At 63.1% G+C, this 109181-nt stretch carries 118 protein-coding genes, 1 tRNA gene and 1 pseudogene (2 of these 120 running past the window's edge); 45 read left to right on the top strand and 75 right to left on the bottom strand.

Annotated elements, in window-relative coordinates:
* Nucleotides 1–71, top strand: partial view of a hypothetical protein gene (locus ACFQO4_RS14155; protein WP_500261525.1) — the end only. Its footprint begins 313 nt before the window's first position; 71 of the gene's 384 nt are visible here — the last part of the coding sequence; the start codon falls outside the window, past its left edge; it ends in the stop codon at nucleotides 69–71.
* On the opposite strand, the gene ACFQO4_RS14150 is transcribed toward ACFQO4_RS14155, so the two are convergent.
* The 18 genes from ACFQO4_RS14150 to ACFQO4_RS14065 form a co-directional block, all read right to left on the bottom strand.
* Complete coding sequence (locus ACFQO4_RS14150) at nucleotides 59–622, bottom strand: NUDIX domain-containing protein (protein ID WP_500261524.1); 564 nt, start codon at nucleotides 620–622, stop codon at nucleotides 59–61. The genes ACFQO4_RS14155 and ACFQO4_RS14150 overlap by 13 nt on opposite strands.
* A 105-nt stretch (nucleotides 623–727) precedes the next feature.
* Entirely contained in the window at nucleotides 728–1534 is an 807-nt protein-coding gene (locus ACFQO4_RS14145; protein ID WP_500261523.1) for a CBS pair associated ParBc domain-containing protein, read from the bottom strand.
* A 110-nt stretch (nucleotides 1535–1644) separates the two neighbouring features.
* Complete coding sequence (locus ACFQO4_RS14140) at nucleotides 1645–3240, bottom strand: DHH family phosphoesterase (RefSeq protein WP_500261522.1); 1596 nt, start codon at nucleotides 3238–3240, stop codon at nucleotides 1645–1647.
* A gap of 41 nt (nucleotides 3241–3281) precedes the next feature.
* Nucleotides 3282–4889: an NADH-quinone oxidoreductase subunit N gene (locus ACFQO4_RS14135; protein ID WP_500261521.1), complete on the bottom strand. Its 1608-nt coding sequence runs from the start codon at nucleotides 4887–4889 to the stop codon at nucleotides 3282–3284.
* A complete protein-coding gene (locus ACFQO4_RS14130; RefSeq protein ID WP_500261520.1) occupies nucleotides 4889–6415 on the bottom strand; it encodes a complex I subunit 4 family protein in 1527 nt (508 codons plus the stop codon). Before ACFQO4_RS14130 ends, ACFQO4_RS14135 begins: the two co-directional genes overlap by 1 nt.
* Nucleotides 6412–8448: an NADH-quinone oxidoreductase subunit L gene (gene nuoL, locus ACFQO4_RS14125; RefSeq protein WP_500261519.1), complete on the bottom strand. Its 2037-nt coding sequence runs from the start codon at nucleotides 8446–8448 to the stop codon at nucleotides 6412–6414. The genes ACFQO4_RS14130 and nuoL overlap by 4 nt, the downstream gene beginning before the upstream one ends.
* A gap of 4 nt (nucleotides 8449–8452) precedes the next feature.
* On the bottom strand, nucleotides 8453–8758 hold the full coding sequence (nuoK, locus tag ACFQO4_RS14120) for an NADH-quinone oxidoreductase subunit NuoK (RefSeq protein ID WP_500261518.1): 306 nt from the start codon (nucleotides 8756–8758) through the stop codon (nucleotides 8453–8455).
* The gene (locus tag ACFQO4_RS14115; RefSeq protein ID WP_500261517.1) at nucleotides 8755–9156 is read right to left on the bottom strand and encodes a hypothetical protein; all 402 of its coding nucleotides are present in this window, start codon (nucleotides 9154–9156) and stop codon (nucleotides 8755–8757) included. Before ACFQO4_RS14115 ends, nuoK begins: the two co-directional genes overlap by 4 nt.
* Entirely contained in the window at nucleotides 9153–9431 is a 279-nt protein-coding gene (locus tag ACFQO4_RS14110; protein ID WP_500261516.1) for an NADH-quinone oxidoreductase subunit J, read from the bottom strand. Before ACFQO4_RS14110 ends, ACFQO4_RS14115 begins: the two co-directional genes overlap by 4 nt.
* 53 nt (nucleotides 9432–9484) lie before the next feature.
* On the bottom strand, nucleotides 9485–9946 hold the full coding sequence (locus ACFQO4_RS14105) for a NuoI/complex I 23 kDa subunit family protein (protein ID WP_253437332.1): 462 nt from the start codon (nucleotides 9944–9946) through the stop codon (nucleotides 9485–9487).
* Complete coding sequence (locus ACFQO4_RS14100; protein WP_500261515.1) at nucleotides 9943–11067, bottom strand: complex I subunit 1/NuoH family protein; 1125 nt, start codon at nucleotides 11065–11067, stop codon at nucleotides 9943–9945. Before ACFQO4_RS14100 ends, ACFQO4_RS14105 begins: the two co-directional genes overlap by 4 nt.
* Nucleotides 11064–12719 carry an NADH-quinone oxidoreductase subunit D gene (locus ACFQO4_RS14095; RefSeq protein WP_500261514.1) on the bottom strand — a complete coding sequence of 552 codons (1656 nt, stop codon included), beginning with the start codon at nucleotides 12717–12719 and terminating at the stop codon, nucleotides 11064–11066. The genes ACFQO4_RS14100 and ACFQO4_RS14095 overlap by 4 nt, the downstream gene beginning before the upstream one ends.
* The gene (locus ACFQO4_RS14090; RefSeq protein WP_312909213.1) at nucleotides 12716–13420 is read right to left on the bottom strand and encodes an NADH-quinone oxidoreductase subunit B; all 705 of its coding nucleotides are present in this window, start codon (nucleotides 13418–13420) and stop codon (nucleotides 12716–12718) included. Before ACFQO4_RS14090 ends, ACFQO4_RS14095 begins: the two co-directional genes overlap by 4 nt.
* Nucleotides 13417–13830 (bottom strand): NADH-quinone oxidoreductase subunit A, encoded by a 414-nt coding sequence (locus ACFQO4_RS14085; RefSeq protein WP_312909212.1) that lies wholly within the window; start codon nucleotides 13828–13830, stop codon nucleotides 13417–13419. Before ACFQO4_RS14085 ends, ACFQO4_RS14090 begins: the two co-directional genes overlap by 4 nt.
* A 244-nt stretch (nucleotides 13831–14074) precedes the next feature.
* The gene (locus ACFQO4_RS14080) at nucleotides 14075–14707 is read right to left on the bottom strand and encodes an AIR carboxylase family protein (RefSeq protein WP_500261513.1); all 633 of its coding nucleotides are present in this window, start codon (nucleotides 14705–14707) and stop codon (nucleotides 14075–14077) included.
* A gap of 36 nt (nucleotides 14708–14743) precedes the next feature.
* Entirely contained in the window at nucleotides 14744–15922 is a 1179-nt protein-coding gene (locus tag ACFQO4_RS14075) for a 5-(carboxyamino)imidazole ribonucleotide synthase (protein WP_500261512.1), read from the bottom strand.
* A 68-nt stretch (nucleotides 15923–15990) separates the two neighbouring features.
* Nucleotides 15991–16935 (bottom strand): glycosyltransferase family 2 protein, encoded by a 945-nt coding sequence (locus ACFQO4_RS14070; RefSeq protein ID WP_500261511.1) that lies wholly within the window; start codon nucleotides 16933–16935, stop codon nucleotides 15991–15993.
* 88 nt (nucleotides 16936–17023) lie between these two features.
* Nucleotides 17024–17728 carry a class I SAM-dependent methyltransferase gene (locus ACFQO4_RS14065; RefSeq protein WP_500261510.1) on the bottom strand — a complete coding sequence of 235 codons (705 nt, stop codon included), beginning with the start codon at nucleotides 17726–17728 and terminating at the stop codon, nucleotides 17024–17026.
* Between the two features lie 91 nt (nucleotides 17729–17819).
* Here ACFQO4_RS14065 and ACFQO4_RS14060 point away from each other — a divergent pair, with 91 nt between their 5' ends.
* The gene (locus ACFQO4_RS14060; protein WP_500261509.1) at nucleotides 17820–17957 is read left to right on the top strand and encodes a hypothetical protein; all 138 of its coding nucleotides are present in this window, start codon (nucleotides 17820–17822) and stop codon (nucleotides 17955–17957) included.
* 32 nt (nucleotides 17958–17989) lie between these two features.
* Here the strand turns inward: ACFQO4_RS14060 and ACFQO4_RS14055 are convergent, their stop codons facing one another.
* Nucleotides 17990–18394 (bottom strand): PPOX class F420-dependent oxidoreductase, encoded by a 405-nt coding sequence (locus ACFQO4_RS14055; protein WP_500261508.1) that lies wholly within the window; start codon nucleotides 18392–18394, stop codon nucleotides 17990–17992.
* Nucleotides 18395–18529: 135 nt separating this feature from the next.
* Between ACFQO4_RS14055 and ACFQO4_RS14050 the strand changes: the two genes are divergently transcribed.
* From ACFQO4_RS14050 to ACFQO4_RS14040, 3 genes are all read left to right on the top strand, one after another.
* Nucleotides 18530–18811, top strand: a complete 282-nt coding sequence (locus ACFQO4_RS14050) for a MarR family transcriptional regulator (protein ID WP_312909205.1) — start codon at nucleotides 18530–18532, stop codon at nucleotides 18809–18811.
* Nucleotides 18812–18918: 107 nt separating this feature from the next.
* A complete protein-coding gene (locus tag ACFQO4_RS14045) occupies nucleotides 18919–19749 on the top strand; it encodes an MBL fold metallo-hydrolase (protein ID WP_500261507.1) in 831 nt (276 codons plus the stop codon).
* A 36-nt stretch (nucleotides 19750–19785) separates the two neighbouring features.
* Nucleotides 19786–20511, top strand: a complete 726-nt coding sequence (locus tag ACFQO4_RS14040; RefSeq protein ID WP_500261506.1) for a YkgJ family cysteine cluster protein — start codon at nucleotides 19786–19788, stop codon at nucleotides 20509–20511.
* Nucleotides 20512–20684: 173 nt separating this feature from the next.
* Here ACFQO4_RS14040 and ACFQO4_RS14035 read toward each other — a convergent pair whose 3' ends face one another.
* Nucleotides 20685–21158, bottom strand: coding sequence for a TRAM domain-containing protein (locus ACFQO4_RS14035; RefSeq protein ID WP_500261505.1), 474 nt, complete (start codon nucleotides 21156–21158; stop codon nucleotides 20685–20687).
* A gap of 109 nt (nucleotides 21159–21267) precedes the next feature.
* Nucleotides 21268–22998, bottom strand: coding sequence for a radical SAM protein (locus tag ACFQO4_RS14030; protein WP_500261504.1), 1731 nt, complete (start codon nucleotides 22996–22998; stop codon nucleotides 21268–21270).
* Nucleotides 22999–23206: 208 nt separating this feature from the next.
* On the opposite strand from ACFQO4_RS14030, the gene ACFQO4_RS14025 reads away from it, so the two are divergent.
* Together ACFQO4_RS14025 and ACFQO4_RS14020 are read left to right on the top strand one after the other, a co-directional pair.
* Nucleotides 23207–23365: a DUF7559 family protein gene (locus tag ACFQO4_RS14025; RefSeq protein ID WP_253437289.1), complete on the top strand. Its 159-nt coding sequence runs from the start codon at nucleotides 23207–23209 to the stop codon at nucleotides 23363–23365.
* A 159-nt stretch (nucleotides 23366–23524) separates the two neighbouring features.
* A complete protein-coding gene (locus ACFQO4_RS14020; RefSeq protein WP_500261503.1) occupies nucleotides 23525–24028 on the top strand; it encodes an Hsp20/alpha crystallin family protein in 504 nt (167 codons plus the stop codon).
* Between the two features lie 139 nt (nucleotides 24029–24167).
* Here the strand turns inward: ACFQO4_RS14020 and ACFQO4_RS14015 are convergent, their stop codons facing one another.
* The 3 genes from ACFQO4_RS14015 to ACFQO4_RS14005 all read right to left on the bottom strand — a co-directional run bounded on the left by ACFQO4_RS14015 (nucleotide 24168) and on the right by ACFQO4_RS14005 (nucleotide 27043).
* On the bottom strand, nucleotides 24168–25403 hold the full coding sequence (locus ACFQO4_RS14015; protein ID WP_500261502.1) for an NAD(P)/FAD-dependent oxidoreductase: 1236 nt from the start codon (nucleotides 25401–25403) through the stop codon (nucleotides 24168–24170).
* Nucleotides 25400–26164 carry a creatininase family protein gene (locus ACFQO4_RS14010; protein WP_500261501.1) on the bottom strand — a complete coding sequence of 255 codons (765 nt, stop codon included), beginning with the start codon at nucleotides 26162–26164 and terminating at the stop codon, nucleotides 25400–25402. The genes ACFQO4_RS14015 and ACFQO4_RS14010 overlap by 4 nt, the downstream gene beginning before the upstream one ends.
* A gap of 96 nt (nucleotides 26165–26260) precedes the next feature.
* Nucleotides 26261–27043, bottom strand: coding sequence for a DUF7388 family protein (locus ACFQO4_RS14005; RefSeq protein WP_500261500.1), 783 nt, complete (start codon nucleotides 27041–27043; stop codon nucleotides 26261–26263).
* 274 nt (nucleotides 27044–27317) lie between these two features.
* On the opposite strand from ACFQO4_RS14005, the gene ACFQO4_RS14000 reads away from it, so the two are divergent.
* The 3 genes from ACFQO4_RS14000 to ACFQO4_RS13990 all read left to right on the top strand — a co-directional run bounded on the left by ACFQO4_RS14000 (nucleotide 27318) and on the right by ACFQO4_RS13990 (nucleotide 29557).
* The gene (locus ACFQO4_RS14000; protein ID WP_500261499.1) at nucleotides 27318–27920 is read left to right on the top strand and encodes a DUF420 domain-containing protein; all 603 of its coding nucleotides are present in this window, start codon (nucleotides 27318–27320) and stop codon (nucleotides 27918–27920) included.
* A gap of 132 nt (nucleotides 27921–28052) precedes the next feature.
* A complete protein-coding gene (locus ACFQO4_RS13995) occupies nucleotides 28053–29063 on the top strand; it encodes a potassium channel family protein (RefSeq protein WP_500261498.1) in 1011 nt (336 codons plus the stop codon).
* A 116-nt stretch (nucleotides 29064–29179) separates the two neighbouring features.
* Complete coding sequence (locus tag ACFQO4_RS13990) at nucleotides 29180–29557, top strand: pyridoxamine 5'-phosphate oxidase family protein (protein WP_500261497.1); 378 nt, start codon at nucleotides 29180–29182, stop codon at nucleotides 29555–29557.
* 93 nt (nucleotides 29558–29650) lie between these two features.
* Here the strand turns inward: ACFQO4_RS13990 and ACFQO4_RS13985 are convergent, their stop codons facing one another.
* From ACFQO4_RS13985 to ACFQO4_RS13945, 9 genes are all read right to left on the bottom strand, one after another.
* Nucleotides 29651–30484, bottom strand: a complete 834-nt coding sequence (locus tag ACFQO4_RS13985; RefSeq protein WP_500261496.1) for an alpha/beta fold hydrolase — start codon at nucleotides 30482–30484, stop codon at nucleotides 29651–29653.
* A gap of 172 nt (nucleotides 30485–30656) precedes the next feature.
* A complete protein-coding gene (locus tag ACFQO4_RS13980; protein WP_500261495.1) occupies nucleotides 30657–31436 on the bottom strand; it encodes an ABC transporter permease in 780 nt (259 codons plus the stop codon).
* Nucleotides 31433–32608, bottom strand: a complete 1176-nt coding sequence (locus ACFQO4_RS13975) for an ABC transporter ATP-binding protein (protein WP_500261494.1) — start codon at nucleotides 32606–32608, stop codon at nucleotides 31433–31435. The genes ACFQO4_RS13980 and ACFQO4_RS13975 overlap by 4 nt, the downstream gene beginning before the upstream one ends.
* 127 nt (nucleotides 32609–32735) lie before the next feature.
* On the bottom strand, nucleotides 32736–34523 hold the full coding sequence (locus ACFQO4_RS13970; protein ID WP_500261493.1) for a bacterio-opsin activator domain-containing protein: 1788 nt from the start codon (nucleotides 34521–34523) through the stop codon (nucleotides 32736–32738).
* A complete protein-coding gene (locus ACFQO4_RS13965; protein WP_312909190.1) occupies nucleotides 34520–34963 on the bottom strand; it encodes a response regulator in 444 nt (147 codons plus the stop codon). Before ACFQO4_RS13965 ends, ACFQO4_RS13970 begins: the two co-directional genes overlap by 4 nt.
* Complete coding sequence (locus tag ACFQO4_RS13960) at nucleotides 34953–35348, bottom strand: hypothetical protein (RefSeq protein ID WP_500261492.1); 396 nt, start codon at nucleotides 35346–35348, stop codon at nucleotides 34953–34955. The genes ACFQO4_RS13965 and ACFQO4_RS13960 overlap by 11 nt, the downstream gene beginning before the upstream one ends.
* Before the next feature lie 63 nt (nucleotides 35349–35411).
* Nucleotides 35412–37745 (bottom strand): DNA polymerase domain-containing protein, encoded by a 2334-nt coding sequence (locus ACFQO4_RS13955; protein WP_500261491.1) that lies wholly within the window; start codon nucleotides 37743–37745, stop codon nucleotides 35412–35414.
* The gene (locus tag ACFQO4_RS13950; protein WP_500261490.1) at nucleotides 37742–38119 is read right to left on the bottom strand and encodes a DUF8156 family protein; all 378 of its coding nucleotides are present in this window, start codon (nucleotides 38117–38119) and stop codon (nucleotides 37742–37744) included. The genes ACFQO4_RS13955 and ACFQO4_RS13950 overlap by 4 nt, the downstream gene beginning before the upstream one ends.
* On the bottom strand, nucleotides 38119–38877 hold the full coding sequence (locus ACFQO4_RS13945) for a hypothetical protein (protein WP_500261489.1): 759 nt from the start codon (nucleotides 38875–38877) through the stop codon (nucleotides 38119–38121). Before ACFQO4_RS13945 ends, ACFQO4_RS13950 begins: the two co-directional genes overlap by 1 nt.
* 284 nt (nucleotides 38878–39161) lie before the next feature.
* Between ACFQO4_RS13945 and ACFQO4_RS13940 the strand changes: the two genes are divergently transcribed.
* Nucleotides 39162–40115, top strand: coding sequence for an endonuclease III domain-containing protein (locus tag ACFQO4_RS13940; protein WP_500261488.1), 954 nt, complete (start codon nucleotides 39162–39164; stop codon nucleotides 40113–40115).
* Nucleotides 40116–40213: 98 nt separating this feature from the next.
* Here the strand turns inward: ACFQO4_RS13940 and ACFQO4_RS13935 are convergent, their stop codons facing one another.
* The 5 genes from ACFQO4_RS13935 to ACFQO4_RS13915 form a co-directional block, all read right to left on the bottom strand.
* Nucleotides 40214–41002 carry a S1 family peptidase gene (locus tag ACFQO4_RS13935; protein WP_500261487.1) on the bottom strand — a complete coding sequence of 263 codons (789 nt, stop codon included), beginning with the start codon at nucleotides 41000–41002 and terminating at the stop codon, nucleotides 40214–40216.
* Between the two features lie 128 nt (nucleotides 41003–41130).
* Nucleotides 41131–41886, bottom strand: coding sequence for a hypothetical protein (locus tag ACFQO4_RS13930; RefSeq protein WP_500261486.1), 756 nt, complete (start codon nucleotides 41884–41886; stop codon nucleotides 41131–41133).
* Nucleotides 41887–41890: 4 nt separating this feature from the next.
* The gene (locus ACFQO4_RS13925; RefSeq protein ID WP_500261485.1) at nucleotides 41891–42538 is read right to left on the bottom strand and encodes a hypothetical protein; all 648 of its coding nucleotides are present in this window, start codon (nucleotides 42536–42538) and stop codon (nucleotides 41891–41893) included.
* A 437-nt stretch (nucleotides 42539–42975) separates the two neighbouring features.
* Nucleotides 42976–43962: a tyrosine-type recombinase/integrase gene (locus tag ACFQO4_RS13920; RefSeq protein ID WP_500261484.1), complete on the bottom strand. Its 987-nt coding sequence runs from the start codon at nucleotides 43960–43962 to the stop codon at nucleotides 42976–42978.
* A gap of 2 nt (nucleotides 43963–43964) precedes the next feature.
* Nucleotides 43965–44549 carry a hypothetical protein gene (locus ACFQO4_RS13915; protein ID WP_500261483.1) on the bottom strand — a complete coding sequence of 195 codons (585 nt, stop codon included), beginning with the start codon at nucleotides 44547–44549 and terminating at the stop codon, nucleotides 43965–43967.
* A gap of 64 nt (nucleotides 44550–44613) precedes the next feature.
* On the opposite strand from ACFQO4_RS13915, the pseudogene ACFQO4_RS13910 reads away from it, so the two are divergent.
* Both ACFQO4_RS13910 and ACFQO4_RS13905 read left to right on the top strand, forming a co-directional pair.
* Nucleotides 44614–44805: pseudogene (locus ACFQO4_RS13910) on the top strand (iron-sulfur binding domain-containing protein); the annotation flags it as partial.
* 268 nt (nucleotides 44806–45073) lie between these two features.
* Nucleotides 45074–45388, top strand: a complete 315-nt coding sequence (locus ACFQO4_RS13905) for a HalOD1 output domain-containing protein (RefSeq protein ID WP_500261482.1) — start codon at nucleotides 45074–45076, stop codon at nucleotides 45386–45388.
* 85 nt (nucleotides 45389–45473) lie between these two features.
* Here the strand turns inward: ACFQO4_RS13905 and ACFQO4_RS13900 are convergent, their stop codons facing one another.
* Nucleotides 45474–45887 carry an EamA family transporter gene (locus tag ACFQO4_RS13900; RefSeq protein WP_500261481.1) on the bottom strand — a complete coding sequence of 138 codons (414 nt, stop codon included), beginning with the start codon at nucleotides 45885–45887 and terminating at the stop codon, nucleotides 45474–45476.
* Nucleotides 45888–46139: 252 nt separating this feature from the next.
* Between ACFQO4_RS13900 and ACFQO4_RS13895 the strand changes: the two genes are divergently transcribed.
* From ACFQO4_RS13895 to ACFQO4_RS13885, 3 genes are all read left to right on the top strand, one after another.
* On the top strand, nucleotides 46140–47132 hold the full coding sequence (locus ACFQO4_RS13895; protein WP_500261480.1) for a transcription initiation factor IIB: 993 nt from the start codon (nucleotides 46140–46142) through the stop codon (nucleotides 47130–47132).
* Nucleotides 47133–47354 (top strand): transcriptional regulator, encoded by a 222-nt coding sequence (locus ACFQO4_RS13890; RefSeq protein WP_500261479.1) that lies wholly within the window; start codon nucleotides 47133–47135, stop codon nucleotides 47352–47354.
* Nucleotides 47355–47466: 112 nt separating this feature from the next.
* Nucleotides 47467–47922, top strand: coding sequence for a response regulator (locus ACFQO4_RS13885; protein ID WP_500261478.1), 456 nt, complete (start codon nucleotides 47467–47469; stop codon nucleotides 47920–47922).
* A 119-nt stretch (nucleotides 47923–48041) separates the two neighbouring features.
* On the opposite strand, the gene ACFQO4_RS13880 is transcribed toward ACFQO4_RS13885, so the two are convergent.
* A complete protein-coding gene (locus ACFQO4_RS13880; protein WP_500261477.1) occupies nucleotides 48042–49430 on the bottom strand; it encodes a bifunctional metallophosphatase/5'-nucleotidase in 1389 nt (462 codons plus the stop codon).
* 87 nt (nucleotides 49431–49517) lie between these two features.
* On the bottom strand, nucleotides 49518–51377 hold the full coding sequence (locus tag ACFQO4_RS13875; protein ID WP_500261476.1) for a MutS-related protein: 1860 nt from the start codon (nucleotides 51375–51377) through the stop codon (nucleotides 49518–49520).
* 164 nt (nucleotides 51378–51541) lie between these two features.
* On the opposite strand from ACFQO4_RS13875, the gene fer reads away from it, so the two are divergent.
* Nucleotides 51542–52186 carry a ferredoxin Fer gene (fer, locus tag ACFQO4_RS13870; RefSeq protein ID WP_500261475.1) on the top strand — a complete coding sequence of 215 codons (645 nt, stop codon included), beginning with the start codon at nucleotides 51542–51544 and terminating at the stop codon, nucleotides 52184–52186.
* A 349-nt stretch (nucleotides 52187–52535) separates the two neighbouring features.
* On the opposite strand, the gene ACFQO4_RS13865 is transcribed toward fer, so the two are convergent.
* The gene (locus ACFQO4_RS13865) at nucleotides 52536–52892 is read right to left on the bottom strand and encodes a helix-turn-helix domain-containing protein (protein ID WP_500261841.1); all 357 of its coding nucleotides are present in this window, start codon (nucleotides 52890–52892) and stop codon (nucleotides 52536–52538) included.
* A gap of 111 nt (nucleotides 52893–53003) precedes the next feature.
* On the opposite strand from ACFQO4_RS13865, the gene ACFQO4_RS13860 reads away from it, so the two are divergent.
* Entirely contained in the window at nucleotides 53004–53714 is a 711-nt protein-coding gene (locus tag ACFQO4_RS13860) for a competence/damage-inducible protein A (RefSeq protein ID WP_500261474.1), read from the top strand.
* Here the strand turns inward: ACFQO4_RS13860 and ACFQO4_RS13855 are convergent, their stop codons facing one another.
* A complete protein-coding gene (locus ACFQO4_RS13855; RefSeq protein WP_500261473.1) occupies nucleotides 53715–53837 on the bottom strand; it encodes a hypothetical protein in 123 nt (40 codons plus the stop codon).
* Between the two features lie 122 nt (nucleotides 53838–53959).
* On the opposite strand from ACFQO4_RS13855, the gene ACFQO4_RS13850 reads away from it, so the two are divergent.
* Nucleotides 53960–55105, top strand: a complete 1146-nt coding sequence (locus ACFQO4_RS13850; RefSeq protein WP_500261472.1) for an ATP-NAD kinase family protein — start codon at nucleotides 53960–53962, stop codon at nucleotides 55103–55105.
* A 147-nt stretch (nucleotides 55106–55252) separates the two neighbouring features.
* Entirely contained in the window at nucleotides 55253–56284 is a 1032-nt protein-coding gene (locus ACFQO4_RS13845; protein ID WP_500261471.1) for a PhoU domain-containing protein, read from the top strand.
* A gap of 79 nt (nucleotides 56285–56363) precedes the next feature.
* Here ACFQO4_RS13845 and ACFQO4_RS13840 read toward each other — a convergent pair whose 3' ends face one another.
* Nucleotides 56364–56660 carry a DUF7528 family protein gene (locus ACFQO4_RS13840; RefSeq protein ID WP_500261470.1) on the bottom strand — a complete coding sequence of 99 codons (297 nt, stop codon included), beginning with the start codon at nucleotides 56658–56660 and terminating at the stop codon, nucleotides 56364–56366.
* On the opposite strand from ACFQO4_RS13840, the gene ACFQO4_RS13835 reads away from it, so the two are divergent.
* Complete coding sequence (locus ACFQO4_RS13835; protein WP_500261469.1) at nucleotides 56646–56834, top strand: hypothetical protein; 189 nt, start codon at nucleotides 56646–56648, stop codon at nucleotides 56832–56834. The two genes, ACFQO4_RS13840 and ACFQO4_RS13835, sit on opposite strands and share 15 nt — an antisense overlap.
* 87 nt (nucleotides 56835–56921) lie before the next feature.
* On the opposite strand, the gene ACFQO4_RS13830 is transcribed toward ACFQO4_RS13835, so the two are convergent.
* The gene (locus ACFQO4_RS13830; RefSeq protein ID WP_500261468.1) at nucleotides 56922–58139 is read right to left on the bottom strand and encodes an LEA/WHy family protein; all 1218 of its coding nucleotides are present in this window, start codon (nucleotides 58137–58139) and stop codon (nucleotides 56922–56924) included.
* Between the two features lie 201 nt (nucleotides 58140–58340).
* Here ACFQO4_RS13830 and ACFQO4_RS13825 point away from each other — a divergent pair, with 201 nt between their 5' ends.
* The 6 genes from ACFQO4_RS13825 (at nucleotide 58341) to ACFQO4_RS13800 (ending at nucleotide 62104) form a co-directional block, all read left to right on the top strand.
* On the top strand, nucleotides 58341–58526 hold the full coding sequence (locus ACFQO4_RS13825) for a DUF7525 family protein (protein ID WP_253437202.1): 186 nt from the start codon (nucleotides 58341–58343) through the stop codon (nucleotides 58524–58526).
* A gap of 122 nt (nucleotides 58527–58648) precedes the next feature.
* The gene (locus ACFQO4_RS13820) at nucleotides 58649–58873 is read left to right on the top strand and encodes a DUF7123 family protein (protein ID WP_253437200.1); all 225 of its coding nucleotides are present in this window, start codon (nucleotides 58649–58651) and stop codon (nucleotides 58871–58873) included.
* 165 nt (nucleotides 58874–59038) lie between these two features.
* On the top strand, nucleotides 59039–59467 hold the full coding sequence (locus ACFQO4_RS13815) for an SRPBCC family protein (protein WP_500261467.1): 429 nt from the start codon (nucleotides 59039–59041) through the stop codon (nucleotides 59465–59467).
* 67 nt (nucleotides 59468–59534) lie between these two features.
* Nucleotides 59535–60461, top strand: coding sequence for a carbon-nitrogen family hydrolase (locus ACFQO4_RS13810; RefSeq protein ID WP_500261466.1), 927 nt, complete (start codon nucleotides 59535–59537; stop codon nucleotides 60459–60461).
* Nucleotides 60462–60767: 306 nt separating this feature from the next.
* Nucleotides 60768–61475, top strand: a complete 708-nt coding sequence (locus ACFQO4_RS13805; RefSeq protein WP_500261465.1) for a GNAT family N-acetyltransferase — start codon at nucleotides 60768–60770, stop codon at nucleotides 61473–61475.
* Nucleotides 61472–62104, top strand: coding sequence for a GNAT family N-acetyltransferase (locus ACFQO4_RS13800; protein WP_500261464.1), 633 nt, complete (start codon nucleotides 61472–61474; stop codon nucleotides 62102–62104). Before ACFQO4_RS13805 ends, ACFQO4_RS13800 begins: the two co-directional genes overlap by 4 nt.
* Nucleotides 62105–62138: 34 nt before the next feature.
* Here ACFQO4_RS13800 and ACFQO4_RS13795 read toward each other — a convergent pair whose 3' ends face one another.
* The gene (locus ACFQO4_RS13795; protein WP_500261840.1) at nucleotides 62139–62438 is read right to left on the bottom strand and encodes a DUF5658 family protein; all 300 of its coding nucleotides are present in this window, start codon (nucleotides 62436–62438) and stop codon (nucleotides 62139–62141) included.
* Nucleotides 62439–62752: 314 nt separating this feature from the next.
* Entirely contained in the window at nucleotides 62753–64540 is a 1788-nt protein-coding gene (locus ACFQO4_RS13790) for an acyl-CoA carboxylase subunit beta (protein ID WP_500261463.1), read from the bottom strand.
* Nucleotides 64541–64938: 398 nt separating this feature from the next.
* Here ACFQO4_RS13790 and ACFQO4_RS13785 point away from each other — a divergent pair, with 398 nt between their 5' ends.
* A complete protein-coding gene (locus ACFQO4_RS13785) occupies nucleotides 64939–66108 on the top strand; it encodes a hypothetical protein (RefSeq protein WP_500261462.1) in 1170 nt (389 codons plus the stop codon).
* A gap of 56 nt (nucleotides 66109–66164) precedes the next feature.
* Nucleotides 66165–66422: a DUF8119 family protein gene (locus ACFQO4_RS13780; protein WP_500261461.1), complete on the top strand. Its 258-nt coding sequence runs from the start codon at nucleotides 66165–66167 to the stop codon at nucleotides 66420–66422.
* A gap of 91 nt (nucleotides 66423–66513) precedes the next feature.
* Here the strand turns inward: ACFQO4_RS13780 and ACFQO4_RS13775 are convergent, their stop codons facing one another.
* The 4 genes from ACFQO4_RS13775 to ACFQO4_RS13760 form a co-directional block, all read right to left on the bottom strand.
* Nucleotides 66514–67332, bottom strand: coding sequence for an HFX_2341 family transcriptional regulator domain-containing protein (locus ACFQO4_RS13775; protein WP_500261460.1), 819 nt, complete (start codon nucleotides 67330–67332; stop codon nucleotides 66514–66516).
* Nucleotides 67333–67570: 238 nt separating this feature from the next.
* The gene (locus tag ACFQO4_RS13770) at nucleotides 67571–68149 is read right to left on the bottom strand and encodes a SprT family zinc-dependent metalloprotease (protein WP_500261459.1); all 579 of its coding nucleotides are present in this window, start codon (nucleotides 68147–68149) and stop codon (nucleotides 67571–67573) included.
* 196 nt (nucleotides 68150–68345) lie between these two features.
* Nucleotides 68346–68666: a hypothetical protein gene (locus tag ACFQO4_RS13765; protein WP_500261458.1), complete on the bottom strand. Its 321-nt coding sequence runs from the start codon at nucleotides 68664–68666 to the stop codon at nucleotides 68346–68348.
* 133 nt (nucleotides 68667–68799) lie between these two features.
* Nucleotides 68800–69213, bottom strand: coding sequence for a DUF7548 family protein (locus tag ACFQO4_RS13760; protein WP_500261457.1), 414 nt, complete (start codon nucleotides 69211–69213; stop codon nucleotides 68800–68802).
* 136 nt (nucleotides 69214–69349) lie between these two features.
* Here ACFQO4_RS13760 and ACFQO4_RS13755 point away from each other — a divergent pair, with 136 nt between their 5' ends.
* Both ACFQO4_RS13755 and ACFQO4_RS13750 read left to right on the top strand, forming a co-directional pair.
* Complete coding sequence (locus ACFQO4_RS13755) at nucleotides 69350–69688, top strand: DUF5798 family protein (RefSeq protein ID WP_500261456.1); 339 nt, start codon at nucleotides 69350–69352, stop codon at nucleotides 69686–69688.
* 150 nt (nucleotides 69689–69838) lie between these two features.
* Complete coding sequence (locus ACFQO4_RS13750; RefSeq protein ID WP_500261455.1) at nucleotides 69839–70819, top strand: PLP-dependent cysteine synthase family protein; 981 nt, start codon at nucleotides 69839–69841, stop codon at nucleotides 70817–70819.
* A 101-nt stretch (nucleotides 70820–70920) separates the two neighbouring features.
* On the opposite strand, the gene ACFQO4_RS13745 is transcribed toward ACFQO4_RS13750, so the two are convergent.
* From ACFQO4_RS13745 to ACFQO4_RS13730, 4 genes are all read right to left on the bottom strand, one after another.
* Nucleotides 70921–71331 (bottom strand): CoA-binding protein, encoded by a 411-nt coding sequence (locus ACFQO4_RS13745; RefSeq protein WP_500261454.1) that lies wholly within the window; start codon nucleotides 71329–71331, stop codon nucleotides 70921–70923.
* Nucleotides 71332–71539: 208 nt separating this feature from the next.
* Nucleotides 71540–72163, bottom strand: a complete 624-nt coding sequence (locus ACFQO4_RS13740) for an RAD55 family ATPase (protein WP_500261453.1) — start codon at nucleotides 72161–72163, stop codon at nucleotides 71540–71542.
* A gap of 220 nt (nucleotides 72164–72383) precedes the next feature.
* A complete protein-coding gene (locus ACFQO4_RS13735) occupies nucleotides 72384–73229 on the bottom strand; it encodes a geranylgeranylglycerol-phosphate geranylgeranyltransferase (protein WP_500261452.1) in 846 nt (281 codons plus the stop codon).
* A 199-nt stretch (nucleotides 73230–73428) separates the two neighbouring features.
* Entirely contained in the window at nucleotides 73429–73611 is a 183-nt protein-coding gene (locus ACFQO4_RS13730; protein ID WP_500261451.1) for a DUF7511 domain-containing protein, read from the bottom strand.
* Nucleotides 73612–73763: 152 nt separating this feature from the next.
* On the opposite strand from ACFQO4_RS13730, the gene ACFQO4_RS13725 reads away from it, so the two are divergent.
* Nucleotides 73764–73838 (top strand) — tRNA-Arg (locus ACFQO4_RS13725).
* A 313-nt stretch (nucleotides 73839–74151) separates the two neighbouring features.
* Here ACFQO4_RS13725 and ACFQO4_RS13720 read toward each other — a convergent pair.
* Both ACFQO4_RS13720 and ACFQO4_RS13715 read right to left on the bottom strand, forming a co-directional pair.
* The gene (locus ACFQO4_RS13720; RefSeq protein ID WP_500261450.1) at nucleotides 74152–74523 is read right to left on the bottom strand and encodes a DUF8076 family protein; all 372 of its coding nucleotides are present in this window, start codon (nucleotides 74521–74523) and stop codon (nucleotides 74152–74154) included.
* A gap of 15 nt (nucleotides 74524–74538) precedes the next feature.
* Nucleotides 74539–74949 (bottom strand): response regulator, encoded by a 411-nt coding sequence (locus ACFQO4_RS13715; protein ID WP_500261449.1) that lies wholly within the window; start codon nucleotides 74947–74949, stop codon nucleotides 74539–74541.
* Nucleotides 74950–75401: 452 nt separating this feature from the next.
* Between ACFQO4_RS13715 and ACFQO4_RS13710 the strand changes: the two genes are divergently transcribed.
* From ACFQO4_RS13710 to ACFQO4_RS13700, 3 genes are all read left to right on the top strand, one after another.
* Nucleotides 75402–75734: a DUF7344 domain-containing protein gene (locus ACFQO4_RS13710; RefSeq protein WP_500261448.1), complete on the top strand. Its 333-nt coding sequence runs from the start codon at nucleotides 75402–75404 to the stop codon at nucleotides 75732–75734.
* Nucleotides 75735–75822: 88 nt separating this feature from the next.
* Nucleotides 75823–76611, top strand: coding sequence for a TrmB family transcriptional regulator (locus tag ACFQO4_RS13705; protein ID WP_500261447.1), 789 nt, complete (start codon nucleotides 75823–75825; stop codon nucleotides 76609–76611).
* Nucleotides 76612–76676: 65 nt separating this feature from the next.
* Complete coding sequence (locus tag ACFQO4_RS13700; protein WP_500261446.1) at nucleotides 76677–77003, top strand: HalOD1 output domain-containing protein; 327 nt, start codon at nucleotides 76677–76679, stop codon at nucleotides 77001–77003.
* A gap of 74 nt (nucleotides 77004–77077) precedes the next feature.
* Here the strand turns inward: ACFQO4_RS13700 and ACFQO4_RS13695 are convergent, their stop codons facing one another.
* From ACFQO4_RS13695 to ACFQO4_RS13685, 3 genes are all read right to left on the bottom strand, one after another.
* On the bottom strand, nucleotides 77078–77899 hold the full coding sequence (locus ACFQO4_RS13695; RefSeq protein ID WP_500261445.1) for a TrmB family transcriptional regulator: 822 nt from the start codon (nucleotides 77897–77899) through the stop codon (nucleotides 77078–77080).
* Nucleotides 77900–78236: 337 nt separating this feature from the next.
* On the bottom strand, nucleotides 78237–78452 hold the full coding sequence (locus ACFQO4_RS13690) for a hypothetical protein (RefSeq protein WP_500261444.1): 216 nt from the start codon (nucleotides 78450–78452) through the stop codon (nucleotides 78237–78239).
* Nucleotides 78445–79014 carry an SWIM zinc finger family protein gene (locus ACFQO4_RS13685; RefSeq protein WP_500261443.1) on the bottom strand — a complete coding sequence of 190 codons (570 nt, stop codon included), beginning with the start codon at nucleotides 79012–79014 and terminating at the stop codon, nucleotides 78445–78447. The genes ACFQO4_RS13690 and ACFQO4_RS13685 overlap by 8 nt, the downstream gene beginning before the upstream one ends.
* Before the next feature lie 225 nt (nucleotides 79015–79239).
* Between ACFQO4_RS13685 and ACFQO4_RS13680 the strand changes: the two genes are divergently transcribed.
* Complete coding sequence (locus ACFQO4_RS13680) at nucleotides 79240–79575, top strand: hypothetical protein (protein WP_500261442.1); 336 nt, start codon at nucleotides 79240–79242, stop codon at nucleotides 79573–79575.
* A gap of 570 nt (nucleotides 79576–80145) precedes the next feature.
* Here the strand turns inward: ACFQO4_RS13680 and ACFQO4_RS13675 are convergent.
* The gene (locus ACFQO4_RS13675) at nucleotides 80146–81303 is read right to left on the bottom strand and encodes a hypothetical protein (RefSeq protein ID WP_500261441.1); all 1158 of its coding nucleotides are present in this window, start codon (nucleotides 81301–81303) and stop codon (nucleotides 80146–80148) included.
* Nucleotides 81304–82115: 812 nt separating this feature from the next.
* On the bottom strand, nucleotides 82116–83042 hold the full coding sequence (locus ACFQO4_RS13670) for a DUF4352 domain-containing protein (RefSeq protein WP_500261440.1): 927 nt from the start codon (nucleotides 83040–83042) through the stop codon (nucleotides 82116–82118).
* 1020 nt (nucleotides 83043–84062) lie between these two features.
* Here ACFQO4_RS13670 and ACFQO4_RS13665 point away from each other — a divergent pair.
* Nucleotides 84063–84731, top strand: a complete 669-nt coding sequence (locus ACFQO4_RS13665) for a helix-turn-helix domain-containing protein (protein WP_500261439.1) — start codon at nucleotides 84063–84065, stop codon at nucleotides 84729–84731.
* A 464-nt stretch (nucleotides 84732–85195) separates the two neighbouring features.
* Here ACFQO4_RS13665 and ACFQO4_RS13660 read toward each other — a convergent pair whose 3' ends face one another.
* The gene (locus tag ACFQO4_RS13660) at nucleotides 85196–86212 is read right to left on the bottom strand and encodes a tyrosine-type recombinase/integrase (protein WP_500261438.1); all 1017 of its coding nucleotides are present in this window, start codon (nucleotides 86210–86212) and stop codon (nucleotides 85196–85198) included.
* 745 nt (nucleotides 86213–86957) lie between these two features.
* On the opposite strand from ACFQO4_RS13660, the gene ACFQO4_RS13655 reads away from it, so the two are divergent.
* A complete protein-coding gene (locus tag ACFQO4_RS13655) occupies nucleotides 86958–87944 on the top strand; it encodes a hypothetical protein (RefSeq protein ID WP_500261437.1) in 987 nt (328 codons plus the stop codon).
* 370 nt (nucleotides 87945–88314) lie between these two features.
* The gene (locus tag ACFQO4_RS13650) at nucleotides 88315–88560 is read left to right on the top strand and encodes a hypothetical protein (protein ID WP_500261436.1); all 246 of its coding nucleotides are present in this window, start codon (nucleotides 88315–88317) and stop codon (nucleotides 88558–88560) included.
* A gap of 518 nt (nucleotides 88561–89078) precedes the next feature.
* Here the strand turns inward: ACFQO4_RS13650 and ACFQO4_RS13645 are convergent.
* Nucleotides 89079–89876, bottom strand: coding sequence for a hypothetical protein (locus tag ACFQO4_RS13645; RefSeq protein WP_500261435.1), 798 nt, complete (start codon nucleotides 89874–89876; stop codon nucleotides 89079–89081).
* Between the two features lie 805 nt (nucleotides 89877–90681).
* On the opposite strand from ACFQO4_RS13645, the gene ACFQO4_RS13640 reads away from it, so the two are divergent.
* Together ACFQO4_RS13640 and ACFQO4_RS13635 are read left to right on the top strand one after the other, a co-directional pair.
* Nucleotides 90682–90957 (top strand): PadR family transcriptional regulator, encoded by a 276-nt coding sequence (locus ACFQO4_RS13640; protein ID WP_500261434.1) that lies wholly within the window; start codon nucleotides 90682–90684, stop codon nucleotides 90955–90957.
* A gap of 862 nt (nucleotides 90958–91819) precedes the next feature.
* Nucleotides 91820–92239, top strand: coding sequence for a hypothetical protein (locus tag ACFQO4_RS13635; protein ID WP_500261433.1), 420 nt, complete (start codon nucleotides 91820–91822; stop codon nucleotides 92237–92239).
* A 1115-nt stretch (nucleotides 92240–93354) separates the two neighbouring features.
* Here the strand turns inward: ACFQO4_RS13635 and ACFQO4_RS13630 are convergent.
* The gene (locus ACFQO4_RS13630; protein WP_500261432.1) at nucleotides 93355–94827 is read right to left on the bottom strand and encodes a PAS domain S-box protein; all 1473 of its coding nucleotides are present in this window, start codon (nucleotides 94825–94827) and stop codon (nucleotides 93355–93357) included.
* Between the two features lie 237 nt (nucleotides 94828–95064).
* Here ACFQO4_RS13630 and ACFQO4_RS13625 point away from each other — a divergent pair, with 237 nt between their 5' ends.
* Complete coding sequence (locus ACFQO4_RS13625) at nucleotides 95065–95535, top strand: PaaI family thioesterase (protein ID WP_500261431.1); 471 nt, start codon at nucleotides 95065–95067, stop codon at nucleotides 95533–95535.
* Between the two features lie 166 nt (nucleotides 95536–95701).
* Here the strand turns inward: ACFQO4_RS13625 and ACFQO4_RS13620 are convergent, their stop codons facing one another.
* The 4 genes from ACFQO4_RS13620 to ACFQO4_RS13605 form a co-directional block, all read right to left on the bottom strand.
* Nucleotides 95702–97054 (bottom strand): M24 family metallopeptidase, encoded by a 1353-nt coding sequence (locus ACFQO4_RS13620; protein WP_500261430.1) that lies wholly within the window; start codon nucleotides 97052–97054, stop codon nucleotides 95702–95704.
* Nucleotides 97051–98991: a UvrD-helicase domain-containing protein gene (locus tag ACFQO4_RS13615; protein ID WP_500261429.1), complete on the bottom strand. Its 1941-nt coding sequence runs from the start codon at nucleotides 98989–98991 to the stop codon at nucleotides 97051–97053. The genes ACFQO4_RS13620 and ACFQO4_RS13615 overlap by 4 nt, the downstream gene beginning before the upstream one ends.
* A 225-nt stretch (nucleotides 98992–99216) precedes the next feature.
* Nucleotides 99217–99375, bottom strand: coding sequence for a DUF7563 family protein (locus tag ACFQO4_RS13610; protein WP_500261428.1), 159 nt, complete (start codon nucleotides 99373–99375; stop codon nucleotides 99217–99219).
* Nucleotides 99376–99605: 230 nt separating this feature from the next.
* On the bottom strand, nucleotides 99606–99791 hold the full coding sequence (locus ACFQO4_RS13605) for an HVO_0416 family zinc finger protein (RefSeq protein WP_254157529.1): 186 nt from the start codon (nucleotides 99789–99791) through the stop codon (nucleotides 99606–99608).
* A gap of 129 nt (nucleotides 99792–99920) precedes the next feature.
* Between ACFQO4_RS13605 and ubaA the strand changes: the two genes are divergently transcribed.
* On the top strand, nucleotides 99921–100766 hold the full coding sequence (ubaA, locus tag ACFQO4_RS13600; protein WP_500261427.1) for an SAMP-activating enzyme E1: 846 nt from the start codon (nucleotides 99921–99923) through the stop codon (nucleotides 100764–100766).
* 250 nt (nucleotides 100767–101016) lie between these two features.
* Here the strand turns inward: ubaA and cofG are convergent, their stop codons facing one another.
* The 4 genes from cofG to ACFQO4_RS13580 form a co-directional block, all read right to left on the bottom strand.
* A complete protein-coding gene (gene cofG, locus ACFQO4_RS13595; protein ID WP_500261426.1) occupies nucleotides 101017–102192 on the bottom strand; it encodes a 7,8-didemethyl-8-hydroxy-5-deazariboflavin synthase subunit CofG in 1176 nt (391 codons plus the stop codon).
* A gap of 92 nt (nucleotides 102193–102284) precedes the next feature.
* Nucleotides 102285–102920, bottom strand: a complete 636-nt coding sequence (cofC, locus tag ACFQO4_RS13590; RefSeq protein ID WP_500261425.1) for a 2-phospho-L-lactate guanylyltransferase — start codon at nucleotides 102918–102920, stop codon at nucleotides 102285–102287.
* Between the two features lie 253 nt (nucleotides 102921–103173).
* Nucleotides 103174–104355 (bottom strand): tubulin/FtsZ family protein, encoded by a 1182-nt coding sequence (locus tag ACFQO4_RS13585; RefSeq protein ID WP_500261424.1) that lies wholly within the window; start codon nucleotides 104353–104355, stop codon nucleotides 103174–103176.
* A 554-nt stretch (nucleotides 104356–104909) separates the two neighbouring features.
* Complete coding sequence (locus ACFQO4_RS13580) at nucleotides 104910–105848, bottom strand: complex I NDUFA9 subunit family protein (RefSeq protein WP_500261423.1); 939 nt, start codon at nucleotides 105846–105848, stop codon at nucleotides 104910–104912.
* A 126-nt stretch (nucleotides 105849–105974) separates the two neighbouring features.
* On the opposite strand from ACFQO4_RS13580, the gene tmk reads away from it, so the two are divergent.
* Nucleotides 105975–106580 carry a dTMP kinase gene (tmk, locus tag ACFQO4_RS13575; RefSeq protein WP_500261422.1) on the top strand — a complete coding sequence of 202 codons (606 nt, stop codon included), beginning with the start codon at nucleotides 105975–105977 and terminating at the stop codon, nucleotides 106578–106580.
* A gap of 33 nt (nucleotides 106581–106613) precedes the next feature.
* Here the strand turns inward: tmk and ACFQO4_RS13570 are convergent, their stop codons facing one another.
* The gene (locus ACFQO4_RS13570) at nucleotides 106614–106934 is read right to left on the bottom strand and encodes a DUF7991 family protein (protein ID WP_500261421.1); all 321 of its coding nucleotides are present in this window, start codon (nucleotides 106932–106934) and stop codon (nucleotides 106614–106616) included.
* A 102-nt stretch (nucleotides 106935–107036) separates the two neighbouring features.
* Between ACFQO4_RS13570 and pdhA the strand changes: the two genes are divergently transcribed.
* Nucleotides 107037–108083 (top strand): pyruvate dehydrogenase (acetyl-transferring) E1 component subunit alpha, encoded by a 1047-nt coding sequence (gene pdhA, locus ACFQO4_RS13565; protein WP_500261420.1) that lies wholly within the window; start codon nucleotides 107037–107039, stop codon nucleotides 108081–108083.
* 78 nt (nucleotides 108084–108161) lie between these two features.
* Here pdhA and ACFQO4_RS13560 read toward each other — a convergent pair whose 3' ends face one another.
* A protein-coding gene (locus tag ACFQO4_RS13560; RefSeq protein ID WP_500261419.1) for a dihydrolipoyl dehydrogenase crosses the window boundary here: on the bottom strand, nucleotides 108162–109181 show its 3' portion. Its footprint extends 492 nt past the window's final position; 1020 of the gene's 1512 nt are visible here — the last part of the coding sequence; its start codon lies beyond the right edge, outside the window — the gene reads right to left on this strand; the stop codon is at nucleotides 108162–108164.

Genomic DNA, 109181 nt, shown 5'->3' with positions numbered 1-109181 from the left:
ACCTCGTCGGCCTGCTCATCTCCCTCGTGATTCTGGCCTACCTGCTGAGCGTGAGCGATCAGTTCGCGTGACGCTCGAGGAGTCGCCGGAGTTCAGATTCCATCGGCACCTCGTCCAGTGCCGTGGGGTCGAGCCAGGCGTACTCGGAAATGGGTTCGTCGTCGTTCGGGTTCGCCTCGATGTCTACCGTCCCACCGACTACTGCACACTCGAAGACCACGGAAACGGTGCCCTGCTCGCCGTCGGCCCAGGTGTAGGCGAACGCCTCGAGCGGGTCGCCGACGTCGACCTCGAGGCGCGTCTCCTCGTACACCTCGCGTACGAGGGCGTCTCGCGGGTCCTCGCCGATTCGCGCTCGGCCGCCGGGGACGCCCCAGATCGGTCCGCTCGGCATGTCGTGTTTGAGGAGGAGGTAGGCGCCCTCGTCTGCGATCAGGCCGCGAACGGATGCGTCCGCGTGGGCGTGGTCGTCGCTGCCAGGAGCGTCGCTGTCAGCGTCGACGTCGACGTCGACATCGATGGGGTCGTCAGCAGTCGTAGAGCCGTCAGCGGTAGCAGGGTCGCCGACGCCGCGGCGGTCGCTTTCGGGGTCACCTGAATCACGGAAACCGTCCTCTCGCATACTCGAGGACGACGCGGCGTGGACAAAATTCTGCTGATCGCTGATTCTCGATTCCGACCGCTCGCTGGTCACTCACTGGTCCCTTGGTGGTCGCTACTGTGTAATTCACTGCTCGCTCGACTGCAATCGCTTGGTCGTCTCCACCAGCGGATGTCTCGCGTAATCGACCACTTCGATGTCGCGGATGGATTCGAGGCCCTCCTTTTTCGCCGTCTCGGCCATTCCCAGCGCGAGGCGCTGATCGACCACGATCACGTAGGCATCCATCTTCTCGAGGTCGATGCGATCGGCGGCCATCACCCGGTGGTGGCCGTCGGCGAGCAACAACTCGCCGGCGTTGTCGATGACGACGAGGGGTTCGGCCAGCCCTCGCTCGAGTTCGTACTTTCGTCCCTCGAGTTCGTCCGCGTAGACTCGGCCCTGGGTCGGCGTCAGGTCGGACAGCGTGATCATCCGGCGCTCCTGGCGCAACTCGACTTCGTGAATGTTCTCGAGGGTCCGCATGAGCTTGCCGACCTTCTCGGGGGTCGCGCGTTCGATCTGGCTCCGGATCACGTCGGCGTTCGCGATGATCCCCACGAGGTTGCCGGCGTCGTCGACGACCGGGAGTTTCTGGATCCCCGATCGGAGGATCACTCTGGCGGCGTCGATCACTTTCATGTCGGGGTGGGCGACGATCAATTCGCGGGACATCACCCGAAAGATTGGTGCGTCGTCGTCGGCGAGCAGGAGGTCGCGCGCGCTCACGAATCCTTCAACCCGACGGCGATCACAGACGGGAAAGCCGCTGTGTTCCTCGCTCTCGGCAATCCGTTCGGCGACCGAGGCAACCGTCTGGTCGGGCGAGACCGTCACCACGTCTCGCGTCATGTAGTCCTTTACACGGGGTTTGCTGTCGGTGACGATGTCCATGCTCGTTCCATCGTCGGCGGCCGTAAAAAACGCTCCTCTCTGGGGTTCGTCGCATCAGTTCGACTCGTCGGCTCGCACGCGGTTCCGTCGATGCAAGCCTCGAGCCCCGCTCACCCGTCGCGTTCGGCGTCGGCTTCGAGCTGTTCGTCCAGGAGAGCGTTCGAGCCGAACAGCATCTCGCTGGTCTGGCTGTAGATACCGACGGGGGTTCCCGGCTGGGTATCCACCGCCTCGAAGAAGCGGTCGGTGATGACTTCCTCGACGATGTTCAGGATGGACTCGCGTTCTGTGCCCTCCTCCATGTCGCCGAGGACACCCATCTCGAGTTGCGCCCCGGCCATATCGGCGTGCCCACCGGCGCTTCCGATCTGGTCGAACGCGTCGCGAAGCGTCTCCCCGAGGTCGAGGTCGTTCCCACGTGAACGCGCCGAGACGAACACCATCTCGTCGCGAAATCCAAATACAAGGGTCGTGTCGACGCCATCCATCGCGAGCAACTGGTCGGCTGCCTGGGGCAGCGCGTCGCGGTCGGTGATGCGTCCGGCGCTGGCGGCGATCACCGATCCCCGCTGGACGCGGTTTTTGATCGCTCGGGCGACGGTATCGAGGGTGTCGCCCTCGACGGTCGGATACTCGATCTTTCGGAGCGTCGCGAAGTCGACGGCGTCCCAGAGCGTCGCGGCGGCCTCGAAGTCGGGTGGTGAAATCTCCCGGGTGAAGTCCCTGGTATCGACGCGAATCCCGTAGAGCAACGCCGTCGCAATCTGGCTATCGACGTCGATCCCGAAGTACTCGAGGTACTCGGTGAGGACCGTACTCGTCGCGCCGACGCGCTGGCGGAGGTCGTAGAACTCGCCCGGGACCGGGCCGCGCGGCGGGTGGTGGTCGATCACGATGTCGATATCGAGATCCGTCGGAAGCTGGTCGTTCACGCCGGGTCGGGAGTGGTCGACGAGCGCGAACGCGTCGTAGGCCTCGAGGGAGTCCGTCGGCTCGAGCGTGCGAAGGTCGAGTTCCAGGAGGTTGACCATCGCCCGGTTCTCCTGGTGGGAAATCTCGCCGTAGTAACAGGCCTCGGCGTCGACGCCGACGCTCTCGGCGAGTTCGACCAGCGCGACGGCGCTCGCGATGGCGTCCGGATCGGGGTTGTCGTGTGCGATAACCGCGAGCGTTCCAGTAATCTGAGAGAGGTGCGTCCGCAGCTCGATCGCCTTCTGGGCCCCCCGCGAGACCGTTCGCTCGGCGACCCACTCGACGACGGTTTCGATCGAATCGACGACGTGTGTCGCCTGGCGCTCGATGGCCCGCCTGTCGGCCCGGCGGTCCGCTTCGGACTCGTTCTCTCCCACGTACGCCACGAATATCGCGTCGGGAAATACCGCTCGTGCCGTCTCGAGCGTCCGCCGGTTCTCGCCGCTGTCGTCACCGGCGACGAACACGAGGTCCGGCGAGCCGGATTCGAACTCCAGTTCGAGACCTTCGAGAAGCGACCGCTCCGACGGCTCGCCCTGGCGAGCTCGCACGTTCTCCTCCCGAAGCGTCTCGACGACGTCTTCGTCTCTCGAGACGACGAACAACGTCTCGCGACCGCGTGCCGTCGTGGTGGAGCCGGCGGTCGATCGAAGGGGTGGCGGTGCCGAGTCCGGCAGCCGCTCGACGATTCGTTGTCCGACGTCCCCACATCCGAGGACGAGCCGGGAGACCATACCGCGGATTTCCACCGAACAGGGTAAAAGCTACCGGGTATTCAGGAGACGACGACCGCACTCGCCGCGTCGATCGCGAGGTCAGCGACCGGCCCGAAGCCGGGCAACAGGACGAGCGTCATCACGGCCGCGAAGACGATGGCCGCGTACAGACCCGTCGGCGAGCCGCCGAAGTCCCGATCGACGCCCGAGACGGGGTCGTCGATCCAGACGGCCTTCACGAGCCGCGAGTAGTAGTACAGCGACAGCGCGCTGTTGACCACCAGCGCGGCCGCGACGATCAACATCGCAGGGTTGGCCGACGCCGCCTCGAGCGAGCCTGTGAACAGGAAGTACTTGCTCCAGAAGCCGCCGAAGGGCGGGATGCCAGCGAGGCTAAACATGAACACGGCCAGGGCGGCACAGGCGACGGGCGCCCGGGCCGCGAGGCCGTTGTAGTCCTCGAACGTCCGGCCGACGCCCCAGTACTCCGCCAGGGCGACGAACAGGAACGCGCCTGTGTTCATGAAGCCGTAGACCAGCAGGTGCATCATGGCGGCGCCGAGGACGAGTTCGCCGCCGTCGACGGTGAGACCCGCCAGTCCGATCAGTGCGTAGCCCGCGTGTCCGACCGAGGAGTACGCGAGCATTCGCTTGACGTTCTCCTGGGTGGCCGCCGCGAAGTTCCCGACCGTCATCGTGGCGATGGCCAGGATGATGAACGCGTGGGTCCACTCGAGGCCGATGATCTCGGCCGTCGCCTCGAGCGGGAACGCCGTCGTGAACACGCGAAAGAGGATCACGAAGCCGGCAGCCTTCGAGGCCGAGGAGAGGAACGCCGAGATCGGTGCCGGCGCCCCCTCGTAGGCTTCCGGCGCCCAGAAGTGGAACGGTACGCTCGAGGTTTTGTACGCGAAGCCGCCGATGAGCATCAGGAGCCCGAGTCCGAGCAGGCCGCCCATCTCGGAGACGTCGTGGCCCGACCCTGGCTCGGCCTCGCCCGTGACGACGTCCGCGATGGCCTCGAGTTGCAGGTGGCCGGTGACGCCGTAGACGAGGCTGATCCCGAAGACGAAGATGGCCGAGGAGAACGCGCCGATCAGGAAGTACTTCAGACCGGCCTCGACGCTCCCGCGGTTGGTCTTCAGGATGGACACGAGCGCGTAGGAAGGGAGACTCGCCAGCTCGAGAGCGAGGAAGATGGTGACGAGGCTGTTCGCTGCGGCCATCGTCGACATCCCGGTCGCCGCGAGCAAGAGCAGCGAGTAATACTCGGCCTGGTAGGCGTGTCCGGCCATGTAGTCGTAGCTTGCGATCGCCACCATCGCGGTGACGACGGCCACGACGATCATGAAGAACAGCGCCATCTGGTCGACGACCATCTGGCCGCCGAAGAGGTCGATGGCGCCGGCCCCGGCCTGGGATTCGCCGACGACGAACCAGAGGTCGTAGCCGGCGTCGGCGTTCTCGGAACCGGTTCCCGCGACGGCGAACCAGACCGCGATGGCGAGCGAGACGATGGCGCCGGTGGCGGCGATGCCAGCGAGCGCCGGACGGTTCGTCGACCGCGGGCTGATGCTGTCGAAGACGAACAATACCATGGCGGTCAGCGCCAGCACGAGCGTCGGTGCGAGTGCGAGCCACTCCGCCGGCACGAGTGCGTTAACCATCAGGCACCACCTCCCTGTTCGAGGATCGGATCGACTGCGTCAAGGATCATGTCGAAGATCAACTCCGGTGCGACGCCGAGGGCGATGATCAGCCCCAGCAACACGAACATCGGCGCGACGTCGTGGAACGGCGCGCGACCGATCTCGTAGTCGGTCTCGAGCCGGAAGGGGCCAAACAGCGTCCGTTGCATCGCGAACAGCAAGTAGCCGGCGACGATGACGATGCCGAACATCGCCAGGCCGGTAAACAGCGGCGCGTACGTCAGCACCTCGGAACCGAAGGCCCCGAAGAAGATGAAGTACTCCGCCGCGAAGCCGCTCATCAGCGGCAGGCCCATGTAGCCGAACGCGCCGGCGATGAGGATGCCGACGGCGATGGGCATCTTGTCGGCCATCCCGGACATGTCGGTGACCATCCGGGTGTGAGTGGCGTTGTAGATCACGCCGACGGCCATGAACATCAGACCCGAGATCAGGCCGTGGGAAACCATCTGGAAGGTCGCGCCGCCGACGCCGAAGTGGGTGAACGCGATCAGGCCGAGGATCACGTAGCCCATCGACGAGACCGAAGAGTAGGCGACGATGCGCTTGAGGTCTGTCTGGGCCAACGCCAACATCGCGCCGTAGATGACGCTGATAACGGCGATGGCCGCGATGGGAACCGCGTACAGCTCGACCTGCTCGGGGAACATCGTGAAGTTGAACCGGAGCAGGGCGTAGGTCCCCATCTTCAGCAGGACGCCCGCCAGAAGCACCGACGCTGGCGTCGGCGCCTCGACGTGAGCGTCGGGCAGCCAGGTGTGGAACGGCACCACGGGGACCTTCACGGCGAAGCCGATGAACATCGCGATGAACACCAGCGAGGCGACAGTGCTACCGGCGACGCCGGCGAAGCCCTCGGGACCGCCCGCGAGCATCGCCTGCGTGATCTCCGTGAGCGCGAACGACGAGACGTCGAGGCTGAAGACGAGCGTCATGAATGCCCCGAACATCAGCAGCGAGGCGACGTTCGTGTAGACGAAGAACTTGATCGCGGCGTACTTCCGGCGCGGTCCGCCCCAGACCCCGATCAGTAAGTACATCGGGATGAGAACGGCCTCCCAGAAGATGAACCAGACGAAGAAGTCCAGCGCAGCGAAGACGCCGATCAGGTTCGCCTCGATGAACAGGATCAGGCCGTAGAACTGCGACTGGCGCGTGTCGATCGGCGTCCACGAACTCAAGATTGCGAGCGTCGAGAGGACCGTCGTCAGGACGACCAGCGGTAGGCTGATCCCATCGAGCCCGACGAACCACGAGATTTCGTAGGCGCCGAGTTCGATCCAGGTCGTCCGGGACTCGAACGCGAGCGCGCCACCGTCGACTAACGCGTTGCCGCTGCCGTCGAAGGCGGTGAACAGCCACAGTGACAGCGCGACCGGTACGAGGCTGATCGCAAAGGCTAGTTTTCCGGCGATACGATTGGGCGCGAGGAACGTCACCAGCGCGCCCGCGAACGTGACAGCGAGTAGCGTCTCGATCATCATACGAACCACCCTCCGAGCACGCCGAGCACCACGAGTAACGCGATGAACCCGACGACGATCAGTGCCGCGTAGGTCGTCACGACACCGGTCTGCAACCGCTTCACGCGGCTTCCGCTAAAGAGACTCACGCTCGAGACGCCGTTGACGACGCCGTCGATGACCGTCTGGTCGAACCGGTCGGCGGCGCGAGCCACCGGCAGCGTGAACTTCTCGGCGAGCCAGACCTGGTACTCGTCCTGGTAGTAGTTGCTGCGCAGGACGGTTCGCGCGCTGCCCAGGTTCTGGGTGTGCGGGACGGGCTCTGGCACGTTGTACAGGATGTACGCGAGTCCGGCGCCCGCGAGCGCGAGGCCGAGCGAGAGGCCGGCACCGAGCAAGAGCGTGATCGTCTCGGAGCCGATGTAGCCCTCCTCGAACGCTACGGCGTCGTGGTAGGCGTGGTAGGTCAGGTCGGCGAACCCGCCGTACTCGCCGTCGAGCCAGAACTCGAGGAACGTGATCTCGGCTCCGGTGAGCTTGTAAATCGGCGCGAGGTTGGCGGCGCCGGCGACCAGTGCCAGCACGCCCAGCGTCGCGAGCGGAATCTTGATCGGCAACCCGACCGAGTGGGGGTTGCGTGCGGTCTCCGTCCGGGGCTCACCGTGGAAGGTCAGGAAGACCATCCGGAAGGTGTAGAAGCCGGTGAAGAACACGGCGATCAGGCCCATCGCGTAGGCCACGAGGAAGACTGGCTGTTCGAGGCCGACGATGAGCGCGTCGTAGAGAATCTCGTCTTTCGACCAGAATCCCGAGAACGGAACGATGCCCGCGAGCGCGAGTGCGCCCGCGAGGAACGTGTAGTAGACGATGGGGGCTCTGTCCTTGAGCCCGCCCATCTTCCACATGTCCTGTTCGTGGTGCATGAGGACGATGACGGCCCCGGCGCCGAGGAACAGGAGCGCTTTGAAGAAGGCGTGGTTCATCAGGTGGAAGACGCCGGCGACGTAGCCGCCGACGCCCAGCCCGAGCATCATGTAGCCGTACTGGCTGATGGTCGAGTACGCGAGCACCTGCTTGATGTCGTCCTTGACGACGCCCATCGTCGCGGCGAAGAGTGCGGTGAAGCCGCCAGTGAAGGCGATGACCGCGAGCGCCGTCGTCGACTGGGCGTAGAAGCCGAACATGCGGGCGACGAGGTAGACCCCGGCGGCGACCATCGTCGCGGCGTGAATCAGGGCCGACACCGTGGTCGGACCCTCCATCGCGTCCGGGAGCCAGGTGTGCAGCGGGAACTGTGCGGACTTCCCGATGACCCCGCCCAGGACGAGCAGGCCGGTGATCGTCACCCAGGTCTCGGCGTCGAAGCCGAACAGGGTTTCCTCGTTACTAATCGCCTCCTCGGCGGCCGCGACGAACGAGCCGTCGCCCTGGAAGGCGAGGGTACCGAAGGTCGCGCCGATGGCGACGACGCCGATGAGGAAGAAGTAGTCCCCGAAACGGGTCACCAGGAACGCCTTCTTCGCGGCCGACGGCGCGGATTCGGTGCGGAACCAGAAGCCGATGAGCAGGTACGAACAGAGACCCACCAGTTCGAAGAACATGAACGCCATCAGCAGATTGTCCGCGACGACGAACGCGAGCATGCTGAACGTAAACAGGCCGAGTTCGGCGTAGTAGCGTCGCAGCCCCGTTTCGCCCTCGGCGTTCATGTAGCCGAGGCTGAACAGGTGGACGAGGAACGCGATGAGCGTCACGATGACGAGCATCAGTGCCGACAGCGGGTCGAGCAGGATGCCGAACGTGAACTCGATCGTCTCCTCGCCGGTCTGACTCAGCGCGTCGCCAGCCACCCACGTGAAGTACGTCTCCTGTCGCTGGCCGCCGGTCGCGACGCCTGCCAGCACGAAAAGCGACAGGACCAGCGACCCGGCGGTCGCGACGATGCCGGCGAGCGCGCCCTTCTTCGGCATGTAGTCGCCGAAGAGCAACGCAACGACGAACGCCGCGAGTGGCAGGAGGACGATTGCCGGCGCCAGATCGAATGCAGTTTCCATAGAATTACCACCTCATTGCCGACGGTACCGTGACGTCGACGTCACGGAAGTTGCGATACAGCACCAGGATGATCCCGAGGCCGACGGCGACCTCCGCGGCCGCCAGCGCCATCGTAAACAGGGCGAACACCTGCCCCGTGAGATTGCCGTGGTAGGACGCGAACGCGATCAGATTGATGTTGGCCGCGTTCAGCATCAACTCGACGGACATCAGGAACATCAGTGCGTTGCGACGCGTCAGGACACCGAACAGCCCGATACAGAACAGGGCTATCGCCAGGAGGACGTAGGACGTAACCGCGACGGTCACCGGTCCTCACCTCCGTCGGTGGCGGCTTCGGCGCTCCCACTCCGGCTCGAGTCGGCCGGCTGACTCTGCGTCGAGAGCGCGGTGACGGGTTCACCAGCCTCCTCGCGCTTTGCGAGCACGAGCGAGGCGTCGAGGGCGGCGTCGAGGACGACGGCGATCAGCAGGAACGAAAAGAGGAAGGGTTCAGTGTTGCCCATTCCCATCTCGCCAGACTGTAACGCCGTGTAATCGAACATCGCGTAGCCGATCTCGGCGGTGATCGACACGCCGTCGGGGAAGCCGACCATGTTACCGAGGCCGGCGTTCCACGTGATCAGCGCCATCATCGCGAAGAGTACCACGGCGAGCACGCCGGGTACCAGGTTCGTTCCGAGTCGGAGCTTCGGGCCCGTCGTCATGCCCGCGGCACCTCCTCGTCCGGTTCCTCTTCCTTCTCCGCCTGCGTGAGCATCACGGCGAACGTGATGAGGATGAGAACCCCGCCCACGTAGACGAGAATCTGCATCATGGCGACGAACTCCGCCGCCAACATCACGTAGTAGACCGCGACGCTCGTCAGCGACACGCCCAGCAGGAGCGCCGAATGCCACGGATCCTGCAAGAGCACGACGCCGACCGCACTGCCCAGCGTGACGAACGCGAACAGCGCGAACGCGATCAGCTCGTATGTCATTGGTGTTGTCTGGTGTTGTGTGCCCTTTGTAGATTTCGAGATGGGCTGATCTCTTACTGGTAGTCGACCTCTCCTTCGCCCTCGCCGATCCAGCCGCCGCGGTCGGGTTCCCTGGACTCGAGCGGATCGATGTCCTTGTACCACGGGACGGCCTTCAATTGCTCTTTGTTGTAGACGAGGTCGTGTTTCGTGTCGCCCGTGAACTCGAAGTTCTGGGTGAGCAAGATGGCGTCGACGGGACAGACCTCCTCACAGAGTCGGCAGTAGACACACTGGCCGATGTGGAGGTTGTACTGTTCGCCGTTTCGCTGGGCGTCCGTGACGATCTGGATCGTGTCGTTCGGGCAGACGTTCTCACACTGGCGACACCAGATGCAGCGCTCCTGGCTGAACTTGTGGACGCCGCGGAACCGCGGCGAGACGTCCGGCGTCGTCTCGGGGTACTCCACGGTGAAGGTGTTGCCGTCCAGTGCGTGTTTCATCGTCGTGGCCATGGATTTGAGGAGTCCGATCATGGGAAGATCACCGTAACCATCGCGAATGTGAGATCGGTCTCAAGAAGACCCACGATGATCGCCGTGAACACCAGGTTGGCGAAGGCGAGCACGAGCATCCCCTTCCAGCCGATCTCGATGAGCTGATCGATTCTGACGCGCGGAAGCGCCGAGCGGAGCCACTGGGTGAACAGGAAGACGCCCCAGATCTTGATGGTGAACCAGACGATGCCCGGCAGCACCGGGCCGGCCGGGCCACCGAGGAAGATCGTCGCGATGATCGCCCCACCGAGGAAGATGTGGATGAACTCCCCGAGGTAGATCAGGACGAAGTAGACGCTCGAGTACTCGGTCTGGTAGCCAGCGACGATCTCGGTCGGCGCTTCGGGCGTGTCGAACGGGTTACGCCCGACCTCCGCCACGTTCGCCGCGACGAAGAGGACGAACGCGAACGGGTTGACGAACGCGTACCACATCGGAATGTCGAGGCCGCCGAGGCTGACCAGCGTCTCGGCCTGTGCGGCCACGATCTCGCTCATTTGCAGGGTGCCGGCGAAGATGACGACGGACATCCCCGTGACGACGAGCGGGATTTCGTAGGCGACGTTCTGTGCGACCGCGCGCAGGCCGCCGAGCATCGAGTACTTGTTCGCGGATGCGTAGCCGGCCATCACGAGGCCGACGCTGGCGATGCCGGCGACGGCGAAGACGTACGCCAGTCCGACCTCGGGGTCCGCGAGGTGGATGCCGGATCCCATCGGGATGACGGCGAAGCCGAGCAGCGCGGACCCGGCGATGAGGATCGGCGCGAGGTCGTACGCCGGGCGGTCGGCGTTCTCGGGGACGATGAGTTCCTTCGAGAGTAGCCGAACGGCGTCGGCGACGATGATCAACAGGCCGAACGGACCGATTCGGTTGACTGCGATCCGGTCGGTGAACGCGGCCGTGATCTTCCGTTTCGCCCACGGACCGGCAAAGGCAGTCATCGTCAACATCAGCGTGCCGACGAGGGCCGCCGCGAGTAACGTCGCGATCAGTTCGCCGCCGAATCCGAGGTTGTTGAGCCCGGTCAGGTCCCCGAGCCGTTCGGGGAGCAAGGCGCCGCTGTCGCTCTGGAGCGGGGACAGACCTGCCGCAGTCATCGATCCACCTCCCCGAGCACGATGTCGAGGCTCCCGAGCGAGGCGATCAGGTCCGGGATGTACTCGCCGCGAGTCATCTCGGGTAGCGCCGAGAGATTGTGGAAACACGGGCTACGGATCTTGAAGCGGCCGGGCTTGTCCGTTCCGTCCGAACGGATGTAGATGCCGAGTTCGCCCTTGGCCGCCTCGACGCCGCGGTAAACTTCCGTGTCCGCCGGCGGCTTGAGCGTCCGGGGGACGTTGCTCTGAATCTCCCGGTCGTCTTCCGGCCAGTCCTCGAGCAAGTCGACACACTGCTCGATGATCTTTGCGCTCTCCTCGACTTCCTGCATGCGCACGAGCACGCGCGAGTAATTGTCCATTCCGTCCTCGGTGATGACATTCCACTCGAGGTTCTCGTAGTAGCCGTAGGGGTCGTCCCGCCGGAGGTCGATGTCGACCCCCGATCCGCGAGCGGTCGGACCAGTCGCGCCGTAGGATTTGGCGACCGCTGGCTCGAGGATGCCGGTGTCGACACAGCGGATCTGGAAGATTTCGTTGGTGACGATCAGGTCCTCGTACTCCGAGACCTTCTGAGGGAGGTCGTCGAGGAAGTCCCGCGTCTTCTCGAAGAACTCCTCGCGGGGTTCGGGCAGGTCCCAGGCGACGCCACCCAGGCGGAAGTAGTTGAACATGAGCCGCTGGCCGGTGAGGTCTTCGAGGATGTCCTGGACGACCTCGCGGTCGCGGAAGGCGTACTGGAAGACGGCGGTGAAGTCGCCGAAGACGTCCAGCGCGAAGGTACCGAGTGCCAGCATGTGTGCGGCGATCCGGCACAGTTCTGCGCCCATCGTCCGGATGACCTGGGCGTACTCGGGGACCTCGATGTCCGCGAGGTCCTCGACGGCCCGGGCGTAGGCCCACTCGTTGAGCAGGCCGGCCGAGACGTAGTCCCAGCGGTCGGGGTAGGGCATGATCTGGTGGCGGTAGGTGCCCTGCTGGCACATCTGCTCCTCACAGCGGTGGAGGTAGCCGATATCGGGGTCGACGTCGACGACCGTCTCGCCGTCCAGGACGGTCTTGACGTGCAACACGCCGTGGGTCGCTGGATGGTGGGGCCCGACGTTCAGGAACATCGTGTCCGTGTCCGAGTCGTGGTGGTCAGGCAGGAGCGGGTTTGCGTGTTCCGACAGCGTCACGACCTGTGGCTTCTCCTGGTTGTAGTCATTCGAGAGCGGGTGTCCTTGCCAGGTCTCGGGCAGGAGAATCCGTCGCGGGTCGGGATGGCCCTCGTAGTCGATGCCGACGAGGTCGAAGTTCTCGCGTTCGGCCCAGTCGGCCGCCCGGAAGACGGGTTCGGCCGTCTGGCTGACGGGGTCGTCAGTCGAGGTAGGGACGACGACGCTGACCTCCTGGGTCGGGTCGTCGTACTTCTTGAGGTGGTAGATAGACTCGTAACGGTCCGCGTATTGCTGGGCTGTCACGCAGGAGAGGTAGTCGAAGCCGGCCTCGTCGCGGAGGTCGAAGAGCACGTCCTGGACGGCGTCCGGCCGAATAACGAATCCTGGCGCGTTTTTGTGATCGTCTCGCGCGAGCGCGCGGTCGCCGATCAATGTCTCGAGTTCGTCCTCGGTGACCTCGAGGCTCCCTCGGGGTTCGAGTCCGGTACTCATGGCGAGTCACCCCAGTTGTACCGCATGACGAGGTCTTCCTCGTCGATTTCGGCTGCCAGTTTCTGAACGAGTTCGTCCCGTGGCAGGTCGCCGAACTCCTCGAGTTCGTAGGGTTTGACGACGACCGGCGAGGACTCGCCGTTGGCGATGCGCTCCTGGAGTTTGGCGACGCCGTAGATGAGCGCCTCCGGGCGCGGTGGGCAGCCCGGGACGTGGATGTCGACCGGGATGATCTCCTCGGCACCCTTCACGACGTTGTACCCTTCCTGGAACGGGCCGCCGGAGATCGTACACGAACCCATGCCGACGACGAACTTGGGTTCGGGCATCTGGTCGTAGACGCGCTTCATGCGCGGCCCGAACTTCGAGACGATGGTCCCGGGAACGATCATGACGTCGGCCTGTCGCGGCGACGCGCGCGGGACGCCGGCCCCGAATCGGTCGAGGTCGTGTTTGATCGCGTACGTGTGAATCATCTCGATGCTGCAGCAGGCGATTCCGAACTGCAGCATGAACATCGACGACCCCCGGACCCAGTTCATGAACTGGTCGAACTTGGTGAGGATGAACGGCGAGGCTCCGAACGCCTCTCGGAGCTTCGAGTTCATCCTGGCGTCGACGCCGGCACCCATGCGGGCGTCGCGGTCCGCCGTCGAGGGAGCGGTACTCTCGTAGATCTGTTGGGTTGGTTGGTTACTCATGGTCGATCGACCTCGGATTCGACCTGCTGGGGCGATTTCGCCCACTGTACGGCACCGTTGCGCCAGGCCCACGCGAGTCCGACGACGAGGATGGCGACGAAGAGCAACATCGGACCCAGTGTGGACGCGAGTCCGTACTCCTCGGCTCCGAGCGCATCGGCGTAGGTGACTGCCCAGGGGAACAACAGAACGGTCTCGATGTCGAAAACGAGGAAAAGCATCGCAACCATGTAGTACTGGATGTTGAACCGAATGCGCGTCCCGCCGGTCGGCACCTCGCCACTCTCGTAGGTGGCACGTTTGCTCGTCTCGGGGACGGTCGGCCGCAAGAGGTACGATGCCGCCATCATGCTGAGCGGAATCAGTAGCCCCACGAGCGCCAGCGCCCCGATAGCTATCCAATCGTTCATCTCCGTAACGTTCGGGGGTTGGAAACGCACCCATATAAGGGTTGATTCTTTGTTTTTCGCCCGATTTCGACCCGCTGGAGCCCCCTGCGAACGGATCGATCGAGTGAGAGTCAGACACCCCGAACGGTCGTCGCCGTTGAGACGGGAAAAAACGGCAGAATGCGGCCGGTGTGCCGTCGCTCGAGAGGCACTTTTCACTGCGGTCGATCGACGATTCGACGAGCGGCCACGCGACGACCGTCGGCTACTCCTCGCGGTAGGCCGTCACACCGCCGTCGTGGAGCCGCTTCGAGACGGCGCCGACCTCGAGCTGGAGGTTCTCGTGGTAGGCCACCAGCCGCTCGCGAATCTCGTCGTGCTGGCGGGCGAGGATCTGGGCGGCCGACAGCGCCGCGTTGAACGACTTGCCCGCGTCGACGGCCGTGAGCGGGGCGCCCGTCGGCATCCCGATGACGCTGTCGACGGACTTCTCCTGGACGGGGACGCCGATGACGGGCAAGGGATAGGCGATGGAGGCCGTCATGTTCGGCAGGTCCGCAGATTTCCCGCCCGCGCCGGCGATGAGAACCTCGAGGCCGCGATCCTCGGCCGTCTCGGCGTAGGCCGCCATCAGGTCGGGCGTGCGGTGAGCGGAGGTGACGTAGGTCTCGAAGGTGAAGCGTTCTTCGGGCGGGTTCTCGTAGTCGGTCTGTTCGCCGAACCCGAGTTCGCCGACGAGGGCGTCGTAGGCTCCCGGGCGCCGGCCGCCGGTCAGCATGACCTCGAGGTCGGAGTCGCTGCCCATGACGATGCCCACGTCGGGGGTCTCCTCGGTCGGTCGATCCTGGTCGGCTTCGCGGTGCAGTCGGTCGATGAGGTCGGATACGGTGTCTGCCATCTGTGTGGTATATCTGTTCCAGTTCCTGTTAGGCGTTCACTGACTTTCGAACGTCACGGCGTCTCGAAGCCCGCGGGCGCGCTCGAGCAGTTCCTTGCGCGTCTCGTCTTCGCGCGTCTCGTCGCCGTCGGCGGTCACCGTGACGTGGCCCATCTTCCGGAGCGGGCGTGCCTCGCGCTTGCCGTACCAGTGGAGGCTCGCGGCGGGCGTTTCGAGGATTCGCTCGACGTTGGCGAGGGCGGCCGGTCGCGGCTCCTCGACGTCGGCGAGCAGGTTCGTCGAGACCGTCGCCGTCCGAAGGGCGGTCGAGCCGAGGGGCCACCCCAGCACCGCCCGCACGTGCTGTTCGAACTGCGAGGTACGGGCGCCCTCGATGGTCCAGTGGCCCGAATTGTGCGGACGCGGGGCGATTTCGTTCAGTAGAATCTCCCCGTCCCGGGTTTCGAACAACTCGATCCCGTATATGCCCCGTCCTGCCATCACCTCGAGCACGTCCTCGGCGACCTCGCGGGCGCGTTCGAGCACGGCGTCGGTCGAGCGGGCGGGGACGACTGTCTCTCGCAGAATCTCGTCTTCGTGGACGTTCTCCCCGACGGGGAACGTGGCCGTCTCGCCGTAGCCCTTCGCGGCGATGACCGAAATCTCGCGCTCGAAGTCGACGAAGGACTCGACCATCGCCGGACCGGCGACGGACTCGAGCGCCGCGTCGGCGTCGGCTTTCGACTCGACGGGGACGTTGCCGCGCCCGTCGTACCCGCCGGTCCGGGCCTTGAGCATCACCGGGGCGCCGTAGTCGTCGATGGCCGCCCGAACGTCGGCGGCGTCCTCGACCGCCCGGAACGGTGGCACCGGCACTCCGGCGGCCTCGAGTTCGCGCTTCTGGACCAGTTTGTCGTGAATCGTCCGCAGCGTCGCCGGATCGGGGTGGACGGGGACGCCGGTCTCCTCGCGGACGCGCTCGAGGGCGTCCTGGTCGGCGAGTTCGATCTCGAAGGTGAGGACATCGGCACGTTCGGCGAGTTCCTGAATGCGGGCCTCGTCGTCGAAGTCCCCCACGAGCTGGTCGCGGCTGACGCCCGCGGCCGGGCAGTCGGGCGTCGGATCGAGGACGATCACGTCGACGCCGAGCGGCGAGGCAGCCTCGGCGAGCATTCGGCCGAGTTGCCCGCCGCCGACGACGCCGACCGTCGGGCCAGGTGACTCGAGAGTCGTCATGTCCGGCGATTCTCAGCGATCGGGTATAAGGATTCTCACTCTGTACGCGAAGTACTCGCCCGTCTCGGTCACTCCGGAGCGGCGTCCGGATTCTCGCCGTCGGTGGATCGACGGTCGTAGACGCGGACGGCTCGATCGTGGCGCGTCGAGACCCCGTTCGGGTTCCGTCTCGGGGTCCGATCGTCGTAGCGGGCTCGAAACCCATCGACGAGGCCGCGAGCCGATCCCTGGAGTACGTCAACTCCGTTCCCGAGCCAGTTCGTCGGCGTCCCCTCGCCCGAAAAGATGGCGCGAGCGCCGCTCGCGGCGTCGGCGATCGCCCGACAGACGAGGCGACCGAGCGCGGTCGGCCTGGGCCCGTAGTTCTTGGTCAGTCGGTAGCCGAGCGACTGGTACCGGTCACCCCAGTCCCGGTCGGGCGTGCCGCCGTCGGTTCCGACCTCGTTTCGGACCGCCATCTCGGGGAGCCAGGTCACGTCGAAGCCCAGTCCGGCGAGTCGATGTGAGCAGTCCTGGGCGCCCGCGGTCGGCACGTACTCGTCGAACCCATCAAGGTCCTCGAGCACCGTCCGATCGAACGCGACGTTGGCGCCCTCGAAGAGGGTGACCGATCGGCCGACGATCGACGTCGAGTCGGTCCCTCGCGGACCGCGGTCCGTTTGACCTCGGATCGGGCCTGTAACGACCTCCGCGTGACCGGTGATGGCCGTCTCGAGGGCGTCGTACCATCCGGGTTCGACGACGTACTCGCCGGTGAGGAAGACGACCACGTCGCCGGTCGCCGCCTCGAGGCCCGCGTTCCGAGAGACATTGAGGGCGCGATCCGAAATTTCGACGAGCACGTCGACGTCGTCGCGCTCGCGGACGGCCCCCGTCGTCCCGTCCGAGGACGGCCCGTTGACGACGATCACTTCGCTCGAGGCCGGGAGCCGGTCGTCGAGGGCGTCTAGGCACGAGAGCAACCGCTCCCGGTCGTTCAGCGTCGAGACGACCACCGAGAGCGTCGCGTCCATACGAACGTGTAAACGACACCGATACTAAAAATAGACCGGGTTCGCGTCGATACAGTCAGTTCTGCCGACACGACGCGAGAGCGCCGTCTCAGAGCCTGACGTTCCAGTACGAGACCGACATCAGGTGGTCGCTCAGCGGGAGTCGACCGACCGCCCGGTCGATCGCTCGGATCGGTGACGCGAACGCGTTCGGAATCGCCCGATAGAGTCCGTAGGGAACGAGGAAGTCGTCCTCGACGTCGACCAGTTCGAGACCGTTTTTCGCCAGCAAGACGCTCACTTCACTCTTCGAGTACAGCCGCGATCCCATCGGTAGCGCCCAGTTGTAGACGCTTCGCGTGCTGAATCGGTTGAACGTGTCGAAGACGATTCGCTCGCGCGAGACGCGTTTCATCTCGCTCAGAAACGCCGCCGGATCGTCCGCGAGGTGGAAAAAGCGCATCGCGACGACGGTATCGAAGTGGTCGTCCGGGAACGGCAGCCGGCCCGCGTCACCGCGGAGAAACTCGAGCGTTCCCGAGACGCCGGCGACTTTCGCTTTTCGGCGTCCCTGCTGTAACATCGCTGCGGAGATGTCGAGCCCGACGACGTTTGCCCCCTCCTGGGCCAGCATCACCGTGAATCGCCCGGTACCACAGGCGATCTCGAGTACGTCTTGATCCTCGAGCGGACCGAGCGCGTCGAGGACTGCGGCTTTCTCCCGGCGGTCGATTAGCTGCCCGCCGCGGGAGAATCGCTTCTCGTCGTACTCCTGGGCGACGTCGTCGGCCTGGTACCATTCCTGTCCTTTCACACTGAGCGAACCTACACGGGCCGGAGGATAAAACGATACTGGAGTCAGTTCGACAGAACGAGTTTTGTGCCGTGGTACCGTACTGCATAGTATGCCTACCTGTCCGTACTGCAATCGAACGGTCGAAACGTCGGCGCTCGTCCGTCACGAAACCGGCGACCTCCTGATCGTCCACTGTCCCAACTGTCACGGCGCGATCGGCACCTACCGGGAACCAGGACGATTCTAAAATTGCAGTGGACGACTCGAGCGCGTCTCGGGTCAGTCACCGTTCGTGACCACGCGATCGGGTCGAATCCGTAGAATAACGCGTTCACCCACTTCGTCGCCGTGGTGCGGGTATTCCTCGCGCTCGAAGTACCGTCGGGTCAACTCGTCGATGTGTTCGACTGCCCCCTCGGCCGTGACTTCCTCGACTTCCCCGCGAATCGAGAGGTACCGGTACGGGTCCTCGGGATCGGGAATCGAGACGCCGACCTTCTCGTTCTGGCGAACGTTTCGCTCTTTCTGACGGTTTCGGGCCGTGTTCACGAGGACGTACCCGTCTTCGTCACGGTCGATCCAGACCGGCGTCACCTGTGGCGTACCGTCGGACATGACGGTCGCGAGGTGAGCGACGGTTTTTCGTTCGAAGAGGTCCGCGAACGCCGCTGGGATAGAGTCCATACACTCGTCTCGAGGCGCCGCGAAAAAGGTCCTCTGACGCCGGATAGGTATGTGCCTTAAACACCTATTATAATCTCAATTGTTCGTATCCCCATATAGGGAAGGTTTACCAGTACGTCTCGGATCGTGTGTAGTATGAGCATGAGTACCGCTGACGACCATGCCGTAGCCGCCGAGGAGGTTCTCTCCGAGGCCGAATACCGCGACCGCCTCCGCGATCTGCCACCGAGTGCGAAACTCGTCGCGAAGGTCCTCGAATCCGATTCCCCGCTCTCGCAGGGACAACTCGCCGAGGAATCGCTCCTGCCCGACCGGACCGTCCGGTACGCGCTCAACCGCCTCGAGGAAGTCGACCTGGTGGACTCGCGGTACAGTTTCCGCGACGCGCGCAAGCAGGTCTACTACCTCCAGCACTGATCGCGAACCCCACTCACGTACCGACTGCGAACTCCACCCTGCCATACTCCCGGTGTCGCTCGCCGACACCGCCATTTTCAGCACCTCCGAGTGCCAACCGTGATTCGATGACGATCACGCGCCACCAGATCCCGGTCTCGACGCGGGCACCCGGCGGCCACACGAACGCCTACGTCGTCGGCGAAGACCCGGCTATCCTCGTCGATCCGGCCGGTCGAACGCCCGACCTCGACCGAATCGTTCGCGAGCGTGGGGTCGGCCACGTCGTGGTCACCCACACTCACCCCGACCACGTCGGCGCCGTCTCGTCGTACGCCGCGGACCTCGGGGCGACGGTCTGGGCGCGCTACGGACGAGACTCTCGATTCGAAGCCGCCACGGGCGTTCGAGCGGACGCGACACTCTCCTCGGGGGACGTTCTCGCGTTCGGTGGCGGCTCCCTCGAGGTTCTCGACGCCCCCGGCCACGCTCCGGACCATCTCGCGTTCGTCGTGCCGAAAACGGGTGCGATAATAGTCGGCGACTGCGCCGTCGCCGAGGGAAGCGTCGCCGTCGGCGCCCCCGAGGGCGACATGCGCGCGTATCTGAGTACGCTTCGACGGCTCTACGCTCGAGCCCCATCGCGACTCTATCCAGGACACGGCCCACCCGTACCGAACCCGCGCGAACGGCTCGCTGACCTCCTCGAGCACCGGAAACAGCGCGAGCGGCGCGTCCTCGCGGCCGTGGACGAGGGCGCCCGGACTATCGACGCGATTCTCGAGGCGGCGTACGACAAACCGCTCGACGGCGTCCGGGACCTCGCTGGTGCGACGGTCGAGGCCCACCTCGAGAAACTCGCTGTCGAGGGGGCGGTGACCTGGGACGGGATGCGGGCCGGTGTGGCGAGCGAGGCTGGTGGAGGAGGGGCACGAAGCGGGCGCGTCCGTGACGAGTGACTTATCCCCCGCTGGCGCCACCGACGACACGTATCCGTGAGCAGCGAATCACCGTCGACGTCACTCGAGGACGAACTCGAGCGCGCCCGTGCGCTGTCGGTCGACGACCTGGCGACGGCCATCGAGTCCATCGGCTTCGAGTGTACTCGCTGTGGCGCGTGTTGTCGAGGACACGGGGAGGACGAGCATACCGCGACGGTGTTTCCCAACGAAGTGCGCGAACTCGGTGAATCGAACGACACCTCTCGAGATGCGTCGAGCGACGGTGACGGCGACGACAGCAGCTACGACTGGCGCGACGTCGCCCGACCGATGCCCTACGGCCTGACCGAGGGGCCGGACGGACTCGAGGGCGAGACCTTCGAGTGGGCGCTCCAGACCGACGACTGCGGAGACTGCACGTTCTACACCGAAGACGACGGCGTCGGCGCCTGTACCGCCCACGATGATCGCCCGCTGATCTGTCGAACCTACCCGTTCAGCGTTGCACTCGCGGGAACCAGCCAGCCGATGGGCGACGCCGTCGACGAGGCCGGGATCGTCCGTGCGTACGAGTGCGAGGGGCTTGGCCGCGATATTTCGAGGGGCGAGGCCGAAGACCTCGCTCGCGCGCTGAAAACTCGGGCCGTTCGCGAACTCGAGGAGGCGATCGCGGTCGTCGAGAACTACTCGCCCGCGGCCGCAAGCGGCGACGAGGCGGTCGTCGTCCACGACTCGGAGGGAGCGAAACGACCGGATGGGAGCCGACTCGAGGACGACTGAGCGGCCCCACGAAAGGACGGGTACCGCTCAATGCCGGGTACGATGCGCTAGCGGCAGTTGCTGTAACTCGTTCGTCGACGTTAGTAGACGCTCGTCGATTCTCGTCGATAGCTGATAGCTGATGGCTGGTAACCACCGAAACCTGGGACGGGACGGGATCTCGACAAAAGCGGTCAGAAGGTCTCCTCGATAATCTCGCCGACGGCGAAATTCGACTTGACTTCGCTGACCTCGATCTTCACGCGGTCACCAACGTCTGCACCGGGGACGATGATGACGTACCCGCGTTCGACGCGAGCGATCCCGTCGCCCTGTTTGCCGATGTCTTCGATCTCGACGTAGCGGGTTTCGCCGACGTCGACCGGCGGCTGCGGTTCCGACGGCGAGGTCGTCCGTGACGACGCCGTCCCCGAGCCGTCGGCGCCGGTCCCGGTCCCAGTTCCGGTCCCGCTGGCGCTCGCAGTTCCAGCGTCAGTATCGACGCTCGAGGCCGCGCGTTCACGCGAGATGAGCGCAACACGGAGCACCTCCCCGGGTTCGACGTCCCCCGTATCGATCTCCTGACGCGGTATTTCGATGACGTAACGGTCGTCCTCTTCCGACACTTCTGTGCTAAACAGACACAGGAGTTTTTCAGATATTTCCACAGGTAGACCCTCGATTTCAGTCTGCATCGCATGTGTAATAGTACTACCGACCGATATCGCCCAATTACGGACTCGATCGGCCCGAAATGCCCCCGATTCGGGCTGGCCGTCAGTCCACCGCGGAGGGCTGAGAGAGCGTCGCGAACACCGAGACGTCGACCGTCGACTCGAGGTCGGGCATCGATTCGTGGGGTCGATCGACGATGATGTCGCCCGCAGTGCGGTCGCCGACGCCGGGGATCGCCGTCAGTTCGTCCATCGACGCCGCGTTGAGGTCGAGCGGGTACGGGACGCCCGTGACGGATCGGTAGCCGTGATCGACGACAGCCACGTCGATCGTCGATCCCAGCGGGCGCTCGCCGGGAATCCCGACCAGCAGGGGATAGGTCCCCAGCTGGCGGCCGAACGTGTGGCCGTCCTGGTGGTACTCGAGGTGGACGTCCGACAGCACGGTGCCGGCCGGTGCGACGCGCTCGAGCATCGGGTTGTCGACGGTCTCGCGGACCTCGCGCTTGTACCGCTTGAACAGCTTCTTGTGCTCCCTGGCGATGGTGGCTCCGGTGTCTGACATCTCGGTACCGTCGAAGGCCATCACCTGCCTGATGTTCACTCGCCGGAGCATCAGCCCCTCGTCGTAGACCTGCCTGAGAAACTCGAGGTTGTGGTCGTAGGTCTCCTCGCGTTCCTCGAGCAGGCCGTGGAGCAGGTTGATGCCGGGGAGGAGTTTCGGAAGGCGGGGCGGCTTCGCGTCGAGGTCGGCCGGCAGCGAGGGGCCGCTCCTCGGCTGTTCGCCGGGTCGCCAGCCGCCTTCCTCGTTGACGACGCGAACCGCCTCGAGACACTCCTCGGCGGAGACGTTGAGGTTGTTCGCTTCCTGGACCACCGGGTCCGCGGATTCGAGGCCGAACGCGGCCGTGTCGCCGGGCGTGTTGTGTTCGGCGATGATCCGGATCCCCTCTCGCGAGGCCTCGGGCCAGTTCGCGATGGTGATCGGATTCATGTTGTCGAGGTGGAGCGTCTCGATGTCGGGGGCCACCTCACGGATGCCGCCGTAGAGTTCCCGGAGGGCGTCGGGGTTCGGGGCCTCTCCGTCGCCGCCGTAGGCGAGGATGTCGGCCTGGCGGCCGAGTCGGAAGTGCTTCACGCCGTGGGCCGAAAGGGCGTCGACCTCGTCGATAACGGACTCGGGTGGCCGGAACGAGGGGTTGCCGTACAGCGGTTCCGTGCAGAACGAACACCGGTAGGCACACCCCCGCGAGGTCTCGAGTTCGCAGATGAGGTAGTCCGGATGGTTCGGGTGCTGTTCGACGATGAACGCACCTTTCCGGGCCCACCGCGTGACCTCGGCGACGTCGCGCATCCGGTTGTTGAAGCCCTCGAGACCGCTCTCGAGGAGGTCGTAGACGGCGGCCTCGACGTCGCCTTTGGCCACGAAGTCGAAGTCCAGGTCCTGGCGCTCGGTCTCGGTCGCCCCCTCGTTGGCGTCGCCGACACCGAACTTGACGGGGCCGCCCATCAGGCTCGTGCCACCGGCCGTCCAGGCCAGTTTCCGGACCTCGTCCGGTTCGGCGGGCGTTCCCCCGACGTACTTACCGGGGACGGTCATCCCACCGAGGTAGATCAGCAGGTCGGCCTCGTCGACGTCCCGCCAGCGGTCGGGAACCTCGCGCAGGCCGTCGATCGTGTGGTAGGTAATTCGCTCGGGCGGAACGCCGGCGTCGACGAGCGCCCCGGCCGTGTAGCGCGGGTACGTCGACACGTACGGCGGGACCCCGAAGTGAGCCGGTTCGTCGACGTAGCCGTCGACGATGGTCACCGCGAGCGTTTCGGGGTCGGTCATGACTCGAGGTAGCGCCCCGAGGCGTAAAACCGTGACTGTCCGTGAGTCGCGTTCGGCTGCGGCGACCGTGATCGCTTCTGCGTTCGTGATCGCCCTCGTATCCGTTATCGTCTCGATGACCGTAATCGTCCCGCCACGTCGCTGTCCCCCGCTCGCCTTCGGTGCCGCGAACCGTGCTTTGATACCGCTGCCCGCGTTACCGTGGCGTATGCCACCGACGAAGGAGATCGCGTGCACGGACGAGGACTGCTTCCTCGACATGTTCGAGAATCATTACACCTACGACGTCCCGGAGGACCACGGCGTGAGCGACCTCTCGTGTCCGGTCTGTGGAGGAACCGACTGTCTCGAGGAGATCGAAGTATAATTCCTCTCGGAGTCGCTGGTCACGTCAACGCGTCGAACAGCGTCTGACGTTTATTTAGAAGATCCAAAAAGAATAACAAGGTGGACATGGTATCGGTATACAGGGGAGCCCTCCCACCAGTACAGGCCGCCCATCCCACTCCCCGCGAGGTGACAACAAGTGAGTCTCAGATCGCTGCGCGAAACCGTCGGCGACACGCTTTACCGACAGGTCGGTCGCGCACGCAGCCACGTCCAGGAGCACCGTTCACTACCCGTCGACGTCCTCGAGAGCGAGGAGTCGTATCTCGTCGTCTTCGACGCCGCCGGCGCCGAACCCGGGGACCTGCAGGTCCGGTACATCGACGGCACCGTCAAGGTACGAGTCGAGCGCTATCGATCCTACCACGACGGCTTCGAGATGCGCTTTCCCGGTCGCGGGATGACCCTCGACGGCGAAACGACCCTGCCCGACGACGCGCTCGTCAATCCCGACGCCGGCACCGCGACGCTCACCGACGTCGGAACCCTGCAGATCACGATTCCGAAGGAGGGCTCTATCGATAGCGACGGGGCCGAGGAAGCCCCGGCGGCCGCCGAAGACGACGCTCTCGAGGGGAATCCCGACGCCATGGCGCCGTCGGATCTCAAGCCGGGCGCCGAGCAGGTCGTCGTCGACGATTAACCGGGCTGTCAGCGGTCGTTTTCTCGCTTTCGGTCTCGAATGTCTCTCTCCGGCACAATCGATCGGTATCGAGTCTCGAGCGACGCCAACCGCCCGCCCTCGAGTTCGAATTGGAACGGAGTGCGTGATCGGACACCCACTACCGTGGCTCGTCTTCGATGGCCATTCCCTCGACGACGTCGAAGGATTCGGTTCCCGAAAACCGGGTGGGATCGAATGTGGGAATTCCCTCGCCGCCGAGGATCTCGTCCGCGACTCTGGCGCCGATGGCCGGCGCGCGCATGAAGCCGTGACCCTGGAACCCCGTCGCCACGTACAGGCCGTCGTGGCGTTCGCCCACGAGCGGGTCCCCGTCGGGCGTCGCGGTGCAGACGCCGGCCCAGGCGCGGGTGATCTCTGCCTCACCCAGTTCGGCCTCGGGGAACCGGTGGGCGACGCGCTCGCACAGCTCGTCGGCGAATCCGGGGTTCGCTCCTCGCTCGTAGTCGTCGGGATCGATCTCGCGTTCCTCGGTGCCGTTGCCTGCGAGGAGTCCGTCCGGATGCGGGCGGGCGTAGAAGCCGTCCGTCGCGTCGTAACACATCGGCTCCGGGAGGTCCCCGGTCGCCGTCATCGCCTGGACGCGGTAGGGTTTCATTGCGATGGGGAGGCCCGCCGCCTCGAGGACGGCCTTCGTGTGTCCGCCGGCGGCGACGAGGACGGCGTCGAACTCGCGTTCCCGCTCCGTCCCCTCGCGAACCACACGCGGCGGATCGACGCGAACCTCGACCGGCGCGTTCGTCTCGACGGTCGCGCCCGCACCGCTGGCCGCGGCGGCGAGGCAGGCCGTGTACCGCGCCGGGTCGGTGTAGCCCGCGGCCCCGGCGATGCCGGCGACGGCGACGTCGTCGGTTCGCAGGTGCGGAAACCGCTCGTCGAGTTCGTCGGCGCCGACCTCGAGGGCCACCACCCCTCGAGACTGCATCGCTTCGATCCCCTCGCGGATGTGTGCCGCTCGCCGCTCGTCGCCCTCGCGCGCGAGCCAGACGTACGGACACTCCACGAAGGGGAAGGTGTCGTCGCTCGAGAGCGACCGGAAGCGCTCGATCGCCGCCGCGCCGATCTCTGCGTCGAGGTCGTCGGCGAACGCGTTGTAACAGACGCCGGCGGCGCGGCCGCTCGAGCCGCTGGCGACCTGCCCCTTCTCGTAGAGCGTGACGTCGGCGCCCTCGCGGGCGAGGTCGTAGGCGGCTGTCGCGCCTACGGCGCCGGCACCGACGACGGCGACCTCGAGGCCGGCGCCGCGGTCGACGAAGGCGTCGGTGCCGACGGCGAGTTCGGGGTCCGTCGGGTGCCCATCGCCGCCGTCGGTCGCGTCGAGTCCGTTCCCCTTCATACGTGATCCGCGGGCCAGCAGTCCTCGAGCGATCGCTCGGCCAGCCAGTCGATCAGCGCGTGGAGTTCGTCGCTGGCAGCCTCGAACAACCGTTCGCCCTTCTCGGGGTCGGCCTGGGTCGGTTTCCCGACCGCACCGCTCTCGGAGAAGTCGATGGTGTCGAAGCCGACGTTCGCGCCGTGGACCGACTCGCTCCAGCCCTCGCTGGCGCCCGATTCGGCGTCCTCGAGTCGATCCGGTCGGATCAGGTCCTCCCGGACGTGCCAGAGGACGCTCGACTCCATGGCGTCGGCGTGGCCGCCGTTCTCGTCGAAGAAGTCGTCGGCGAGGTCGCCCACGCCGTCCCACCAGTTCCACGGCGGCGCGAAGGCCGTCTCCTGGTCTCGGAGCGTACGGGCGACCCGGTTTAGCGCCGCCGAGTTCCCGCCATGGCCGTTGACCACGACGGCCTTCCGGACGCCGTGTTCGGCGAGGCTCGAGAGCGTCTCGCGGACGTATCGCTCGAAGGTTTCCTCGGCGACGTAAAGCGTCCCGTCGAACTGGCGGTGGTGGACGGAGACGCCGACCGGCACCGTCGGGAGCACGACGGCGTCTTCGCGGCCGGCGGCCGTTCGGGCGAACGCCTGCGCGGCCATGTGGTCCATGCCCAGCGGCAGGGCTGGGCCGTGCTGTTCGGTGCTCCCGGTCGGGAGGACGGCGACCTCGGCGGCCTCGAGCGCGTCGACGGCGTCCGTGGTCGTCTGTTCGGCGAGCAGTGTCATGTGCCACCGTGGGCGTCGGGGGCACTTACCTGTAGGTGGTTTCTCGCTGAAACGTCGGCTCGTGTCGGACCGTCGATTGTGGATTTGGGCCGATAGTCACTCGAGCAGCGACTCGAGTCCCTGGGCCGGGTAGCCGACGACCGTGGTCGCGCCCGCCTCCCGGAGCGCGTCCGTCCGCTGGGCGACCTCGCGTTCGGTTCCTACGAGGGCGTAGTCGTCGGCGGCGGCGAGTAGCACCTCCCGCGCCCGGCCGCTGGCCGTCGCATCGACGGGTGCGCCCTCAGGAAGCGCTCGCGAGACGGGCCGACGCCTCGAGACGTAGGCGCCCACGGCGTCCAGGACGGCGTCCTCATCGTCGGTGAGAACCGTCGGCGCGTAAACGGCGATCTCGCCCGGAAAGCCCGCTGCGCAGATGGCCCGGATCTCGCGCTCGGTCGTCCGTGAGAGCAAGTCGTACTGGTTCGCGCCGGTCGCCATTGCGACGCGCTCGACGCTCTCGGTGCCGACCCAGGCGTCCGGCGCGGCCTCGAGGGCGGCTCCGAGACGCGGAGCGACCGACCGGTTTCGCTCGGTTTCACTCAGGTAGGCCGGGTGGCCGGCGACGAAGACGCGGCCGACGGTCTCGGGCAGCGTCGAGAGCAGGGAGTCATCCCCCAGCGGGTCGAACCCGTCGGCGCGGACCGGGGCCGTGATCCGGACGTCGGCTGTTCGGGCGAGCGCCTCGAGGGCCTCGGCGCTCGGCAGGTGGTCTCGTCCCTCGTAGTCGACAGCGACCGTGTCGACGGGGACGTCTCGGGCGTCCAGAACGTCACACTCGGCGGGTTTGACGGCGATGCCGTCGAGGCCCGCTCGCGCCACGGCGGCGGTGCTCGTCAGCATCGGTCGTCACCTCGAGCGTCGGCTAGACGGCTGTAACTAGAAAACACGCGGAACTCGATCCATCGTCTGTGCGACCATGTGCTCGACCCTGGGCGGTACGCGAGCAAAAAGGTGGCGCTCCGCGCAATTGCGACCGCGAACCCGCGCGCCAACGTGAGTGGACGCTGCGGAGATTTTGGTGCCGGGCTCGAGCCGCCTCGAGAGGCAGGTCCAACGACAGACGGCCAGCGGGAAAAGGGCAAGACAGATACGAAACGCGTCCAAATCTCCGGCAATGGCCACCGCAACCGCGACCGCGAAACGGCGGATCAAGAACAACCCGCTCCGGGCGACGATCCTCCTGACGGTCGTCGGCTACGGACTCGTCCTCGGGACGTTCCTGCTCGACCTGCCCATCTACCCCGACCTGACGAACGCGCAGGTGAACGTCTTCTCGAGCGCGATCGCGCTCATCAACGCGACGACGACCGTCTTCCTCGCCGCTGGCTGGTACTGGATTCGTAACGGCGAGGTCGAGAAACACCGCCTGGCGATGGTGACCGCGTTCGCGCTCATCCTCCTCTTCCTCGTCGTCTACCTGATTCGGGTAGGCGGTGGCGGGACCAAGTCCTTCGTCGGGCCCGACCTCGTGCGGACCGCCTACCTGCTCATGCTCGCGATCCACATTCTGCTGTCGATCGTCGCCGTCCCGCTGGTGCTCTACGCGCTGTTGCTCGGGCTGACGCACACCCCCACGGAACTGCGCCGGACGGCCCACGCTCGAGTCGGTCGATTCGCCGCCGGGTCGTGGCTCCTGAGCCTCGTTCTCGGCGTCGTCACGTACCTGTTGCTCGACCACGTCTACAGTTACGAGTTCAGTTGGCTGGTCGTCGGTTGATCGCCGACTGACCGCTGACATCGGTTCGCGCACTCGAGTCGGCGCCTCGAGCAATCGTCGATCGGATAGCGGGTTCGACAGTGGGCATTGTCACGCGATCCTTTGACGGGTATCGGCGTCGTGAAACGAGGTATGCAATGGCTGTACCTCGGACTCGGCGCCGCCCTCCTGGTCGCCGTAATCGTCGACATCATCTGGACGACGCTCTGGGTCGACGGCGGCGCCGGCCCGCTCTCGAGGCGACTGACGACGGGTACCTGGCGGATACTTCGCGCCGTGGGTCGGAGCCGACCGCGAGCGCTCAGCACGGCCGGCCCGCTGATCCTCACCCTCTCGCTCGCCATGTGGATCGGCATCCTCTGGTTCGGCTGGACGTTCGTCTTCGCCGCCGGCGACGTCGCCCTCGTGAGCACGCGTAACGGGAACCCGGCCGACTGGCCCGGACGCTTCTACTACGTCGCGTACACGATGTTCACCGACGGAAACGGCGATTACTCGCCGACCTCGAGCACCTGGGAGATCGCGAGTTCGTTCACGACGGCGACGGGAATGGCGCTCGTCACCCTCGGCGTTTCCTACGTGATCACGGTGCTGGGCGCCGTCTCGTCGAAGCGATCGTTCGCCAGCGACGTCACGGGACTGGGGAACAGCAGCGAGGAATTCGTCAGAACGGCCTGGGACGACGACTCCTTCGAGGGGATCGAGCGCCCCCTCGAGTCGCTCGCGACGCAGTTGAGCCAACTGGCCGAACAGCACAAGTCCTACCCGATCTTGCACTACTACCACAGCGAGCAGGGGGATCGGGCCTCCGCGATGGCGGTGCCGATTCTCGACGAGTCGCTCACGCTCCTCCGCCACGCCGTCGAGGAGGAGACCCGGCCGAACGAGGCGATCCTCACCCACGCCCGCTCGAGCACGGACGACTACCTCGAGACGCTCGACTCGGCGTTCATCGAACCGGCTGCGGAGGCGCCGCCGCCGCCGGATCTCGGCCGCCTGCGCGAGGCCGGCATCGACACGGTCTCGGACGACGACTTCGAGCGGACCCTCGAGGAATCGGAGACTCGGCGCCGGCACCTCCTCGGTGTCGTCAGAGCCGACGCCTGGTACTGGCCGCCGATCGAGGAGGACGGTGAAGACTGACTCGGAGCGGAAGGGGGAGGGGGGTGACTCGAAGCAATCGGAAGCATCGCCCTTTTCCACAGCGAAGACTCGCATCTGGTGGCGGCTTTTTATCCCGACTCGTCGACGGAGACTCCATGAAGATTCGCGGCTCACTCTCGAGGGCGGCAATCGACGACTATCTCGACGAGGCGACGATTCCGCTTCGCCTCGCCTGTCACACGCCTGTAGGCCGTCTCTGGATGCTCTCGCTGTGGTTCCAGCACCGCGACGGCGTCTTGCAGTGTGCGACCGGCACGGACGCCGACGTCCGCGGGTCGGGGACGGCGACGGTCGACCCGGACCCCGAGAAAGCGGTTCTGCGCAGGCTGCTCGAGCGGTACCTCGGCGGGGCGGACTCGAAACTCGCGCGCTCGTTGCTCGACGAGGAACGAAGCGAGGTGACGATCACCGTCGACCCAGACGTCGTCTACGGCTGGGATTTCAGCGAGCGGATGACCGACGCGGTCGAGTAGTCGAGCGAGCGGCCGTGATATCGCTCCGGTCGAACCGGCGGCCCGAACTCGTCCGTATCCACGCCCGCGAGGTCGCGAGCAAGCGCCGACCGGCTAGCTCGCTTCCTCGATAAACGCAACCACCTCGTCGACGAACCGATCCGGCGCGGTGTGCATTGCCATATGTTGTTCCCCAGAGACGGTCACGATCCGACTGTTGGGGAGCGCGTCGTCGACCGCCTTCGTCGCATCCCCGTAGAACGAGGGGCTCTCACCGCCGGTCAGCAACAAGGTCGGCGCAGTCACGTCCGCAAACCGGGGTGGCTGAAACTCGTATTCGCCGATCGTCTGTAATTCGCGAGGGAGCGTGTGGGCCGCGTCGACCATCTTCTGCCAGATGGGCGTCGAACGATGCATCTCGACTTCATCCGGCGAGAGGCCAGCGATTTCGCTTTCGAACAGGACGAGTACCCGCTCGTTCTCGCCGCGGTCCAGCAGCGACTTCAGTTCGATGAGTTCCGCAGCAACGTCGAGTTCGTTGTCGCCGACCTGGATCGGCGGTTCGTACAGGATCAGGGCGTGCAGGTTGTCGGTCAGTCGGGCGGCCTCCAGCGAGTACAGGGCGCCGCCGGAGTGGCCGAGCAGCGTCACTGGTTCGTCGATCGACTCGACGACCGCCGCCACGTCCTCGGCCTCTCGTTTCAGTTCGTACGCGGTGGCGTCGCCGCTCTCGCCGCGACCCCGTCGGTCGATCGCGTAGACCGCATAGCGATCCGCGAGTGCGGATCGGACGCCGCCCTCCTCCCAGAATTCACGAACGTCGCCGTTCCCGTACACGAGCACGAGCGGCGGTCCGCTTCCGGTCCGTTCAAACGCGATCTCGGTTCCGTCAGCGGACGTGACGGTTTCCGTTTCCGGCCTCCGATTCGGTGGTGTCGCTTCGGTCATGAGGTGTTCACCCCCGTTTGCTACGCGGCGAGATATCATGGTATCATCCCGTGAAAGATCGGCAGGAGACGACCGGCACTCGACCCGATCTGGGCCGTCAACGCGCAATGCGTGCCGAGAGACCCCAGTATCGATCGAACGGTTCGGCGAGACGGCGTGAGCGCGCCCGAGTTCAGTCCGTCTGCGGAATCGATCGAGCCCCAAGCGCGAACGCCAGGACGGCGAGCGCAGCGAGGACCGCGAGGTTCCCCAGCGCGGGATCAACCCCGGCGACGCCCGCGGTGCCCGACGCCGCCCCCGGATACGTGACCGCGCGGACGCCGCGGGCGAAGTACGTCAGCGGCGAGAGGGCCACGACCGGTTCGAACCAGCCGGGCAGTTGCTCGAGCGGGACGAACGTCTCGGAGAGAAAGAGCAGGGGAAGCCCGAGGGCGTTGCTCGCGGCGACGGCGCCGTCCTGGGAGTCGGTGTAGCTTCCGATCATCGCCCCGATGCCACAGAAGCAGACGACGCCGACGAACACGTACGGGACGATCAGCGGTGAGTAGACGATCTCGGCGCCCGTGAGGACGACGACGAGCGCGAGGATGAGCAGGCTCGCGAGACCGATGATAGCCGCGTTGACGACGGTCTGGGAGCCCAGCCACTCGGCGCGGGAGAGCGGGGTCGTCGCCAGTTTCTCGAAGCGGTTCCCCTCGCGGTGGCGGGCGACCTCGCTCCCGAGCCGCGAGAACGGCGTGAAGAGGACGACGACGGCGAGGTAGCCGGGGACGTAGTAGGCCGCCGGCTCGGCGAAGAGGCCGCCGCCCGTCGGATCGGTTCGCACGAGGGCGCCGAAGATGACGATCAGGATCACGGGGAAGAAGAACGTGAAGAAGACGGCAGTCCGTCGACGGGCGAACGATCGCCAATCGGCGTCGATCTGGGCCTGGAGGCGGCCGAGGCGGCTCATCGTTGCTCACCTCCTTGATCGAGGACCTCGGTAGTGCGCTCGTCGGTGGCCTCGAGGCACTCGCCACCGTCGGTCGCCACCTCGTCGCGCGCTCGTCCGTCCCGTCCCGGTTCGCCTCCGGCGCTCACCGAGCCACTCTCGAGGTCGCCCGCCAGCGCCAGGTAGACGTCCTCGAGGCTCGGTTCGCTCCACTCGAGGCCGGTGTAGCTCACGCCCGCGGCCTCGAGTGCCTCGACCACGCGGCCGATGTCGGTCGGCGGGAGGTCGCGGACGACGAGTTCATCCGGGTTCAAGTCGACGGCGTAGGGCAGCGACTCGAGGGCGGTGGTCGCTGCGGGGACGTCGCTACCGGCTCCGGTATCGGCGCACTGGCGATCGGTGCTTGTGTCGGTGTCCCGCCGATTGGGCTCGTCGCCGTCGTCGCCACCGTCGCCCGCCAACTCGAGTTCGATCTTCAAACGACTCGAGCCGCCGTGCTCGGCGACGAGTTCGGCGGGCGCTCCCTCCGCGAGGAGCGACCCGTTCGCGAGCAGGCCGACCCGGTCGGCGAGGCGCTCGGCCTCGGCCATGTCGTGGGTCGTCAGGACGATGGTCGTCCCGCCCGCCGCGAGGTCCTCGAGCAAGCGCCACACGGTTCGTCGACCTGCGGGGTCGATGCCGGTCGTCGGCTCGTCGAGAAAAAGCAGGTCGGGGTCGTTGACCAGGGCCGCGCCGACGCAAACCCGCCGTTGCTGGCCGCCGGAGAGGTTCTCGTACCACGTGTCACCTGCGGTCTCGAGTCCGACGTCCTCGAGGACGGTTTCGGGGTCACGCGCGTCGTCGTACAACCCGGCGTAGTACGCGAGCAGTTCGCGCGCGGTGAGTCGATCTGGTGGCGAGAAGTCCTGTGGCAGGACGGACAGCCGGTTTCGATCGACCGCCGACGGCTCAGTGCCGAGGATCGTCACGGATCCCGAGTCAGGGTCGGTCGTGCCGGTCAGCGCCCGGACGAGCGTCGTCTTTCCGGCCCCGTTGGGCCCGATGAAGCCGACGACCTCGCCCGGATCGACAGTCAGCGAGACGCCCGAGAGCGCGACGGTTTCCCCGTAGGATTTCTCGAGGTCGTCGGCGTCGACGTCGAGGATTGGCTCTCTCCCGTCGCTTTGCCTCCCATCCGTCCTGGACCGGCTCATACGAGCGCGTAGCCAGCGGTCGGGGGTAAGCGGTTCGATTGTGGGCTCGAGTGTGGGCGTGATTGCGTTTCGAGCGGATCTCGAGCGCGTCCCGAGTGTGTCTCGGGTCGCCCGTTCAACGCGTCGACTACTCGCCGCCCTCGTCGGACTCGGACGCCGAAAACACCGAATCGAAGAACTTCTGCTCGGCCGCTCGCAGGTGCTGGGTGAACGTCGCCGGCGAGATGTCGAGGCGCTCGGCGACCTCCTCGCCCGTGCTCGTTCGCGGCCACTCGAAAAAGCCCGACAGGTAGGCCGTCTCGAGGGCCTCGTACTGTCGGTCGGTCAGCTTCGTCTCGAGTAAGCCCGGGCTGGGAATCGACGGACTCGAGCGATCGGCCGTCCGCTGGGCGGCATAAGTCGCCCCCGGACAGATCGACTCGACGGTCTCGATGACGCGCGCCGTCTCGCTCTGCTGGGAGAGTTCGATGACCAGGCGAAACGTCCCGTCGTCGATCCGGGCGGACTTGACGCGGCCGCCCCGGGACGCGACCGTCTCGAATAGCTCGATGTCGCCCGTCTTCGTGAGTTCGAAGTCGTACTCGTTTCGCCCGGGTGTGAGGACGCGAAACTCCTCGAGGTCGTCCGTGCGATCGATCGCCGAACCCAGCTCCTCGTGGTCGATTCCCTCGGCGGAGCCGTACGCCAGAATGCGATCGCCCGATCGGATGAACTGCTCGATCGTGACTTCGGCTGACTCCTTGGCCGTCGCCTCGACGAGTGGTTCGATCGCACCCTCGACCCGGAACTCGAGTTCGAGGACGGCGTCCGAGAGGAGCGCGTCCTTTCGCTCGAGCGCCGCGATCGCGTGGCCGATGACGTCGCCGAGTCGGCCGAGGAGCGTCTGCTCGTACTCGGTAAACGCGTGTGGTCGAGACGAGTACACGTTCAGGATGCCGTATCGGACGTTGTCGTGGAGGATCGGGATCGCCGCCGACGATCGGAACGAGCGCTCCCGTGCCGAGTCCCGCCAGGGTTCGTAGGACGAGTCGCGCTCGATGTCTCGAACGACCTGAATCACCTCTGTCTCGATCGCGAGGGCGGTCGGTCCGCTGCCGTGTTCGCCGTCGTCGTCGGTGATCGTGATCTCGTCCAGGTAGCCGTCTTCGACGCCGGCGGCCGCCCTGGGAACGACCTGGGGACCGCCGGGGCTGACGTCGCCGATCCAGACGAACCGGTAGGCGTCGTCGGCGGCGAGCCGATCGCAGACTGCCTGCTCGAGCGCCTCGCGACTGCTGGTCGTGATCGCGTCGCGGGTGATCTCCTGACCGATCCGGTTGAGTCGGTTGAGCGCCTCGAGTTCCTCGCGTCGGCGCTCGCGTTCGATGAGTTGCTCGTGGCGCTTGATGGCGTGAGCGATCGTCCGAACGAGCATCGGGCTGGTTACCTCGTCTTTCACGAGGTACTCCTGGGCACCCCGCGAGATGGCTTCGATTCCCGCGTCGCTGTCTTGTAGTCCGGTCAGGACGATGACCGGGACCGTCGCGTCGCTCTCGAGGACCGCCGTCAGCGTCTCGAGTCCGGCGCTGTCGGGGAGGTTCAGGTCGAGGAGGACGACGTTGATCGGGGTGGCCGACGCGGATACAGATGCAGACTCGGATTCGGACTCGGACGCGGACCCAGGGCCGGTCGGCAGCGTGGCCCCAGAACCGTCCCCGTCGGTCGACGACGTGGCTCCGGCGTCGGGGGAGTCGAGGTACGCGAGGCCGTCCTCGAGTCGCGTCTCGTGGTGAACGACCGGCGACTCGCCGTTCGAGGAGTCCGATCCGAGTCGACGATTCAACTCCTCGACGCCCGAGAGCATCTCCTCGATGAGACGGGCGTCGCCCGGATTGTCCTCGATGAGCAAAATCTCGAGGGAGGCGTCCCCGCTCATTGATCCTCCGCTGGCGGCAGGTTGACGACCGACAGCCAGAAGCTTTCGAACGACCGAACGACCTCGATGAACTCGTCCGGGTTGATCGGTTTCGTGAGGTAGGCGTTCGCGTACTTCTCGTAGGACCTGACCACGTCCTCTTCGGCCTCGGAACTCGTCAGGACGACCGTGGGAATGCGTCTGAGCGTGGGGTCATCCTTGAGTTCCTCGAGCACCTCCTCGCCGTTCTTCCGGGGCAGATTCAGATCGAGCAGGATCAGGTCGGGACGGGGAGCGTCTTCGTAGCCGTCTCGCCGGTAGAGGAACGACAGCGCGTCGACGCCGTTTCGGGCGACGTGAATCGTGTTGTCGATCCGTCCCTCCTTGAACGCTTCCTTGGTGAGTCGGACGTCGCCGGGGTTGTCCTCGACGAGCAGTATGTCGATCGGGTCAGAGTGCATGAGTAGTGTCCTCGTGTCTATCGTCGTTCTCGTGGTCCCGTTTCCGTTCGTCGTGGGCGGCGGTCGGGACCGTGAACTGGAGCGTCGATCCCGTCTCGAGCGTCGTCTCGATCCCGGTATCGCTCACCGCGATCGTCCACACGTGTTCGTTCCGCGTCGCGTCACTATGAACGCTTGGTGGCCTGGTTTCGGCGTCCGTGATCGCGGCGTCGGTCGAGTTCGTCAGGAGCGGTCGCGGTCGGCGTTCGTCACCGACCACGGTCGGCAGCGACGCGACCGTCACCGCCCCATCGCGCTCCCCGGTCATCACTTCCGGTTCGGCGACGGTCTCTCGTCGACCCAGGTGAGCGCACCGGTCGCCGGATGTCTGGTCCCTGCTCGCCATCGCTAGCGTCGAAAAGGTGATCTGCTCGGGTAAATGTGGCGGTCGAGACAGTCTACTCGTCGCTTATCGGGTAAATACCGACAGCGAAACCGTCCGATCGTCCTCGAGGGCGCGCTGGATCCGCGACCGATCCCATCCCAGGGCGGCGGTGACGCTCTCGGCCGCGCGGAGCAGCAGGGCCGCGTAGTAGTCGACGTCGTATCCGTCTCGCTGTTTCCCGTCGGAGTCCGATACCGTACGCTCAGGGCGTGCATCTGCACGCTCGAACGCGAGACGTACGCGCTCCTCGGTTCGCGTCGCACCGTCGTCGACGACGACGTACTCGACTGTCTGCCCCGGCCGCCGGGGGACGTCGTGCCGTTCGTACCGACGCAACGCACCCACGACGTGCGTCTCCTGGCTGTACGCCTCCAGCGGTCTCGAGACGCGTTTCGCGATCACCAGCTCGTCGCGGTCGATCGTGCCGCGACGGAGGTCGCCCAGCCGACGAGCGAGGTAGTCACAGACGGCGGCCGGGTCGCGGGTCTCGTCGAGCACCTCGAGAAACTCCTGCTGGCAGTCGGCCACGAACGCCGGCGTGTGGCGCTGGCGGCACTCGAGGCCGCGGACTTTGAACTCGCCGGTCGTCCGTTTGCCGACGTACTTCGTGAGTGCGCCGGCGGCAACGCCAGCGCCAGTGGCGGCACCAGCGCCGGCAGCAGCATCGATCGCGGTTCCTGAACCACTTCCGCTTCCGTTTCCGCTCCCGCCCTCGCCGCCGCTCGATCCCCGCAACGGCACGAAACACACCCACTCGTAGCGTCCGTCGTGCTCGATGTCGATACCGACGTCGCGGCTGATTTCGGCGATCACACCCTCGAGCGGATCGGGATCGTCGACTCGTGGCGTCACCCAGAGGCTGTCGACGATGCCGTGGACGATCCGCCAGCCGGCGTCCTCGAGGCGCTCCTTGGCTCGGAGGGCGATCTCGCGGGCGTAGGCGTTGATCGCCTCGTGGCACTCGATGCGCCCGAACTTCGCGTTGCGGTAGCCCTGGTAGCCGAAACAGGAGACGAGCACCCACTTGATCGCGCCGGACTCGGCCCGTAGTCGAGTAACCTCGTCCTCGCCCGGATCGTCGCGCAGGCGGCGCTTGCAGGCCGCCCGGCGGTCGAGCAGGGGGCGCAACACCGCCGGGAGGAAGCCGTCGGTCCCACAGACGTCGTACTCGAGTCCGGGCACCTTCTCGTCCTCGCGGCCGGTTCCGAGGGTCGGACGGACGTCCCGGCAGGCGCCGTCGCAGCCGACGGTCTCCGGACTCACGTTGTGTCGGCAGATGATCCGCGGGTACAGCGACGCGAAGTCGAGTTCGTGGACGTCCTCGTGGAGGCCGACCTCGGGGGCGAACGTGAATCCGCCGCGATCGGCCGCGTGGAGCGTCGAGACGTCCTTGAACGTCTCGGGCTCCCACTTGTTGAGCGGGGCGGGAACGCCCCACGCCCGCGCCTCGCGGATCTGGATCGCGGTCAACACCGTTCCGATGCTGGCCCAGGCGGCTTCCTGAAGGGGTTTTCGCGACCGCTGGACCAGGTACTCGAGCCCGGCGAGCCCCGACTGGTGCCACAGGAAGCTGTTCGATCGGTCGACGATCGCCCGGCCGGGAACCCGGTATCGCGCCGGGGAGTGGCCGATCTGTCCATAACTCGCGTACGTGCTCTCGCCCGCTAGCTTCGTCCAGCCGGGGAGCCGACCGAGGTGGACGCCCTCGAGGCCCGCGTCGGCCGCCGCCCGCTCGACGGTCGGCACGAGGTCGCCGTTGCTCACCACGAGCACGTCGGGATCGCGGCGCTCGAGTCGCCGCCCGAGCGACCAGAGGACGTTCGCCGGGTCGCTCATCACCGATTCGCCGTCGATCTCGAGGCTCGAGAGGTCGCCCGACGCGAGCGCCCGGTCGTCGATCCCGATCTCGAGGGTCCGGAGGGGCCGACTCGGCGCGGGGTTGACTCTCTCGTCGAGACAGTACCGAAAGCCGGGCGTGAGATCGACGTCGAACAGGCGGAGGGTCCCGGGAGCGTGGTGTTCGCGACCGTAGACGCCTCGAATTTCGTCGGCCAGCGTCCGAACCTCGTCGACGCGCTCGAGGCCGACGCGGAGCATCTTCGAGGGGTCGTCGGCGTGGTGAGCGTGCAGGCTCGGGTACCGATCCTCGAACGTCGTCTCGCAGACTTTGGGATCCGAGGCGAGGGCGTCTCGGAGGGCCTCGAGGGCCTCGAGCGGCCCGTCGACGAACAGCGCGGGAACGTAGTCGGTGCGTTCCTCGAAGGTCGCGCCCGGAAGGTCGTCGTCCGAATCGCCGTCCTCGCCCTCGAGCATCCACTCCCTGACGAGGTCGTCCTCGAACTCGAGGGTGAAGGTCACGGCCGGTCGCCTCCTCCGATGCTGGCTCTCGATTCGGCGTCCGTGTCGGCGTCGGCTCTCGAACCGGCGTCCGTGTCGGTGTCGATGTCGCTGTCAACCTCTGTCTCGAGCGCATCCAGTGCCGACTCGATCGTCGCCACCCGCGCCTCGAGCCGCCGGGTCGCCGTCTCGTGGGCCACCAGTAGCGACAGCACCAGCGCTCGTTCCGGGTCCGCCGCGTTCGCGTACCCCGCCGCGTCGGCCACGTTCCGCGCCCGCTCGAAGAGCCGATCGAAGTCGGCCTGACGCTCTCGGCGCAACGCGCGTCGCATCGGTTTCCAGTCGGCCTCCAGCCGCCGGAGCGCGTCGCGGTAGGTGGGGTTGGTTCGCCCCATCAGGCGAGCACCCCCTCGAGGGGGTCGATCGACGGGTGGTCCGTCCCCGCCCCCGCCCTGGACTCCCACGGCCGCTCGGGATCGACGGCCCCGAAGAGGTCGACCCAGTAAGGAATCGTCGTCTGCCAGACGGGACCGTGCCAGTAGCCCATCGTCTCGAATCCCTCCCCCTCGAACCGCAGCCCCTCGCGGGTGCGCGTACACTCGATGGTCGAGTCCGCCGCGGTCTCGAGGCGCTCGAGGGTCGCTCCGGGGACGTTAGCACCCGCCGTGATCACGACGGAGCACTCGAGTCCGCGACCGAGTTCGCCCAGGACGGCGAGCGTCGACGCGAGCAGGTCCGTCCGCTCCCACTCGCGGAGGTCTCCATCCTGGTAGAGCGAGGCGACGTTCGGCGCGACCACGAGCGGGGTGTCGGCGTCGGCTCGTCGCACGACCGCCCGGACCAGCGAGTGGTGCTGGTAGGCGGTGAACGCTCGGGCGATCCGCAGTCGCTCGAGCGCTCGGCCGGACCCCGGCGCACACTCGTAGAGGGCGTGTGTCGAGGCGACGTTGCCAGCGTCGATCCAGTAGGCTCGACCGCGGACGGCCTCCGCCGCCGTCGATTTCTCGGCCGGGCGGTCCGCTCGCTCGGGAGACGCACGAATGTCGGCCAGATACTCACAGACGAGTCGGTGAACCGCGGCCGACCGTCGTGACGGCGTTCGAAGCAGCGTGAGTCCGGACTCGAGCGTCGAATCGTGTGCGATTATCGTCATGGCTATCCGATCGGTCGAGAGCGGCCGGGATAACCATCGGGGGGCCGTTTCCGAAATTTCCGATAACTGCCGAAACACTCATATCGGGTCTCTCGGAGCGTCTAACGCGGAAAACGTTCTTTCCGAAATCGTTTCCGAAACTCGAGGGCAGCCGTCGACGAATCAGCGAACTGGCGCACTGTGAACCTGACGCTCCGACGACGAACTCGAGGCGCCCGGCGAACCGCCGCCCATCGACCGCCGATTCCGGCGCCGTTTTGTGACCGCAGCGGCTACCGTCGAGCATGGGAGACGAGGCCGATCCCGAACCCGCGGTGAACATCAGCGGCGGCGCCGACGGCGGCGGCACGGCAGCCACCTTCGACCCCGCGACCGCGGACACGCGGGCCGAACTCGTCGTCGACCGGTTGGGGGAGCGATACTGGCAGAAGACCTACGGCGGACAGGACGCCTTCGAGTGTCTCGTCCGGACGATTCTGAGCCAGAACACGAGCGACGTGGCGAGCCAGCCCGCCCACGACGCCCTGCTCGAGCGATACGGTGGTCTGGAGACGGAAACCGACCTCGCGGCCGCGCTCGCCGACGCCGAACGCTCGAAACTCGCGGAGACCATCCAGCCGGCCGGGCTGTACAATCAAAAGTCCGAGGTCATCCAGGCCGCCGCCGACTGGGTCCTCGAGCGCTGGGGCTCGGCCGCCGCTTTCGACGCGTTCGTTCGCGAGAGCGACCCCGCCGAGGTCAGGCAGACGCTGCTCGGGGTCTCGGGCGTCGGACCGAAGACGGCCGATTGCGTGCTCCTGTTCGCCGGCGGCCGGAACGGCGTCTTCCCCGTCGACACGCACGTTCACCGCATCTACCGCCGCCTCGGAATCGCCCCGGCCGACGCCGACCACGAGGGGGTTCGCGAGGTGCTCGAGCGGGAGGTTCCGGCGGAGAAGTGCGGCTTCCAATCAGAGTCTAATAGACATATGATAGACTCAACAACTGAGGACTTCTCAAACGGCGGAACCTACATTATTGACGGTGAAGAAGTGGATTTCCGAAGCGGTGGGGTTCCTCCTGAAAAGTGTGGATTCGGGCATACAGCATCGATTCAATTCGGACGGGAGTATTGCACAGCACGCAAACCTGCTTGTTTTGAAGGACCAGAAGCATGTCCCCTCTACGACCTTTGTGACCAAGTGGGGGTGTACCCTGAGGAGGGAGAGGTCATTGACCCTAAAGAGACAATAGAATAATCACCCACAACCCGTGCCCCGTCAAAATTAGATTCGGAGCGGGTCCCATCATGTGTAGAGCAGGGGGTGGATGAATTCAAGCAAGAATCCCTTCTAAGCTACACGTTATAGGGAATATCATTTTCGTCAAGGAAATCCGCCAGTTCCGAAGCATCCACAGCATATCCAATCATCACCTGAGTAAGGGAGATGAACCGTTGCATCAGATCTGCAACAAGCTGTGACTCCGAGAATCGTTGCCCATTTCCATGCTCATCTTCCGCTGTGAAGTTCACTCCACTTCGGTTATTAGCAAGTGCTTCCAGCGCAGAGTGCTGGAACTGTGTAAATGGAGCATGTTTAGCAACTACAACCCCAATAATTCCATCATCTTCTGACAGAAAGAGTGGACCACCTGAATTCCCGTCATTGAACGCCCCGTTAACAACAAGTTGTTTGACAGGTCCTGAGGAAGTTCGTTCCTGACTAAACCCAGAAAGATAACCAACAGATAGGAGGGGAGAAGGTCCTGAGTGACCTAATGGGAAGCCCCAAGTTGAAACCTGAGCACCGACATCAAAGTCAGCATCGAGTTCCAACCTTAAGTCGCCACTCGGGTCTTCAATCGGTTCCAGCACCGCCAAATCCCTGTCTGGGTCCACAGTTTTGTTGGAGAAGTTCACTTGTTCCCCTCGGGAAGATCGAGCCAGTATACCACCTGCAACAGCACCCTCAACTACATGAGCATTAGTAACGACGTATCCACTATCCAATAAGAATCCAGTACCCTGCGATTGAGTATGTGGACAAATTATTTGAAATACAGAATCAATGGCTTCTCTTCCTTCATCCCCCACAGCATCACGAGTCCACTGGGTTGAGGTGGGCATTCGATTATTGTCAGGCATAATAACTTGTTAGTCGGGGTTACATATAAACGGTGCGGCGGCGGAGTGAAAGTAAAACAGGCGAAACTTGGATACGGCCTTGCCTCGCGCACACGCACCTCAAGGGGCAGGATTCTAGGTAGAACTAGCTATTTTGATTCTCTTATCTTTGCCAATGTATAGAATAGAATACTTGATGCCTTGCCTGCCTTCACCTGATATTCCGCCATCTCTTCTTCAGAGGGATTCACTTCAATGGAATGAGCGCTTGCATCCCCCTGTGCCTTCAGCTCTTTAAGCAAAGTTACTATATCTTCGTCCAGCCGATCTGAAAAGTACTCAAGATCCTCCAAACTACTCTCGAGGTTTTCAATTAATTTTGAGAATCGCCTAAACTGTCTCTTATTCGTATTATAGAACAAGTCGATCCGATTAGCTGTTAGCCCATATCTCGTTCTTAGAATATCTATTAAAAGATTCTCTAACAGTTTTCTCGTTAGTACAAGAACAGCATCATCAATTCCCTCTCTATAGCTTTCATTGATATTATCGACTAGATCTTTGTAAAATTCATCATCTATATGTGATATGCTGAGAAAAGCAATATCCTCGCCTCTGCTTTTGACAGTTCCAATCTTTTCTTCGTAGTATCCCAGGCCCTGAAGAGTTAAACGGTACCCATTGCCATTTTTGGATATAAGATTTTCTCTTTTTAGGTATCTAATGTGTGCACCAATACTCTGAGGTGAGATTTCTTTAAGCCGTGATTTGTCGATTGTGTCATATATGTCCTGACTTGTTATGCTGCTTGTTTCTTCGATCTGATCGTGGTAATATACTACCAACCCAACAAGATCCCGATTAGTCGACGGGGTTGCTTCCTTGATGATTGTCTCAAAATCCATACGCTCAGGCTGCTAGAGTCTCCATTAATTCCTCTGCTTTGTCTTTTCCTAGTCGCGTAACACGGAGTTTCGTTCCGCGTTTCTCCCCATCTTTATTAAACATCGCTTGCCAATTTTCCTGGTTATAGATATAGTCAGTTCTATTGCTAAGACCTGACTGTTCAAGCGAGTCAGAAAGTTCGCTTGTTTTCATCCATTTCTCACCGTAGCACTCCTGCCAGATTGTAGTGAGAATGAGTGACGCATTGAGTATCTTTTCTCCTTTGGTCTCACCTGGAATATCATCCGATGTAAGTATTCTCGGTGTCACTTCTTCATCTACTTCGAAGACACGGATGAATTCGTCCTCGCTTACATCAATCTCTTTGAGAAGGGGGCGGAGGATCTCTCTACTAATTGTTTCTACTGACGATGATGGTGAGCCACTATCAGTTTCTGTGAACTCCGCTAGGACTGCATCCTTAGATTCAGTAGATTGTTCTGGTTCAGGGTTAGGTTCCTGTGGTGTTTCGACGTCTCTATTTATGGCCAATTCAGGATGGTCCTCTAGAAATGTGGCTAGATCGTCGAGTACCTGCGTATAATTGTCCTCTTCAGAGGCTTCAATCTGTGCTGATAGAGCACCATGCTCTAATGTCAATTTGAGTTCCATGTTGGTTCGGGAGATGAACCGACTTGTAAATAATCTTTCCCTTAGGCGGCTAAATACTGGAACGGCCTTGCCTCGCGCACACGCGTAAGAAAGGACGTAGTATAACTATAGTATAGTACTTCATGTCCCTGGTAATGCTTCATCACCATGGGGCCGGAACGCGCGTGGGGAGGGGCAGATGGGATTGGTGCTCAGCAAGTTGCGTCTCCCGACCTATAGAACCACACCTCCACAGAAGGCGACAAAGGCGTGTGAGCGGATTTTGCAAGTTATGAGTGTTCGGGGCCATATCTTCACTAGAAAGCGAACAGGAAGGCTATGAGACACCTTAGAATCAATCCTAGTATGAGTGTGGGTTATCAATCCAGGCGACTGCGATCTTACTTAGATAGAGAATCTGTCACTTGAGAAAGTATAGTATTGGTATTAAACCCGTTCTAATCATCTAATTCAATACTCGGCCCATGCTGCCGCCATGCATCCCGCACGTCTTCCTCCGTGACCTGAAGGTACCGCTCTGTCGTCTCAATCTTACTATGACCGAGGGCCTTCTGTAACCGTCGAGTATCCATCCCGTCTTTTATTGCTTCTACGGCGAACGAATGACGGAGCGTGTGAGCTGTTACCTCGTGCTTGTCGTTACCGTTCTTATCTGTATACATCACTGCCTGTAACCCCGCGTTCTCGGCAGCAGTCTTGACCACTCGAGTGATAGTACGAGGTGACACCTTCACACTCTCCTTAGTCGGAAACAGATACTCAGATTCATCTGAAGTGAGGACTGCATTTCGATCTGACTCAACCCAGATAGTCATCAAGGTATCAAGGGAGGGCTGGTACCACACCTTACGGTTTTCTTCAGTTTTCTCCGCCCGAATCTGAATTGCCCGTTCTTGTCGATATATGTCTCCAAGTCGGATCTCAGCAAGTTCTCCCCGTCGAACTCCCGTCTGAAATAGGAGCCGAACAATGAGTTCGTTTCGTGTAGTAGGATTAGGAACATTCTCGACTAACTGTCTTACTTCATCGGGTTTCAGGTAGTGAAACTCTTTGCGGATTTCCTGAGACTTTTTAGTACCCTTCTTGAGGTGCGACCAGCCACTCAGATCGAGATCTTCTGCGGGATTTTCGATTCCCACTGGCACCTCCAGACCCTCCTCATGGGCTTCAATCATCTTCTGATAGAATTGACTGATAGCAGCCCGTGTCACGTCGATGGTGTCGGGCGCGTAATTGTCTTTGACCATCCCACGGAGATAGAGCCGTAGGTCCCCCCTGTTTGCCTCCCACAGGGTCTTATCCCGTTCGTCGTTGAGGTAATCATGCCATTGATTGACGCATCCCTTATATCGGAGAGCAGTTCCCTCTGTCCGCTCCATTGCCTTGCGGTCATAGAATTCCTGTATCGCAACATCTGCTTCCATACTCAGGCCTCCTTATACCACAGAGGTTCACGTCGTTCCATGGCGTTTGTTCCCGTCTCTACCTCCATCTCCATGCCGCTTACTTCGACAATTTCTGTTTCATCTCCCTCAATTCCCTCATAGTCGATACGCTTGACCACAGAGGTGTTCTTTGACAGCTGTTCGAGGGTCACCCTTACCTCCGATTTCCCTACTGCAAGGTCGTTTGCCAGGTCCACTGCACGGACAGCGCTCTGTGCCCCCTCAGGAAGCGCATCGAACACTGCGGCAGTGAAGGACCGTTCTCCCTCGAAGTGTGCACCAGAGGTGTGCATGGCGTCTGTAGCGGTCTCGACGGTCTCTTCAAGATCTTCAAGACGTCCTTGCATGTTCTCCATGACCGTGAGAAGCTCCCCCACCCGTTCGTCGGTTTCCGAACCACCAGGGGTAGCACCTCGAGAAGGGGTGTCCGCAGCCATGTCACGGGCGACTGCCGTCCGAATCATATCGCTCAAGTTGTTGTATTCGTCGGATTCCTCCACATACTTGTCCCATTTCTCTTTCTGTGATTCACTCACTCGTAAGTTGACTTGCACCCTGTTGCCCATGTGAACCAATCAAAACGCAAACCACTTAGTTCTGTCTATCATTTTGCTATATGATTTAGACAAGAAGTGCGGCTTCGGCCACACCGCCAGCATCCAGTTCGGCCGAGAGTTCTGCACGGCGCGCAAGCCGGCGTGTCTCGAGGACCCCGAGGCATGCCCGATGGCCGACGTCTGCGACCAGGTCGGCGTCTACCCCGAGACGGGAGAGGTCGTCGACCCGGCGGACGCTCCGGAGGCAGCGGACGGGGAATCCTGACGTCCGACCGTTGCTCGAGTCCGCGGTGTAATTCGTACATTCCCACTAGATTGGTCGAGATAATAAGCAGAGGTCGTTCACTTCAGTATGTGAATCGAGAGAGGGGACGCCGTAAGACAACGTCCCCGGGGCCGTCGCCCGCACGCCCCCCGTTCGGACTTTATTTTGTAGGACAAATTCGTGTAACGCGTCTCACAAGCCTTTATTGTCTATTCCAGCATAGCAACTGGTCCGTCACACGATGTGACTGTCTCCACAGCTGATACACATGACCGCACCATCATCAACCCACCCCGGTACGCCCGTTGCAACCGTTCCACGAACGACGTCGTTCACCCACGACTGGGCGGACGGCGACGACGACCTCGCGACCAGGATCGTCGAGGCCGTCGCCGAGATAACCGACCAGGACGAAACCCACGTCGAGCGCCTCTACGACCGACTCGATCCGGACTCGCTCAACAGCCTCTTTTCCCGGACCGACACGAATCGGTACGCCGCGGACGGCCTGGTGATGTTCACGCTCGAGGGGTGTACCGTCACCGTCTACGGCTCCGGGCTGGTCGTCGTCCAGCGGATCTGAGAGGTGGGCGATTCGTCGCTCTCGTCACGAGAGTGAGCAGCACGCTCGAGGAAATCGCGAACAGCCCGCTCGAGGCGAGAGGACGTCAGTTCGCGAGCAAGACGACGGCGAGGACGGCGAACCCGATCCCGGCCGCGTTCTGGATCGTCAAGGATTCGCCCAGGACGACGACGCCGACGATCGTCGCGACGACGAAGTACAGCGCCGAGATGGTGGCGACGACGCCGACCCGTCCGGCGCTCAGGCCGGCGTAGAACGCGACGGCGCCGACCCCGGCGAAGACGCCGGCCGCGAGGGCGTATGTGACGCCCGTTCGCTCGAGCGCCAGCGGTTCGTTCTGCGTGGCGACGTAGCCGAGAGCGATGAGGACGCTCGCGGCGTAGGAGAGGATCATCGCGAGTTTCGGGTCGATCGTCCGGGTCGCTTCGTTCGCGAGGACCGTCCAGAGGCCCCAGGCGCACATGGCGAAGACGGCGAGGCCGATCGCGTGCTGGCTCATGGTCGTAGGGGGGACGGGGTGGAACCAGTAGTTTGCTGTCCGACGTCGCTCGAGCGATCTGGCGTCGACGCCGCTCGGGCACGTCCGAAACGACGTCCCTCGAGCGATCCGGCATCGCCTCCCAACACGACGTCCGGGCCGGTTCCCAGTCGGTGGGAATCTGCCGTTCGTTCATGGGTCGCTCCGAAATAGCGCTAGACAACCACAGACGGCCCGGCGGTTCACCGACCGCCGATCGTCGACGATCCACCGATGAACGAGACACTCCTCACCCAGACCGACCAGGAAGCGACCGACCAGCGCGACAGGACCGAGCAGACTGACCGGACGACAAGCGACGCTCGAGTGCGGACGTGTCCGGAGTGCGATGGGCGAATCGCACACGACGCGGAGCACGGCGAGCGGGCGTGCGTCGAATGCGGGCTGGTCCTCGACGACGACGAGATCGACCGCGGCCCCGAGTGGCGGTCGTTCTCCGATGCGGAGGCGAACGCACGAAGCCGCGTCGGCGCGCCGACTAGCGATCTCGTGCATGACAAGGGACTCAGTACCGTCATCGACTGGCGTAACAAGGACGCCTACGGCAATCGTCTCTCGTCTCAGAAGCGGGCACAGCTCCAGCGGCTGCGGACATGGGACGAACGCTTCCGGACGAAGAGCGCCCAGGAGCGAAACCTCAAACAGGCGTTCGGGGAACTCGAGCGCATGGCGTCGGCGCTCGGATTGCCGGACCCGTGTCGCGAGACGGCTGGCGTCCTCTATCGGCGAGCCGTCGAGGAGGAACTGCTCCCCGGGCGCTCGATCGAGGCGATGACGACCGCGTGCCTGTACGCCGCCGCTCGCCAGCACGACACCCCGCGCACGCTGGTCGAGTTCGAGACGGTCAGCCGGGTCGAGAAACTGCCGATCCAGCGGGCCTACCGGTACGTCTCCCAGGAACTCGGGCTCGCAATGGAGCCGGCCGATCCGGTTCACTACCTCCGCCAGTACGCCTCGGACCTCGAGGTCAGCAGCGACGCCGAGCGCCTCGCCCGCGAGATGCTCGAGACGGCGAAGGATCGCGGCGTCCACAGCGGGAAGAGCCCGGCGGGGCTCGCGGCCGCGGCCGTCTACTCCGCGTCGCGTCTGGCGAACGAGACGGTCACCCAGTCGACCGTCAGCGACGTCGCGAACGTGAGCGAGGTCACCATCCGGAACCGCTACCAGGAACTGCTCGAGGTCTACGGCGAACACGGTGACGAGTAGATGCACCAGGCACACCTCGAACGACCGATCCTGCGTGCCCTCGAGACGGAGTCGTCGATGCACGTGATCGACCTCGCCGAACGTCTCGAGGCGCACCCGGTAACAGTGGACCTGGCGTGTGATCGCCTCTACGAGGAGGGGTGTCTGGCTCCGTCCAGCCAGGGCACGTACGCGGTTACCGAGCGCGGACGGCGGCGACTCGAGGCGAGCGTCGATGGCTGAAACGGCGCTCGAGGAAGTGTGCGATTATCCTCGCTCAATTCCACCTGCTACATCCGTGAACCGAAAACGGGCCAGGCGAGCCACTTATACTCTTCCGCCGGCAGATGCAACTATGGGTAGCCGCCCCTCGCCCCCCACCGAAGCGCAACTATTACTGGTCGAAGACAACCCCGGAGACGTACGTCTCATCGAGGAAGCCTTCCGCGACGGCCACATCGCCAATAACCTCCACACGGTCACCGACGGCCAGGCAGCGCTAGACTTCATCCACCGCCGCGGCGAGTACGAGGATGCACCCCGCCCGGACCTCATCTTGCTGGACCTCCACCTGCCGCGAGTGGACGGCGAGGACGTGCTTCACGAAATCAAACACCACGAAGAGCTGGAAGACGTCCCGGTCGTTATTCTGTCGGGAATGGACGAAGACCTCGTCAAGTCGCGCGATCTCGACCACGATGCGGACGAGGATGCGGTCCTCGAGAAGCCGGTCGATCCGGGCGAGTTCGTCGACGTGATTCGCGAGTTCGACGACTTTCGCCTGTCCGTCGTTCGTACCGACGAGAGCTGAGACGTCGAGACGGTATCGTCGAACGCTCGAATGGGTGTGCTACTCGCTACGCGCCGTCTCCGGTGTCGTCTCTCGAGCGTCGAGGAAACTGACGGAATCCCTCTTCCCTCGAGCCGTGCTCAGTCCCTGAGCGACCGAATCGCCTCCGGCGCCTCGTCGACGGTCGCCGTCATGCGCTCCTCGACCGTCGAGAGCCCGTGCCGGTCGACGTACTCGACCAGTGCGGGGTGACATCGGCCGTGGACGTCGACGACGCGGTCTGGCTCGAGCGGGGCGAACAGTCGGTGCTCGAACGCGAACGCCGGCGCGGCCACGGTGTAGGACGCCCCCGGATCCACGGAACCCTCGTCGAGCGTCGCCGACTCGAGTTCGAGGTCACGGTCGGTTCGGCGCCAGCGAACGCGTCCGCCGCTGAGGTGGCCGAACACTTCGAGGTCGGGGCCGGGCGTCGCCAGGCTCTCGAGCAGGGTGGTGACCTCCTCACCGTCCAGCCGGGCGGTTCGGATCTCGTTGTCGAAGGGGACGGCCGACCGGAGGTCGCCGACCGTGACGGCGCCGGACAGCGGTGGCCCAGCCCGCAGGGACATCGCGTTGTACACCGCGAGGTCGGCGTCGGCAGCCCAGCGGATGGCGTCGCCGACGGTGTTGCCGACCGCGCTCTCGGGATAACACTGGTCGACGGTCCGGGGAATCGGCGTCTGCGCTTCGGCGATCGGTTGCTCGAGGCCGAGGTCGGCCCGCAGGTCGCGGTAGGCGTCGGCCACGTCGGTCGCGACCGGGGCGGCGGGCACGTCGTGGAGGTCGGCCATCGGACGGTCGGGAGTCAGCCGAACCTCGGCCAGCAGGCTCCCGCGCTGGCCCGGATGGACCACAAGGGTGCCGTCGACGCGCTCGACTCGAACGTCGTGGACGTGCCCGCCGAGCACGAGGTCGACGCCCTCGAGTCGAGCGACGTCGTCGTCGACGTGGCCGGCGTGTGAGAGGACGACGACGGTCTCCGCGCCGCGGTCTGCCAGCGCGTCGACCGCCCGCTCGACTGCCGGAACCGGATCCTCGACGGTCAGCGACTGGGCGCACGGGTGCGTCCGAACAGTCTCGGGATCGGTGACGCCGACGAAGCCGATTCGGATGCCACCGACGGATCGAATAGCGGTCCGTTCGACGCCCCGCTCGCTGGCGAACCGGTCGCCGGTCGCCGACTCGAGGAGGTTCGCTGTGAGCCACGTCTGCGGGGAGTTCGCGACGACGGATTCGAGGGCGTCCCGGCCGTTGTCGAAGTCGTGGTTGCCGAAGGTCGCCAGGTCGGGTTCGACGGTCCGGTAGAACCGTTCGACGTGGCGACCGCGCGTCTCCATTGAGAGTAGCCCCGGCGCGGTGGTGTCGCCGGTGTCACAGAGCAGGGTCTCGTCGTCCCGACGCTCGCGGATCAGGTGCGCGAGTCGGCCGAGGCGAGCGGGGTCGTCGTAGGCGTTCTCGAGGTCGGAGTAGTGAAGCAGTCGGGGATCCATCGCTTCGGGGTTGCTCGAGGTTTTGCGTTCAAAAACGGTAATTCTACCGGCACATTCGCGGTCGACGGGCCACGGCCGTGACCGCTCCTAGCCGCTCCAGCGCGCGTCCGCGAGCGTCCGCTGGACCACGTCGTTGCCGACCGCCTCGCCCAGCGTCTCGAACCCGGCCCGCTCGCTCCGGTCCTCGGCGTTGGCCACCAGCCGCGAGACGATGAACTCGGGCGTCGACCGGCCCACCGTCCCGAAGCGGGGCTGGTAGTCGACCAGCAACTCGAGGTCGGGGTTCAGCCCCTCGGCGAAGATGCCGTCCACCCTGGCCTCGGGGGGCAGGGGCTCGAGGTCGTCCGCGAGGTGGGTGACGAAGACGCCCAGGGCGTCGCGCTCGACGGTCAGCCGGACGAGTCCGTGGAGCAAGTCGGCGGCGCTTCCGGGTTCGGTGATCGCCTCGAACTCGTCGACGAGCATGAGCGTTCGGCCGCCACTCGAGAGCGGCGGGACGATCGATCGCAGCGTCGACTCGAGGACGCCGGCGTTGAAACTGGCGTGCCGGCGATGGAAGACGAGCGCGTCGACGGGCGTCACCTCGGCGCGGTCGGCCGGGACGGGTAGCCCCATCGTCGCCAGCAGGACCACCTGGCAGAGCGTCTCGAGCAGCGTCGTCTTCCCGCCGCTGTTGGCGCCGGTGAGGACCGCGACGCGTTCGTCACCCGGCAGTTCCTCCGCCGTGACGGGGTTGGTCCTGGCCTCGAGTTCGATCCGGGTCGCGGCGTCGGTATCGCCCCCAGCCTCGAGGGCTTCGATTCCCTCCGTATCGAGCGCGTCGCCCGTCACGCCGTGCTCGCCCAGCGCGTACGTCACCGGCTGTACCGCCTCGCCTCGAGCGGCCAGCGCGACGTTCGTCGCCCGGACGACCGAAACCGCGGCCTCGTCGCCCGTCCGGAACGTCGGCCGAGTGCAGTCGTACGCCAGCGCGAACCGGGCCAGCGAGAGGTGGAACGCGATGTCGTCGACCGTCCCGACCGCCCGGTCGATCGCCTCGCGGGCGTCCTCGAGCGTGGCCTCGAGGTCGCTTCGAACGGTCGCCTCGCGCTCGTTGACGGCACTCGTGAGATCCGATCGCAGGCTCCGGAGGGTGCCGCCGACGAAGTCCGTCGCGTCCGTCGCCTCGGTCGGCATAGCTTCGCGGACCTGGTCGATCGTGACCTGCGTCTCGGAGAGCAGTCGGTCCTCGAAGGCGTCCCGGAAGGCGGTCACGTCGCCGACGCCGTCCGAGCGCAGGTCCTCGATCACCTGGAGGGCGTTGGCGTCCATGTCCTCGACGGCGCCGAGCGCCGAGCGAAGCCGATCGAGTTCCTCGTCCGCCCCCTCCCGGACGCGGCCGTCATCCCCTTCGAGCGCGCCCAGCGCCGCCGCCGCCGCCTCGAGCGCGTCCGTCTCGAGGTCGGCGATGGTCTCGAAGGGGCCGGTCTCGACTCCTGATTCGCACAGCGCGAGCGCGGCCTCGACCGCCGCCCGCTCGCTCCCGTCGCGATCGTCGTAGCGGGCGTACGCGTCGAGGACGGTCTCGCGGTCGTCGTCCGCGAGCGATTCCCAGGCGTCCCGGGCCGCGAGCACGTCGTCGAGTCGGTCCTCCATCGTGTCGACGCTCGTCAGCGGGGTGAGCACGCGGATGCGGTCGGCGGCCCGGTCGGTCACGGCGTGGTCGACCGCCAGGTCGAGGAGTTCCTTGTACGCCGCCCGGGCGTCGCTCGTCGCGAGGGTGTCCATACCGTCCCCGCCGGTCGCCCGCCGAAGGATTCGGGTCGCTCGCCCTCTGGAGAGACCGGCGTCGGTCAACGCCCGTACGTCGCCGCTCTCGATCGCCCTGATCGCCCGCTCGGTCCCCAGCGTGTCGGTGAGGGCTTCGCGGGTCTTCGGCCCGACGCCCCAGTACGCCTCGAGTCGCATACCTCTCCGGTTCGAAGGGAGGACCGTAAAGACTGCGCTCGCCGCCGGCTATCGCAATCGATGCTCGCCACCGGCTATCCAACCAACGGTCGCCACCGGCTATCGCAACCGGCGGGATCGACCGTTGGGACAAAGTATACAACCGCCATCCCGCTAGCCCTACTGTGGAGTCCCCGTTCGACGTCCTGCGAATCGAACCCGGCGCGGACGATGCGGCAATCGAACGCGCGTTTCGCCAGCGGGTGAAGGAAGCCCACCCGGACCACGGCGGGTCGACCGTCGAGTTCAGGAAAGTCCACGCCGCACGCGAGCAACTGCTCGTGGGCGATACCGGGCCGCTCGAGCGTAGCGATTTCGACGTACCCGGAACGAACGGCGGGCCCGAATCCGACGACACCTCGAACACCACCGAGGTCACCTACCTCAACTACGACGCCCTCACCGACCACGGCTGGGCCCTCGAGGACGACGCTCTCCTGGAGAAGGCGGCCGAGGCCGACCTCGCCTCGAGCGACTACGGACGCGTGCAGGTCGACCCCGACGAGACGCTGCTCGAGGCCGCCGAGGACGAGGGATTCGACTGGCCGTACGCCTGTCGGGGCGGTGCCTGTGCGAACTGCGCCGTGGCGATGCTCGAGGGCGACCTGTCGACGCCGGTCGATCACATCCTGCCCGAGGAGATGGTCGACCGTGGTATCCGCCTCTCCTGTGTCGGCCGGCCGCTCACCGACGATGCGACCGTCGTCTTCAACGTCAAGCACCTCCCCGAACTCGACGAACTCAGGTTACCGCCGCGTCCCTTCGAGTGAGGGGGGCTCGTGGGCCGGGTCCCGTATTGGTCTCGGAAGCCGATCCGTTCTACTCGCAATGGGGGCTTAGCTCAGGCAAAACCTCGTATCGAAGTACCGCGAGGGCAGTATCGTTCGTCGAACGAGCCTCACCCACCTCGAGCACCCGTTCGCCGGTCGAGGAGCGAGGATTGTCACTCGAGGGATCGTCGCTGGTACGTCGGTCCAACGAGGCCAACCAAAACCATAGAACGTATAGTAATATGCGCGTAGAAGTGCCGAATTCGTCGAGTGCTCGAGAACGAATCCGAACCGCCTGCATCCGACGACGGCGTGTACGAACGGTCGGTTCCCTTCCTCGACGTCGACGTTACCGCAACTGATCCTGGAGCCGATTCTTCGCTTCCGTTCGGCGTTTCTGAGAGAACTGTGGGCGCTCGGACGAGAAGTCGACCTCGATCTCGTCGAGCGTCCGTCGGTAGATGTTCGTCCGGCGCCCCTCGTTCGAGAGCTGTCGTCCCTCGCACTCGAGCAAGCCGGCGTCGACGAGTTCCTCGATCCGGCGATAGCAGGTCGCGATCGGGACCTCAATGTCCTCGCTCAGGGTCTGTGCGGATTTGGGGGTGTCCGCCGCACAGAGGATTTCCGCGCTGTACTTGCTGCCGAGGGCCGACAGAAGCGCATCTGATTCGCTATTCCGTTGTTCCGTCCAACCACCACGTGTCATCATTGTCTTCGCTATGTGAATTATAAGAATTGAATCTTGTGGCTGTTTCTACCCATGCATTTATATACTCGGGTACGAGCAACCTTTCCACCAGCGGTCCCAACCACGGGTATGAACGTCACGGTCGTCACGGTCGGAGACGAACTGCTCGCCGGACGGACGGCGAACACGAACGCTACCTGGCTCTGTGCCCGGTTCGACGAACAGGGGATCGACGTCGAGCGCGTGACGACGCTTCCGGACCGCGTCGGTGACATCGCGCGCGTCGTCAACGAGTACCGGGCCGAGTACGACGCGGTCGTCGTCACTGGTGGCCTCGGGCCCACCCACGACGACCGCACGATGGAGGGCGTCGCCGCCGCCTTCGGCCGGTCGCTCGAGCGCAACGACGAGGCGCTCGCGTGGCTGGAGTCCGAGGGCGGGTACGCACGCGAGGATCTGACCGCGGGGACGGCCGACCTGCCGCGGGGTGCTCGTCCCCTCCACAACGTCGAGGGGGTCGCACCAGGGTGCGTCATCGAGTCGGTGTACGTCCTTCCGGGCGTGCCCGCGGAGATGGAGGCGATGTTCGCGACCGTCCTCGACGAGTTCGACGGAGAGCCTCGCCACCGCGAGGTCGTCGTCGCCGACGAACCGGAGAGTGCGCTCGTCGGCCGACTCGAGGCGGTCCAGGAGGAGTTCGACGTGGTCGTCGGCAGTTACCCGGGCGAGTCCGTTCGGATCACCGTCCAGAGCCCCGACCCGGCGGAAGTCGAGGCGGCGACGACGTGGCTCCGCGAGCGCGTCGAGGAGGTCGAGGACGTCGAGGAAATCGAGGAGTGATCAGCGATACAGGTACAGGGTCCAGAACGCCGTGATCAGGAGGCTGACAACGAGAACGGTCCAGCCGGCGATCTCGATCGGGAAGTCGCTCGAGGCGAGTACGACGTGCGTGAGGTCGACCATGCCCACACCTGTGTCGTCGCCCTTCTTAACTGTTCAGAAACCGCTCGAGTGCTCGAGCGACAGCACAGGCCGTCGACGAGCGAAGCCACACGGCTTTTTTGCCGCGCGGTCGATGACCGACCATGGACACGCTCGGGGTCGTCGTCAATCCGATCGCCGGCATGGGCGGCCGCGTCGGACTCAAGGGAACCGACGGGAAGGTCGCGGAAGCGCGTCGTCGCGGGGCCGAACCCCGCGCGCCAGAGCGGGCGATCGAAGCCCTCGAGGCGCTCGCACGACGCCGACCCGAGTTGACCGTCTACACCGCCGCGGGCCCCATGGGCGAGGACGCGGCTCGAGCGGCGGGGTACGACCCGGAGGTCGTCTACGAGCCGTCGAGCGTTGTCGGTGGGGGCAGTGAGAGCGATGAAGATACGGGCAATGAGGACAGCGAGACGAACGACCACGACGATTCGCCGGAGACGTCGGCCGACGACACGAAAGCCGCCGTCCACGCGTTCCTCGAGCGCGACGTCGACCTCGTCCTATTCGTCGGCGGCGACGGGACGGCCGTCGACGTGGCCGAGGTGCTCTCCGAGGACGACGAGAGGGAGACGCCAATGCTCGGCGTTCCCGCCGGCGTCAAGATTTACTCCTCCGTGTTCGGCGTTACGCCGGCCGACGCGGGGCGGATCGCCGCCGAATTCGACCGCGTCGAGGATCGCGAGGTCAACGACATCGACGAGGATGCCTACCGCGAAGGCGAGGTCCGGGCCGAACTCCGGGCGGTCGTCCCCGTCCCCGTCGCGAGCGGCGTCCAGTCGAGCAAACAGCTCTCGAGCGGGACCGTCGACGCGCTCGCGGAGGGGTTCGCCGACGAAATCGATCCGGAAACGACCTACGTCTTCGGGCCCGGAAGCACCGTCGGCGCGATCGAATCCGCCCTCGGGATCGACCCCTCGCCGCTGGGCGTCGACGTCTGGCGTGACGGCGAGGTGCTGGCCCGCGATGTGAGCGAGTCCGAGATTCTCGCTGTGCTCGAGGATCCCGCGGTGATCGTCGTCTCGCCCATCGGCGGCCAGGGGTTCGTCTTCGGGCGAGGCAACCACCAGATCTCCCCCGCGGTGATCGAACGGGCGACGGTCGAGGTGGTCGCCAGCGACGACAAACTCGACGGCGTCGGCCAGCTACGGGTCGATACGGACGACGAGGCGGTTGACGAGTCCCTCCGTGGGTGGATGCACGTTCGAACTGGTCGGTTCACGACGCGGTTGCTGAAGGTGGTCTGAGCGGGCAGCAGGTCCGAGTCTCTCGGCTCGACGAGGCGTATAAGGTCGTGCTCGAATGGACCGAGAGACACTAGTACACATGGACAATCTGCAACGAATAATGGGCGTATAGTCAGGACTAAGGTGTGACAGCGCCTACCTCGTGCCATGGAGACGCGGAAAGTTCAGCGGCTCGGGCCGTCCACCCTGGCGATGACCCTCCCGGCAGAGTGGGCCAGCGAGCACGGCGTCGAGAAAGGCGACGAAGTCTCGCTGCGGATGGGCGGCAAGGGAACGTTGACGGTGATGCCCGAATCGGCGAACTTCGGGGAGACCGAGGCCACCATCCGAACCGACAACCTCGACGCCGACGCAGTCGAGCGTGCCATCGTCGCCCAGTACGTCCTCGGTCGGCGCGTTATTCGCATCGAGTGTACCGACGGCGCCCTCGAGTCTGCCCACATCAACGCGGTCTACCGGGCGGAGACTCAGCTCATGGGCCTGGGCGTCATCGAGGAAACACCCGAGAGCATCTCGATCCGGTGTTCGGTCGACCCCGAGGACTTCACCCTCGACAACCTCTTAGAGCGCCTCGAACGAACCGGCCGGACGATGCGCGGGGAGGCGATCAAGGCGCTCGCTCACGGCAATCCCGACCTCGCCCAGCGGGCGCTCAATCGGGAGCGCCAGGCAAACAAGATCTTCGTCCTCCTCCTCCGGTTGATCTTCACGGCCTACCAGAATCCCACGCTCGCCCGCGCGGTCGGCCTCGAGTCGGGCTTCCCCCTGATCGGCTACCGGTCGATCGCGAAGAACCTCGAGTTGACGGCGGACAACGCCGAGGACATCGCCGACATCGTGATGGAAGCGGAGGGCCATACCCTCAACGTCGAGAAGTCGGTGATGCGCGAAATTCGGGAACTCACGGAGGCCGTCGACGAGATCACGGCCCTCGCCGTCGAGTCGGCCGTCGAGCGCAACTACGACAAGACGATCGAGGCCCGCAAACTGTTCCACGAGATCTCCGACCGCGAGCGGGAGATCCTCGCGGACCTGCCCGAGATGCAAAACGAGGACCTCCTGCAGGTCAGGGAGGTGCTGGTCAGCCTCCAGCAGACGGCCCAGTACGCGATTCGAAACGTCGAGATTGCGGCGAACCTGGCGCTGAACGAGGAATCCGAGCACACGACGATCACGTAGGCGAGCCGAGATTCGAGGCTCGTGAGTGCTCGAGGTTCGTGGGAACTCGAGCGATCGAAATCGATCGACAACTACCGTTTTACCGTTTCACCACCTCGAGCGGCCGTCGACTCACGAGTCGGCACTCGAACGCCGGATGCTCGACGAAGTGGCGTACCAGCATGTGGCGCCTCGAGCCCGTGATTTTCGTCCCCTGGCGTCCGACCGCGTCGGCGTCGAACTGGTTCGGAAGGTCGGCGTACAGGGACTCGAGCACCTCGAATGACTCGAACACCTGCTGGTTCCCCGTCGAGTCGGCTCCGCGCCGGGAGACCACGTAGGTGCCGTCCTCGCGCCGGGTGCCGGCGGTGTGGACGTACTCGTGGCGGTCGGTCAACGCGTCGCCGATTGCCGACTGGACCGCCAGGGCCTCCTCGCGAGTGAGGTCGTGGGAGGCGTGCTCGAGGTCCAGCGTGATGCCGCCGCCGTCGCCGGAACGAACGCGAACGGGGATCGAATCGTCGATGGATCGAGCGTGTTCGTGATCGTCTCGACCGTCGCTGGTCGATGAACTATGCGAGAAGAACGCGATCAGGAGCGGTTTGACTCCGTTGCATGGCGGGGTGTACAGGTGCCGGTACCAAAACCCTGTCGCCGGTCAGATACCAAGGAGGCCGTCGTCGTCTCCTTCGTCGTCGCTATCGTCGTCACTGTCGGTCCCGTCTTGATCGTCTGTTTCGTCGCCGCTCCCGTCCCCAGTCTCGTCGTCTGCCCCGTCCTCGGTTCCGTCGTCTGACTCGTTGTCCCCACCGCCACCAGACTCCGCCTCGTCGTCCTCGCCCGCACTCGAGTCCGTTTCGTTTTCCGCGTCCGCACTCGAGTCCGGCTCACTGCCGTCGTCGCTTCCGTCACTGGCCTCATCGTTCCCCCAGATGTCAGTCTCCATCGTCTCCTCGTAGGTCATCGACTCGAGGGGAATCGTGATCGTCGTGCCGGAGGCCAGTTCGAAGGTGGCATCGAACTCGATCCGGAGATCCGAGACCTGGTCGTTCTCGATGTGGGTGACCCACCAGTCGTCGAGGTTCTCGTTCTCGATGCGCGTCGTCGTCACGATCGTCGTCTCCTCACCGGGCGGGAGGACGTACTCGCGGTCGCTCTCGCCGAGGCCAACGGTCACGTCGTTCATCGTGATCTCGTAGCCGAGCTGGCTCGTCGGGATCGCGTAGCTCTTGGGGTTGTAGACGTCGAACTCGAGCCGGAGCTCCGTGTGTTGCTGGTCGACGCCGGCCCACTGGCCTCGCGTGGCGTTGACGTAGAGGATTGGATCCTCGACGAACGCCCGGTTGGCCTCGATCGGTCGAGTCTCCTCGGAGTTGAACGCCGAGAGGAGGTCCGTCTCGACGGTCTGCTCGTTCGTTACCTCGGTCGACCGGCCGACGAGGCCGCTCGAGATGGTCGCATCGATCTCGACGTGGGTCTGCTCGCCGTTTTCGATGTGGGTGACCCACCAGTCGGGAATGCGTTCGTTTCGCATCTTGGTCCGGAGCGATTCCGTCGACGTGCCCGGCTGGACGGTGATGTCCTCGCCGCTCCCGTTGGCCATCTCGACGCCGTTCATCCTGACGTCGTACCGTGCGTCGACATCGGCGGAACCCAGGCCGATCGGGTTCGGATTGTGAATCGTCAGGTCGGTCAGGATTTCGGTTCGTTCGTCGTCGACGTCGCCGAACTCGTTGTCCATCGACTTGAGCGCGGGGACGCCGAGCACCCCCGCACCGAACGCGCCGCCAATGGTGACGGCGACGGCGAGAACGAGGGTTCCCACGATTCGGATCGCGCTCCCGAGAAAGAGTGATCGGAGTGTCTGAAGTACCATGCGTTCGTCGTGAGATCCGTTGGAACCTCGAGACTGTAAACGTGCGGGATTGTCTGGAATAGGTATCGGCGGCTTCGTCGTCGCTCGAGGCGCCTGCGAACGGACGCGCTGGCCCGCCTAGAAGACGGTAATCTCGACGCGAACGGATGGAGTCGCTGACGAATGAATGCAATTAAGGAGGCCCCCACACAACGCGTCAGCATGGCAGACCACACGCAGACGACCGACAAGGGGGTGGGAGTGGGGCTGGTGTTCGGCGCCGTTGCGATCCTCAGCGCACTCGTGATGCTCACGACGGCACCGGAGATCCATGCGGCCTGGGGCTTCGCCGCAGCCGTCACGTTCAGCGCGCTCGCGATCGTCGGCATGCACTTCTACTGGCACTGACCGCATGCTGCTCGAGACAGACGATGGAGAGCGGACGACTGACGGCGGTTCTCTTCGACTCCCATCGGCTGAAACCCCTCTCAAGAGTTAAGGCCACAGACGACCTATCTTACATACGGACGATGACGGACTACTCCGACGAAGAGCAGCGGATAATCTCGTACCTCCGTGAGAGCGCCGCCCGCGGCGAGCAGTACTTCCGTGCGAAAAATATCGCCAAAGCGATCGGTCTCTCTTCGAAACAGGTCGGCGTCCGCCTCCCCCACCTCGCCGAGAAGACCGAGGACATCGACATCGAGAAGTGGGGCCGCGCGCGCTCGACGACCTGGAAGGTCACGATGAGCTAACCGCTCGGTCTCGGATCGAACGGCCACACGGCCACACGGCGGCACGGCCGAACCACCGACACACTCGGGGAGTGTGTCGCCCGTCGGCCAACCGATCGACACGTGCGTGAACGATGGTTCGCTCGATTCACCGTCTTTTTACCAGTTACCCACCGACAAAGGAGTATGACTGTCCGGATCGATCGGTCGTTCGAGTTGCAGGCACCACCCGAGCGCGTCTGGGCGTTCATCGCCGATCCGGAGAAGCGCGCTCGGGCGATTAGCGTCGTCAAAGACTTCACGACGGACGACCCCGACGGCCGACGGGCGACCTGGCACGTCGAGGTTCCGCTTCCGCTGGTGACGCGAACGGTCAGCGTCGACACCGAGGACGTCATCAGGCGCCCGCCGGAGTACGTCAAGTTCGTCGGCCGGTCGAAACTGCTCGACGTCACGGGCGAACACGAGATCACCGAGACGGACGACGGGGGAAGCCGCGTCGACAATACCTTCGTCGTCGACGGTCACCTGCCGGGCGTCGAACGCTTCTTCAAGCGCAACCTCGACGGTGAACTCGAGAACCTGCAGCGCGAACTCGAGCGCGAGGTCGAGTGACCGGGACGCCGACGGGCGGGTCACGGGTACGACAAATGAGACACACACAACGGACTCACACACCACCATGACCGAAAATACCGACGCGGCGGCGGAGGCGACGACAGACGAGCACGGAACGGCCGGGCGCAAGGGTGAGAACGGGGACGTAGACGAGAACGAGGACGTGGGTGAAGACGGAGACGAGGGCATCTCTCTCGCACTCGCTCAACTGGCCGTCGAGGCCGGCGACCTCGAGGGCAACCGCGACCGGGCGGTCGAGGCAATCGAACGAGCGGCCGCTCGTGGCGCCGACCTCGTCGCTCTCCCCGAACTCTTCACGGTAGGGTACTTCGAGTTCGACCTGTACGCGCGCAGCGCCGAACCGCTCGAGGGGGAGACCCTGGGCCGACTTCGCGACGCCGCCGTCGAGAACGACGTCGCCGTTCTCACGGGCAGCTTCGTCGAGGACCTCGCGGCAACCGAGTCGGTGGAGACGCCCGCCGACGAGGGATACGCGAACACCACGGCGCTGCTCTCCTCGTCGGGCGACCTCGAACTGATCTACCGGAAACACCACCTGTTCGGGTACGAGTCCGCCGAAACCGAACTCCTCGTCCCTGGCGAGGCCATCGACACGGCGACGGTTTGCGGGCTCACCGTCGGCGTGAGCACGTGCTACGACCTGCGGTTCCCGGAACTGTACCGACGGCTGGTCGACCAGGGCGTCGAGTTGATCCTGGTGCCGAGCGCGTGGCCGTACCCACGTCTCGAGCACTGGCAGACGCTATCTCGAGCGCGAGCGATCGAGAACCAGTGTTACGTGGCGACGATCAACGGGTCGGGGTCGTTCGAGGAGGCCACGCTGCTCGGACGGTCGACCGTCTACGACCCCTGGGGGACGGTACTGGCCTCGAGCGGGGACGACCCGGCCCTGGTGATGGCTGACGTCGACGCGGGGGCCGTTTCGAACGTCCGGTCGCGGTTTCCGGCCCTGCGAGATCGGCGACTGTAGTCTACGCTGCCGAGACCACTGGGTTTTTATTCGCTCGCCACCCACCTTCCGATGCCGGTTACAAGACGCTTTTCACGTCACGACCGGCATTGCGCGTCGTCTCGGCCCGTCGCGCCTCGTTCCCGGGAAACGAGGCCAACCCACCGCCTCGCCCACTCCTTTCGCCACTCGATTTCTCCTATCCCCTCGAGACTGCTGTCGCTACACTCTCGTGAACGATGACGACGAACTCGCGCAACAACACCTATTGTGACTGACTAACACACCCTGGGTAGTGCTTTTTACCCTCCGTCCGTCTCGGTCGGTATGACCGTGCTCTTTCCCGAGGTGATCGAAACCGACCGGCTCCGTCTCGAGGCGCTCCACGTCGATGAGACCCACGCCGACGACCTCTTCGACCTCTACGAGATCTGCTCGTCGGATCCGGGTATCGAGGACGTCACCGAATACGTCACCTGGGATCCGCACCGAACGCCGAAGGAGACCCTCGAGTTCCTCGAGTACGTCAGCGAGAAGTGGGACGACTCGAGCGGCGGCTCCTACGCCGTCTATTTGCGGGACGGCGAGGACGGCGCGGGCGAGTTCGCCGGCGACGCCGGCTTCTCGGTCGACTGGGAGAAACGAACCATGACGCTCGGGGTCTGGTTCCGCAAGCGCTTCTGGGGTCGCGGGTACTCCGGCGAGCGCGCAGCCGCGTTTATGGAACTCGCGTTCAAGCGTCTGGACCTCGAGCTAGTGGCTGTCACGGCGCTGGTCGACAACGAGAAGTCGAACCGCGCAATCGAACGCTACACCGAGGCCCACGGCGGCGGTCGCGACGGGCTCCTCCGCAACTGGCGCGTCGAGAACGGCGAGCCAATCGACCTGTATCGCTACAGCGTCTCCCAGGAGGAGTACCGCGAGTGCGAGGATCGGCCGGACGTGGGCGTCTCGTTTTCGGACGAGGCTCGAGGGCGACTCGACGCGGGGGTACGGGAAGAACGAACGGACGAGGATGCAGACCGGGGCCGATGAGCCACCTCTTTCCCGACGCCATCGAAACCGACCGCCTCCGCCTGGAGCGACTCTCGAGCGAGACGGTCGACCCCCTCGCGTACTACCGGATCTGTGGCTCGGATCCGGCCATCGACGACGTGACGAGGTACACGCCCTGGGACCTACACGAGACGCCGAACGAGACCCTCGAGTTTCTCGAGAACCGCGAGGACGCCTGGAACGAGTCGCGGTCGGCGGACTACGTGATTCGACCGCTGGACAGCCAGGGCGAGGCCGACGAAATCGCCGGCACCTGCGGCCTCGGCGTCGACTGGGCGAAGCGAACCGGCGACCTGGGGATCTGGCTCCGCGAGCGCTTCTGGGGCCGGGGCTACTCGGGCGAGCGGGCCGACGCGCTCGTAACCCTCGCGTTCGACCAACTCGACCTCGAGGTCGTCTCGGTGCTCGTCCGGGCGGACAACGAGCGCTCCCTGCACGCGTGTGATCGGTACGTCGAGCGCCTCGGCGGAAGCCGGGACTGCCGGCTTCGGAACTGGTGGACGATGGCCGTCGACGAACCGACCGACGCGGTGCGGTACACGATCACGCGAGCGAACTACGACCCGACGAAGAGGCGGTCGGCGGTGTCGCTCGAGGCGAGTCGGTGAGAGACAGCCCTCCTCCCCTCGGACCGCCGTGCACTCAGAGGACTGTCGTGATCAGGTAGACGTTGAGCACCACGGCCGTCACCCACGGCAGCGCCAGCGCCGCCGGGATAATCGGTCGGTACCCTCGTTCGAGGACGGTCCGGCAGACGAGCGCGACGAGAACGGCGCCCGCCTTGAGCGCGAGCATCCCGAGGAGTCCCCAGTTATCGATCACCCCTCGGGCGACAGGGTTGGACTCCGCGAGGCCGAGCTGGAGGCCGACGAACGTCGTGACGACATCGCCGACGAGCGAAACGGCGACCACCAGCCAGAGGATGGTCTCGAGGCCGTCCATCCGGGCCGTCTCGAGTCGAAGGCGACGAGACTGCTGGACCCGAGCGCGGAGGCCGTCCGTGGACATACGCTCCCTGCCGGAATCGAACCGGCGCGAACCAGCGAGAGCGTCTCCCGCTACCGCGGAGCCGGCTATTGTTATGGAGTCTCGAGGACAGTGTACGCTCGAGTTACTGGCGAGTAAGCGGACGCTACAGGCCTCGAGGAATCGTAGTCGGCCGGACTCGCAAGCTGGCGTCGCCCCCACTCGCAGACGAGTGCGTCGAAATACGCGTCGAGTGACCGCCTATCGGCTCACAAAATGTGCCTATTGGATCACAGAATCGTCCCGTGTTTCTTGCTCGGCAGATCCTTCTCGAGGCCCTCGTAGAACGCGAAGCGGTTGGCCAGTTCTTCACGGAGCGAACTCGGGGGGACGATCTCGTCGACGACGACCTCGCTGGCCATGCGGTGGATGTCGATGTCCTCGCGGTACTCCTCGCGGAGGCGGGCTTCCTCCTTAGCACGCTCGTCCTTGTCGTCGATCTCGGCGAGCTTTCGAGCGTAGACGGCGTTTATCGCCGCCTCGGGGCCCATGATGGCGATTTCGCCAGACGGAAGGCCGATGATGCTCTCGGGATCGTAGGCCGGGCCACCCATCGCGTAGATACCCGCGCCGTATGCCTTCCGGACGATGACCGTCTGTTTTGGGACCGTTGCCGACGAGGTGGCGTAGATGAACTTCTTCCCCTTCTCGAGGATGGCGTCTTTCTCGACCTGGGAACCGGCCATGAAGCCGGGCGTGTCACACAGGTACAACAGCGGAATGTTGAACGCGTCGGACTTCCAGATGAACTCGGCGGCCTTCTCGGCGGCGTCGGGGAAGATGGCTCCCGCGCGGTGGGCTGGCTGGTTGGCGACGATGCCGACGGGGCGGCCGTCGATCCGGGCGTAGGCCGTGATGATCTCCTTGCCGTAGTCGGGTTTCAGCTCGAAGTAACTGCCCGCGTCGACGACCCGCTCGATGACGTCGACCATGTCGTAGCCCCGATTGGGGTGCTGGGGAACGATGGAGTCGATCCCCTCCGGGGACTTCACGGGCGCTCGAGGCTCGCTGCGGGGCGGGTTCTCGTCGGCGTTGTCGGGCAGGTAGGTGACGAGCTGGGCGACGAGCTCCCGGGCGTGTTCCTCGTCCGTGGCGACCAGGTCGGCCGACCCAGATTCGCTGGCGTGAACCTGTGCGCCGCCGAGCTCTTGCATGCTGATCTCCTCACCGGTGACCATCTGAACCATCCGTGGGGAGGCGATCGCCATCGCGGACATCCCCTCGACCATGATGGTGAAGTCGGCGAAAACGGGCGTGTAGGCTGCCCCGGCGATGCAGGGGCCGTAGAGGACGCAGATCTGTGGGACGCGCCCCGAGAGCATCGAGTGGTTGTAGTAGTACTTACCGATCCCCTCGCGATTGGCGAAGAAGCCGGTCTGCTGGTCAATTCGCCCCCCGGAGGAGTCCATCAGGTAGAGCACCGGCTGGCCGGTCTTCAGTGCGCGCTGTTGCATCCGAAGGAACTTCTCGACGCCTTTGGCGGCCATCGATCCTCGCTTGACGGTGTAGTCGTTGGCCATGAAGTGCAGGTCCCGACCCTCGAAGGTGGCTGCGCCCGTGATCAGCGCGTCCGCGGGGAGGCGGTCGTCCGCGTCGAACTCCGCGAACTTCCCGTCCTCGAAGAGGAACTTGCTGTTCTCGCCGTCGAACCAGAGGTCGATCCGGTCGCGAACGAACAGTTTCCCCTCCTCGGGGAGCTGTTCCTTGTACTTCTCGTGGCCCCCCTCGAGGATCTCCTCGATTTCCTCGAGGAGTTTCTCCTCGCGTTCGGTCGGGCCGAGGTCGTCCTCCGTGTCGGACGCCGTGGCGACAGCCCGATTGGTGGCTGGGGCGCCTGTGGTGCCGTCGCCGTCGGTCGAACTCGAGGTCGAGGCCGAATCTGGCGGCGAGACGACGGCGGCCGGTTCCTCCCCGTCCCCGACGTACACCTCGACTTCGTTCCCGACGTACTCGGCCAGCGCTGTCCCGATCGCCGACGCCTCCTCGTCGGACGCACCCGGTCCGATACGAACGTTCATGGCAAATTCTGCGAGGAGGGGGGAAAAACCGTTTTCCCTTTCGCCCGGTCACGAGGTTCGTGATACCGTATCGCATTCCTCGAGACAGTCTCCCGACGTATCGTACTGCATCCCTCGAGGCGATCACTCTGCGCGTCAGCGAGTAAGGTGAGCGGAACGATCGGGAGCGCCGCGAAGCGACAGCGAGACGAGGGCGAGACAGGGGTCGGTTCCGGAAGATCGACCCTCGTGACCACCGCCACAGTTGCACACTTTCGACGTGTATCCCCGGAATCACGCAAGTACACCAATTTAGTGGGTAAGTGTGGATTGTTCGATCTGTGCACTCGACCTGTCGCTGTACGGGAGAATTAGCTTTCCCCATTGGAGGGCCATCTACGCTCGTCTCTCGAGCCACGATGAGTTCTGATACCGACGGGTCGACCGAACAGCGACTGGCGTCTCTCCGCGAGCGGGTCGCTCGCGGCATGGACCGGCGGGAATTCATCCGGACGCTCGTCGCGGCGGGGTACAGCCTCGGCCTGGCTCGCTTCCTCGGCGTCGACGACTTCCTCGCTGCGGCGGACGGCGAGGTTCCCGTCGTCACGGCCCTCGTTCGGACGGACCCCGACGACCCGTGGTCCGTCGACACCCGGACGCGATCGGTGCCGGCGTCGTGGTACGCGAGCGTCTCCAAAGCGTTCGAACTCAACGAACTTCTCGCGGAGTCGACGATCACCGGCTACCTCGGGAGTGCCGTCGTCCCGGGAACGTACGACGACGGTGGCGCGACGATCACGGTCGAGGTATCCGTCGAAGCCGACGCCGTTCGCGAGGTACTCGATCGAGCCGTCGACGGCGTGTCGATCAACGTCGATACCATTCGAAACCTCGACGGACTCGAGGACGACGTCAAACGCGAGCCCCGTCGAGCCCGCGACCCGGCGTCGACGCTCGTTCCGGCCGGCATCTCCTGTGAGACCGATACGAGCATCGCCACGCTCGGACCGGCGCTGTACGAGCCTGGGACCAACTCCCGCTACTTCTCGACCGCCCACCACGCGTTTGACGGCGTCGAGGACGCGCGCGGGGCGACCGTCTCGCTCCCCTTCGAGAACGGCCAACGAACGAAACTCGGAACGGTCACCGAGAGCTATCCGGTTGCGGACGTCGTAACCATCGAATCGACGGGTCCGTACCGACCGAGCAGCACGATCGAGGGAGACCGCCGGTACGACATTCAGGGGCAGTTCACCCGGTACGGCCTGGCCGACCTGGTCGCCCGCGACGAACCCCTCGAGAAGGTCGGCGCGCTCACCGGTCAGACGAGCGGCGAGATCCAGGGGATCGACGCCGTCTCCTGTCTCACCGGCTCGGTGTGTCGACGCGGCCAGTTGCGATGGGGCGACGAGACGGACATGGCCGACGGCGACAGCGGGTCGGTGAGCTTTCACGCCGATCCGGTCGGCGACGACGGGAGCGTTCTCATCGCGGGCTTCAACAACGCCCGAACCTGGTGGCCCGGACAGAGCTACGTCTGGGGAATCGCGGCCTATCAGCTGACCGAACAGCACGGGTTTCACTTCTGAACGCACGTCAAAGCCAACGCCAACACCATACCAGCCCACGAGAGCAGCCACTACCAATGACCACCACACCACGACGACACGACTCGACCGACGGCGCGCGAACGTATCGGACGCTCGTCCTCGGCTGGATCCGCCTTCTCGCGGATCTCGCCATTCTCACCCTCTGGACGGTCTTCCTGGCACTCCTCTTCCTCGAGACGGCCTGGCCAAGGTGGGCGTTCTACGTGCTCCTCGTCGGCGGGGCGGCAGGGTACGTTGCCATCACCGCTCCCTGGGTCCGCGCGGGTGCGGTGACTCGACGGGCCGAGGAGTAGAATCGGACTCGCCGCGCTGACTCGTCGAGCAGACGGAGAGGACGGGAGTCACCGTCACTCGTCGAGCAGTCGGAGAGGACGGGAACCGCCGTCACTCGCCAGGATAGTTCTCGGCGTACTCGAGTTTGTGCTTGAACGCCCGGTACGCGTTTTCGCCCTGTTCGGTGAGCGTGATCACGCGGCGCCGACCCACCGACTCGATCTCGACGTAGCCGTCGGTCTCGAGGGGATCCAGAACGTGCGTATCGAGGACGCGAAAGGCACCTTTGTCCTCGCCGCCGGAGTGATCCTCCGGCGGGGCGCGATCGGCCATAAACGAGAGGCCGACATCCCGGGCGAACTCGATGCAGTCTTTCTTCTTCGGTGGCGTCGTCCGGTCCTCGTGATAGCCGTCCCAGGACGCGGGATCGGCGAGAAAGCCCATGATCGCGATCTGGTCGCGGGTGGGCGACTCGATCGGATATGTCGGGAGGCCGTAGACGTCCGCGGCCCCGTTCGAGATCGGTGCCTGCGTCGGATCGTGTGCGTAGCCCTCGGGTTCGACGTAGTAGGCGGTCGCGTCGGTCGAGACGTCCATGCAGGCCATGGTCGCGCCGATGGCCGCGATGGTGCCGCCGCCGGAGACGTTCACGGAGACGGAATCGGTCGCGTGCTCGTCGGCCAGGGTCGTCACCTCCCCGAGGACGGCGTAGACGTCCGTCAGATCGCACTCGCGACGACGAACCGTGGCTGCGGCCGACTCGAGGTCCGAAACGAGTTCCTCGCGGTAGTCGGGGACGACCCGGTCCGGATCGTCGGTCGGGTGCTCGAGGAGGTAGACGAGGTCGGCCCGCTGGTCGCAAATCGGCTCGAGGACGCGGTCGAACTCGTAGCCGAGGGGCACGATGTGTACGCGCTTGACGACGTCCATACGACGACCGCCCACGGCAGGGAGATAACTGTACGGGATTCCCTCCTGATCCGACGAGTGCAGGGTATTCGGGATTGGTCGTCGAGTACCGAGAACCGAGCACTAGGCATCGGACAACGAGCATCAGACACCGAACGACGAACCTCGAGCACCGAGAAAAGACACTGAATCCCAGGCGTTCCCAGCAAGCAGACGCCTCGAACCCTCGGATTGTCCCTCGAGATCACGTTTCCTCTCGCTACCAGTCGTCGCCGAGGGCGGCCTTCGCGCCGCCGTACTCGCTCGCGGTCGTCCAGCGCCGACCGCTCTCGGCGTGCTCGACGGCGTAATCGCTCCCGCAGTTCCCACAGCGGTACCGTTCGGGCGTCGTCACCGGGGCCGACGCACGGTGGCGACTCGCTCGCCAGTCGCAGTCGTCGTTCAGACAGCGCAGGACGTACCGCGGCTCCGAAAACGAGGGGCAGTGACGCGGGGCCTCGAGTTCGGCAGCGACGCGGCGGAATCGCTCGCCGTGACCCGACTCGCCGAAGTGCTGGTACTCCCAGGCGTGAACCAGTTCGTGACGAACGACCGCGGCGAAGGTCTCCCAGTCGTAGGCCTCGTAAGCCCGCCGCGAGAGCACGATGGTCGCCACCTCGCGGTCGGCGTGCCAGCGACAGGCTCCCGCCCGGCGCTTCGCTCGCGCCGAGACGTCCCACTCGAGGCGATCCCAGTCGACGTCGCTGTCGACGTCTCGCGCGTGGATCCGGGCGCGAGCGAGGAGTTCGTCGTCGATGGTGGGCGACGGATCGGTGTCGCTCGAGTCGGCGTCGGACACGGGTTACCGACCGCGACGAATTCTCGAGACGTAGTCGTTACGGTCGTGACCGCGTCCGCTCGAGGCTGTTATCGGTGGTCGGCGACTGGGTGTGTTACGCCAGGTCTCGCGGTCGCCGCCGCCCTCGCCGTCGCTGTTGCCGTTACCGTCGGCGTCGCTGTCGCTGGTCGCGCAATAGAGCGAAGGAACGAGACGATTAGTTTGTGACGCCGTAGTCGACGTGAACCGTCGGGACGCTCGTCGACTCGGGGGCGGTGTTTCCGTTCCAGTCGACGACGCGCACGTTCGCCATCTCCCCGGAGAATCGGAATCGCCTGACACCGGTGTCGACCGCACCTTCGGCGACGCCTCCAGAGACGACGGTGGCCGACTCGGTGGGTTCGTCGTCGACCATCTCGAGGTCGCCGTCGACCGTGATTTCGAAATTCGAGGGGACCCCGCGACCGACGATGGTCACGAGGTGTGGGAGGGTGGAGTGGTGCTGTACGTCGTCTGCTGCCGGAGTGTCACGTGCCATACCCGATAACCTGAGTAGCGCGTCATAAGCTTTCCTGTCGAAATATTGGTAGAACAGGTAGACTGTGACGGAGACGATAGTTTTCAGCCTGCTGAATCGTGTTCGGGAGAAGTGAGAACGGACCGAAGCAGAGTCAGACGAGGTCGAGCGTCCAAGCGTACCAGACGGCGGCAGCGGGAATCACGGCCGAAATCGCGGTCGTGAGCCAGCGATGGTACACGAACCAGTCGGCGCCGGGCTCGAAGACGACGTTTTCGGGGACCGAAACGGCCCAGAGGGCCGTCACGGCAAACAGGACCAGTCCCAGGACGAGCGTCACGCCGGCGACCAGGTCCGGTTCGGTCCTGGCCTGTCTCCCCGCCGCAAAGAGGACGACGGCGACGAGCGCGAACAGCGAGAGCAGGTTCGGGCCAGCGATCCCGGCGGCGTAGTACACCTCGAGGACGCCAGTCTCGGCCTCGAGGAGGACGTACGGCGCGAGTGCGGCGAACACGTACGCGAGCGCCGCAACGACCCCGAGCGTGGGCGGTCGCTGGTGTGGGTACATGCTCGAGGGATCGAAGGCGGATCGTTTAATTGCGGCGATTGCTGACCCCTCACGCGAACTGGGAGGCGAGAACGAGCGGGTACGCGCCGCGAGACGGAAGACAACACTCAACCCGCTGGCGCTCGCATCGGCTGGTATGGGACTCGGCAGTACGGCCAAGAAGATCCAGAGCCTCTCGGATCGCGCGGAAGCTATGTATCGCCAGGTGCAGGAACTCCAGCAGCGAATCATCCACCTCGAGGAGGAAGTCGACGATACCCACAACACGGTGACGAAACTTGACCACAACATCACCGAACAGCGGGCGCTCCTCCTCGCGATTGCCGACGAGCACGGGATCGACGGCGAGCAGATCCTCGCCGATGCGGCGATCGACGACCCGGAGGGAACCGACGACGAGGCGGAATCAACCCAGACGGAAGGGGAGGCGGAAGGAGACGCAGACACCGACGCGCCGACCCAACCGAGCGAGTAACGACCGACTTCGACCGGTCGTCGGTATCGGTCACCACTGGAGTCAGACGTTTCGATTCAGCGCTCCTTTTCTGCGGTTCGCGCTCCGAACTGGCGCGGGCGCCAGTGGTGATGAGAAGACCTAACAACAGGGGTAACATTTGCCAGCACGATGACGACCTACGAGCGACCGTTGGATTCGGTGCTCGAGACGATCGGTGAGACGCCGCTCGTGCGGATCCACGAGGGACCGACCGACGTCCCGATCTACGCGAAACTCGAGACGTTCAACCCGGGGGGAAGCGTCAAGGACCGTATCGGCCGCTACATGCTCGAACGGATGCTCGAGCGTGGCGACGTCGAACCCGGTGGAACGATCATCGAACCGACCGCCGGCAACACCGGTATCGGCATCGCCGTCGCCGCCGGCCAGCTGGGGCTCGACGCGATTTTCGTCGTCCCCGAGCGCTTCAGCGTCGAGAAACAGCAGTTAATGGCCGCGCTCGGCGCCGAGATCATCAACACGCCGAGTTCGGACGGGATGGACGGGGCGATCGAACGCGCCCATCAGCTGGCGGAGGAACTCGACGACGCCGTCGTCCCCCAGCAGTTCTCGAACCCGCTCAACACCGAAGCACACTACGAGACGACCGCCCCCGAAATCTACGAGGCCCTCGACGGGTCCGTCGGCGCCGTCGTCGCTGGCTGTGGGACGGCCGGGACTCTCATGGGTCTCGCCCGCTACATCCGTGAACAAAATTCCGAAACCTACGTCGCCGCCGTCGAACCAGAGGGCTCCCTCTACGGCGAATTCCTCGGCGAGGATCGCGAAGAGGGCGAGTACAAGATCGAGGGAATCGGCACGCACAACGTCGAGACGAACGAACTGTTCGATCCCGACCTCGTCGACGATGTCTTCGCGGTCGGCGACCGGGCGGCCCACGACGAACTCGCACGTCTCGCCGCCGAGGAGGGCCACCTCGTCGCCTCGAGCGCCGGCGCGGCCAGCGTCGCCGCGCGACACGTCGCCGAGGGGATCGCCAGCAGCGAGATCGACGCCCCCCACGAGTCGGTCGTCACGGTGTTCCCCGACTCGAGCGAGCGCTACCTCTCGAAGGGGATCTATCGCTCGTTCGAGGAGTGGGAAGGCTGAGACGACGCGGATCAGTCCGTCCGCTCGATCCGTCCGTACGTCTGTCCGCTCGGTTCTCCCGTGTGTCCGTCCACTCCACTCGTTTCCGACACGGCCCGAAACTACGCCATCAGTCGCCGGTGCTCGACCTTCATACACCGGTCCTGGACGACCGTTCGACCCGCGTCTTCGGCTCGCTCGGCGGCGTCCTGATCGACAATTCCTAGCTGGGTCCAGATGACGTCGGCGTCCGCCCGCTCGAGGGCCGAATCGACGATACCCGAAACCTCCTCACTGGGTCGAAACACGCAGACGACGTCGATCTCCTCATCGACGTCGGCGAGTTCGTCGACCGCCTCGCGACCGAGGAGTTCGTCGGCGTACGGATTGACCGGGATCACGTCGTAGCCGTGCTGGTGTAAGTAGGTCGGCACGTCGTGGGCCGCCTTTCCGGGCGTACCCGAGCAGCCGACGACCGCGATCGTCTCCCGCTCGAGAATCTCCCGCAACGTGGCATCGTCGGTTACTGGCATAGCGTCCGGTTTGTGCTGGAGGTGGGTCAACGTGTCTATTTCTGGGTGGACGGGTGCCAGGTAGGGTCGTGCCGGGGATTCGATGGGGACTTGGTGGGGCTCGACGGAGACTCGATGATCACTCGAGTCGAAGGGACCCTCGATCAATCAGCAGCCGAACGATAAGACTAGGTGGAAACGTGGCTCCACTTGAGACGCACCATCGAAATCAGGACAATCCGGCCGTTCGGATCGTCTGCTCGCCGTCGCCTCCCTCGTCGATCTCGACGACGCCGTCGAAGAGCTGTTTGAGCGTGTTCATCGTCTGGTCGTCGTGGGCCGTCGAGTCGATGACGTAGATGCCCAGAGCGTCGGCGCTCTGGATTCGTCCGGTGAACACGTGGAGAAATCGAAACACGGTCTGGAGGTCCGAGTACATGAGCAGCGTCGAAATCGAGTGCAGGAGGATGCGATTTTCGGTCAATCCACGAACCTCGTAGAAGTCCTGGAGGTACTCAGAGAGTTTGATCCCGATTCCGGTCATGTCGACCGGCGAGGACGCGTACTTGATCCGCGGGTCGTCGTCGGCCGTACCGATCCCCCGCTGTTTGGTCACGCAGTCGACGACCCCCACGTCGGGATCCTCGTTCACCGTTCGCGTCGTAAACTCGGTGAGAACTTTCTCGGCGCTGTCTTTCGTCGTGACGATTATCGTCCCCTCTCCCCCGTCGGCGCCGCTCGCGAGCACGTCGAGCGCGAGGTTGCGCTTCCCCGTGAGCGGCGGCCCAGCAATCAGCACGTTCGTCCCCGGGGTGATCGACTCCTCCGGGCGGACGTCTGCGAGATCGTACATACCAGATACCCCGTCGTCGGCAGCCACGGTCACGGTCGACGGTACTTCCCAGCGGCTGCACTGACGTATGGTATGTAGATGCAGCAAGCGGGATATAGTACTTTTGATTATACAGTTGTCTGCGTGTGTTTCGCGTCGGAAACGAGAATACTGGATGGCGAACAGGACTGGCAACGCTCCAGGCTCGACCGTTCCGGTCTCGAGGCAGCGTGACGAAGGACTACGTAAGGAGCAACGCGGCGCGACCAACGATGAACGCCAGCGCCGCGAGGAACATGCCGTACTTGAGGTGTGATTGTCCCGCGGTTGGGTTCCGGTAACTTTCGACGGCCGCGTACAGCATGACGAGATCAGCGGGGACGACGACGAGCAGGTACGCGAGGCCGAAATAGCCGTTCAGGTACGGAACCGGGCTGGCCATCACCGCGACGACGAGCAGGACGGTCGCGACGTGAAGCGCCGGCCGTTCGCCGATCGCGATCGGCAACGTGTTGAGCCCCTCTTCGCGGTCGCCGTCGACATCCTCGACGTCCTTGATGATCTCCCGCGTCAGCGTCGACACGCCGGCGAGCAGGAATAGGACGACCGCCGCCCGGATGTCGCCGACGGCGGCCGCACCGAACAGGAACGTACTTCCGACGAGATAGGCCACGAGCGCGTTGCCGATTCCGGGCAGCCCCTTGAAGTACTCCGTGTACGTGATCAGCGCGAGGAGATTGATCACCGCGATGGCGATCGCAATCGGCGGTAACGTGATGGCGAACGCGACGGCTGCGAGGAACATCGCGAGACTGAACGCGAGGGCCCCTCGGGGGGACACTGCGTCTCGAGGAATCGGGCGCTGTGGCTGGTTGATCCGGTCGATTTCCCGATCGAAGTAGTCGTTGATCGCGTTGCCCGCACCGACGGCGAACGCCGTCGCCCCGACCGCCGCGCCCAGGTGCAGCGGCGCCTCGCCGACTCCGCCGGCTACGAACCCGCCGATGAACGTCAGCACCGAGGCCGCGACGACGTTCATCGGCCGCGTCAGTTCGAGTAGCCCGCGGATCGTCTCTCCCGTCGCCATGTGCTGGTGTGCTCATCGATTCCGTATAAACGGACCGATACGTCCATCCGCAGGCGCTCGAGGTCCCTCGAGCTTGCTCGGGCTCGGCCTCATTCCCTCGAGGACGAATTCCCTCGAGAACGCCTGAAGACTCCATAGTCGCCACGAAAAATACAGAGTAGGCCGTGGAGGGCCTAGGTCTGGTATACACCTCCGGTAATCAGCGCATCTCCTCGAGTTCACACAGCACGGCGCTATCGACGGAAATCCACTGGGTCATCTGCTCGTCACCGGTCGCGCCCATGGGGACCATCGTCCAGGTGCCTTCCTCGTCGGTGAGCAACTCGAGTACGCCGGCTGATCGGTCGGTCGGTGACTCGACCGGGGTTTCGGAGACGGTCATGCTTACTTACGAGTTGGTTACCGTTACTGGTATCTATGCTGGTGATTATCACCACCTGGGAACAGGGGACGGCGGCCTCGAGAGTGAGATCACGTGACTCAGACGACCCGAATCGAGTGACTTATACCGGGTGGACGAAAAGCAGGTGGTGAGGGCGCTTAGCTCAGTCTGGACAGAGTGCTTGGCTTCGGACCAAGTTGTCACGGGTTCAAATCCTGTAGCGCCCATTCTCAATTTAGTCATCTGGAAGTTGACCGAAAGCAGCGAGGCCGTATAAACGATCGGTCGACTTCGGCTCGAGAGTTCATGACAATCTGGCACGGGGGTCGAGGCTGTCGTGCGAATTCCTCGAGAGTTACTACACACGAGAATGGACAAAACTCTTTTTCAACAAGAAGAGTCTGTCGCGAAATCGAGACTTGTCCATTATCGAATAGCGGCTATCGGATAACACTGACCCACTCGAATACTCTACCTCCATCAGTGAATGGGTAGATTTGAACTGTCCTGCATTGTCTGAATAGTCTCTGCGAGAGATTCCTACGACTGGACGTTGAACTCGCCTGCGTACCAGCCCGGCGCTTCTTGCTGGAAGCTCCCGCTGAAGATCCGACGTAGCCGAATATCCGTGTCGTCGAGCGGGAGGACTGCCCCTTCCCAGTGTTCGACGTTCTCGACGACGAACTGGATGACCGGACTCTGGTTGAGGATGTAGTTAACCCGATCGCGTAGGATCGTGTGGACGTACTCGGCGGCCGCCTCGGGATCGTCACACACGTCGAAGTACTGATCGAGCCCGTAGACTGTGACGTCGAGTGGGATCTCCTCGCGGCGCTGGACACGTCGCAGGAATTCAACGATACTGAGTTCGTCCTCGAACACCCCACGCTCAGCCGTCACCTGCTCCGACATCACGTGGTAGCCAATCTATTGCTCTTTCGGCGGCAGGTGAGCGGAGGTGAGCCAGAAGTCCTCGAACGCCCGAACGAGCTGGTCAGACTCGTTTGCCGACGCTGGCTTTTGCAGATAGGCGTTCGCGTGGAGTTCGTACGACTGGTAGATGTCTTCCGCCGCATCCGAGGAAGTCAGTACGAGGATCGGAATCTGGCGAACGTGAGGAAGATTTTTGACTTTGGCGAGCACCTCGGTTCCATTCTCGTCGGGAAGATGGAGATCGAGCAGGACGAGATCAGGCCGTGGCGCCTCGGTATAGTCGCCGCATTGATTGACGAAATCCAACGCGTCAGCGCTGGTGGAGACAACCGTCACAGTGTTCGTATTCACTGCCGCCTCGAGTGACTCAGTGAATCGCGAGACACTCTCGGAATCTGGTTCCACCACTAGAATATCATAGGCACGATCGTCTCGTCGAGTAGTATACGCACTCCCAGTCACTACGTCTACCAATGGACATAACGGGATACCGATTCTTCCCAAATGGTTTGGCCGGCTCCGTTGAATCTCATTTTTCAGATATATTTACATGGACTACATGCTTACAACAACGTCCGGACTGATTGTCGGATTTTTTCGAGGTCAGCTGCTGTTCGTCGAATCGTGCTGTAGACACGGCACATATTCAGCGCGCTCTGATCTTGACCACGGAGTCGCTAACCGACAGGTTTTGTGGAGTGTGTCTCTCAGACACGGTCTATCAGTATTCCCAAACATTGTTATATGGGAGATTCTTCTATCCATTTGTAGTTTTTCGACACCGGAGATGTGAGAATCTGAGTGAAGTATGGGGTTAATCCCTATGGCGACCATGATTCAGCTACAGGAGAACAACGATGAGTCACATCGCCCACACTGTTTCGACCGAAACAGCACTGCACCTCGTCGCCAATCAACACCGCCGATCAGTTCTCGATAAGCTAATCGAAAGCGAGCGGAATGCCGTGGCAATTGACGCACTCGTCGAACACGTGTCGCCCGAAATTCTCCCAGAGTCAGCTGAAGCGATCCCCTCCGAACGACACCGTCTCGATCTATATCACAACCATCTCCCGAAACTGGAAGAGGCAGGCCTTGTTGAGTACGACAATCGAACGGAAACGGTTCACTATCACCCGAACGACCGCGTCGAAAAACTGCACCAGTTCGTCACTACTGAACTTGAGTAGTCTGCTCACAGAATGGCTCGAGGCGGATTCGAGCATGCCGCTATGAGGGGGGGGGGGCTTTTTTGCACTCACCCTCGTCTGACCCACTATGGTATCGTTTGACGAAGAGCAGGCCGAAGCCGAGGCGCTCGACCGATTACAGGATCTCGGGTTGTCCCAGTACGAAGCCCAGACACTCCTCAATCTCCTTCGGCTCGGGACGGGTACCGCACAGGATATCACTCGTATCAACGGCGTTCCCCGAACACGGGTGTACGAGGCGGCGGATCAACTCCACGAACTGGGGTTCGTCGACATTCAGCACACGACGCCGCGAAAATTCATCGTGATCTCGAAGGAGACCATCGTCCGTATGCTCAACACCAAACGCGAAACCACGATTACCGAACTCTCGGAGTATTTGGAGACGATCGGGCCAGCCCAGCCACAACAGGAGCAGTACGGCGTCTGGACGGTCACCGGTCGGGAAGCAGTGTCCTCACGCATCGACGAGTTCGTCGCCGAGGCAGACGAGCAGATCGTCTACATGACCGTCGACGAGTTGCTCACAGACGCCCATCTCGAGGCGCTACGGGACGCCGACGACCGGGGAGTCGAGATCTATCTGGCGGGCATCTCGGGGGCGGTCAAAGATCGCGTTCGGGAGGAGGTGCCGTCGATCACCCTGTTCGAAACCCTCTGGGAGTGGCAGGATACGCCCGCTGGGAGCCTGTTGATCACCGACGAAGAGACGGCGCTCGTCAGTGTGCTCGAGGACGAGGCCACCGCCGACGATATCGAGGAGACGGCGATCTGGGGCGCTGGCGACCGCAACAGCCTCGTCGTCATCCTGCGAGCCATCTTTACGTGGCAACTCGACAGCACTCGACCTGAGTGAGATTCGTTGATCATTCACCCACATTCTCACACCGATTTAATAGTTTGCAGCGTATTAGACGAGTAATGGCCAAAAGTGATCGAGAGGGGGATGCGCAGTTGTCCGAACCGACTGCCACACGCCTCCGGAAAACGTACGACTGGTCGGTCACGGCGCCAAGTCTCGCCGTGATCGACGCCCTCGCGACCATCGAGAGCGTCGATCCAACCGAGCTGCTGACCGTGCTCGAGACGACCCTTTACGATTACGTCGACCCGGAAGCGCTCGATATCTTCGTCCGAGAGCAGAAATCGGACCCGGTCACCGTCACCCTTTGGATCGATCGCTATCGTGTCCGATTCGATAGTGACGAGCTGGTCGTCTCCGAAGCGAGCGATCCCTCTTCGCCGTAGAGCTCCACATCGGTCAGGAAACCGTTCCCCGACCACGCGACCCGGACCCACAACCGACTACTCGAGGAGGCTGTCTACGCCTTTCCCGGATCGTCCGACGTGGTCAACCCCGCGGACACCAGCCGACGCAACAGCACCACGATTCCGTTTTCGAGACCGCGCGCGAACACCGCCTGCTCTTTCGCCTTCCCATCGCCGGCGTCTGGATAGTACGAGCCGATCAGCAACGTCTCGCGATCGATGAGCAGGATTCGACTGATCGCCACCTCGTGGGCGACCGCCGGCCCGGTGAGCCAGTCCAAACCGGTTTCGAACGTGCGTATGTTGGGAAGTCCCGCTCCGAGTTGCTCGGTAATTGATTCCGTTCGTCCCCCGAGAAGAATCGAGAGCTCTCGTTCTCGGGCCGCCTCGAGGCGCTCGAACAGCGCGTCCGACAGCAGCTCCTCGTCGACGACGAGTAGGGCAATTTCCGACTCCGCTTCGTCGATAAGCTCGAGCGTCCGGGACTCGATCGCCTCGTTGCCCATCAGCGACCACACTTCCTGGAGCTGGGTGTCATCCTCCTCGAGTTTTCGGCGTTCGATAGTCTGGAGCGTCGACTCGAGCGTCTCGAGTCGGGTGTCGTACTTTCGGCGAAGCGTCCGCGTTGCTTCGTCGATCCCCACGGCTCGAAACCGCTGCGGGTTGGTGTGTTGCACTTCAACTAACCCCTGTGACTCGAGTACACGAATCGCATCGTACACCCGCGTCCGGGGCACCTCGGAGATCTCGTGGATCTCTTTCGCCGTTCCGGTGGACAGTTGTGTGAGCGCCAAAAAACAGCGCGCTTCGTACTCTTTGAGCCCGAGTTCCTGTAGCAGACTAGTCGCCTCCGAGATGCGTTCTTCCTGTGTCATGGCCCAACCCCAAGTCCGGTTCTTCGAACGGGCGGAATAGGGGATGGGGACGGAAAAGGGTTTATGTAGCCGGTTACTGTCAGAATCGGATTCCATTGCAGATGGATTGAGCGAGGGCAAACGTTTACTCAGATAATCACACAAACTACTTGAGGCCACATCCGCTATGGGCTACTGGCGTGCCCTGATATGGCCCAACCACTACGGGGCACGCCCGTTATGCTTGTCAACGACCGTTCTACTGATTGGTACGTTATCTCGTTCGTTTTTACTGACCACTCAAAATATCAATTTATAGCAGTAAAGGGTTCACCAGAGCCTTTTGACCGTGTTGAGACTACGACGAGCCGAACGCCGTGAGCGTAGTCTGCGTACTCGTCGCGAGTACGACGTCGTCACCCCGCCAGCGTGCCCGACACGCGACCGAGCAGAAGTCGAGCGAGTAGTCATTACCGGGACCAAACCCTGTCGAGACGATCTCGAGCACGCCCGAACTGACCGGTCGCCCACACTCGGCACACGTTGCCTGACTCGAGGCTGGCGCACTACTCATCGGCCTCCCTCGCGTTCTCACCAGCGGGGGTTCGGAAGCCGGCGCGCCAGCACATGAAGCACGGGAGGTCACTCACACAACAGCAGTCAACCGGGCGTTCGTGGCCGCCATCGGCGATCGCACGCCGCGGCCCGTCACGCTCGTCACTGCCGGCCTCCGCGTCGTCCCTGTGATCAGCCGCGTGATCAGCGGCGAACACGGGCTCGCCGTCAACGTGGCGGGCCTCGAGCAACTGACTCTCGAGCGCGCCGCGATTCACCCACTCCGGAATTGGCCGCATTCCTGTCTCGTAGGTGACGCGGCTGGCATGCTTGCAAGTGCGACGCCCCTCTGCGGTCGGCAAGTTGTGTTGAGCGTCCGGGCACGTACAGCGAGGTTCGTCAAGGACGTCGACCGTGTACGCCTTGCCGCTCTGGGTGACGACGAGGAACAGCCCGTCAGCGCCCGCGACCTCGAGGGCGTGTTCCATCACCGTCATGTATTCGGTGAGCGCACGCACGTCGCGGCGATCGAGTCGGTTGTCGGCGGTACTGTTTTTGAGGTCGGTTGCGTAGGTTGACATGGTCCTTCATCCCTATTGAGGACCGACCGCGGGTGTTCCAGCACCCGCGCGTTCTCCTACCGTGACGCGCCGAGGCGGCCGTCTGTCCTCAGCTATACCTACAACGGCATAGACTATAAAACCCTCTTACGACGCCCGAGATTGTCGTTATCGATGATAGGCCGTTGACGGCGCAGCCTTCAACGGAACGAATTAAACCACTCGGCGTCGTAGCTCGACCTACCGATGACACGCCCGTACAGAGTTGAAGCCGACGCGTGCCTCGAGGCATTTGTCGATCGCGAGGATGCCGCAGAGCCGTTAACCTCCCACGAAGTGGCTGAGGCAGTCGGGATCGCCCGGCGGACGGCACACAAGAAGCTCGAGGAGCTCGTCGATCGCGAGGTTCTCGCCTCGAAGCAGGTCGGCGCTCGAGGCCGCGTCTGGTGGGTTCCGGACGATCTCGGCGTCGATCTCGAGACGCTCATCGCGCAGTCAGCTGCCAGTGACGGCGAGGAGGGTACCACAGCCGCCGAGAGCACGTTTGCAACCGAGAATGATGGGATAACCCGCCCAGAGTAAGAACGCGCTGACGGGTGCGAGAGGCCGTATTTGCAACTCGGCGTGTCGTATCCACCCTTCAATCAGTGAAACAGTGGTGTTAGACTTCCAACTTGATTTGGAGGGGCGAAGCAGAGGCGGACGATTAGTGAAATTGAGGTCCGCATCCGAGCGCAGATAGGCAATCTACTACCCATACTCTCTTCTAAATGAGAATATCGGAGATGACATAGTCATCTCCGCCGAGCTGAGAGCCGCTGGTAGTAAACAAGTGCGGGCAGACAGTGAAGAACAACGCCACTGAAGGCCGAGATTTCGTTGCCGCAGACTTTATAAGGACAGCAGGATCTGAGTGGCAGACGTGTTTACCGGTCACCCTACCCCGGATAGTCAATATAGGAGTCCCAGTTTCGCACTGGGGGTAGAATAGATCGACTTTCTCGTTCTTCGACGCATCAAGGTGTCCGGCGCGAGATTATCATCTACACCGGTTGCTCTACAAGATATTGCGTGTGGTGGTCTCTTCGAATAGAGTGCAGTTGCAGCGACGTGACGGACAGTATAGCTCGTAAGTGTCTCGGCTATCGCCGATCACTCGTCCTCTGACCCCGTTTCACCATTGTAGTATTGAACGATCTCGTTATAAAGGTCGGGTTCGTCTTCACGAAGAGCGCCGAGATCGACCTTCAGTAGGCGTTTTTTTGCGCCGTGGCTCGTTGTACGCTTGAACCCGCCACCGCCAATCTCTGCTACCTTTTTCATCGTATCTCGTGTCGTCTTTGTGCTTACCTCGCTATCGAGGATCTCCTTATGGACTTCGTCAACGCTGAGTCTGATTATTCCGCCTTTCTCCACAGCACGACGCCCAGCCTCACAGCAGACCCGGTACGCTCGTGCCTCTGGGTCACCCTTGAGAACGGGTACTGGTACCCAGCACTCCCATGGCTTGTGATCAGGACAGTCAGGGCAATAATCTTGGTGCACCCACAGCTCAGGATAGTGAGGATGCCTCACGATCCCAAGCTCGTTAGCTACTCGCTTACGATACTTCTTGATTGCTGGCTTGGAAGTACATCCGGCCCCGTCCACGATTGCTTCATCGATCCAGCGTGTTGGGATCTTCCCACCGTTCCTGAGAATAGTCTCAACGTCTGGATGGGAACCCTGTAATGCCTCGATTGTCTTCTCCGTTCGACGGTTGAGAGTATCCGATTCTTCAGTTGCTCGATCGGAATCGGCCTCCACTTCACCAGTGGGTACGGATGGCGACTCATCCTCAGTATCATGGTGGTATGCGGACGCAGAAGCCTTTTTACTGCTCGAGTACCGTTCGAATTTTGAACGAAGCCGCGAACTGCGAGGATTTGTTCGGTACTGGCGAAGTGCCCGCGCTAACTCGACGCCGTAGCTATCATCGGAGTTCTCGTCGACCCACTTTTTGAATGCGACCAATACATCGGGATCGACACAGACTTGAACTCTCCTCTTCTCGGCATTGGCCAGCGATGCGATTCCGACCGTGGATTTTTGTTTTTCTTCTTCGAGGCCTCTCTTCGAGAGTGCTTCATCCAGCACTTGTTCGAGTACTGCGAGGTCGGTATCGAAATCGATGTATTCTCGCATCGCAGCATCGACTCGATGGCCGAGAGCACCGTTGTAATCCCCGAATTCGGTTTTGACAAAGGTTCGGAACAGCCTCCACTCAGTCACCGGGATCAACCAGTCGATCGGCACGCGTCCGTCACTCATTGAGACCACCCCCGCCAAACCACCCGGCCATGGCTACCAACAGGCCCTGCCAGCGGCAGGGGCGATTTATTCAATCTCCCAACACCTACACTACTACTTCCTGCTACTAACAGGGAGAGTGAGGAGGGGGGTGGTGGTTGGTGTCGAAATGAAATTTCGACGACGGACCTAATTTGCGGTTGTAGCGCCTCTACTGGCGGTTCGCTGACTTGGCCTCGTGGCGGGGGTGGTCTTGCGTAGCCCGAAGAAGAAAAAGAAAAACTTCTCGGGGAGTTGCCTGCCGTGGCACCCAGAGAGCTACACCCGCGTCTCGTGGTCTTCTGATTGATCGACACGGCGGGCATGGCTATGTGTGTGAGCGCATGCTCAGCACGCATTCGGTGATTCGGGGGAGCTGGCGTTCGGGGAGTCATTCCCTGTCGTTGTGATATGGTGATGGGGCGTCCGGTGTCCATATTTGAGTCTGGGTGGTTTGTTCGTCCGATCAGCGAGAACCCCGAACCGACGCCCCGAAGAGAGTCGTGACTCCGAAACGCTAAGGAGGTCACAGTAGAACTCTTAAACGGAGCTCCCGTGCGGAGTTCCCCCTACAGCCAATGCCCGTATGGGCGTGAACGGCCCGCTGCAACGGGCCGTGCGGTTTCTGAGTGACTACATGACTACTGCTCGGTACGCTATTGCATAGAGCATTCCGGTTTTGATGGAATTTTAAACCTTTAGAGCACGAAACAAAAAGTCTCGTTAGAAAATTGTTAGAAAGAAGGAATAAGTCCAGTTCTATTGAGTTAACGAACCATCAAAATAGAATTCAGTCAGCGGAGTTGCCAGAACGTCTTGTCCCCCTCGGCGAACAGCGAGAACTCGAACACCCAGTACAGTGGCTCGCGCCCCGCCTCGACCTCGTAAGCGAGCTGGCCTCGGCGCTCGTCACCGTCCGCGATCGGTGCCCCCTCCTCGAAGGCGCGCTCGAGGGCCGAGGTCGCGCCCAGATCGTCGTCGTAACTCAGTCCTTCGCCATCCTTGAGTTGCATCTGCAACAGCGTCGAGACGCGCTGTTCCTCGCCTGTCGCGTTTTCGACCGTGAAGTCGACGATGACGTACTCGTGGTCGGCTGCGGCCTCCGTGAAGTCGTCGAGCTGGGTCTCCGTGGTCGCCTCGTTGACGGTGACGGCCGTTCCCTCGTGCTCGACAGTGTCGCCGATTCCGTGGACGTCGATCGCGAGCTCCTGCTCGAGCGTCGCTGGGTCGTCACTCGTCGTTTCAAGATCGATCACCGCTCGTTCGAGATCGCCGAACAGTCCGATCTCGAAATCGAACTCGAGGACGAATCCCGACGCATCCTCAGGCACTTCATAGACGAGATCCCCACGTTCGACCTCCCCCGGTGCGATCTGGCCGTCATTGAGTGCCTCGGCCGTCCCGTAGAAGCTCTGATCGTACGTGTAGGCCTCGTCGTCGCGAACGCGCGTGCTCAGCAGGCCGCTCACCGTGTGGAACTCGTCACTGGTGTTCTTGTAGGCGATACGAACGACGAGGAACTCGGACCCGGTCTCGGCCTCCGTAAACTCGCCGAGCGAGTTCGTCAGCCGCGCTCCTTCGACGAGGAGGTGTAACGGGTCTCCTTCGATCAACTCGCCGACGACCGCGCTCGTGTCCTCTTGTACGGCTGCTAAGGCGCTCGTGCTTGCGGCGGCCGTGACGATCGAGGCGAGGATGCCGAGGAAGACTCTACGGATCATAGCTCCCCTGTGAGGCGCTCGCTCGAGCGCGGATGTTTCTTTTTGGCGCGTCGGTTACTGAAGTACCCCAGCGTGAATACGACGAGAGCGATTCACCCGCTATCTCCCCGCTTGCTGTCTCTCGTGACATGCGATTCCATACTACAACAGCATTACACATAGTCCAAACACAATTAGTGCAATCACGATATTTCGGGGAGAAGATGACTCTCGCCTCGTGAACAGTTGTCGCGTCGTCATCATGGGGCGGTGATAAAGGCGGGTCTACCGCGAAGGCTCTGTTGAGATTCCGTTTTTCACGTATTTCTGCGTGAATCACAGATTCATTCTATGTGCGAACCTAATGCGACCATGTTTGTCAGCTAATATTGGCATTCGCAGAGCTGTGTTGAATACATAACGCGAATGTTGCACGGGCTGAGGAAGGATCAACGCGGAAGGTTGAACGCTCAGTATAGATAATAGACGTAACGCCAGTTCAGAAGAATAGAGAGTCTGACCTGTAACCCAGATAATCACACCAAGGATAAGTCACTGTAGCCTGTAGTGAAACCATGAACTATTCCGTAGAACATGAGTATCCGTTTCTATCCCCTCAATCAACTATCGAATGTACCGACTGTCAAAGTGAGGATGGGAAAGTGACTAAAGTAACATATGAGAGTGGAAATATCTATTGGGCATTCGTTTGCGAGGACTGTATCAGAGAGTACGTTATGAACTCGAATATTGCTGAAATCGACCGTGTACGGCTATCGTGAGATTTGGTCTGAAAGCGTTCGTATGTAGCGATTGGTCTCTTCCTGAAGCGGCGAAATAAATGGGCTGGCCGTACTGCATACACCCTCTGAGTCGCTCATGTCGTTTTTGAAAGGAGCCGGGCAATTCATTTGGTATGTGCAGAACTCAGGGCGCGTAGTTAGCACGGCAAGCGCGATCAAAGCGGATTGACGGGGTCCTTCGTCCCCTCCGCATTGTTCCATGGAAGAGTTTTACAATCAGTACGACATCGTTCGAGTCATGGCGACTGAGGCGACCTTTACCGTGCCATCCGATCAGTTCCCCCTCGGCACCATCTTCGCACAACTCCCGGACGTGACGGTCGAACTGGAGCGACTGATCCCGTCACAGGACGTGGTGATCCCTTACTTCTGGGTACGAGGAACCGAAGTTGACGACATCGAGGGCGCGTTTGCTGCCCACCCCGGCGTGAGGGACATCCAACTCGTCGATTCCGTCGAGGACGAGTATCTCCTGCGTGTCGAGTGGTCGCTCGAGTACGACGACGTGCTGAGTGTGCTGACCGAGACCGGCGTTCCGCTCATCAAAGCAACCGGTACGAGCCGTCGGTGGACGTTCGACATTCGCGGCGACACGCGAAGCGATCTCGCAACCTTTCAATCTCGCTGCCGAGAGTTAGAGATCCCGGTCACACTGACGGAACTGCACGCCTTGACGCCGGTCGAGACCGAAACCGAGGCAGCACTCACTGACAAACAGCAAGACACACTGGTGTTCGCCCACGAGCGTGGGTACTTCGAATCCCCGCGCGAAGTGACGATGGCAGAACTCGGCGACGAACTCGGCATTTCCCAGCAGGCCATCGCGTCTCGACTCCGCCGGGGGATCAAACACACCCTCGAGGGCACCCTTCCCGAAACAGTGGAGTCGAATCAAGAAAGTGCGTAAAAACCCGTTGGATACCCAAAAATAGCGCTGATGGCATTACTCGTTGGAGGCATAATTATGCCCAGCGGAGAGAGCACACGGACAGTCGCCACATGTCTCGATTGCGGAGCTGCCTATGCAGCGGAGCAATGGCCTGACGGCACGGCACAACCGATCGGGGCGAGAAACGGGTGTCAATGCGGATCAACCGAGTTTCAGGCCGTCAAAAAGACGAGTACTACGGATTTCCGTGACGACTGAGTTGACAAACGAGTGGGCTACTGAGCAGACCGAGGAAATACGCCACACTATCGTGGTGAACTTATTCTCCGTATCAGCAGGCGATTTCTGACACGTATCCGAAAGGAGACAGCCACACTGGTAACGTCTTCCCCCTGTACGTACCGCAGGGAGTTCTGAATCTATCACTCTCGGGGGTTCAACAGAGCCACCGCGAAGAAAGAAGGGATACTGCCGAGCGGGAGTTAGATGGTATCCAGATACTGTCGTCGTTGTTCCATCTTCTCCGACTCCGAGCGCTGATCGTAGTGGACCTCGAGCACTTCTCGCGAGACGTTCGCCCGATCGCTCACGGCGTGGTCGGGCCACTCCGATTTCAGCCAGTGGGTGATCGCGCCACGCCGGATCGCGTGCGGCGACACGGAAGATGGACACGCGTAGGGTTTCGTCGAGCCAGCGGCGTCACAGTCGTCGATCGTCCGCCCATGGGGACAGTCGCCGCTGACGACGCAGGGGCGCGTCCACATGTACACCACCTTTCGAAGGTTGGTCTTGTGACTGCGACCGTGTGACGACGCACACAGCGGCTCACGATCGAACGCGTCGGTGACCGCCGGTCGGCGGTCGGCCAGCCAGTCATCGAGGACCGCACAGGTGTCGTCAGCGAGGGCGAGATGGCGTTCGCCCCCGCCTTTGTTCTTCAGGGGGGTCTCGCTCTCGGGCCGGTGATGGACCTCGAGCGAGCGGCTCGTCGGATCGTAGTCACCGACGTCGAGCGTATGGAGGGCGCCGATACGAAGCCCACAGTGCCAGAGGAGCGTGAGGACAACGTGATCGAAGGAGGCGTACTCGTAGCGGTCGAGATACTCGAGGATCGCCTCGGCGTGCTCGGCGTCGAGCATTTGCGTTCGGACGTTATCCTCCGGCTCGAGCGTCGGGCTCTGGACGGCGAGATGCAGGTCGTTCGGCGCGAAGCCGAGCTGTTCACACCAGCGGATGAATACCCGGAGGGTATCCATCTGGGTTTTTTCGGTCACGCGATTGAGGTCACCGTCGTCACGCCGCCATAGCCGATAGGCGTGGAGATCGCGCCCAGTCAGGTCGGCGATCGTCTCGATGCCGGTTTCGTCACACCACCGAAGGAAGTGGCCGAGTCGTGATCGGTGGGCGTAGAGTGTGCTGTTCGCGACGTCAGGCTCGCGGTCGGCGAGGTACATGTCGAACGCTTCGTCTGGGTCGATCGGGTCGAGTGTCGAAGTCATGGTCTCTCTATGAGGAAGACCACGATACCTCGAATCACCCCGCCGAACCACGCCGCGGTGGCCGACTGGCGCTTCCACGTGGGGTCGGGGGCTTGCTTGGCCCACAGCGTCAGGAGCCCGGGCGCGCAGGCACGAAGTGCCGAGCACCCCGGAACTGGGAAGTTGTCACGGGTGAGCGGTGAACGGAGTGAACCGCGAGTCAGGGGAGAGGTTCTGAAACTTTGTTTCAGGTTCTCTCCCAGTGGTTCCAAATCCTGTAGCGCCCATCCTTCTGCGTGACGCCCAGGAGTCACACGACGACGCCGAGGTGCTCATAAAGAACACCCCCGCCGCGCGGGAGAGTTCGTTACGTCGCATCACGCGGGTCGCCCCCGTCCCGGGATTCGCTAGCGCCAACCACTCCGTGCAGCAACATAATGCTGGTGCAACGCCCAGCCGAACTGATCTGAGTTCCTGGTGAAGCATCCCCGGAACGACGCTGCTGACCTCGATCGACGTACCCCCGTTACGGGCGGCACAACCTCTTTACGCTCATTAGGAGGTATGGTCACTCAGAGCAGGCGCTCCCTCGATTGCGCTCGGACTTAATTTACTCTGGTGTGACAACCGGCTAGCTGGGCATCTCCACCAGACATAGACCCGATTGTGACCAATAATCGGCAATCTATTGGCCTCACAACATTAGCTAGTAAACATGCTTCGGATCGGATCCGATAAGGAAATCACCTCTCTTGAACCCGTCTCGATGTCGGAGAGGGGCTTCCGAGAAGATGACCTTCGAGAGTGGATCATCAGCGATCCACGGTCGATTCTCGGCGAAGAGTTCCTCATAATCGGCAGAGAAGTCTCGGTAAAGCGTATCGGGGATGCGATCGATCTGCTCGGGATCGATCGCGATGGCAACGTTGTCGTGATCGAACTGAAGCGGGGATCGTTACAGGGAACCGTGGACTTTCAGGGCCTCAAATACGCGTCGTACTCGTCACACTGGGACTATGATAAACTTCGAGATCAGTTCGAGAAATTTCGATCGACGAACTGGGGAAAGACGCTCTACGACGAGGAAACGAGATTCACGGAGGTTCTCGACGAGTTCTGTAACGAGGACTACACCCTCAACCAGGATCAACGGATCCTGCTGGTCGGCGAAGCGATTCGCGAACGGCTCGACATCGTGCTTCGATGGCTCAGTGACCGAGGCATAGACGTCACCGTCGTCGAATTCGAACTCCTCGCCGATGGGGATCGACTCTATCTCGACGCCGAACAGACGATTCCCGTCCCGGAGCACACCGTGACCGACGTCAGCCCGGATACCTCGGAAGAGCCGTGGAAAGAGGACGGACGCGATTGGCATCTCAACGAACGGTCGAACGAAGAAACGGCCGAGCTACTCGAGGAGGTTGCAGAGGCCCTCGAAGACATTGACCGGCTAGATGGGCCGGAATGGGGACAGAAGCATTATCTCTCGTTCAAGCAGGATCGAAAACGTCGGATCGCGATTCGTACGAAGCGGACGCTCTTTCACGTAGATATCTACGACATCCCACTCGAGAACGTGAACGTAGAGGAGGTCGCCCACAGGCTCGGAACCGCCGAAGAAGACGTCAAGGCGACGAACCTGCGAGGAGATCGTCCCGGAGTTCGAATCACGTGCCGTGCAGGGGAAACCCTCGACATCGACGCACTGGTGGACGAGACACGCAAGTTAGTAGCCGCCGGGTACGCGTAGTAAGTCCATGTTTCGAGGGTGAAGCCGTCATCCATCCGGGAGAGGCACACCTCTCACATTCTTGCGGATGTGCCATTTTCCCGCGGCAGAGTTTCTTGAGGGTACTATCGGGCGCGTTCGGCACCTCCAGCAGGTCACGAAACACATCCGCGTCACAGATGTTACTGACGTGCTGGATAATGTCGTAGATTTCGGCGACGTTGCTTATTACACGCACACAGGGTAGAACCAATTGTTACACACGGAAGCCATATAACCAGGTCGTCATGGTGGAGACACAACACGCTCGGGTGGCGAGGCAAACGTTGACTATCGACTCGAATGGTAGTTTTATTAACCAGTTCTCGAAACCCCTGCAACTGTGGCCACAATGGATGACACATCTGAAACCGACGGTGCTCCCGAGGAGTTGGCGGGTGACGAACTCGAAGGACGAATCCTCCACGATACGAAAGCCAACGACCTGCTGCGGATCGTCGATGCAACGCCAACGGAGGTGACGGTACGTCCGATCGAGGGCGACGCAGCCGACGAATCCACGATTCCCGTGTACGGAGGACGGGGACTCCGATCCGGCCGCTATATCGTGAAGACGATGGACGACGAACCGGTTTAGAGGCACACCCCCGACTCACAACCCCGATCTCACGAAAAACAGCGATGAGGGCGTGATCGAGACGAGCCCCGAGAGGAACAATGGAAGAGACGGTGTGAAACACGTGGGTCGCCACCATCCATTCCCGTTGTCCATCCCGGACGAACGACGCTTCATGAAGGGGAACTCGTACAGGTGAAAAACTCTGACGTTCAGCCCGATTTTGCTCGTGCTGTCGCCTTATACGTGATCAACTGATGGGCATTAGTAGCGTAACTCGTAGTCCGCGTCACTTCTCTCCAGTAGTCGAGGGATAGAATCTGCGGAATATATAGTGCAAATGTGGCACGAGATTGTAACCGATCTACGAAAGTGGTGATCACTCAGTACAGGGCAGTTATCGGAACCACCTTCAATATTTTTAATTGCTGCCAAAATTGGCCTGCTGAATAGGGGGGGGGGGGGTTATCCCTCATCCAGTTACTCAGTTACCGTGGTACCGGTCAGCCTGTGGAAAACGATAAAATGTGGGTTGCTTATTATGCAGATCCGCTTTCAGCAGGTTCGACTAGTGGCGCCAACATCTCAGATGGATTGCCAAGATCAAACTGGACAGCACGGAGTTCATCAAGCAACCGCGGGAAGATCACGCTGCGTTGCTCGATTGCAACCCGCTTTATTTCCCATGATGGCTGCTCCAGAATCCGAATATGCCACCGCTCCAGCCCATGCTTTTCACATAGATGGATACAGTGATCAGTGAAATATGCTTCATCACCATCCTCAGTAAGAATCAGAAGATGGAGTTCCCACGTATCGAAGTCCTCTGAGCCAGTCTCGTTCACCCAGGTCGAAATATCCACCTCTGCAGCGTCCGTTACCATCCGGTCGGGTCGAACAGTAAGTCCCTCACTGTCCACATAGTCTTCCAGATACGCCCTGATATGGTCTCCGATCAACTCAAAGTCCTGTTCCGGTGGCAACCCGAGGATTGACCGGATCTCTGCACGCTCCTCCGGTGAGAGATCAAACTGTGTCGTAATAATCGAGAACAGTTCCTCCGCCTCAGACTCAGGTAACTCCGTCTTCTCCAGTTGATCGGGATCCGGTCTGAAATCGTCCGGTCCAAGCGTCCCCGACTGGTCCGTGTAAATGATTCCGAGTGTTTTGAACGACTGGATCGTTGACCACGAAATCTCATCACCATCTCTCAGCCCATGTTTCCAGACAACTGGATTTCCTTCGTGTTTAATCTTGTACGTAATATTCCCAGCACCGGAGGGACGTGCTAGAATATAGTACCCATCCCCATCCACGTATTTATTGATCGTCGGCATGTCCCTGCAGTGTCACCAGATTTGAAATGTATTGTCTTGAGAGTATCGCCCATGCAAACCACGAAGCATGGATAGCAGCGGAATCGGTGCGGCTTCGAACGTAAACTCTCTCGTCGAGGTTCTCGGTTCGCACGAGGGACCTGGCCACGTTGCGTTATCGTCGCTATCGCTGTCACCTGTGCACGTCACGGATCCGGCGGATTGAACTTGAGAGTGACAAGATCACGGGTATAACGAGGCCGAGGCCGAGAGCTATCGCGAGAAGCGCGAACCCGCGGTCGGCCAAGATGGGTCAAATAGCGAGACAATACAGGATCGTTGCGAAGATGAGCGCGTCTTCCCGGTCCCCGCATCGGCGGATCACGGTTGCAGTTGGAGTCGTGGGGGTGACTATGTGCCACCATACGTGCTTCGCTTCAATGAGTGTGATTCTAGCTCAAATCGGGGGTAGCAGCACAGACGGGGCGGAATAGGGTTATGAACCTTTCCTCGTATCCTTATCGGGACATCAATCGACCCCGCTCGAGCAGAAATCGAAACCCAGCAGATGGATGCTCTCGGGAACGTCATCGATGCCCCATCTTCGTTGGTCGAGTGACAGGGTTTCCTCCCGCGTGAAGTCATTCGCCGTTTTCTCGTGTACTTGATCTGGTGGTGTGTATTCGGTCCGCATCTCATGGGGACTGTTCTTGGGGACGACAACGACTGCACCTTTGCGACGGTATGTCCGTTAACGGGGACCAACGCGGGTGTACAACCGAGATAACAATGAACCGGTCAGTAGAACAGACCGTGTGTTTCCACGATGGATGATCTCACCGGGTTTCAGCGCGACCTGCTGTACGTGATTGCCGGCGCCAACCAACCGTCCGGCCAGGATGTAAAGGAGGAAGTAGAGCAGTACTACAACGCCGAGATCAATCATGGCCGGCTCTACCCGAATCTGGATACACTGGTCAACAAGGAGCTGGTGGAGAAAGGGCAACTGGACCGCCGCACCAACTCCTACGCGATCACAGACAGTGGCAAGGGCCGCATCCAAGACCGGCGTGAATGGGAACGCCAGTACGTCGATACCTGACCGTCAGGTACCAGGAGGTTGATGAACAGTGTGAAGAGGACGACTGGAAGCAACACGACGAGGGAAATCAGGTACACAAGAATATCGATCAACAGTGTGGGGATGCTTTTGGGCTGTGTTCTGTGTCGTGCTTGGCCATCTTGTAATCGGACATGGTTTCGATAGAAAGTGATCCAACTACCTAACGATCGCAGCGGCGATAATAGCTGGCACGTAGAGGCCGAATTCCGCAGGCACGTCGAGGATGTCGACGTACCACCACTCGAGCAGGACCAGTGCGCCTACGAAAACGAGAGCGTACACCCCGCCGAGAATAGACCCAGTGAAGGTGTGAGAGCTCGACCATCGTCTGGACTGCTGGTCTCTTCTGCAGCCTGCTCTCGATTCTCGACCGGCATCTGAATACGCGACTTCTGTGTACAGGTCGGTGATGAATGCCGTAACGTATTCGGGTGCGATGAGGCTACCATAACGTGACATGGGCTATTCTTTGATCCGAATGCGTTCCGGCTTTCCACGTTGGTTGTAGACATCCAGTTCTCCCTTATCCACGACCTCAACATCTACCCCCACGAACCCACCTTCGGCGACTAGTTTTGTGACCATGTGTGCATTGAGGAACTCTTCTTCGATACGTCGCTCGATTGCATCACGATGCAGTGAGATTCTATCCACCCCAACCGATCGTCAGAAACGAATCGACGTCAGCAACCACGAGCGCGGTCGTCCACACCGGGGACGAGGCGGGGGTATCGAACTCGTAGATGGCGTTTTGAGGACGGAATTGAACGTCTGCTCACAGAGATAATTTGACGCCCATCTCGACACAAGAGTTATTACTTTCTCACATGTCGTGTCAGAGGTGAAACGTCGAACTGCAGGCGCCATCGTTGGCCTCCTGGGAGTTGTCTGTCTGGCACTTGTTCTATCGGTGGCGTATCCGTTCAGCACGTCGGAACCACATGCGGTGAAAGACGAGCAGTTCACTGCTGGCGAGGGCGGCGAGTACCACGTTTCTGGCGCGATAACCATTGACGGCGACGATTATCTGGTTTTGGAGGAAGCCGTCGTCGAGGACGGTGCACGATATCAATCTCTCACTGTACAGAATGTGCAAAGTGTTTCATATCAGGCTGGACCTTGTGAAGCAGTCTATACGCGAAGTAAATATCCTGATGAGATTGATGTCGGTCAAATCCTCGAGAGAATCGAAGAGCGTGAGGGCCAACACATACTTCGCGTCGACCGCGACGGAGAGGGCGTCGTTTTCGTTACTCGATAGGAGAACACTGGCGATTGCGAAATCACTGTCAAAATGACCGCTCCGGTCGTCGTGGATAACCTTCGAAGCACCAACTATGAACGTGTGCAGAAATTACCTGGGGAATATATCTACGAACCCCGGAATGGATGGTTCGACGGTGGATACCGAATTACGGACTCGAGTGGACAGGTACGGGTCGATCCAGATTCGTACACCGTCACCGCTGCCGACGTCTCGTACACCATCACTCCCGAAGCGGAAACCTACGCAGAGTATCTCCAAACACGCTGGACTACCGATGAATCGTTTACGAGGGGAATCTCGTACGACTACACGTCGAATAACGTCTCTCTCGAGACGCCACAGTGGGTAGAAGAAATACGGGATGCGGACTAACGTCTCGATAACTCTGTCACTCTCGAGCGAGTTCACTAACGATCACAGCCAGGTTACCTATTCACGTCATCACTGCTGAACTTCCGGCGAATACGTCATCACTCGAGCAATGACCGAGCACGTGTTCGTGACTGAGGAGTATCTGGCACGCATCCTCGAGGACGAGATCGACGATGACACCACCGAAAACACCGAGAATCGGATGATAGGTCCCATCAACAACCTCTGGACGGCGGTTTCGCCACACTGTCGGTACTGGGGCTCGAGCGAGTGTGAAGATGGTCCAACTCGGCCGATACGATTACGACGCTCGAGGATAACTATCTATCAGCGCGGGGAGGGGGTTTGTCGTTGCCAACGTCGCCCTCACTGCGAACCAGCTACCACATCATTGTTAGCCCCGCGCTGCTTCTTTAGCCGAGTAGACCGTTCCTGGACCGACTGAGCTCGTCTCGCTCCTCGTCTTGCCCTCGACGAGGCCCACCAGTATCACCATCTGTGACGAGTCTAGCCTACCGCAGGCGACCGGAAAGAAACCTGGCGTCTCGCCCCCGTGGAGGACGCTCGACGCTCGAGTACGTTCACGGTCGCGCTGCACCGACTCGATGCGGACGCTAACGTGGTCGACGCGCCCGCCTGATCCGGAATTGAGTCACAGCCATTCGAGGGTCGTGCACTCTGTTCGTAGTCGAGACCGTGGGCGAGCGCGAGTGAGTGTCGCAGCGGGCGGGAGACACTCAGTTGGTGACGGACTCGACCTCGGTGACGTTCTCGAACTCGAATCGAGCGCCGCCGGATTCGCTGTCGGTCACCGAACACTCCCAGCCGTAGGCGTCGACCAGTTCCTGGACAAACGTGAGCCCGAGGCCCATCCCACCGTGGTCGCCGGCCGTCGTGTACCCCGTCTTGAAGATCTCCTCGCGCTCGCTTTCGGTGATGCCGACCCCGTCGTCGGCGACGTAAAACCCGGTCGGGAGATCGCCGACCGTAATCGTGACGTCGCTGCCGCCGTGTTCGATGGCGTTTTCGAAGAGATTTCGAAAGAGGTGCTGGACGTACGTCTCGTCGATTACCGCCGTCCGGTCGGTCTCGATGTCGATGGTCGCCTCGCCGCCATCGATCTCGTCCCACGCCTCGTGGGCGACCGCTGCGAGTTCCATGGGCGTGCGCTCGGCGTGGACGCTTCGTCCCTGGGTGAGCACGAGCATGATCTCGATGATGTCTTCGATACGGTCGAAGGCCTCGGTGACGTAGTCGTGTGCCTCCGGATTCTCGTCTGCTGAGAGTTCCCGGCTGTAGATCTGCCCGATCGAGACGGGATTTCGGAGCTCGTGAGCGACCATCCCCGCGAAGCTCTCGAGGCGTTCGTTCTGTTTCTCGAGTTGTCGCTTCCGCCGGTTTCGTTCGGTGACGTCGCGGACGACGCCGGCGAGGTCCCGGTCGCCGTTCTCGCCCGGAAGCGGTGAAATCGTCCACTCGACGTCGACCGTCTCTCCGGAGGCAGTCTCGAGCGCCATCTCGTAGGAGAGTCGGTCGTCCGATTCGTCCTCGACGTCCCGTTTCGCCCGTTCCATCAGGACCTCCGGGTCCGCGTCCGAGTCCTCTATGAGCATCGAGGAGTGCGACCCAACGAGTTCATCGCGGGAGTACCCGACCATCTCGGCGTAGGTGTCGTTGACCAGCAGGAAGTACCCGTCGTCATCGACGACGAAGATACCGTCGTTGACGGTTTCGACGATCGTCTTGTAGCGCTCGAGTTCCTGGCTGTAGCGTTCGGCTTCGCGTCGGCGTTCCCGCGCGTCCAGCGTTCGGGTCTTCGCCCGTCCATCGTGGTATCCCATCCCGAGTCCGGCAGTCGCGGCGAGCGACGTGAGGATGAGGAGGTTCGCGACGACGTCGCTGAGACCCGAAACGACGTGGACGAACAGCAAGATAGCGAGTATCGCCCCGATCGCGCGAAGACACCATTTGGCTACGCTCTCGTACGCGTCGGGCCTGATGTCGGTGTTCGGTAGCTGGTACCCACCGTAGAGAAGCGTCAACCCGGCCAATCCTGACAGAATCGAGATAGTGATCACGTCGTCGAGCAATCGTAGCTCGAAGGCGTACGTCAGCGGAAATCCGGCGGCGACCGCCGCGTAGAAGCCGCCGAGATACAGGATCGTCCGCCTACCTCCGATCCTGGAGACCAGTTTGGAAACGATTCGCATTACGTAGAGGGCTACACTGAGTCCTATTGATAGTTCGTGTTTTTGTGCATTGGAGAGAGAATCAGACGGAAACCCCGGATAGAGCGTGACAACGCGGTCGCTACTCGAGGGGCCGGCACCTGTGGAGGATGTGCGAGTAGACGGCACTCTCGGTGGACGGAGAACGCATAGAAATGATCCCGACCGGACAAACGCACAAACGCAGGAACCAAATCGCTGGCTTTCCCACTCGAGGGTATGACTGCGTCCTACGACGATATCGCCACCGTTCTGCAAGGGTACATCGACGAGAACCACGAGTTCCTCTCGTGGCTGGGAACGACGGTCGAGGACGTCTCCGAGGGACGGATGTGCATGGCCATCCCCTACGACGAGAAGTTGACGAATACGCGGCCGGCACGGGCCGACGGGAGCGACCGCCGCCCGGACATTCACGGCGGCGTCGCCGCGACGCTCGTCGACACCGTCGGCGGCCTCGTCTTTCACACCACCTTCGAGAAGCCCCTCGAGGCGGGTTCGGCGACAATCAATCTCAACGTAAACTATCTCCGGCCGGCGACGGGCGACCTCGAGGCGACGGCGGAGATCGTCAGAGCGGGAAGCAGCGTCGGCGTGAGCGAGGTGACCGTCGCGAGCACGACGCCGGACGGGGAGACGCGAGAAGTCGCGACCGGACAGGGATCCTATCGGCTCTTTCGGCCGGAGTGACCCCCGTCCTGTGGCCGTAGCCAGCGCTCAGTCTCAGGAGAGTCACGGTTCACGATTTGCTGTTCACGGTTCTCGATTCATCCCTGCCGAATCAGGGGTGCCGACTCACGGTTCATGAGTGTCGGATGTCGACCCACTACCACGAGCCACAACCACCACGAAACCACTACTCGCTCGAGGGCCGCATCGACCACGAGGCCGGCGAGAGCCACTGTGCGTCGTCTTCGGTTCGAACCAGAACGTCCGCGAGGCGAACGCGTCCGGCGTCCGTCCCCACCGCCGCATCGACACAGATCGTGGTCCCGACGGCGACTGACTCACCGCTGCCGATCGGCCGCTCTCGAGGCTCGAGTCCGATCCCCGTCACCTGAACGTCGATCGCGTCCGACTCGCCGAACCCGAACGCGCGAATTTCCGCCTCGAGGTCGGCCTCGAGGGCGGAGACCGTGTACTCGCCGGCGCCGGCCATCGTTCGCACCGACCGGAAGGCGTGGGTGAGCGCGACGTGTGCTCGCCGTTCGGCTCCACCGTCCGGATCGACGACGAGGGTTCGAACGAGACGGCCGTAGTAGCCCGACGGCGTCCGAACCAGGGTGTCGATCTCGATTGGGCGATCGACCGGTAGTAGATTCTCACCCCTCACGGCCGTCGACACTGGTCGGCATCCGGCGTCGAGAACGGCCCGGTCGACGGCGCTAGAGATGTCGGCTGGTGTGGGGGGTTCACCCTTACCCTCATCCGCTCTCTCGGCCCCACGCTCGAGCGAGTGTGTTCCTGTTTCCGTTTTCGTTCCCGTTTCCGTTCGCGTTCGCGTTCGCAGGCCGTCGCATTTCGCCTCGGAATCACCATCACCCCTCACGACCGTCGCCGTCGCCAGCATCGACCTCGCTCGCTCGAGGCCGTCACGAGCGGCCGTCTGGGCGCGCTCGAGCGCCGCCAGTTCGCCGTCGTCTTTGGTCGCTCGCAGTGCCGACAGGATGTCGCTCGAGGCAAGGGTAAACCCGGCCCGTTCGAGGTAGCAGGCGGCGTCGTGTGGAATCGTGGCCGGTGTCAGGACGCGTTCGCCGCCCTCTTCGTCTCCGTGTGCCGGCGAAATCGCCTTCGCCACGGCTTCCGCGGGGTGGGTCGCTCCGTTCGCCTGCTGCTTCCGGCTCGCCGTCTCGAGGTACCAGTGCTCGCGTTCGGGCTCGTGCTCGCGGTCGACGGTGATCGCGACCGCGACCGTTGTTCCGACAGCAATCGGTGCGTTCGTTGTCAGCGCGTTCGCTGTTGGCGTCGAATCGACATGTTTCGCCCTCCCGTTTGCGGTCGCGAGCGTGCTCGGATTCGAGTTCGCGTCCGATTCTCGAGCGCCGTCACCGTTGGCAAACAGACAGTATCGGATCAAAGGATCACGAACCGGACCACAGTGAACGAACGCCCTCGCCGAGCGGTCCTCGAGGCGCGTTCGAATAGTGTCTCTCACCCGCGTTCGTATCGCCTCGTCGGTTGCCGTCGGGTGTGATGCCCGTTCGGTCACGGCGCTTCGACTTCGGCTTCGTCGACGTCGACGTCGGCATCGGCGTCTGGGTCGACCTCACCCTCGCCGTCGAGTCGCTCGGCCTCTGACAGCTGGGCTTGCTCGACGAGTTCCTCGAGGTCGGCCCCAGTCTGGCGATTGTTGAGCAGGACGTCGATCGAGAGCGTCGGTGCGCCGTCGACCAGGTTCTCGAGGAGAACGAGGCGTTCCCGGGCGCGGGACATGCCGACGTAGAAGACGCGGCGCTCGTTGTCCGTCAGGACGGGCACGGGCGAACTGGTCTTGGTGAACTCCTCGATGCCAGGGACGTCCTCGGGGTCGTCGACCGTGGCAACCATCTGCTCGACCACTTTCTCGGTGAGGTCGGTGCCGACGAAGACGTGGTCGGCCTCGCGCCCTTTCGCTGAGTGGATCGTGCCGACGCGAACCTGGTCGGTGGCCATCCCCTGGTAGGTGCCGATGGCGAAGTAGGCCTTGATCGACTTCTTCTGAAAGTTCGTCACCTTCCGAACCATGTCCGAGGCCGAGGCCGGATCGGGGAGGAACGGGGCGTAGTCTCTAATCACGTCGACCGGGATCATGAGTTCCTCGAGGTCGTCGATGCCCGACTCTTCCTGACGCTCGTCGATCTCGTCGAAGAGGGCATCGCGCTCGTTTGTGCCGAACGCCGAGTCCATGAGCATGTCGGCGAGGCGCCGGGCCTGGAGACCGGTGACGTCTTCGTCCGCGTCGATCGCCTCGATGGCGCGGACGTACTGGGTGAGTCGATCGGTCCACATGCGCTGGTCGGTCAGCGCGGTGAAGGGGATCCCCTCGGTGATGAACTCGTCGATGAACTGGAACATCTGGTAGCGCGCCCGGAAGAGCAACATGATCGTCCCGTCGTCCTCGACCAGCGTCTGGCGGACCATTCGAACCAGGTCGAGCATCGACCGGTTCTGGTAGGCCTCGACGAGGCCACCCTCCTTGCGCGGATTGAGGTCCTTGTCCTGGCGAACCTCGATGTGGCGAATCTCCTGGTTGACCGCGTTGAGGACGTTCGACGGTAGCCGGTAGGAGTTCGGGAGGATGATGTCCTCGTCGACCTCCTCCTCGAGCAAGAGCGCGGGGTCGGCTCCCTGCCAGGAGTAGACGACCTGGTCGTCGTCGCCGGCGATCAGGACGCGCTTAACGTGGGGTTTCCACTCCTCGTAGACGTCGTACTGCAGGGTCGTGATGTCCTGGAACTCGTCGATGATCAGGTAGTCGACGTTCGGGATGAGCGAGCGCTGTTTCACTCGCTCGAGCATGTCCGCGAAGCCGATCTTACCCTCCTGTCCCTTGTAGTTGCGCCAGGCGCGGATCGCCTCGGGGACGTCGATCCGGTCGTCGTCGGAGGGCCACGTCGGCGTGTACTTGTTCCCCTCCTGGGCGTTCGGGTCGATCTCGGGCGGGAGGCGAACTTCCTCGACGTCCCACTGGAAGGGCACGTCGTACCAGTCGGCGACGTCGCGGCGGGTGCGCTGGAGCCACTGACTCGTCGCGATGATCTTGTTCCCGATGGTCGTCGACCGTGCGGTACGCCGTCCGGCGCCGCTGTATTCGTCCTCGTACTCGAGGCCGTAGTCCTCGCAGAACTCCTCTTTGTCCTTCTCGCCGATGACGTCGCCGCGAGAGAGGTCGAGCAGGTTGTACGCCTTGGCGTGCATCGTACAGACGTTGCCCTGGAGGGCGCGTGGGCTCTCGTCGAGGCGCTCGGCCAGCCGTTCTCGAATCTCCTGGGCGGCCGCTCGCGTGTAGGAGACGACCAGGATGTCACGAAACGTCACGTCGTCTGCTTCGAGAATCTCTTCGACGTGATCGAGGAGTGCCGTCGTTTTCCCGCTGCCGGGGCCGCCGAACAGACGAGTGACGTGCGCCCCCGCCTCAGCATCCGCATCCGTCTCCGTTGTAGCCATTGTACCATATCAGGGACGCAACTCCTATAAGTCACGTGGGTTTCATCCGACGAACGGGCGAATATTTGACGAGTCGACGAACCACGGTACGTTCGCTTTCTCGTCGAACTCGAGACTACAGAGTCTCGGTGCGGTTCGCCGACAGGATCCTCCGGGAAATTCCGGTAGTTGTTCCGGGGGAGGGAGTAGAGAGGGCGATTCCGGGGACGATCTCGGAAACGTGATTCAATTATTCCGGGGCGACCGTGCCTGACGAATCTCCGCACCGTCACGTATCTTGTCCGTACACTCCGGACAGACGCGCGGATTGTCGACGTTCCGAGGGGTAAACACTCTCGCATAGGCGTCCGTCACGAACGCACCGCAGTTCTGGCATTTCGGCATTGATGATCCCTCGTCTCTCCGTCAGCAACACGTCGTAATAATTCTATCGACTATGAATATATGAAATTATGAGGGTCGAGAGAGAATAGCGCGATACCACGGCACCGCGGTGCGTATCGCGATCACCGCTCAGCGTCACCGCGTACGGTCGCGGTACGCACACCGGACGGTGATAATTGCCTCGGACGACTACAGTTCGGCGAAAATAGCGGTTCGGATCCGGATCCTGGTTACGGTCGTGGATCCCACCCACAGACGGTACAGGTCGTCGCGGACGTATCGTGGAGGCCGCCGCAGTCCGGACACTGTTTCTTGTTGTAATCACGTTTCCAGCCCGTTCGCTCCGTAGAGTGGCCGTTGTCGGCGAGGAACTGGTCGAAAACGTCGTCTCCGGCACCGTTGGGTGATGATGCCATAGTCATGTTACAGCACACCACACACGCACATAAAGCATCGGGTAGTGACAGTCATTATCAGTCACACTCGAGAGCGACGACGCGTGCGGGCCCCGCGGACTTTTCTCGCTCCCGTTCGAAGTGGGGGGTATGAGCGACCTTCGCCTCGATCCCACCCAACTCGACCGCTACTCGAGACACGTCATCATGGACGAAGTCGGCCCCGAGGGCCAGCAACGGCTGCTCGAGGGGTCGGTCCTAGTCGTCGGAGCGGGTGGCCTCGGATCGCCGGCTATCCAGTACCTCGCCGCGGCGGGCGTCGGCCGGCTCGGCATCGTCGACGACGACATCGTCGAGCGATCGAATCTCCAGCGCCAGATTATCCACGGCGACGACGACGTGGGCCGGCCGAAGGTGGACAGTGCGGCCGACTACGTCGCGCAACTCAACCCGGACGTAACCGTCGAGAAACACGAACAGCGGCTCACGCCGGCGAACGTCGCGGACCTGGTCGCTGACTACGACGTCGTCCTCGATGCCAGCGACAACTTCGCGACCCGGTACCTCCTCAACGACCACTGCGTCCTGACGGGAACGCCGCTCTCTCACGGCGCGATTTACCGATTCGAGGGACAGATCACGACGTTCGACAACCGGAACCGCGGCGCGGAGACGGAATCGACGCCGCCGTGTTACCGCTGCCTCTTCCCGGAAGCCCCCGAACCCGGCACGGTTCCCGACTGCGCGACGACCGGCGTGCTTGGCGTCCTTCCAGGGACCGTCGGCTGCATCCAGGCGACCGAGGTCGTGAAACTCCTCCTCGAGACGGGCGAGACGCTCGAGGGACGACTTCTGCTGTACGACGCGATGGGCATGACCTTCGAGACCGTCGAAATCAGGCACAACCCGGATTGCCCACTCTGTGGTGAAACACCCGCTATCGAATCGGTTCGTGACGCGAGCTACGAAGAAACCTGCTCGCTACCGGCCGAGTAATCGCCACCGACGCGGCGCCTACACTTCCATCAGGTACTCTGGACAGGCGACCCAGTCGCAATCGTCACACGCGAAGCCGCGCTGTTCGAGGTCGAGCGAACTGGAACCGCACTTCGGGCAGGCGCTGACTGTTGCCATACTACTCAATTAGTTATACTCGTACATAAAACCCAGTCACACCGGTCACCGTTGCTGACAGCGCTGTCCTCGAACTCGGTTTCGAGTAAACAGCATCCTCGGAACCGGCGGGCTACTCGAGCGTCGCTCGAAAGCGCCGCCCGGCGTCGTCGTCGGCCTCGAGGGCTCGCCGAATCGTCGGCGAGAGCCACGCTCGACCGTCAGCGACGCTCGCCTGTTGCGTTCCCCCGCTGACGCCGTCGACGCCGTTGGCCAGAACCCCGTCGAAATCGGCACTTCGTAGCCCGGCAGGGAGGAATCGCTCGTAGACCGGCATCCGCTCGCGGAGCGGAACGCCGGCGTACTCGGCGACGGCCTCGAGTTCGTCCAGCGCGGGCCAGGCGTAGTCCGGGTTGATGTGGTCGTCGGTCACCGGCGAGACGCCGCCGAGATCGTCGATGCCACAGTCGACCAGATTCTGGGCAGGCGCGAGGTTCGGGGGCACCTGAACTGACACCTCCTCGGGGAGGGCGACTCGCGCCATCGCCGTCACCCGGCGCATCGTCTCGAGGTCGGGCGATCCGTCCGTCCAGCGCTCGTTGTTCGCGACGGGCTGGACGATCACCTCCTGGACGTGATCGTAGCGCTCGTGTAACTCGCGGATCGCGAGCAGGCTCTCTGCGCGGTCGCGCCAGGACTCCCCGATGCCCACCAGGATCCCGGTCGTGAACGCTACGTCGAGTTCGCCCGCGTTTCGGATCGTCGCCAGGCGCTGGCCGGGTTCCTTCCGGCGCGGTCCTGCGTGGGCGTCCACGTCGGCCGTCGTCTCGAGCATCACGCCCATGCTGGCATTCACGTCCGCCACCTCGGCCATCTGCTCGAGCGTCTGGTCGCCGGGATTCGAGTGTGGGAGCAGTCCCTCCTCGAGGGCGACCTCGCAGGCCGCCCGCAGGTACTCGTGGATCGAGTCGTAGCCCCAGTCGGCGAGCTGGTCGTGAATCCGCGTGTACCGGTCGTCGGGGTCGTCACCGAACGTGAACAGCGCCTCGGTACAGCCGGCGTCCGCCCCTCGTTTGCAGATGTCGCGGACCTCCTCGAGCGAGAGAAGCGACGCCTGCCCCGGCGGATCGAAGTACGTACAGTAGGTGCAGGTGTACCGGCAGGCCGTCGTGAGCGGGACGAACACGTTCCGGCAGAACGAGAGTTCGGGAGCAGGTTCGACGTCGCTCGGCGTCACCTCGAGCAGGCGCTCGACCTCGGATTCGGCGATCGACAGTTCGACGTCGTACTCCGCAGCACCCGGTATCATCGGCTCTCATCTGGAGGGAGTCGTCCCCGGCCTAAAACGCTTCACTTTGTCGATGACCGGGCGACGTCGATCGAAGCGAGCACCCACTCGGTCTACCGGACCAGCCGAACCCGCCCCTCGGTCGTCTCGAGGTCGAAGCCGAACGCCTCGAGCGCCGCTCGCGTGTGGCCGCCGCCGTGGAGCCATCCCTCGACCAGATCCGTCGGCTCGTCGACGTCGGTCGCCAGCCGGAAGGAGTCGACCGTCTCGAGGGACGCCCTGATCTCGCGGGCCTGCTCCCGGTGGTCGAGAATGGACGCGCCGTGGTAGTCCGTGCGAAATGCGGGGTGACGAACGACGAGCGCGTTGGTGCCGCCGCCGCGTCCTGGGGCGACGACCACGTCACCGGACGTCTCGAATAGCATCTCGAGGGCCGTGGGCGTCGCGAGCGCGAGATCAGCCATGACGACCGCGACCGTGTCGTCAACGGACTCGAGGACGGCGTTGACCGCTGGCGTGAGCGCTCGGTCGTCGACGATCACGTTCACGTCGGGATCGTCGAGCACGTCCAGCGTCGATTCCGAAAGCGGCTCCGTCGCGAGAATCGTCGGGTCTCGACCCACCGCCCGGAGCGTCGAGCAGACGTCGGCGAGCATCGCTCGGGCGAGTCGCCGCCGCTCCTCGCGCTCGAGGACGGGCGCGAGGCGAGATTTGGGAGATTCCTCGGCGAACGGGACGACGACCTGCATTCGTCGACTCTTTCGAACCGGGGAGTAAAAGCGCCTCGGAGTCGGCGTCGAGCCGCGCAGCCTTCCTGTCGAACACTCGGACCCGGCTCGAAGGAATACGGCCGGTCGTCAGAGAGTGGTCAGTCGACGGCTGTCGCTCGAGGTCGATCTGTAGGGGTCGAACGTGTCGAACGGGTCGAGCGGGACGAACGCGTCGTTCACGTCGAACACACCGAAACCGTCGACCCACGAAACGAAAACGTAGCCGGTCAGCTCAGAACAGCGGCTCGAGTTCGTCCTCGTCGTCCTCGACGAGGGTCTCGAGGTTCTCCTTGCTCTGGGACTCGATGTCCTCCATGTTGTCCTGGGCCTCGATGGCCACCTGCTGAAGGCGCTTGATTCGCGGGACGTTCGTCACGCCAGAGAGCAAGATCGCCGCCGACACTTCGGGGACGTTCTGGGGGTAGTCCCCGCCGCGGACCTCCATGCTGCCGGTTTCCTCCTCGAGCCACTTCCGCCCGCGTTCGATGCCTTTCCGGTTCAGATACTCGCTGGGGCCGGAGAGGACGAGCAGGGCGCGCTCGGCGCCCTCGATCTCGCAGGGCAGCGTCAGGCGGCCGAGGGCGGCCTTGCGGACGAGGCTCGTGATTCGGTTGGTCGTGTTTGCTGCGTCGAGGCCGTCGTCGGCGCCGGCGCCACCGCCGGTAAATCGAGAGAGGAGCCCACCACTGGTGTTGAGTTCGACGTCCTCGGAGGCGTACCCGACCGTCGAGACGCCGCCACCCGAGAGGGTGTTGATGATCTCCGAGGAGTCGACGACGCTCTCGGCGACTTCCTGGCCTTCGCCGACCTCGCCGGCACCGAAGAGGATGCCGAAGCGACGGACGATCTCCTCGTTGATCTGGTCGTAGCCGCCCTCGACGGACTCGCCGGTCTGTCGCCAGGAGTCGTTGTCGAAGACGAGCAGGTTGTCGACCTCGCGGACGAACGTCTGGAACGAGCGGGCGGCGTTCAGCGTGTAGATGCCACCCTCGTCCGTCCCGGGCAGGATGCCCAGACCGTAGACGGGGATCGTGTAGATACGTTTGAGGTGCTTCGCGAGGACAGGCGCGCCGCCCGAACCCGTGCCGCCGCCCATGCCCGAGACGACGAGGAACGCGTCGACCTCGTGAGTCGGGATGGCGTCGACGGCGTTTTGCACCTCGTCGATGTCTTCCTCGGCGATTTCCGCGCCGAGTTCGTTGTCTGCGCCCACGCCGTGGCCCTTTACCCGGGCCTGGCCGATGAGCACGCGATTCTCCTGGGGTATATTCTCGAGTCCGATGAGGTCCGCCTTCGCGGAGTTTACAGCGATCGCCGCACGGACGATTCCGCTGTTGGTCCGGTCGTCGTAATCGAGAAATCGATCGACAACCTTCCCACCGGCCTGTCCGAATCCAATCATCGCCAGCTTCATTGTTAGTAGGGGGCTCCGTTGACTCGAAAACAGTGCGATGAGGGATATAAACTTTGTGTTAGTCTGAAAGTCTCACACCCCTGAAAGTCGCCGAGAATTGATAGACTGCGTCGGTGTGGGTGCGTCGAGAACGTCGCTGTGAAACTTCTATACTGGTCGATTATTTGAACTGAGGGGAGGGTCGCTCCGCACGTCGAAACTCGCCTCACGTCGCCGCAGTATGCCGTTCCTAGCCGTAACAATCAGCCACCTATGTTACCGCTTTGGCTGGTCGAGTCTCCCCTACGGCCAGGAGGGATCCACCGATCGTAGCGATACCCAGCGACGCCGAGGTCTCCAACGCCGCGACGTATCGTCCCATCGAGGACATTGCGGCAGACCTCGGCCTCGAGCCGACGAATCTCGAGCACCACTGCGGGCCGGGATTCGTCGTCCGCTCACCGGAGACGTGATGACGATGCCAGGGCTCCCGGCCGAACCGGCGGCGAAATAACTCGAGGTCGGCCCCGACGGAACGATCACCGGGCTGTGGCCACGCTGGTGGTCGGTGGCCATCAGGCGGCTTCAGATCGGTGACTCGATGCTGACGACCCCGATCCTGACCCCGACCCCGAAAGCCCGAGGTAGTCCTCGAGCGTCCGCAGGTCGTCCTCGGTTCGGTCGAAGGCCGTCACGTCGTTGTCCGCGACGGTATCGTCGAGCTTGAGCGACCGAACCTGATCCGGTCCGAACGGGACGAATGGCACCGGTCCGGCGAGAACGGATCCCAGTTTCGCCAGCGCCATCGGAACCGGGAGGACAGTCACCGATCGCCCCTCCGCCTTGTAGGCCAATTCTGTCACTTCTTTCAGCGTGAATACGTCGGGACCGCCGATCTCGTAGCGCTTGCCGACGTGGCGGTCGTCCTCGAGCGAGTCAGCTATCATGGATACCAGGTCGCCGACCCAGATCGGCTGGAAGGGCGTGTCTCCCCCGCCGGGCAGGAACGTGAGGTAGGGAGTCGTCAGCTTCTTCGTGAACTCGACGAACTCGCCGCCATCGCCGAAGACGACGGATGGACAGAAGATGGTCCACTCGAGGTCGGACTCGCGAACGGCGTCCTCTGCCATTCCTTTCGCGCGGAAGAAGGCGACCTCGCTGGTCGGATCCGCTCCCATGTTACTCATCTGGACGAACCGTCGCACGCCTCCCTCCTCGGCCGCGGTCAGGAGGTTCTTCGTCCCACCGAAGTGGACCTCCTCGTGGCTCGTTCCGCTCGGCGGCTGATACAGCACCGAGAGCGAGACGAGGTTGACGACGGCGTCGTGATCGGCGACCGTCTCGACGATCGAGTCGTACGCGCTCACGTCGCCTACCGCAGTTGCGACGCCCTCCGGGACCGAGTCGGGGTTCGGCTCTCGAGCGAGGGCGGTCACGTCGTGGCCGCGGTCTCGCAACTCGCGACACAGGTTCGTGCCGATGAAGCCGGTTCCGCCGGCGACCAGTACGTTCATGGTTCGAGAAAGGATGTCGGACGGCTTATAAGTACGGCCTTTCAGCGTACCGTCGGCGTGCGGCGCGGTCTCGAGCAATGACCTGCCGCCGACACATAATTGTACCCCACGGCAGGATATTCGTGTATGTTGGTCACGCTCGAGGGACTGGACGGCACCGGCAAGACGACGGTCTGGGAAGCGCTCCACGACGTCTATCCCGACGCGACGTTCACCCGGGAACCGACGTCGGGCGAGACCGGATCCTGGTACGGCGAGGCCGTCTACCGCTCGATCGAGGACGACGATGCCGACCCGCTCGCGGAACTCTTCCTGTACACTGCCGACCACGCCGACCACCTCTCGCGCGTGATCGAACCGGCTCTCGAGGCGGGTAACCTCGTGATCTCCGATCGGTACTCTGACTCGCGCTACGCCTACCAGGGAGCCACCCTCGAGGGGCGGATCACCCGCCCGATGGAGTACATCGTGGGCATCCACCGGGCGTTCACGATTGACCCCGACCTGACGATCTACCTCGACCTCGATCCGGAGACGGCCGCCGCTCGTGCGGGCGCGACGAACAAGTTCGAACACGCCGCCTACCTCTCGCAGGTGCGGACGAACTACGAACGCCTGCTCGAGAACGAACCCGATCGATTCGTCCGGGTCGACGCCAGCCAGCCGCCGGAGGACGTCCTCGAGGCCGTCGAGTCGGTGTTGGCGGATCGCCTCGAGGCGGACGCGCGCTGATCGCACTGCAGGTTCGACGATTCGACGGGGACGTCACTCAGCGGTGTCCGGCAACTCGACTTCCTCCGGGTGTGGCATCCAGAATACGTCGATCGTATACCCCAGTACGGTCGGCAGGGCGATGGCGACGACGAACGCCGTCACCGCCGAGCCGAGATTCGGCCCCAGTCCCAGCGGGCCGGAGAGGACCAGCAGCGAGACGAACAGCACGACGGGAATAACGAGCGTGACGTAGACGAGTGTCCCCCAGTCGGTCTCGAGTCGAATCCTGAAAAACCGGGTCGAGACGGCGGCAAACAGCGTGTGGACGCCGACGATGACGAGGAGCCCGATCGCGTCAAGGGGCGACACCATACCTCGAGTATCGGCCGGGGGCTCTTTTCCCTGTCGACCTGGACTCGCGGCGAACGCGTCGGAACCAGAACCACTTTCACCGCTCCGGGTGACCCACCCGCCATGCACCGAATCATCGGGGAGTACGACCTCGAGGAGACGCCGTTTGGCGAGACGGAGGCGCTCGCGTGTTACCGGGACCTGGTCCGGACGCGACGCTTCGACGAGCGGGCGCTGGCCCTCCAGCGCCGGGGCTGGATGAGCGGCTACCCGCCCTACAAGGGCCAGGAGGCCTCGCAGGTGGGGGCCGCCCACGCCCTCGGCGAGGACGACTGGGTCGTCCCCACCTACCGCTCGAACGCCCTCCAGATCGCCCACGGCGTCCCGATGAGCGACATCTTCCTCTTTCGGCGGGGCCACCCCGAGTACGCCTCGAACCACGACCTCAACGTGTTCCCGCAGGCAGTCCCCATCGCGACCCAGATTCCCCACGCGGCGGGGCTGGGAATGGCCGCGAACTACCGCACGTCCGACGAGGCCGTCCTCTGTTACTTCGGCGACGGCGCCACGAGCGAGGGCGACTTCCACGAGGGGCTCAACTTCGCGGGCGTCTTCGAGTCACCAACCGTCTTCTTTTGTGAGAACAACGACTGGGCGATTTCGCTTCCCCGGGAGAAACAGACCGCGAGCGCCACCATCGCCCAGAAGGCCGAAGCCTACGGCTTCGCCGGCGTCCAGGTCGACGGGAACGACCCGCTGGCCGTCCTGGGCGTCACGAAGCGCGCCCTCGAGCGCGCCCGCGACGGCGAACCGATCCTCGTCGAGAGCCTGACCTACCGCCAGGGTGCCCACACGACCAGCGACGACCCCTCGCGCTACCGTGACGACCGCGAGGACCTCCCCGAGTGGCGCACCGCGGACCCGCTCGAGCGCTACGAAGCGTACCTCCGCGAGCAGGGCGTCCTCGACGACGACGTCGTCGAGTCGGTCCGCGAGGACGTCGAGGCCGAGGTCGAGGCGGCCGTCGAGACGGCCGAGGAGGCGCCGGCACCCGACCCGTCGGACGTGTTCGAACCCGTCTACGACGAGCCGACGCCCCGAGTCGAGGACCAGCGCGCCTGGCTCGAGGACTTTCTCACCGACCACGACGTGCAGGAACTCGAGCACTGACGCTCGAGCGACTTCGAGTCTCGAACGTGCGGTCCCTGCGGTCGCTTCTCGAGAGCTGTCACTCGGCGGATACGGGCGTCAGTGCTGGTGATCGTTGCCGTGATCGTGCTGGTGGTCGGGGTCGTGCTGATCATCGTCGCCGTGATCGTGATGATGGCCGGAATGGTCGTCGTGATCGTGGCTGTTACCCCGACTGAACTGCCCGGTAAACGCGCGCTGGACGACCTCGGGGAGCGCCGGATGAACGTGGACCGCACTCCGAACGTCCTGAATCGTCCCCGAACCGGACTTCATCGCGACGACGACCTCCTGGATCAGCGTCGAGGCGTCCGGCCCCACGATGTGACACCCCAGGATCGTTCCCTCGGGATCGATGAGCACCTTCACGAACCCCTCGGCTTTCATCGCCGCGCCGCGGGCGGTGTCCTCGTAGCGGTACGTGTTCGTCGCGTACTCCCGACCGTCGTCTCGGAGGTCGGCCTCACGAGCGCCGACACCGGCGACTTCGGGGGACGTGAAGACGGCGAACGGCATCGCGTCGTAATCCACCGGCTGAAGCTCGTCTCCGAATAGGTTGCGGGCGACCGCCTGGGCTTCGTGGTTCGCGCTGTGTTTCAGCAGGAACTCGCCGACGATGTCGCCGAGCGCCCAGACGCCCTCGGCGTCCGTCCGCAGGTACTCGTCGGTCTCGACGAAGCCTCGAGCGTCCGTCTCGACGCCCGTCTCCTCGAGGTTCAGGGTGTCCGTGTTCGGTCGGCGACCGGCGGCGACCAACAGCGCGTCGCCGGTGGCGGTCACCGGCTGAGCGTCCTCGAGGAGTCCATCGCCGTACTCGTAGGGCTTCGCCTCGACGGTGATCTGACCGTCGGAGGCCGAGACGGCGGTCGCCTCGTGGCCGGTGTAGACGGTGAACCGGTCGTCGAATCGGTCGGTGAACGCCTCGGCGACCTCGTCGTCGGCCTCGGGGAGGAGCAACGGCCGCCTCCCGACGATCGTCACGTCGCTGCCGAACGTGTCGAAGAAGTGCCCAAGTTCGGCCGCGACGTACCCTCCTCCGACGATCACCAGGTGTTCCGGTGGACTCTCGAGGCGCAGCGC

Source organism: Saliphagus sp. GCM10025334, assembly GCF_042663485.1.
Lineage (GTDB): Archaea > Halobacteriota > Halobacteria > Halobacteriales > Natrialbaceae > Natronosalvus.
The sequence above is the reverse complement of the archived record's forward strand: the minus strand, read 5'-3'. Positions and strand labels throughout refer to the sequence as shown.

Coding starts and splice junctions, on each gene's coding strand:
- ACFQO4_RS14150 (WP_500261524.1), bottom strand. CDS start 622: ATGCGAGAGGACGGTTTCCGTGATTCAGGTGACCCCGAAAGCGACCGC.
- ACFQO4_RS14145 (WP_500261523.1), bottom strand. CDS start 1,534: ATGGACATCGTCACCGACAGCAAACCCCGTGTAAAGGACTACATGACG.
- ACFQO4_RS14140 (WP_500261522.1), bottom strand. CDS start 3,240: ATGGTCTCCCGGCTCGTCCTCGGATGTGGGGACGTCGGACAACGAATC.
- ACFQO4_RS14135 (WP_500261521.1), bottom strand. CDS start 4,889: ATGGTTAACGCACTCGTGCCGGCGGAGTGGCTCGCACTCGCACCGACG.
- ACFQO4_RS14130 (WP_500261520.1), bottom strand. CDS start 6,415: ATGATGATCGAGACGCTACTCGCTGTCACGTTCGCGGGCGCGCTGGTG.
- nuoL (WP_500261519.1), bottom strand. CDS start 8,448: ATGGAAACTGCATTCGATCTGGCGCCGGCAATCGTCCTCCTGCCACTC.
- ACFQO4_RS14115 (WP_500261517.1), bottom strand. CDS start 9,156: ATGACGACGGGCCCGAAGCTCCGACTCGGAACGAACCTGGTACCCGGC.
- ACFQO4_RS14110 (WP_500261516.1), bottom strand. CDS start 9,431: ATGACATACGAGCTGATCGCGTTCGCGCTGTTCGCGTTCGTCACGCTG.
- ACFQO4_RS14105 (WP_253437332.1), bottom strand. CDS start 9,946: ATGATCGGACTCCTCAAATCCATGGCCACGACGATGAAACACGCACTG.
- ACFQO4_RS14100 (WP_500261515.1), bottom strand. CDS start 11,067: ATGACTGCGGCAGGTCTGTCCCCGCTCCAGAGCGACAGCGGCGCCTTG.
- ACFQO4_RS14095 (WP_500261514.1), bottom strand. CDS start 12,719: ATGAGTACCGGACTCGAACCCCGAGGGAGCCTCGAGGTCACCGAGGAC.
- ACFQO4_RS14090 (WP_312909213.1), bottom strand. CDS start 13,420: ATGAGTAACCAACCAACCCAACAGATCTACGAGAGTACCGCTCCCTCG.
- ACFQO4_RS14085 (WP_312909212.1), bottom strand. CDS start 13,830: ATGAACGATTGGATAGCTATCGGGGCGCTGGCGCTCGTGGGGCTACTG.
- ACFQO4_RS14080 (WP_500261513.1), bottom strand. CDS start 14,707: ATGGCAGACACCGTATCCGACCTCATCGACCGACTGCACCGCGAAGCC.
- ACFQO4_RS14075 (WP_500261512.1), bottom strand. CDS start 15,922: ATGACGACTCTCGAGTCACCTGGCCCGACGGTCGGCGTCGTCGGCGGC.
- ACFQO4_RS14070 (WP_500261511.1), bottom strand. CDS start 16,935: ATGGACGCGACGCTCTCGGTGGTCGTCTCGACGCTGAACGACCGGGAG.
- ACFQO4_RS14060 (WP_500261509.1), top strand. CDS start 17,820: ATGCCTACCTGTCCGTACTGCAATCGAACGGTCGAAACGTCGGCGCTC.
- ACFQO4_RS14055 (WP_500261508.1), bottom strand. CDS start 18,394: ATGGACTCTATCCCAGCGGCGTTCGCGGACCTCTTCGAACGAAAAACC.
- ACFQO4_RS14050 (WP_312909205.1), top strand. CDS start 18,530: ATGAGCATGAGTACCGCTGACGACCATGCCGTAGCCGCCGAGGAGGTT.
- ACFQO4_RS14045 (WP_500261507.1), top strand. CDS start 18,919: ATGACGATCACGCGCCACCAGATCCCGGTCTCGACGCGGGCACCCGGC.
- ACFQO4_RS14030 (WP_500261504.1), bottom strand. CDS start 22,998: ATGACCGACCCCGAAACGCTCGCGGTGACCATCGTCGACGGCTACGTC.
- ACFQO4_RS14025 (WP_253437289.1), top strand. CDS start 23,207: ATGCCACCGACGAAGGAGATCGCGTGCACGGACGAGGACTGCTTCCTC.
- ACFQO4_RS14015 (WP_500261502.1), bottom strand. CDS start 25,403: ATGAAGGGGAACGGACTCGACGCGACCGACGGCGGCGATGGGCACCCG.
- ACFQO4_RS14010 (WP_500261501.1), bottom strand. CDS start 26,164: ATGACACTGCTCGCCGAACAGACGACCACGGACGCCGTCGACGCGCTC.
- ACFQO4_RS14005 (WP_500261500.1), bottom strand. CDS start 27,043: ATGCTGACGAGCACCGCCGCCGTGGCGCGAGCGGGCCTCGACGGCATC.
- ACFQO4_RS14000 (WP_500261499.1), top strand. CDS start 27,318: ATGGCCACCGCAACCGCGACCGCGAAACGGCGGATCAAGAACAACCCG.
- ACFQO4_RS13995 (WP_500261498.1), top strand. CDS start 28,053: ATGCAATGGCTGTACCTCGGACTCGGCGCCGCCCTCCTGGTCGCCGTA.
- ACFQO4_RS13990 (WP_500261497.1), top strand. CDS start 29,180: ATGAAGATTCGCGGCTCACTCTCGAGGGCGGCAATCGACGACTATCTC.
- ACFQO4_RS13985 (WP_500261496.1), bottom strand. CDS start 30,484: ATGACCGAAGCGACACCACCGAATCGGAGGCCGGAAACGGAAACCGTC.
- ACFQO4_RS13980 (WP_500261495.1), bottom strand. CDS start 31,436: ATGAGCCGCCTCGGCCGCCTCCAGGCCCAGATCGACGCCGATTGGCGA.
- ACFQO4_RS13975 (WP_500261494.1), bottom strand. CDS start 32,608: ATGAGCCGGTCCAGGACGGATGGGAGGCAAAGCGACGGGAGAGAGCCA.
- ACFQO4_RS13970 (WP_500261493.1), bottom strand. CDS start 34,523: ATGAGCGGGGACGCCTCCCTCGAGATTTTGCTCATCGAGGACAATCCG.
- ACFQO4_RS13965 (WP_312909190.1), bottom strand. CDS start 34,963: ATGCACTCTGACCCGATCGACATACTGCTCGTCGAGGACAACCCCGGC.
- ACFQO4_RS13960 (WP_500261492.1), bottom strand. CDS start 35,348: ATGGCGAGCAGGGACCAGACATCCGGCGACCGGTGCGCTCACCTGGGT.
- ACFQO4_RS13950 (WP_500261490.1), bottom strand. CDS start 38,119: ATGGGGCGAACCAACCCCACCTACCGCGACGCGCTCCGGCGGCTGGAG.
- ACFQO4_RS13945 (WP_500261489.1), bottom strand. CDS start 38,877: ATGACGATAATCGCACACGATTCGACGCTCGAGTCCGGACTCACGCTG.
- ACFQO4_RS13940 (WP_500261488.1), top strand. CDS start 39,162: ATGGGAGACGAGGCCGATCCCGAACCCGCGGTGAACATCAGCGGCGGC.
- ACFQO4_RS13935 (WP_500261487.1), bottom strand. CDS start 41,002: ATGCCTGACAATAATCGAATGCCCACCTCAACCCAGTGGACTCGTGAT.
- ACFQO4_RS13930 (WP_500261486.1), bottom strand. CDS start 41,886: ATGGATTTTGAGACAATCATCAAGGAAGCAACCCCGTCGACTAATCGG.
- ACFQO4_RS13925 (WP_500261485.1), bottom strand. CDS start 42,538: ATGGAACTCAAATTGACATTAGAGCATGGTGCTCTATCAGCACAGATT.
- ACFQO4_RS13920 (WP_500261484.1), bottom strand. CDS start 43,962: ATGGAAGCAGATGTTGCGATACAGGAATTCTATGACCGCAAGGCAATG.
- ACFQO4_RS13915 (WP_500261483.1), bottom strand. CDS start 44,549: ATGGGCAACAGGGTGCAAGTCAACTTACGAGTGAGTGAATCACAGAAA.
- ACFQO4_RS13905 (WP_500261482.1), top strand. CDS start 45,074: ATGACCGCACCATCATCAACCCACCCCGGTACGCCCGTTGCAACCGTT.
- ACFQO4_RS13900 (WP_500261481.1), bottom strand. CDS start 45,887: ATGAGCCAGCACGCGATCGGCCTCGCCGTCTTCGCCATGTGCGCCTGG.
- ACFQO4_RS13895 (WP_500261480.1), top strand. CDS start 46,140: ATGAACGAGACACTCCTCACCCAGACCGACCAGGAAGCGACCGACCAG.
- ACFQO4_RS13890 (WP_500261479.1), top strand. CDS start 47,133: ATGCACCAGGCACACCTCGAACGACCGATCCTGCGTGCCCTCGAGACG.
- ACFQO4_RS13885 (WP_500261478.1), top strand. CDS start 47,467: ATGGGTAGCCGCCCCTCGCCCCCCACCGAAGCGCAACTATTACTGGTC.
- ACFQO4_RS13880 (WP_500261477.1), bottom strand. CDS start 49,430: ATGGATCCCCGACTGCTTCACTACTCCGACCTCGAGAACGCCTACGAC.
- ACFQO4_RS13875 (WP_500261476.1), bottom strand. CDS start 51,377: ATGCGACTCGAGGCGTACTGGGGCGTCGGGCCGAAGACCCGCGAAGCC.
- ACFQO4_RS13865 (WP_500261841.1), bottom strand. CDS start 52,892: ATGACACGTGGTGGTTGGACGGAACAACGGAATAGCGAATCAGATGCG.
- ACFQO4_RS13860 (WP_500261474.1), top strand. CDS start 53,004: ATGAACGTCACGGTCGTCACGGTCGGAGACGAACTGCTCGCCGGACGG.
- ACFQO4_RS13855 (WP_500261473.1), bottom strand. CDS start 53,837: ATGGTCGACCTCACGCACGTCGTACTCGCCTCGAGCGACTTCCCGATC.
- ACFQO4_RS13850 (WP_500261472.1), top strand. CDS start 53,960: ATGGACACGCTCGGGGTCGTCGTCAATCCGATCGCCGGCATGGGCGGC.
- ACFQO4_RS13845 (WP_500261471.1), top strand. CDS start 55,253: ATGGAGACGCGGAAAGTTCAGCGGCTCGGGCCGTCCACCCTGGCGATG.
- ACFQO4_RS13830 (WP_500261468.1), bottom strand. CDS start 58,139: ATGGTACTTCAGACACTCCGATCACTCTTTCTCGGGAGCGCGATCCGA.
- ACFQO4_RS13825 (WP_253437202.1), top strand. CDS start 58,341: ATGGCAGACCACACGCAGACGACCGACAAGGGGGTGGGAGTGGGGCTG.
- ACFQO4_RS13820 (WP_253437200.1), top strand. CDS start 58,649: ATGACGGACTACTCCGACGAAGAGCAGCGGATAATCTCGTACCTCCGT.
- ACFQO4_RS13815 (WP_500261467.1), top strand. CDS start 59,039: ATGACTGTCCGGATCGATCGGTCGTTCGAGTTGCAGGCACCACCCGAG.
- ACFQO4_RS13810 (WP_500261466.1), top strand. CDS start 59,535: ATGACCGAAAATACCGACGCGGCGGCGGAGGCGACGACAGACGAGCAC.
- ACFQO4_RS13805 (WP_500261465.1), top strand. CDS start 60,768: ATGACCGTGCTCTTTCCCGAGGTGATCGAAACCGACCGGCTCCGTCTC.
- ACFQO4_RS13800 (WP_500261464.1), top strand. CDS start 61,472: ATGAGCCACCTCTTTCCCGACGCCATCGAAACCGACCGCCTCCGCCTG.
- ACFQO4_RS13795 (WP_500261840.1), bottom strand. CDS start 62,438: ATGGACGGCCTCGAGACCATCCTCTGGCTGGTGGTCGCCGTTTCGCTC.
- ACFQO4_RS13790 (WP_500261463.1), bottom strand. CDS start 64,540: ATGAACGTTCGTATCGGACCGGGTGCGTCCGACGAGGAGGCGTCGGCG.
- ACFQO4_RS13785 (WP_500261462.1), top strand. CDS start 64,939: ATGAGTTCTGATACCGACGGGTCGACCGAACAGCGACTGGCGTCTCTC.
- ACFQO4_RS13780 (WP_500261461.1), top strand. CDS start 66,165: ATGACCACCACACCACGACGACACGACTCGACCGACGGCGCGCGAACG.
- ACFQO4_RS13775 (WP_500261460.1), bottom strand. CDS start 67,332: ATGGACGTCGTCAAGCGCGTACACATCGTGCCCCTCGGCTACGAGTTC.
- ACFQO4_RS13765 (WP_500261458.1), bottom strand. CDS start 68,666: ATGGCACGTGACACTCCGGCAGCAGACGACGTACAGCACCACTCCACC.
- ACFQO4_RS13760 (WP_500261457.1), bottom strand. CDS start 69,213: ATGTACCCACACCAGCGACCGCCCACGCTCGGGGTCGTTGCGGCGCTC.
- ACFQO4_RS13755 (WP_500261456.1), top strand. CDS start 69,350: ATGGGACTCGGCAGTACGGCCAAGAAGATCCAGAGCCTCTCGGATCGC.
- ACFQO4_RS13750 (WP_500261455.1), top strand. CDS start 69,839: ATGACGACCTACGAGCGACCGTTGGATTCGGTGCTCGAGACGATCGGT.
- ACFQO4_RS13745 (WP_500261454.1), bottom strand. CDS start 71,331: ATGCCAGTAACCGACGATGCCACGTTGCGGGAGATTCTCGAGCGGGAG.
- ACFQO4_RS13740 (WP_500261453.1), bottom strand. CDS start 72,163: ATGTACGATCTCGCAGACGTCCGCCCGGAGGAGTCGATCACCCCGGGG.
- ACFQO4_RS13735 (WP_500261452.1), bottom strand. CDS start 73,229: ATGGCGACGGGAGAGACGATCCGCGGGCTACTCGAACTGACGCGGCCG.
- ACFQO4_RS13730 (WP_500261451.1), bottom strand. CDS start 73,611: ATGACCGTCTCCGAAACCCCGGTCGAGTCACCGACCGACCGATCAGCC.
- ACFQO4_RS13720 (WP_500261450.1), bottom strand. CDS start 74,523: ATGTCGGAGCAGGTGACGGCTGAGCGTGGGGTGTTCGAGGACGAACTC.
- ACFQO4_RS13710 (WP_500261448.1), top strand. CDS start 75,402: ATGAGTCACATCGCCCACACTGTTTCGACCGAAACAGCACTGCACCTC.
- ACFQO4_RS13705 (WP_500261447.1), top strand. CDS start 75,823: ATGGTATCGTTTGACGAAGAGCAGGCCGAAGCCGAGGCGCTCGACCGA.
- ACFQO4_RS13700 (WP_500261446.1), top strand. CDS start 76,677: ATGGCCAAAAGTGATCGAGAGGGGGATGCGCAGTTGTCCGAACCGACT.
- ACFQO4_RS13695 (WP_500261445.1), bottom strand. CDS start 77,899: ATGACACAGGAAGAACGCATCTCGGAGGCGACTAGTCTGCTACAGGAA.
- ACFQO4_RS13690 (WP_500261444.1), bottom strand. CDS start 78,452: ATGAGTAGTGCGCCAGCCTCGAGTCAGGCAACGTGTGCCGAGTGTGGG.
- ACFQO4_RS13685 (WP_500261443.1), bottom strand. CDS start 79,014: ATGTCAACCTACGCAACCGACCTCAAAAACAGTACCGCCGACAACCGA.
- ACFQO4_RS13680 (WP_500261442.1), top strand. CDS start 79,240: ATGACACGCCCGTACAGAGTTGAAGCCGACGCGTGCCTCGAGGCATTT.
- ACFQO4_RS13675 (WP_500261441.1), bottom strand. CDS start 81,303: ATGAGTGACGGACGCGTGCCGATCGACTGGTTGATCCCGGTGACTGAG.
- ACFQO4_RS13670 (WP_500261440.1), bottom strand. CDS start 83,042: ATGATCCGTAGAGTCTTCCTCGGCATCCTCGCCTCGATCGTCACGGCC.
- ACFQO4_RS13665 (WP_500261439.1), top strand. CDS start 84,063: ATGGCGACTGAGGCGACCTTTACCGTGCCATCCGATCAGTTCCCCCTC.
- ACFQO4_RS13660 (WP_500261438.1), bottom strand. CDS start 86,212: ATGACTTCGACACTCGACCCGATCGACCCAGACGAAGCGTTCGACATG.
- ACFQO4_RS13655 (WP_500261437.1), top strand. CDS start 86,958: ATGTCGGAGAGGGGCTTCCGAGAAGATGACCTTCGAGAGTGGATCATC.
- ACFQO4_RS13650 (WP_500261436.1), top strand. CDS start 88,315: ATGGATGACACATCTGAAACCGACGGTGCTCCCGAGGAGTTGGCGGGT.
- ACFQO4_RS13645 (WP_500261435.1), bottom strand. CDS start 89,876: ATGCCGACGATCAATAAATACGTGGATGGGGATGGGTACTATATTCTA.
- ACFQO4_RS13640 (WP_500261434.1), top strand. CDS start 90,682: ATGGATGATCTCACCGGGTTTCAGCGCGACCTGCTGTACGTGATTGCC.
- ACFQO4_RS13630 (WP_500261432.1), bottom strand. CDS start 94,827: ATGCGAATCGTTTCCAAACTGGTCTCCAGGATCGGAGGTAGGCGGACG.
- ACFQO4_RS13625 (WP_500261431.1), top strand. CDS start 95,065: ATGACTGCGTCCTACGACGATATCGCCACCGTTCTGCAAGGGTACATC.
- ACFQO4_RS13615 (WP_500261429.1), bottom strand. CDS start 98,991: ATGGCTACAACGGAGACGGATGCGGATGCTGAGGCGGGGGCGCACGTC.
- ACFQO4_RS13610 (WP_500261428.1), bottom strand. CDS start 99,375: ATGCCGAAATGCCAGAACTGCGGTGCGTTCGTGACGGACGCCTATGCG.
- ACFQO4_RS13605 (WP_254157529.1), bottom strand. CDS start 99,791: ATGGCATCATCACCCAACGGTGCCGGAGACGACGTTTTCGACCAGTTC.
- ubaA (WP_500261427.1), top strand. CDS start 99,921: ATGAGCGACCTTCGCCTCGATCCCACCCAACTCGACCGCTACTCGAGA.
- cofG (WP_500261426.1), bottom strand. CDS start 102,192: ATGATACCGGGTGCTGCGGAGTACGACGTCGAACTGTCGATCGCCGAA.
- cofC (WP_500261425.1), bottom strand. CDS start 102,920: ATGCAGGTCGTCGTCCCGTTCGCCGAGGAATCTCCCAAATCTCGCCTC.
- ACFQO4_RS13585 (WP_500261424.1), bottom strand. CDS start 104,355: ATGAAGCTGGCGATGATTGGATTCGGACAGGCCGGTGGGAAGGTTGTC.
- ACFQO4_RS13580 (WP_500261423.1), bottom strand. CDS start 105,848: ATGAACGTACTGGTCGCCGGCGGAACCGGCTTCATCGGCACGAACCTG.
- tmk (WP_500261422.1), top strand. CDS start 105,975: ATGTTGGTCACGCTCGAGGGACTGGACGGCACCGGCAAGACGACGGTC.
- ACFQO4_RS13570 (WP_500261421.1), bottom strand. CDS start 106,934: ATGGTGTCGCCCCTTGACGCGATCGGGCTCCTCGTCATCGTCGGCGTC.
- pdhA (WP_500261420.1), top strand. CDS start 107,037: ATGCACCGAATCATCGGGGAGTACGACCTCGAGGAGACGCCGTTTGGC.